This window comes from Xanthobacter sp. NM-25 (assembly GCF_022138605.1).
Lineage (GTDB): Bacteria > Pseudomonadota > Alphaproteobacteria > Rhizobiales > Xanthobacteraceae > Xanthobacter.
This window is the reverse complement of the sequence record NZ_JACBFS010000004.1, coordinates 171,536-282,038: the sequence shown is the minus strand read 5'-3', so window position 1 is coordinate 282,038 and position 110,503 is coordinate 171,536. Positions and strand designations below refer to the sequence as shown.

Annotated in this window: 109 protein-coding genes, 2 tRNA genes and 1 pseudogene (2 of these 112 cut by a window edge); 77 read left to right on the top strand and 35 right to left on the bottom strand. The window is 67.5% G+C overall.

Annotated elements, in window-relative coordinates:
• The 3 genes from MEU52_RS13015 to acnA all read right to left on the bottom strand — a co-directional run.
• Window positions 1–19: the 5' end (the start) of a DUF2794 domain-containing protein gene (locus MEU52_RS13015; RefSeq protein WP_238122709.1), read on the bottom strand. It extends 320 nt beyond the left edge of the window; only the first 19 of its 339 coding nucleotides appear in the window; the start codon lies at window positions 17–19; the stop codon falls past the left edge of the window.
• Window positions 20–495: 476 nt separating this feature from the next.
• Window positions 496–1,230, bottom strand: a complete 735-nt coding sequence (locus tag MEU52_RS13010; protein ID WP_238122708.1) for a DUF1223 domain-containing protein — start codon at window positions 1,228–1,230, stop codon at window positions 496–498.
• Between the two features lie 156 nt (window positions 1,231–1,386).
• Window positions 1,387–4,083 carry an aconitate hydratase AcnA gene (acnA, locus tag MEU52_RS13005; protein WP_238122707.1) on the bottom strand — a complete coding sequence of 899 codons (2,697 nt, stop codon included), beginning with the start codon at window positions 4,081–4,083 and terminating at the stop codon, window positions 1,387–1,389.
• 162 nt (window positions 4,084–4,245) lie between these two features.
• Between acnA and ccmA the strand changes: the two genes are divergently transcribed.
• Together ccmA and ccmB are read left to right on the top strand one after the other, a co-directional pair.
• On the top strand, window positions 4,246–4,908 hold the full coding sequence (ccmA, locus tag MEU52_RS13000) for a heme ABC exporter ATP-binding protein CcmA (RefSeq protein ID WP_238122706.1): 663 nt from the start codon (window positions 4,246–4,248) through the stop codon (window positions 4,906–4,908).
• Window positions 4,908–5,576, top strand: a complete 669-nt coding sequence (gene ccmB, locus MEU52_RS12995) for a heme exporter protein CcmB (protein ID WP_238122845.1) — start codon at window positions 4,908–4,910, stop codon at window positions 5,574–5,576. The genes ccmA and ccmB overlap by 1 nt, the downstream gene beginning before the upstream one ends.
• A 1-nt stretch (window position 5,577) precedes the next feature.
• Here ccmB and MEU52_RS12990 read toward each other — a convergent pair whose 3' ends face one another.
• Window positions 5,578–5,943, bottom strand: coding sequence for a winged helix-turn-helix domain-containing protein (locus tag MEU52_RS12990; protein WP_238122705.1), 366 nt, complete (start codon window positions 5,941–5,943; stop codon window positions 5,578–5,580).
• A gap of 179 nt (window positions 5,944–6,122) precedes the next feature.
• On the opposite strand from MEU52_RS12990, the gene MEU52_RS12985 reads away from it, so the two are divergent.
• From MEU52_RS12985 to moeB, 5 genes are all read left to right on the top strand, one after another.
• Window positions 6,123–7,052, top strand: coding sequence for a LysR family transcriptional regulator (locus tag MEU52_RS12985; protein ID WP_238122704.1), 930 nt, complete (start codon window positions 6,123–6,125; stop codon window positions 7,050–7,052).
• Between the two features lie 319 nt (window positions 7,053–7,371).
• Window positions 7,372–8,103 carry a heme ABC transporter permease gene (locus MEU52_RS12980; RefSeq protein WP_238122703.1) on the top strand — a complete coding sequence of 244 codons (732 nt, stop codon included), beginning with the start codon at window positions 7,372–7,374 and terminating at the stop codon, window positions 8,101–8,103.
• Window positions 8,104–8,110: 7 nt separating this feature from the next.
• A complete protein-coding gene (ccmD, locus tag MEU52_RS12975; RefSeq protein ID WP_238122702.1) occupies window positions 8,111–8,290 on the top strand; it encodes a heme exporter protein CcmD in 180 nt (59 codons plus the stop codon).
• A complete protein-coding gene (locus MEU52_RS12970; protein ID WP_238122701.1) occupies window positions 8,287–8,907 on the top strand; it encodes a DsbE family thiol:disulfide interchange protein in 621 nt (206 codons plus the stop codon). The genes ccmD and MEU52_RS12970 overlap by 4 nt, the downstream gene beginning before the upstream one ends.
• Window positions 8,908–8,955: 48 nt before the next feature.
• The gene (gene moeB, locus MEU52_RS12965) at window positions 8,956–9,762 is read left to right on the top strand and encodes a molybdopterin-synthase adenylyltransferase MoeB (RefSeq protein ID WP_238122700.1); all 807 of its coding nucleotides are present in this window, start codon (window positions 8,956–8,958) and stop codon (window positions 9,760–9,762) included.
• Window positions 9,763–9,855: 93 nt separating this feature from the next.
• On the opposite strand, the gene MEU52_RS12960 is transcribed toward moeB, so the two are convergent.
• Window positions 9,856–10,857 carry a 2-hydroxyacid dehydrogenase gene (locus tag MEU52_RS12960; RefSeq protein ID WP_238122699.1) on the bottom strand — a complete coding sequence of 334 codons (1,002 nt, stop codon included), beginning with the start codon at window positions 10,855–10,857 and terminating at the stop codon, window positions 9,856–9,858.
• Window positions 10,858–11,049: 192 nt separating this feature from the next.
• Here MEU52_RS12960 and MEU52_RS12955 point away from each other — a divergent pair, with 192 nt between their 5' ends.
• The 5 genes from MEU52_RS12955 to kdsA all read left to right on the top strand — a co-directional run bounded on the left by MEU52_RS12955 (window position 11,050) and on the right by kdsA (window position 16,048).
• Window positions 11,050–11,556 carry an SH3 domain-containing protein gene (locus MEU52_RS12955; RefSeq protein WP_443267093.1) on the top strand — a complete coding sequence of 169 codons (507 nt, stop codon included), beginning with the start codon at window positions 11,050–11,052 and terminating at the stop codon, window positions 11,554–11,556.
• Window positions 11,557–11,674: 118 nt separating this feature from the next.
• Entirely contained in the window at window positions 11,675–12,088 is a 414-nt protein-coding gene (gene secG / locus MEU52_RS12950) for a preprotein translocase subunit SecG (RefSeq protein WP_238122697.1), read from the top strand.
• Between the two features lie 152 nt (window positions 12,089–12,240).
• Window positions 12,241–13,869 (top strand): CTP synthase, encoded by a 1,629-nt coding sequence (locus MEU52_RS12945; RefSeq protein WP_238122696.1) that lies wholly within the window; start codon window positions 12,241–12,243, stop codon window positions 13,867–13,869.
• 316 nt (window positions 13,870–14,185) lie between these two features.
• Window positions 14,186–15,058 (top strand): VOC family protein, encoded by an 873-nt coding sequence (locus MEU52_RS12940; protein ID WP_238122695.1) that lies wholly within the window; start codon window positions 14,186–14,188, stop codon window positions 15,056–15,058.
• Window positions 15,059–15,145: 87 nt separating this feature from the next.
• Window positions 15,146–16,048 (top strand): 3-deoxy-8-phosphooctulonate synthase, encoded by a 903-nt coding sequence (gene kdsA / locus MEU52_RS12935; RefSeq protein WP_238122694.1) that lies wholly within the window; start codon window positions 15,146–15,148, stop codon window positions 16,046–16,048.
• Window positions 16,049–16,093: 45 nt separating this feature from the next.
• Here kdsA and MEU52_RS12930 read toward each other — a convergent pair whose 3' ends face one another.
• Together MEU52_RS12930 and queF are read right to left on the bottom strand one after the other, a co-directional pair.
• Window positions 16,094–17,104, bottom strand: coding sequence for a hypothetical protein (locus MEU52_RS12930; RefSeq protein WP_238122693.1), 1,011 nt, complete (start codon window positions 17,102–17,104; stop codon window positions 16,094–16,096).
• A 29-nt stretch (window positions 17,105–17,133) separates the two neighbouring features.
• Window positions 17,134–17,586: a preQ(1) synthase gene (gene queF / locus MEU52_RS12925; RefSeq protein WP_238122692.1), complete on the bottom strand. Its 453-nt coding sequence runs from the start codon at window positions 17,584–17,586 to the stop codon at window positions 17,134–17,136.
• Between the two features lie 277 nt (window positions 17,587–17,863).
• On the opposite strand from queF, the gene eno reads away from it, so the two are divergent.
• The gene (gene eno, locus MEU52_RS12920) at window positions 17,864–19,147 is read left to right on the top strand and encodes a phosphopyruvate hydratase (protein WP_238122691.1); all 1,284 of its coding nucleotides are present in this window, start codon (window positions 17,864–17,866) and stop codon (window positions 19,145–19,147) included.
• A 110-nt stretch (window positions 19,148–19,257) separates the two neighbouring features.
• On the opposite strand, the gene MEU52_RS12915 is transcribed toward eno, so the two are convergent.
• The 5 genes from MEU52_RS12915 to hemB form a co-directional block, all read right to left on the bottom strand.
• The gene (locus MEU52_RS12915; RefSeq protein WP_238122690.1) at window positions 19,258–19,932 is read right to left on the bottom strand and encodes a MarC family protein; all 675 of its coding nucleotides are present in this window, start codon (window positions 19,930–19,932) and stop codon (window positions 19,258–19,260) included.
• An 18-nt stretch (window positions 19,933–19,950) separates the two neighbouring features.
• The gene (locus MEU52_RS12910) at window positions 19,951–20,700 is read right to left on the bottom strand and encodes an arginyltransferase (RefSeq protein WP_238122689.1); all 750 of its coding nucleotides are present in this window, start codon (window positions 20,698–20,700) and stop codon (window positions 19,951–19,953) included.
• Window positions 20,701–20,779: 79 nt separating this feature from the next.
• Window positions 20,780–21,343, bottom strand: a complete 564-nt coding sequence (locus tag MEU52_RS12905; protein WP_273546304.1) for an RDD family protein — start codon at window positions 21,341–21,343, stop codon at window positions 20,780–20,782.
• Window positions 21,344–21,464: 121 nt separating this feature from the next.
• Window positions 21,465–22,751: a threonine ammonia-lyase gene (locus MEU52_RS12900; protein ID WP_238122688.1), complete on the bottom strand. Its 1,287-nt coding sequence runs from the start codon at window positions 22,749–22,751 to the stop codon at window positions 21,465–21,467.
• Window positions 22,752–22,877: 126 nt separating this feature from the next.
• The gene (hemB, locus tag MEU52_RS12895; protein WP_238122687.1) at window positions 22,878–23,918 is read right to left on the bottom strand and encodes a porphobilinogen synthase; all 1,041 of its coding nucleotides are present in this window, start codon (window positions 23,916–23,918) and stop codon (window positions 22,878–22,880) included.
• Window positions 23,919–24,124: 206 nt separating this feature from the next.
• On the opposite strand from hemB, the gene MEU52_RS12890 reads away from it, so the two are divergent.
• Genes MEU52_RS12890 through MEU52_RS12880 form a run of 3 tightly spaced genes read left to right on the top strand, consistent with a single transcriptional unit; the run spans window position 24,125 to window position 26,314 of the window.
• Entirely contained in the window at window positions 24,125–25,189 is a 1,065-nt protein-coding gene (locus tag MEU52_RS12890; RefSeq protein WP_238122686.1) for an enoyl-CoA hydratase/isomerase family protein, read from the top strand.
• Window positions 25,186–25,617, top strand: a complete 432-nt coding sequence (locus tag MEU52_RS12885) for a DUF6163 family protein (protein ID WP_238122685.1) — start codon at window positions 25,186–25,188, stop codon at window positions 25,615–25,617. Before MEU52_RS12890 ends, MEU52_RS12885 begins: the two co-directional genes overlap by 4 nt.
• Window positions 25,618–25,633: 16 nt before the next feature.
• Window positions 25,634–26,314, top strand: a complete 681-nt coding sequence (locus MEU52_RS12880) for an O-methyltransferase (RefSeq protein WP_238122684.1) — start codon at window positions 25,634–25,636, stop codon at window positions 26,312–26,314.
• A 149-nt stretch (window positions 26,315–26,463) separates the two neighbouring features.
• On the opposite strand, the gene MEU52_RS12875 is transcribed toward MEU52_RS12880, so the two are convergent.
• Window positions 26,464–26,748, bottom strand: coding sequence for a helix-turn-helix domain-containing protein (locus MEU52_RS12875; protein WP_238122683.1), 285 nt, complete (start codon window positions 26,746–26,748; stop codon window positions 26,464–26,466).
• Window positions 26,749–27,000: 252 nt separating this feature from the next.
• Here MEU52_RS12875 and MEU52_RS12870 point away from each other — a divergent pair, with 252 nt between their 5' ends.
• Complete coding sequence (locus MEU52_RS12870) at window positions 27,001–29,409, top strand: DUF3141 domain-containing protein (RefSeq protein WP_443266915.1); 2,409 nt, start codon at window positions 27,001–27,003, stop codon at window positions 29,407–29,409.
• A gap of 78 nt (window positions 29,410–29,487) precedes the next feature.
• On the opposite strand, the gene MEU52_RS12865 is transcribed toward MEU52_RS12870, so the two are convergent.
• On the bottom strand, window positions 29,488–30,183 hold the full coding sequence (locus MEU52_RS12865; protein WP_238122682.1) for an SDR family NAD(P)-dependent oxidoreductase: 696 nt from the start codon (window positions 30,181–30,183) through the stop codon (window positions 29,488–29,490).
• 75 nt (window positions 30,184–30,258) lie between these two features.
• A complete protein-coding gene (locus MEU52_RS12860; protein ID WP_238122681.1) occupies window positions 30,259–30,591 on the bottom strand; it encodes a Rieske 2Fe-2S domain-containing protein in 333 nt (110 codons plus the stop codon).
• 195 nt (window positions 30,592–30,786) lie between these two features.
• Here MEU52_RS12860 and MEU52_RS12855 point away from each other — a divergent pair, with 195 nt between their 5' ends.
• The 3 genes from MEU52_RS12855 (at window position 30,787) to MEU52_RS12845 (ending at window position 32,930) form a co-directional block, all read left to right on the top strand.
• A complete protein-coding gene (locus MEU52_RS12855; protein ID WP_238122680.1) occupies window positions 30,787–31,602 on the top strand; it encodes an indole-3-glycerol phosphate synthase TrpC in 816 nt (271 codons plus the stop codon).
• Between the two features lie 93 nt (window positions 31,603–31,695).
• Entirely contained in the window at window positions 31,696–32,328 is a 633-nt protein-coding gene (locus MEU52_RS12850) for an alpha/beta hydrolase (protein WP_238122679.1), read from the top strand.
• On the top strand, window positions 32,325–32,930 hold the full coding sequence (locus MEU52_RS12845; RefSeq protein WP_238122678.1) for a hypothetical protein: 606 nt from the start codon (window positions 32,325–32,327) through the stop codon (window positions 32,928–32,930). Before MEU52_RS12850 ends, MEU52_RS12845 begins: the two co-directional genes overlap by 4 nt.
• A gap of 100 nt (window positions 32,931–33,030) precedes the next feature.
• Here the strand turns inward: MEU52_RS12845 and MEU52_RS12840 are convergent, their stop codons facing one another.
• Window positions 33,031–33,222 (bottom strand): hypothetical protein, encoded by a 192-nt coding sequence (locus tag MEU52_RS12840; protein WP_238122677.1) that lies wholly within the window; start codon window positions 33,220–33,222, stop codon window positions 33,031–33,033.
• 145 nt (window positions 33,223–33,367) lie between these two features.
• Window positions 33,368–33,443: transfer RNA gene (locus MEU52_RS12835), tRNA-Lys, on the bottom strand.
• A gap of 335 nt (window positions 33,444–33,778) precedes the next feature.
• Between MEU52_RS12835 and MEU52_RS12830 the strand changes: the two genes are divergently transcribed.
• Window positions 33,779–34,738, top strand: coding sequence for an AEC family transporter (locus MEU52_RS12830; RefSeq protein WP_238122676.1), 960 nt, complete (start codon window positions 33,779–33,781; stop codon window positions 34,736–34,738).
• Window positions 34,739–34,742: 4 nt separating this feature from the next.
• Here MEU52_RS12830 and MEU52_RS12825 read toward each other — a convergent pair whose 3' ends face one another.
• Window positions 34,743–35,924: a UbiH/UbiF family hydroxylase gene (locus MEU52_RS12825; protein WP_238122675.1), complete on the bottom strand. Its 1,182-nt coding sequence runs from the start codon at window positions 35,922–35,924 to the stop codon at window positions 34,743–34,745.
• Between the two features lie 203 nt (window positions 35,925–36,127).
• Here MEU52_RS12825 and MEU52_RS12820 point away from each other — a divergent pair, with 203 nt between their 5' ends.
• From MEU52_RS12820 to recO, 10 genes are all read left to right on the top strand, one after another.
• Window positions 36,128–36,877 (top strand): TerC family protein, encoded by a 750-nt coding sequence (locus MEU52_RS12820; protein WP_238122674.1) that lies wholly within the window; start codon window positions 36,128–36,130, stop codon window positions 36,875–36,877.
• Window positions 36,878–36,969: 92 nt separating this feature from the next.
• On the top strand, window positions 36,970–37,944 hold the full coding sequence (locus MEU52_RS12815) for a quinone oxidoreductase family protein (protein WP_238122673.1): 975 nt from the start codon (window positions 36,970–36,972) through the stop codon (window positions 37,942–37,944).
• Between the two features lie 226 nt (window positions 37,945–38,170).
• Entirely contained in the window at window positions 38,171–40,387 is a 2,217-nt protein-coding gene (locus tag MEU52_RS12810) for a RelA/SpoT family protein (protein ID WP_238122672.1), read from the top strand.
• 31 nt (window positions 40,388–40,418) lie between these two features.
• Window positions 40,419–41,192 carry a pyridoxine 5'-phosphate synthase gene (locus MEU52_RS12805; protein WP_238122671.1) on the top strand — a complete coding sequence of 258 codons (774 nt, stop codon included), beginning with the start codon at window positions 40,419–40,421 and terminating at the stop codon, window positions 41,190–41,192.
• Entirely contained in the window at window positions 41,192–41,593 is a 402-nt protein-coding gene (acpS, locus tag MEU52_RS12800) for a holo-ACP synthase (RefSeq protein ID WP_238122842.1), read from the top strand. The genes MEU52_RS12805 and acpS overlap by 1 nt, the downstream gene beginning before the upstream one ends.
• Before the next feature lie 31 nt (window positions 41,594–41,624).
• The gene (locus MEU52_RS12795; RefSeq protein ID WP_238122670.1) at window positions 41,625–42,029 is read left to right on the top strand and encodes a DUF1622 domain-containing protein; all 405 of its coding nucleotides are present in this window, start codon (window positions 41,625–41,627) and stop codon (window positions 42,027–42,029) included.
• Between the two features lie 166 nt (window positions 42,030–42,195).
• On the top strand, window positions 42,196–42,948 hold the full coding sequence (gene lepB, locus MEU52_RS12790; RefSeq protein WP_238122669.1) for a signal peptidase I: 753 nt from the start codon (window positions 42,196–42,198) through the stop codon (window positions 42,946–42,948).
• Complete coding sequence (gene rnc, locus MEU52_RS12785; protein ID WP_238122668.1) at window positions 42,918–43,655, top strand: ribonuclease III; 738 nt, start codon at window positions 42,918–42,920, stop codon at window positions 43,653–43,655. Before lepB ends, rnc begins: the two co-directional genes overlap by 31 nt.
• 2 nt (window positions 43,656–43,657) lie before the next feature.
• On the top strand, window positions 43,658–44,764 hold the full coding sequence (era, locus tag MEU52_RS12780; RefSeq protein ID WP_238122667.1) for a GTPase Era: 1,107 nt from the start codon (window positions 43,658–43,660) through the stop codon (window positions 44,762–44,764).
• 23 nt (window positions 44,765–44,787) lie between these two features.
• Window positions 44,788–45,525 (top strand): DNA repair protein RecO, encoded by a 738-nt coding sequence (recO, locus tag MEU52_RS12775; RefSeq protein ID WP_238122666.1) that lies wholly within the window; start codon window positions 44,788–44,790, stop codon window positions 45,523–45,525.
• Here the strand turns inward: recO and MEU52_RS12770 are convergent.
• Window positions 45,516–45,770: a hypothetical protein gene (locus MEU52_RS12770; protein ID WP_238122665.1), complete on the bottom strand. Its 255-nt coding sequence runs from the start codon at window positions 45,768–45,770 to the stop codon at window positions 45,516–45,518. The two genes, recO and MEU52_RS12770, sit on opposite strands and share 10 nt — an antisense overlap.
• A gap of 272 nt (window positions 45,771–46,042) precedes the next feature.
• On the opposite strand from MEU52_RS12770, the gene parC reads away from it, so the two are divergent.
• Window positions 46,043–48,280, top strand: a complete 2,238-nt coding sequence (parC, locus tag MEU52_RS12765) for a DNA topoisomerase IV subunit A (RefSeq protein ID WP_238122664.1) — start codon at window positions 46,043–46,045, stop codon at window positions 48,278–48,280.
• 4 nt (window positions 48,281–48,284) lie between these two features.
• The gene (locus MEU52_RS12760) at window positions 48,285–50,096 is read left to right on the top strand and encodes a chloride channel protein (RefSeq protein WP_238122663.1); all 1,812 of its coding nucleotides are present in this window, start codon (window positions 48,285–48,287) and stop codon (window positions 50,094–50,096) included.
• Between the two features lie 110 nt (window positions 50,097–50,206).
• On the opposite strand, the gene MEU52_RS12755 is transcribed toward MEU52_RS12760, so the two are convergent.
• Window positions 50,207–50,785: a flavodoxin family protein gene (locus MEU52_RS12755; protein WP_238122662.1), complete on the bottom strand. Its 579-nt coding sequence runs from the start codon at window positions 50,783–50,785 to the stop codon at window positions 50,207–50,209.
• A 106-nt stretch (window positions 50,786–50,891) separates the two neighbouring features.
• Between MEU52_RS12755 and MEU52_RS12750 the strand changes: the two genes are divergently transcribed.
• The 13 genes from MEU52_RS12750 to MEU52_RS12690 all read left to right on the top strand — a co-directional run bounded on the left by MEU52_RS12750 (window position 50,892) and on the right by MEU52_RS12690 (window position 60,962).
• Window positions 50,892–51,257 carry an FtsB family cell division protein gene (locus MEU52_RS12750; RefSeq protein ID WP_443266901.1) on the top strand — a complete coding sequence of 122 codons (366 nt, stop codon included), beginning with the start codon at window positions 50,892–50,894 and terminating at the stop codon, window positions 51,255–51,257.
• 162 nt (window positions 51,258–51,419) lie between these two features.
• Window positions 51,420–52,433 (top strand): pyruvate dehydrogenase (acetyl-transferring) E1 component subunit alpha, encoded by a 1,014-nt coding sequence (gene pdhA, locus MEU52_RS12745; protein ID WP_238122661.1) that lies wholly within the window; start codon window positions 51,420–51,422, stop codon window positions 52,431–52,433.
• Window positions 52,434–52,442: 9 nt separating this feature from the next.
• Window positions 52,443–52,796, top strand: a complete 354-nt coding sequence (locus tag MEU52_RS12740) for a hypothetical protein (RefSeq protein WP_238122660.1) — start codon at window positions 52,443–52,445, stop codon at window positions 52,794–52,796.
• Between the two features lie 5 nt (window positions 52,797–52,801).
• Window positions 52,802–54,169, top strand: a complete 1,368-nt coding sequence (locus MEU52_RS12735; protein ID WP_238122659.1) for a pyruvate dehydrogenase complex E1 component subunit beta — start codon at window positions 52,802–52,804, stop codon at window positions 54,167–54,169.
• A 145-nt stretch (window positions 54,170–54,314) separates the two neighbouring features.
• Window positions 54,315–54,860 (top strand): hypothetical protein, encoded by a 546-nt coding sequence (locus MEU52_RS12730; RefSeq protein WP_238122658.1) that lies wholly within the window; start codon window positions 54,315–54,317, stop codon window positions 54,858–54,860.
• 2 nt (window positions 54,861–54,862) lie between these two features.
• Window positions 54,863–56,218 carry a pyruvate dehydrogenase complex dihydrolipoamide acetyltransferase gene (locus MEU52_RS12725; RefSeq protein WP_238122657.1) on the top strand — a complete coding sequence of 452 codons (1,356 nt, stop codon included), beginning with the start codon at window positions 54,863–54,865 and terminating at the stop codon, window positions 56,216–56,218.
• Between the two features lie 229 nt (window positions 56,219–56,447).
• Window positions 56,448–56,687 carry a YdcH family protein gene (locus MEU52_RS12720; protein ID WP_238122656.1) on the top strand — a complete coding sequence of 80 codons (240 nt, stop codon included), beginning with the start codon at window positions 56,448–56,450 and terminating at the stop codon, window positions 56,685–56,687.
• Between the two features lie 110 nt (window positions 56,688–56,797).
• A complete protein-coding gene (locus MEU52_RS12715) occupies window positions 56,798–57,451 on the top strand; it encodes a nucleoside 2-deoxyribosyltransferase (RefSeq protein WP_238122655.1) in 654 nt (217 codons plus the stop codon).
• Complete coding sequence (gene lpdA, locus MEU52_RS12710) at window positions 57,444–58,859, top strand: dihydrolipoyl dehydrogenase (protein ID WP_238122654.1); 1,416 nt, start codon at window positions 57,444–57,446, stop codon at window positions 58,857–58,859. Before MEU52_RS12715 ends, lpdA begins: the two co-directional genes overlap by 8 nt.
• A 91-nt stretch (window positions 58,860–58,950) precedes the next feature.
• On the top strand, window positions 58,951–59,229 hold the full coding sequence (locus MEU52_RS12705; RefSeq protein WP_238122653.1) for a GlsB/YeaQ/YmgE family stress response membrane protein: 279 nt from the start codon (window positions 58,951–58,953) through the stop codon (window positions 59,227–59,229).
• Between the two features lie 9 nt (window positions 59,230–59,238).
• Window positions 59,239–59,493, top strand: a complete 255-nt coding sequence (locus MEU52_RS12700; protein ID WP_238122652.1) for a GlsB/YeaQ/YmgE family stress response membrane protein — start codon at window positions 59,239–59,241, stop codon at window positions 59,491–59,493.
• A 53-nt stretch (window positions 59,494–59,546) separates the two neighbouring features.
• Window positions 59,547–60,500 carry a lipoyl synthase gene (gene lipA, locus MEU52_RS12695; RefSeq protein WP_238122651.1) on the top strand — a complete coding sequence of 318 codons (954 nt, stop codon included), beginning with the start codon at window positions 59,547–59,549 and terminating at the stop codon, window positions 60,498–60,500.
• A gap of 6 nt (window positions 60,501–60,506) precedes the next feature.
• Window positions 60,507–60,962, top strand: a complete 456-nt coding sequence (locus MEU52_RS12690; RefSeq protein ID WP_238122650.1) for a type II toxin-antitoxin system RatA family toxin — start codon at window positions 60,507–60,509, stop codon at window positions 60,960–60,962.
• Window positions 60,963–60,978: 16 nt separating this feature from the next.
• Here MEU52_RS12690 and MEU52_RS12685 read toward each other — a convergent pair whose 3' ends face one another.
• Complete coding sequence (locus MEU52_RS12685) at window positions 60,979–61,470, bottom strand: CinA family protein (RefSeq protein WP_238122649.1); 492 nt, start codon at window positions 61,468–61,470, stop codon at window positions 60,979–60,981.
• On the bottom strand, window positions 61,467–62,660 hold the full coding sequence (locus MEU52_RS12680; protein WP_238122648.1) for a bifunctional 2-C-methyl-D-erythritol 4-phosphate cytidylyltransferase/2-C-methyl-D-erythritol 2,4-cyclodiphosphate synthase: 1,194 nt from the start codon (window positions 62,658–62,660) through the stop codon (window positions 61,467–61,469). The genes MEU52_RS12685 and MEU52_RS12680 overlap by 4 nt, the downstream gene beginning before the upstream one ends.
• Window positions 62,661–62,845: 185 nt before the next feature.
• Here MEU52_RS12680 and dusB point away from each other — a divergent pair, with 185 nt between their 5' ends.
• The 11 genes from dusB to hflX all read left to right on the top strand — a co-directional run bounded on the left by dusB (window position 62,846) and on the right by hflX (window position 77,076).
• Complete coding sequence (gene dusB / locus MEU52_RS12675) at window positions 62,846–63,922, top strand: tRNA dihydrouridine synthase DusB (RefSeq protein ID WP_273546303.1); 1,077 nt, start codon at window positions 62,846–62,848, stop codon at window positions 63,920–63,922.
• 17 nt (window positions 63,923–63,939) lie between these two features.
• Window positions 63,940–65,064 carry a two-component system sensor histidine kinase NtrB gene (locus MEU52_RS12670; protein WP_238122840.1) on the top strand — a complete coding sequence of 375 codons (1,125 nt, stop codon included), beginning with the start codon at window positions 63,940–63,942 and terminating at the stop codon, window positions 65,062–65,064.
• 7 nt (window positions 65,065–65,071) lie between these two features.
• The gene (ntrC, locus tag MEU52_RS12665) at window positions 65,072–66,514 is read left to right on the top strand and encodes a nitrogen regulation protein NR(I) (protein ID WP_238122646.1); all 1,443 of its coding nucleotides are present in this window, start codon (window positions 65,072–65,074) and stop codon (window positions 66,512–66,514) included.
• Between the two features lie 215 nt (window positions 66,515–66,729).
• Entirely contained in the window at window positions 66,730–68,970 is a 2,241-nt protein-coding gene (locus tag MEU52_RS12660) for a sensor histidine kinase NtrY-like (protein WP_238122645.1), read from the top strand.
• A gap of 3 nt (window positions 68,971–68,973) precedes the next feature.
• Complete coding sequence (ntrX, locus tag MEU52_RS12655; protein WP_238122644.1) at window positions 68,974–70,341, top strand: nitrogen assimilation response regulator NtrX; 1,368 nt, start codon at window positions 68,974–68,976, stop codon at window positions 70,339–70,341.
• A gap of 142 nt (window positions 70,342–70,483) precedes the next feature.
• On the top strand, window positions 70,484–71,860 hold the full coding sequence (gene trkA, locus MEU52_RS12650; RefSeq protein WP_238122643.1) for a Trk system potassium transporter TrkA: 1,377 nt from the start codon (window positions 70,484–70,486) through the stop codon (window positions 71,858–71,860).
• A 12-nt stretch (window positions 71,861–71,872) separates the two neighbouring features.
• Entirely contained in the window at window positions 71,873–73,288 is a 1,416-nt protein-coding gene (locus tag MEU52_RS12645) for a potassium transporter TrkG (RefSeq protein WP_238122642.1), read from the top strand.
• A 118-nt stretch (window positions 73,289–73,406) separates the two neighbouring features.
• Window positions 73,407–74,207, top strand: a complete 801-nt coding sequence (locus tag MEU52_RS12640) for a class I SAM-dependent methyltransferase (protein WP_238122641.1) — start codon at window positions 73,407–73,409, stop codon at window positions 74,205–74,207.
• Between the two features lie 34 nt (window positions 74,208–74,241).
• Complete coding sequence (locus MEU52_RS12635) at window positions 74,242–75,102, top strand: D-amino-acid transaminase (protein WP_238122640.1); 861 nt, start codon at window positions 74,242–74,244, stop codon at window positions 75,100–75,102.
• A 190-nt stretch (window positions 75,103–75,292) separates the two neighbouring features.
• A complete protein-coding gene (gene hfq / locus MEU52_RS12630) occupies window positions 75,293–75,547 on the top strand; it encodes an RNA chaperone Hfq (RefSeq protein ID WP_238122639.1) in 255 nt (84 codons plus the stop codon).
• Between the two features lie 59 nt (window positions 75,548–75,606).
• Complete coding sequence (gene hflX / locus MEU52_RS12625; RefSeq protein ID WP_238122839.1) at window positions 75,607–77,076, top strand: GTPase HflX; 1,470 nt, start codon at window positions 75,607–75,609, stop codon at window positions 77,074–77,076.
• A gap of 17 nt (window positions 77,077–77,093) precedes the next feature.
• Here hflX and mazG read toward each other — a convergent pair whose 3' ends face one another.
• Complete coding sequence (gene mazG, locus MEU52_RS12620; protein WP_238122638.1) at window positions 77,094–77,987, bottom strand: nucleoside triphosphate pyrophosphohydrolase; 894 nt, start codon at window positions 77,985–77,987, stop codon at window positions 77,094–77,096.
• Between the two features lie 269 nt (window positions 77,988–78,256).
• On the opposite strand from mazG, the gene tsaA reads away from it, so the two are divergent.
• Complete coding sequence (gene tsaA, locus MEU52_RS12615) at window positions 78,257–78,727, top strand: tRNA (N6-threonylcarbamoyladenosine(37)-N6)-methyltransferase TrmO (RefSeq protein WP_238122637.1); 471 nt, start codon at window positions 78,257–78,259, stop codon at window positions 78,725–78,727.
• 479 nt (window positions 78,728–79,206) lie between these two features.
• Here tsaA and MEU52_RS12610 read toward each other — a convergent pair whose 3' ends face one another.
• The gene (locus MEU52_RS12610) at window positions 79,207–80,055 is read right to left on the bottom strand and encodes an MBL fold metallo-hydrolase (RefSeq protein WP_238122636.1); all 849 of its coding nucleotides are present in this window, start codon (window positions 80,053–80,055) and stop codon (window positions 79,207–79,209) included.
• 201 nt (window positions 80,056–80,256) lie between these two features.
• A tRNA-Pro gene (locus MEU52_RS12605) sits at window positions 80,257–80,334 on the bottom strand.
• Between the two features lie 302 nt (window positions 80,335–80,636).
• Between MEU52_RS12605 and MEU52_RS12600 the strand changes: the two genes are divergently transcribed.
• On the top strand, window positions 80,637–80,990 hold the full coding sequence (locus MEU52_RS12600; protein ID WP_443266882.1) for a septal ring lytic transglycosylase RlpA family protein: 354 nt from the start codon (window positions 80,637–80,639) through the stop codon (window positions 80,988–80,990).
• A 2,450-nt stretch (window positions 80,991–83,440) separates the two neighbouring features.
• On the opposite strand, the pseudogene MEU52_RS12595 reads toward MEU52_RS12600, so the two are convergent.
• From MEU52_RS12595 to MEU52_RS12570, 6 genes and pseudogenes are all read right to left on the bottom strand, one after another.
• Window positions 83,441–83,699: pseudogene (locus tag MEU52_RS12595) on the bottom strand (MerR family transcriptional regulator); the annotation flags it as partial.
• Between the two features lie 146 nt (window positions 83,700–83,845).
• Entirely contained in the window at window positions 83,846–84,163 is a 318-nt protein-coding gene (locus MEU52_RS12590) for an integration host factor subunit alpha (RefSeq protein WP_238122635.1), read from the bottom strand.
• A gap of 219 nt (window positions 84,164–84,382) precedes the next feature.
• A complete protein-coding gene (locus tag MEU52_RS12585; RefSeq protein ID WP_238122634.1) occupies window positions 84,383–85,357 on the bottom strand; it encodes a beta-ketoacyl-ACP synthase III in 975 nt (324 codons plus the stop codon).
• Window positions 85,354–86,424 (bottom strand): phosphate acyltransferase PlsX, encoded by a 1,071-nt coding sequence (gene plsX / locus MEU52_RS12580; protein WP_238122633.1) that lies wholly within the window; start codon window positions 86,422–86,424, stop codon window positions 85,354–85,356. The genes MEU52_RS12585 and plsX overlap by 4 nt, the downstream gene beginning before the upstream one ends.
• A 235-nt stretch (window positions 86,425–86,659) precedes the next feature.
• Window positions 86,660–87,175: a YceD family protein gene (locus MEU52_RS12575; protein WP_238122632.1), complete on the bottom strand. Its 516-nt coding sequence runs from the start codon at window positions 87,173–87,175 to the stop codon at window positions 86,660–86,662.
• 3 nt (window positions 87,176–87,178) lie between these two features.
• Window positions 87,179–87,718, bottom strand: coding sequence for a ubiquinol-cytochrome C chaperone family protein (locus MEU52_RS12570; RefSeq protein WP_238122631.1), 540 nt, complete (start codon window positions 87,716–87,718; stop codon window positions 87,179–87,181).
• A gap of 225 nt (window positions 87,719–87,943) precedes the next feature.
• Here MEU52_RS12570 and MEU52_RS12565 point away from each other — a divergent pair, with 225 nt between their 5' ends.
• Window positions 87,944–88,471, top strand: coding sequence for an outer membrane protein assembly factor BamE (locus MEU52_RS12565; protein ID WP_443266877.1), 528 nt, complete (start codon window positions 87,944–87,946; stop codon window positions 88,469–88,471).
• Window positions 88,472–88,528: 57 nt separating this feature from the next.
• Here MEU52_RS12565 and tpiA read toward each other — a convergent pair whose 3' ends face one another.
• Window positions 88,529–89,287, bottom strand: a complete 759-nt coding sequence (tpiA, locus tag MEU52_RS12560; protein ID WP_238122630.1) for a triose-phosphate isomerase — start codon at window positions 89,285–89,287, stop codon at window positions 88,529–88,531.
• Between the two features lie 163 nt (window positions 89,288–89,450).
• Here tpiA and MEU52_RS12555 point away from each other — a divergent pair, with 163 nt between their 5' ends.
• The 10 genes from MEU52_RS12555 to lexA all read left to right on the top strand — a co-directional run bounded on the left by MEU52_RS12555 (window position 89,451) and on the right by lexA (window position 99,094).
• Window positions 89,451–91,343, top strand: coding sequence for a peptidylprolyl isomerase (locus MEU52_RS12555; protein ID WP_238122629.1), 1,893 nt, complete (start codon window positions 89,451–89,453; stop codon window positions 91,341–91,343).
• A gap of 12 nt (window positions 91,344–91,355) precedes the next feature.
• Window positions 91,356–92,867, top strand: a complete 1,512-nt coding sequence (trpE, locus tag MEU52_RS12550) for an anthranilate synthase component I (RefSeq protein WP_238122628.1) — start codon at window positions 91,356–91,358, stop codon at window positions 92,865–92,867.
• 18 nt (window positions 92,868–92,885) lie between these two features.
• Entirely contained in the window at window positions 92,886–93,329 is a 444-nt protein-coding gene (locus tag MEU52_RS12545; protein ID WP_238125016.1) for a hypothetical protein, read from the top strand.
• 111 nt (window positions 93,330–93,440) lie between these two features.
• Window positions 93,441–94,043 carry an anthranilate synthase component II gene (locus MEU52_RS12540; protein WP_238122626.1) on the top strand — a complete coding sequence of 201 codons (603 nt, stop codon included), beginning with the start codon at window positions 93,441–93,443 and terminating at the stop codon, window positions 94,041–94,043.
• Window positions 94,044–94,052: 9 nt separating this feature from the next.
• Window positions 94,053–95,087: an anthranilate phosphoribosyltransferase gene (gene trpD / locus MEU52_RS12535; RefSeq protein ID WP_238122625.1), complete on the top strand. Its 1,035-nt coding sequence runs from the start codon at window positions 94,053–94,055 to the stop codon at window positions 95,085–95,087.
• On the top strand, window positions 95,087–95,878 hold the full coding sequence (gene trpC / locus MEU52_RS12530; protein WP_238122624.1) for an indole-3-glycerol phosphate synthase TrpC: 792 nt from the start codon (window positions 95,087–95,089) through the stop codon (window positions 95,876–95,878). The genes trpD and trpC overlap by 1 nt, the downstream gene beginning before the upstream one ends.
• A 74-nt stretch (window positions 95,879–95,952) precedes the next feature.
• Window positions 95,953–96,375, top strand: a complete 423-nt coding sequence (locus MEU52_RS12525) for a DUF2147 domain-containing protein (RefSeq protein WP_238122623.1) — start codon at window positions 95,953–95,955, stop codon at window positions 96,373–96,375.
• 107 nt (window positions 96,376–96,482) lie between these two features.
• A complete protein-coding gene (gene moaC, locus MEU52_RS12520) occupies window positions 96,483–96,962 on the top strand; it encodes a cyclic pyranopterin monophosphate synthase MoaC (protein WP_238122622.1) in 480 nt (159 codons plus the stop codon).
• A gap of 34 nt (window positions 96,963–96,996) precedes the next feature.
• Entirely contained in the window at window positions 96,997–98,211 is a 1,215-nt protein-coding gene (locus tag MEU52_RS12515; RefSeq protein ID WP_238122621.1) for a molybdopterin molybdotransferase MoeA, read from the top strand.
• A gap of 169 nt (window positions 98,212–98,380) precedes the next feature.
• Entirely contained in the window at window positions 98,381–99,094 is a 714-nt protein-coding gene (lexA, locus tag MEU52_RS12510; protein WP_238122620.1) for a transcriptional repressor LexA, read from the top strand.
• 3 nt (window positions 99,095–99,097) lie between these two features.
• Here lexA and MEU52_RS12505 read toward each other — a convergent pair whose 3' ends face one another.
• The gene (locus tag MEU52_RS12505) at window positions 99,098–101,368 is read right to left on the bottom strand and encodes a ComEC/Rec2 family competence protein (RefSeq protein WP_238122619.1); all 2,271 of its coding nucleotides are present in this window, start codon (window positions 101,366–101,368) and stop codon (window positions 99,098–99,100) included.
• A gap of 160 nt (window positions 101,369–101,528) precedes the next feature.
• Here MEU52_RS12505 and gltX point away from each other — a divergent pair, with 160 nt between their 5' ends.
• The 4 genes from gltX (at window position 101,529) to hspQ (ending at window position 104,853) form a co-directional block, all read left to right on the top strand.
• Complete coding sequence (gene gltX, locus MEU52_RS12500) at window positions 101,529–102,944, top strand: glutamate--tRNA ligase (protein ID WP_238122618.1); 1,416 nt, start codon at window positions 101,529–101,531, stop codon at window positions 102,942–102,944.
• Entirely contained in the window at window positions 102,941–103,204 is a 264-nt protein-coding gene (locus MEU52_RS12495; protein ID WP_443266863.1) for a sulfurtransferase TusA family protein, read from the top strand. Before gltX ends, MEU52_RS12495 begins: the two co-directional genes overlap by 4 nt.
• Window positions 103,205–103,351: 147 nt before the next feature.
• Window positions 103,352–104,392, top strand: coding sequence for an HpcH/HpaI aldolase/citrate lyase family protein (locus tag MEU52_RS12490; RefSeq protein WP_238122617.1), 1,041 nt, complete (start codon window positions 103,352–103,354; stop codon window positions 104,390–104,392).
• A 92-nt stretch (window positions 104,393–104,484) separates the two neighbouring features.
• On the top strand, window positions 104,485–104,853 hold the full coding sequence (gene hspQ, locus MEU52_RS12485; RefSeq protein ID WP_238122616.1) for a heat shock protein HspQ: 369 nt from the start codon (window positions 104,485–104,487) through the stop codon (window positions 104,851–104,853).
• 152 nt (window positions 104,854–105,005) lie between these two features.
• On the opposite strand, the gene MEU52_RS12480 is transcribed toward hspQ, so the two are convergent.
• A complete protein-coding gene (locus tag MEU52_RS12480; protein WP_238122615.1) occupies window positions 105,006–105,728 on the bottom strand; it encodes an invasion associated locus B family protein in 723 nt (240 codons plus the stop codon).
• A gap of 266 nt (window positions 105,729–105,994) precedes the next feature.
• On the opposite strand from MEU52_RS12480, the gene MEU52_RS12475 reads away from it, so the two are divergent.
• From MEU52_RS12475 to MEU52_RS12465, 3 genes are all read left to right on the top strand, one after another.
• Entirely contained in the window at window positions 105,995–107,782 is a 1,788-nt protein-coding gene (locus tag MEU52_RS12475) for an extracellular solute-binding protein (RefSeq protein ID WP_443267090.1), read from the top strand.
• A 71-nt stretch (window positions 107,783–107,853) separates the two neighbouring features.
• Window positions 107,854–108,705, top strand: a complete 852-nt coding sequence (locus MEU52_RS12470; protein WP_238122614.1) for an SH3 domain-containing protein — start codon at window positions 107,854–107,856, stop codon at window positions 108,703–108,705.
• 76 nt (window positions 108,706–108,781) lie between these two features.
• Window positions 108,782–109,135: a hypothetical protein gene (locus MEU52_RS12465; protein ID WP_238122613.1), complete on the top strand. Its 354-nt coding sequence runs from the start codon at window positions 108,782–108,784 to the stop codon at window positions 109,133–109,135.
• 191 nt (window positions 109,136–109,326) lie between these two features.
• Here MEU52_RS12465 and mfd read toward each other — a convergent pair whose 3' ends face one another.
• On the bottom strand, window positions 109,327–110,503 hold the final stretch of the coding sequence (mfd, locus tag MEU52_RS12460; RefSeq protein ID WP_238122612.1) for a transcription-repair coupling factor. 2,333 nt of this gene lie beyond the right edge of the window; only the last 1,177 of its 3,510 coding nucleotides appear in the window; the start codon falls outside the window, past its right edge; its stop codon occupies window positions 109,327–109,329.

Below are 110,503 nucleotides of genomic sequence, written 5' to 3'. Positions count from 1 at the left end.
TGGGCTCGACGTCTCCCATCGTCTCTCCGCTTGTCTGTCTCGCGTGCGTGGGCTTGTTCGTAAGGGGTGGGCTTGCTTGCAGGGGCCTGAACCTGAGGCTGGTGCCCACCGCTGACACCCGGCTGACATGATTGCCGCACCGGGCGTACCTTTCAATTCTTTTCCGTAGCCGGCTGCTCCATCCGCCGGCGTGGCCGAAGGATCACGGCTTCGTTAATGGAATCACAGTGTCGCCGGATTTCGGCCCATCGCGCGCCGCGGCGGCGGGAGATAGTCCTTCTCGTAGCAGGGCCGGTTCGTGAGGCGCTCCGGTCTATCCCAGCCCCCCCAGCCCCCCGGGGTGCATCCGAGCCGGCCACTGCTATACATCGACTTCAGACCCCCAAAGTTGCCGCCCCTCCGGGCGGCTTTTTTTTGGCCCGGGCGCATGGCGGCGACCGCGGGCACGGGCCGGGTGACGCGGCGCGTCGGCCGCAGGCCTGGCGGCCGAGGGGGTTATTTCAAGGGGAAGGTGGCGGCCCCGAGGATCGGGCCGGGAGCGGCGGGGCTGCCGGCTTGCAGCAGGATCACCACCGCATCTGCGTCCTCGCGCTCCAGGGATGCGAGCTTGATGTGCAGCCGGCTGCTGCTGCCATCCCAGCGCCCGATCTTCACCCAGCCGCGCACTACATTGGAATAGGTGACGCTGCGGCCGCCATTTTCGCCGCGGCCGATGGCGACCGTCTTCGAGCGGGCCACGGGGCAGGCCCAGAATTCCGCCCCCTCCGGGGGCACGGCTGCCGGGCTCGCTTCGATCTCGAGGTTTTCACCGGCGCGTTCGAGCTTCAGGGCCACCGGCAGGCCCCGCGGCGCGGCACCCCGCTCAAGCAGGGCGCGCTGCAGCGCCGGCTTGTCGCTGCCTTTGACGGCAACCACACCATCGACGATGGCCTGCGGGGTGAAGACCTTATGGTCCGCCCGGCGATCGGCATACGCCTTCTGGCGCATGGAGTGGCCGTGCAGGGCCAAGGTGTCCTTCCAGCCGATGTAGTCCCAATAGTCCACCGGCATGGTGAGGGCGATGATGTCGGGATCCTTGGCCAGCTCGCTCAGCAGTGCATCCGCCGGCGGGCACGAGGAGCAGCCCTGGCTCGTGAACAGCTCCACCACCGCTCGCGGCTGGCTCTGTGCCGCGGCCGGGGTGGCCGCAAGAGCAAAGGCGAGGAGGAACGCGGAGCGGAATGGAATCATCGCGGCAAGGTCGACACCGAAAGAGGGGCTGCTGGTGGGATAGCGGAGCGGAGGCGGGGGCACCAGTCACAAAGGGGTGTCATGCCGCACCGCAGCGGCCAAAAAGAAGCCGGCCCGGGTTTCCCCGGGCCGGCTGTGTTCAATCCCCTGGCGGGATCAGGCCGCGAGCGAGCGCAGCACGTAGGGCAGGATGCCGCCGTTGCGGAAATAATCGAGCTCATCCAGCGTATCGATGCGGCAGATGAGGTCGACGTTCTTCACGGAACCGTCGGCGAACTTGATTTCCGCGGTCAGGGTCTGGCGCGGCTTCAGATCGCCCTCGATGCCCTTCAGGGTGACGACTTCGTCGCCCTTGATGCCGAGGGTCTGCCAGCTCTCGCCGTCCTTGAACACCAGCGGCACGATGCCCATGCCGACCAGGTTCGAGCGATGGATGCGCTCGAACGACTGGGCGATCACGGCGCGCACGCCGAGCAGCTTGGTGCCCTTGGCGGCCCAGTCACGGGACGAGCCGGTGCCGTACTCCTTGCCGGCGAACACCACCAGCGGCACGCCCTCGGACTTGTACTTCATGGCGGCGTCATAGATCGGCAGCTGCTCGCCATCCGGATAGTGGATGGTCACGCCGCCTTCCACGCCGGGCACCATCTGGTTCTTGATGCGGATGTTGGCGAAGGTGCCGCGCATCATGACTTCGTGGTTGCCGCGGCGGGTGCCGTACTGGTTGAAGTCCACCGGGCGCACCTGATGGTCGATCAGGTACTTGCCCGCCGGGGACGACTGCTTGATGGAGCCGGCCGGCGAGATGTGGTCGGTGGTGATGCTATCGAGGAACAGGCCCATGATGCGGGCGTCGATGATGTCCTTCACCGGCTCGGGCTTGATCTCCATGCCGACGAAATAGGGCGGGTTCTGCACATAGGTCGAAGAATCCTGCCAGGCATAGGTCTGGCCGGTGGGCACTTCGATCTTCTGCCAGTTCTCGTCGCCCTTGAAGACGTCCGAATACTTTTCCTTGAACATCTTTTTGGTGACGTTCTCACGGATGCACTCGGCGATCTCCTTGTTGGAGGGCCAGATGTCCTTGAGGTAGACCGGCTTTCCGTCCTTGTCCTCGCCCAGGGGCTCGGTGGTCAGGTCGATCTGCAGGGAGCCGGCCAGCGCATAGGCCACCACCAGGGGCGGGGAGGCGAGGTAGTTCGCCTTCACGTCCGGGTTCACGCGGCCTTCGAAGTTGCGGTTGCCGGAGATCACGGCGCCGGCCACCAAGTCGTTCTTGTTGATGGCTTCGGAGATGGCCTCCGGCAGCGGACCGGAATTGCCGATGCAGGTGGTGCAGCCGAAGCCCACCAGGTTGAAGCCGAGCTTGTCGAGATCATCCTGCAGGCCGGAGGACTTCAGGTAGCCTTCCACCACCTGGGACCCCGGCGCCAGCGAGGTCTTCACCCACGGCTTGGTCTTCAGGCCCTTCTTCACGGCCGCCTTGGCGAGCAGTCCGGCAGCGATCAGCACCGAGGGGTTGGAGGTGTTGGTGCAGGAGGTGATGGCGGCGATCACCACGTCGCCATGACCGAGGGTGTAGTCGGTGCCGGAGACGGGCACCTGCTTGGCCACTTCACCGGCCTTCTTGAACTCGCCTTCCAGGGCGGCGGTGAAGCCGGCCTTGGTGTCGGAGAGCAGCACCCGGTCCTGCGGGCGCTTGGGGCCGGCGAGGGAGGGCAGCACGCTGGAAATGTCGAGCTCGAGCGTGTCGGTGAAGACCGGATCGGGCGTGTCCTTCTTGCGCCACATGCCCTGGGCCTTGGAGTACTTCTCCACCAGCTTGACGCGACGGTCCTTGCGGCCGGTCTCGTCGAGATAGTCGATGGTCTCCTTGTCCACCGGGAAGAAGCCGCAGGTGGCGCCGTATTCGGGAGCCATGTTGGCGATGGTGGCGCGGTCGGCGAGGGACAGGCTGTCGAGGCCGGGGCCGTAGAATTCCACGAACTTGCCCACCACGCCCTTCTTGCGGAGCATCTGGGTGACGGTCAGCACCAGGTCGGTGGCCGTAATGCCTTCCTTCATCTCGCCGGTGAGCTTGAAGCCGATCACCTCGGGGATGAGCATGGAGATGGGCTGGCCGAGCATGGCCGCTTCCGCCTCGATGCCGCCCACGCCCCAGCCCAGCACACCCAGGCCGTTGACCATGGTGGTGTGCGAGTCGGTGCCCACCAGTGTATCTGGGTATGCAACCTCCACCTTCTTACCGTCGATGGTCTCGTCACGCAGCCACACGGTCTGGGCGAGATACTCAAGGTTCACCTGGTGGCAGATGCCGGTATCCGGCGGCACCACGCGGAAGTTGTCGAAGGCGCTCTGGCCCCACTTCAGGAAGCGGTAGCGCTCCTGGTTCTGCTTATATTCCTCGTCGACATTCTTCTTGAACGCCGAATCGGAGCCGAAGAAGTTGACGATCACCGAGTGGTCGATGACGAGATCGACGGGCACCAGCGGGTTGATCTTGGCCGGGTCGCCGCCGAGCGCCACCATGGCGTCGCGCATGGCGGCGAGATCCACCACGGCCGGAACGCCGGTGAAGTCCTGCATCAGCACGCGGGCGGGGCGATAGGCGATTTCCTTCTCAGCCTTGCCCTTGTTGTTCAGCCAGTCGGCGACCGACAGGATGTCGTCCTTGGTGACGGAGCGGCCGTCTTCAAAGCGCAGCAGGTTCTCCAGCAGGACCTTCATGGTGAAGGGCAGGCGGGACACGCCCTCGAGGCCGTTCTTCTCGGCGGCTTCAAGGCTGTAATAGACGTATTCGTGGTCATCCACCTTCAGGGTGGTGCGGCACTTGAAGCTGTCGAGGGATGTCACGGCGCGTTCTCTCCGTTTCAATGACGACCAACGCCAAATCGCCGGTGGTGGAGAGGCACCCCACCACCTTGGACGGCGTGGTTTGGCGGCTTTATAGAGCCATTTCAAAGCGCGGTCATGCGATAAGAACAGGCAATCCGCAATGCATCCAAAGCAGGGGTCATGACGGTTCCTCCCATCACCGCCCTCCGGGGCGAGGGCTTGAGTTGCCGTCGCGGCTTCAAGACCCTGTTCCAAAATCTCGATCTTCAGGCGGAGGCGGGCCGCGCGCTGGTGGTCACCGGACCCAATGGGGTCGGCAAATCATCGCTGCTGCGGATTCTCGCCGGATTGCTGGAGCCGAGCGCCGGCGCCGTGCGGCTCGCGGGTTGCGCCGCGGAAGCGGGCCTGCGGGAGCAGGTCCACTATCTCGGCCATGATGACGCCCTGAAGGGGGCCCTGACGGTGCGCGCCAACCTTGAATTCTGGCGGGCAGTGCTGGGTCCCACGGGCCTGTCTGTGGACGAGGCGCTGGAGGAGGTGGGGCTGGGCGGACTTGGGCGGCTGCGCGCCTCGGTGCTGTCGGCGGGGCAGAAGCGACGGCTCGCCATTGCGCGCCTCCTGGTTTCGCGCCGGGCCGTCTGGATTCTCGATGAGCCCACCACTGCCCTCGATGTGCGGGCGCAGGCCCGCTTTGCGGCGTTCGGCCGGGCGCATCTGGCCGAAGGCGGCATTGTGATCGCCGCCACCCACGCCCCCCTCGATCTGGGCGAGAGCGCGGGTCTGGACCTTACCGCGCAGGGCAGCAATGCGGCGGGCGCAGACCTTGGGGAACTGGAGCCATGATGGGTGCATTCTTCGCCGTGGTGCGGCGCGATATGGCCCTCTCCCTGGGGGCGGGCGGCGGGGCCGGGCTCGGCGTGGTGTTCTTCCTGTCGGTGATCACCGTAGTGCCGTTCGCCGTGGGGCCGGATCTCGTCCTGCTGGCGCGGATCGGTCCGGCGATTCTCTGGGTGGGCGCGCTGCTGGCGAGTCTCATCGGGCTGGAGCGCCTGTTCGCCGCCGATGTGGAGGATGGCTCGCTGGATGCCCTGAGTCTCTCGTCCATGCCGCTGGAGCTCACCGCCGCCGCCAAGGGCCTGGCCCATTGGCTGGCCACCGGCCTGCCGCTGGTGGTGGCAGCCCCGGCCTTGGCGTTGATGCTCAATCTGGAGCCGGCGGCGATCGGCGCCGTGGTGCTCACCCTGTTGGTGGGCACGCCCGCCGTCACCTTTCTGGGCCTGGTGGGGGCGGCGTTTGCCGGGGCCTTCCGCCGGGGTGGGCTGCTGATCGCCGTTCTGGTGATTCCCCTGGCCATTCCGGTGCTGATCTTCGCCGTTTCCGCCACTTCGGCGGCAGTGAGCGGCCCGGTGCCCTTCGGCACGCCGTTCCGTGTGCTGCTCGGCCTCGCCCTGTTCGCCATCGTGCTGGGGCCGGTGGCTGCCGCGGCGGCCCTGCGGGCGGCGCGAGGCTAGCTCAGCGGGCCTCGTCGCCGGCGGCGGGCGCGGCCGACAGTTCCGCCTGCAGGGCCGACAGATGCAGCTTGGCGGCTTCGGTGGCGGCTTCCTCGATGGCCCGATAGCGGGTCACCACGGCCAGGCCGAGGGGGGTGAGGGCCGTGCCGCCGCCGTGCTTGCCGCCGGTGCGGGCGGAGACCAGCGGGCTCTGGAACAGGCCGTTCAGCTCCTCCACCAGTTCCCAGGCCCGGCGATAGGACATGTTCATGGCCCGGCCGGCGGCCGAAATGGAGCCGAACGCCGCGATCTTTTCCAACAGCTCGATCTTGCCCGGGCCGAGCCGGCTGCCGGGTTTCAGATCAATTCTCACGCTCAGCGACGCCATCACGGATTCCTGCGCACATCATCGCCCAAACGGCCGCCCGTGGCGGCGGCCGTGCACATCTGCGCGAGTGCGCGGGTGGGTGCCGGGCCGGTTCCGCACTCTAGCAAATGCGTCCCTCGCTTGTCGCTATTCCCATCCCGATATAACGTGAGCCTGTGTATCGAAAGAGGATGATGGCCATGTTCGTGCGCCAACTGCAATATCTTGTCGCGGTCGCGCGCGAGGGTCATTTCGGGCGGGCGGCGAGCATGTGCCAGGTCTCCCAGCCCACCTTGTCGGCTGGCATCCGGCGCCTGGAGGAGGAGCTGGGGCTGCCTCTGGTGATCCGCTCCCATCGCTTCCTGGGCCTGACGGCGGAAGGCGAGCGAGTGCTCGCCTGGGCGCGGCGCATGGTGGCCGATTATGATGGCCTGCGCCGGGAGCTGTCCGGCACCGTCTCAGGCTTGTCCGGACAGGTACGGGTGGGGGCGGTGGCGGCCACGGTGCCTACGGTGTCGGCGCTGCTCCACGGTTTCTGCGCCAGCCATCCGGCCGTGCGGGTGCAACTGCTCGCTTTGACCGCCGACGGTGTTCAGCGCAGCCTGGACGGGCGGGAAGTGGACGTGGCGGTGACGCTGGCGGAACTCGTGCCGTTGCAACGGGTCCGCGGCATCGCCCTGCGACGCGAGAGCTATGTGGCGGTTTCGCAGGTGGCGGCCGAGGCGCGCGACAGCATCACCTGGGCCGAGGTTGCAGCGCAGCCGCTGTGCCTGCCCACCGGCGATACAGTGACCCGGCAGGTGATCGACTCGGTCTTCTCGGCGCTCGGGCTGGCGCCGGAGCCGCGCTTGGAGGTGTCCGATCTGGTGGGGCTTTGGGCGCAGCTGCGCGCCGGTGGCTGGACCGGCATCGTGCCCGAAAGCTGCCTTGAAACCCTCGGTCTGCCCGCCGGATTGGCGGCGGTGCCGCTGGTCTCTCCCGAACGGCACAGCACCGTGGGTCTTCTCATGTCCGATCGTGAGCCGGCGGCACCGCTGGCGGCCGCGCTGCTGGCCCACGCGGAGGCGGCAATTGTGCAGCCCGCCGCTGCTTCCACACCACTCCGGGAGCCTGAGCTGGAGCGGGTGTGAACGACGGGGACCGCGGGCACCGGGCGCAGTCGCCTGCGTCCGGTGCCTCCTTCGGAACACTCCCACCACGGAGTTCCTGCGCCCCTTCGCCGTGTCGCGGCCATCTGGCGGAGGGCAAATCCTCTGTCTTGCGCGCCGTCCGGGCGCCGCTCAGCAGGGCGCCGCGTTCGCGCGATTACGTTATATTCTTTTAAATATAGCGATGGTCAAGCCTCTCCATCGCCGGACGCGGGCGGGGCCTGTGGCGGTGTGGCCTGCGACGGTGAGGCCAGGGGCTGCCCGCTTCCCTCCGTCGCCGGGGCGCTCTAGAAGGCTTCTCATGCCGGTGCTCGACCTTGCCAACCCTGTTCGCTTCATGAAGCTCTCCGACCGCGTGCTGCCGTGGCTCGCGGCGGCGGCGGTGGCGGTGCTGTGCGTGGGCTTCGTGCTCGCCTTCCGCGCCCCGGCGGACTACCAGCAGGGCGAGACGGTGCGCATCATGTACATCCATGTGCCGTTCGCCTGGCTCGGCATGTTCGGCTACACCATGATGGCGCTCTCTTCGATCGGTATTCTGGTCTGGCGCCACCCCCTGGCCGACGTGGCCCACAAGGCCGCGGCGCCCATCGGCGCGACTTTCACCGCGCTGTGTCTCATCACCGGCTCCCTGTGGGGCCGGCCCATGTGGGGCACCTATTGGGTCTGGGATGCGCGATTGACCTCCATGCTGGTGCTGCTGCTGCTCTACCTCGGGGTGATGGCTCTGCGCGCGGCGATCGAGGATCCCAACCGGGCCGGCCGGGCGGTGGCGGTTCTCACCCTGGTGGGCTTCGTCAATGTGCCCATCGTGAAGTTCTCAGTGGATTGGTGGAATACGCTCCACCAGCCGGCCTCGGTGTTCCGCATGGGCGGCTCGACCATCGACGGCAGCCTGTTGTGGCCGCTGATGACCTGCGCTGTCGGCTTCACCTTGGTGTTTCTGGCCCTGCACATGCTGGGCATGCGCACCGAGATCTTGCGGCGGCGGGTGCAGGCGCTGGAAGCGCGCGCCGCGGCCGAGGCCATGGCGTGAGCGGATTATGACCCATTTCATCTTCATCGCCGCATCCTACGGTGTGTCCCTGCTGGGCCTCGTGCTGCTGACCGGGTGGATGGTCGTCGCCTATCGGGGCCAGCGCCGGGCGCTGGCGGACCTGGAGGCGCGCGGCATCCGCCGGCGCGCCCGCATGGCCGGCACCGAGCCCGTGAGGTCCTCATGACATCCGCACCTGAGCATCCCTCCGCGCAAGACACCACGGTGGCAAGGCCACGCCGGCGCCTGTGGGTCGTGGCGCTGCCCCTGGTGCTGTTCCTGGCGCTGGCGGCCCTGTTCCTTTCGCGGCTGGAGAGCGGCGGCGATCCCTCGCGCGTGCCGTCGGCCCTGGTGGGCCGCGCGGCGCCGCACACGGTGTTGCCGGCGCTGGAAGGGCTGACGCGGGAGGGCGCTGCGGTGCCGGGCCTCGATGTGGCAGCGTTGAAGGGCAAGCCGGCCCTGGTTAACGTCTGGGCCTCCTGGTGCGCCCCCTGTCGCGCGGAACATCCGCTGCTGATGGAACTGGCGAAGGACCCGCGCATTGCCGTGGTGGGCCTGAACTATAAGGACAAGCCCGACAACGCCCGGCGATTCCTCGGCCAATATGGCCTGCCTTACAGCGCCGTCGGGGTGGATCCGGCCGGCCGCCTCGCCATCGACTGGGGGGTCTATGGGGTTCCGGAAACCTTCGTGCTCGATCGCAACGGCGTCATCGTGCACAAGTTCGTCGGGCCGCTGACCCCGGAGAGCGTGCGCGGCACCCTGCTGCCCCTGCTCGACAAGCTGAGTGCGCCGGGCAGCTGATGTCCCGCCCCCGCGAGGTGAGCCCGAGGCAGGCCTGAGGTGAAGCCCATGGCTTTTTCCGCTGAAGAGATCGAACGTTATGCCCGTCATATCGTCCTGCGCGATGTCGGCGGGCCAGGCCAGCAGAAGCTGAAGGCCGGCCGGGTGCTGGTGGTGGGGGCCGGCGGGCTCGGCGCCCCGGCGCTGCTCTATCTGGCCGCCGCCGGCGTCGGACGCCTCGACATCGTCGACGATGACACCGTGTCCCTGTCGAATCTCCAGCGTCAGGTGATTCACCGCACGGCCGATATCGGTCGGGCCAAGACCGACAGCGCGCGCGATGCGCTCCACGCGCTCAACCCACATGTGGAACTGGTCACCCACGGGCAGCGGCTTGATGCCGATAACGCCATGGCCTTGATTGGCGCCGCCGACGTGGTGGTGGACGGCTCCGACAATTTCGCCACCCGCTATCTCGTCTCCGATGCCTGCGCGCTGGCCGCGACGCCCCTGGTGACGGCGGCCCTTGGCACCTTCGATGCGACCGTGACCACGCTGCGCCCCCATGAGCGCGGACCCGACGGGGTGCCCAATCCCACCTACCGCTGCCTGTTTCCCGAGCCGCCTCCGCCAGGCACCGTGGCGCCCTGCGCCGAGGCTGGGGTTCTCGGCGCCCTCGCCGGCATGGCCGGTTCCATCGCGGCGTTGGAGGCTATCCGTGTCCTGGTAGGCTTCGGCGAGGGGCTGGTGGGGCGCCTTCTGATGATCGACGCGCTCTCCATGCGGTTTGAAACCCTGAGCTATGGCTGGGATCCGGAAAATCCGCTCACCGGCCACCATCCCACCATCACCGACCTGAGCGCCCACGCGCGCTGAGGCCTGTTCGGCCCGATTGCGCCACCGGCAAAGAAAAACCGCGCCATCCGGGGATGGCGCGGCGTCAGATGGGGTGTGCGGTGAACCCGAGGATCACAGCATGGCGGGCAGCACGCGATCCGGCGGGCGGTGGCCGTCCATGAAGGTCTTGATGTTGACGATGACCTTCTCGCCCATGTCGATGCGGCCCTCGAGGGTGGCGGAACCCAGGTGCGGCAGCAGCACCACCTTGCCCTGGCGGGCGAGGCGCACCAGCTTGGGATTGACCGCCGGCTCCTGCTCGAACACGTCGAGGCCGGCACCGGCAATCTCGCCGGCTTCCAGCAGACGGGTGAGGGCGTTCTCGTCGATCACTTCGCCGCGGGCGGTGTTCACCACGTAAGCGTCGTTCTTGAGCAGCTTGAGCCGCCGGGCGGAGAGCAGGTGGAAGGTGGCCGGCGTGTGCGGGCAGTTCACCGAGATGATGTCCATGCGGGCCAGCATCTGGTCGAGACTGTCCCAATAGGTGGCATCCAGCATCTCTTCCACACCGGTGGGGAGGCGATGGCGGTTGTGGTAGTGGATCTGCAGGCCGAACGCCTTGGCGCGGCGCGCCACCGCCTGGCCGATGCGGCCCATGCCGATGATGCCGAGGCGCTTGCCCCAGATCCGCCGGCCCAGCATCCAGGTGGGGGACCAGCCGGGCCACTCGTCCTTCTCGGAGATCATCACCTGCGCGCCCTCGGCGAGCCGCCGCGGCACGGCGAGGATGAGCGCCATGGTCATGTCGGCGGTGTCCTCGGTGAGGACGCCGGGCGTGTTGGTGACGGTGATGCCGCGATTGAGGGCGCTCGCCACGTCGATGTGATCGACGCCGTTGGAGAAGGAGGCGATCAGCCGCAGGTTCTCGCCGGCCTGGGAGAGGACGGCGGAATCGATACGATCGGTCACCGTCGGCACCAGCACATCCGCCGTCTTCACCGCTTCGACCAGCGCGGCCTGATCCATGGGCGTATCGTCCACGTTCAGGTGGGCGTCGAAGAGCTCACGCATGCGTGTCTCGACGGATTCGGGCAACTTGCGCGTGACGACGACCAGCGGTTTGCGGCGCACCATGGGCACTTCCCATTCCCCATTTCTTAACACTTCTCGTTCCGTCTATCAGACAGGCGGGGAAACACAAGGCATCCGGCGCCGCACGCCCTTGACGGGGTGGCCATGCCGGCGCACTCCCTGCTGCCCGAAACCGTGGTGCGAAAGGATCTCCTGATGCTGTCGATGGCGCGAGCCCTTCCCCTCACCGGCCTCATGCGGAGCCTGCCGGCATTGGCGGTGGCGCTGGGTGTGACGCTGGCGGCAGGAGCGACCCGCGCCGCCGAGGACGGAACCTCGGGCCTGCCGGTGCCGCGCTTTGTCTCGCTCAAGGCGGACAAGGTGAATGTGCGCAACGGACCGAGCCGCGATCAGGATGTGTCGTGGGTGTTTTCCCGTTCAGGTCTGCCGGTGGAGGTGACCGCGGAGTTCGAGACCTGGCGGCGGATTCGCGATGCGGATGGCGCCGAGGGCTGGGTCTATCACTCCATGCTGTCGCTGCGACGCACCGCGCTGGTGGCCCCGTGGCTGAAGGGCAAGACCGTGCCGCTCCGCGCCGAGGCGATTCCCGAGGCCCGGCTGGTGGCCAATCTGGAGCCGGGGGTCCTGGGCACGGTGAAGTCCTGCGACGGCAAGTTCTGCCGGCTGGTGGGCGACGGCTTCGACGGCTATGTGCTGCAATCCCAGCTGTTCGGCGTCTATCCCAACGAGAAGATCGACTGAGGGTGACCCACCCGCACACGCGTGACCGGCAGGCCTTCCCTCCCGCCGTTTGATCGTGTAGATGACCCCCGACTGACGCGCCGGGCTGAGCGGCTATGGCGCGAACAAGATGGATTCCATGCAAACGGTTCTGATCGTCATTCACCTCTTGGTGGTGCTCGCGCTTATTGGCGTGGTGCTGATCCAGCGCTCCGAAGGCGGCGGTCTCGGCATCGGCGGTGGCGGTGGCGGCGCTGGTGGCGGCTTCTTCACGGCCCGCGGCACGGCCAATGTGCTCACCCGCGTCACGGCGATTCTCGCGGTGCTGTTCTTCATCACCTCGCTGTCGCTGACCATCGTTGCGGGCTGGGGCCGCGCCCCGCGCTCGATCCTGGCGCCGCAGGGCCAGTCGCAGGGCGCCCCCGGCGTTCCTCAGAGCGGCGGCACGATTCTCGATCAGATCCGGCCCCAGGGCGCGCCTGCTCAGGGTGCGCCGGGCGAGGCCGCGCCCGCGGCTGCTCCGTCGGGGCCGCAGGTTCCGCAGTCCCAGTGATGCAGTCCAAGTAACGCATTCCGTTCAGCGGTCGTCATTCGATTGTCGCGGCGGATGAGCCGCAGCGACATGTCATCCCCCAAGGCGAAGGTGAGGCCGATGTCGGCTTCGCCCTCGCCGAATCGCGTTTGCACGAGGTAAGGTCAAGGCCCATGGCGCGCTATATCTTCATCACCGGCGGCGTCGTGTCCTCCCTGGGCAAGGGTCTCGCCTCCGCCGCTCTCGGCGCGCTGCTTCAGGCGCGCGGCTACACGGTTCGTCTGCGCAAGCTCGATCCGTATCTGAACGTCGATCCGGGCACCATGAGCCCGTATCAGCACGGCGAAGTGTTCGTCACCGACGATGGCGCCGAGACGGATCTGGATCTCGGCCATTACGAGCGGTTCACCGGGCACCCGGCCACCAAGCAGGACAACATCACCACCGGCCGCATCTACCAGGACATCCTGGCCAAGGAGCGCCGCGGCGACTATCTGGGCGCCACCATCCAGGTGATTCCGCATGTCACCAACGCCATCAAGGACTTCGTGCTGGAAGGCAACGAGGGCTTCGATTTCGTGCTGGTGGAGATCGGCGGCACGGTAGGCGACATCGAGGGCCTGCCCTTCTTCGAGGCGACCCGCCAGCTGAAGAACGAGCTGCCACGTGGCCACGCCATCTTCATCCACCTGACCCTGCTACCCTTCATCCCCTCGGCTGGCGAGGTGAAGACCAAGCCCACGCAGCATTCGGTGAAGGAGCTGCGCTCCATCGGCATCCAGCCCGACATTCTCCTGTGCCGCACGGACCGCGAGATCCCGCGCGAGGAGCGCCGCAAGCTGTCGCTGTTCTGCAATGTGCGGGAGAGCGCGGTGATCGAGGCGCGCGATGTGGACAACATCTACGCCGTGCCCTCCGCCTATCATGCGGAAGGCCTCGACAAGGAAGTGCTGGCGGCCTTCAACATTGAGCCGGCCCCGGCGCCGAATCTCAAGCGCTGGACCGATATCGAGAAGCGCGTGCGCAATCCCGAGGGCGAGGTCACCATCGCCATCGTGGGCAAGTACACGGGACTGAAGGACGCTTACAAGTCGCTGATCGAGGCCTTGGCCCACGGCGGCATCGCCAACCAGGTGAAGGTCAATCTCGACTGGATCGAGAGCGAGACCTTCGAGCGGGAAGACCCGGCCCCGTTCCTGGAACACGTGCATGGCATTCTGGTGCCGGGCGGTTTCGGCCAGCGCGGCGCCGAGGGCAAGATTCGCGCGGCCCGCTTCGCCCGCGAACGGCAGGTGCCCTATCTCGGCATCTGCTTCGGCATGCAGATGGCGGTGATCGAGGCGGCGCGGAACCTCGCCGGCATCGAGAATGCCAATTCGACCGAGTTCGGCCCCACCTCCGAGCCGGTGGTGGGCCTGCTCACCGAATGGCTGCAGGGCAATGAACTGCAGCGCCGCAACGCCGCCGGCGATCTCGGCGGCACCATGCGGCTGGGCGCCTTCCCGGCACACCTGGAAGCCGGTAGCAAGGTCGAAGGCATTTATGGCAAGCGCGACATCTTCGAGCGGCATCGTCACCGCTATGAGGTGAACACCGCCTATCGCGAGCGGCTGGAACAGCAGGGCCTCATCTTCTCCGGCATGTCTCCCGATGGACTGCTGCCGGAGATCGTGGAGCACCGGAATCACCCCTGGTTCGTGGGTGTGCAGTTCCATCCTGAGTTGAAGTCGCGGCCGTTTGATCCGCATCCATTGTTCGCGTCCTTCGTTGGGGCGGCCATGGAGCAGAGCCGACTGGTGTGAGGCCCAAAGGGCCTCTAACATTCTGAAAATGTTGCCATGAGCGAGGCGGCGGTAGCATATTCCGACCCTAGCTCATGGCTTTTTTGTGCCGCTGCCGCGGCGGAAGCGTCACATTTCCTTTTCACAAATCCGGCCTTGTGCCGTTAAGGTCGGGCGCGCCTGCCCGGGACTGCCGGCTGGCCCATGTTTGACGTGCGGGCGACAGCTCCCCGCAAGAATAGTGGAGCATATGCTCCAACCCATTGGCTTTATGCTGTTTTGTCCGCGCTTGCAGGGTTGCCCGTGGCCGGACGTCCTCCAGAAAAAAGGAGATGCCATGCGACGCGGCCTCGACCACGTGGTCCATCTGGTCCGGGACATCGACGCGGCAGGTGAGATCTATGACCTGCTCGGCTTCACCGTCGGATCGCGGAATGTCCATCCCTGGGGCACCGAGAACCGGATCGTCCAGACGCCTGGCTTTTATATCGAACTCCTGCAGATTTCAGATGCTGCGAAGATCCCGCCTGCGGCGGAGGGGCAGTTCTCCTTCGGCGGGTTCAACGCCAATTTTTTGGCCAGCGCCGGCGAGGGCCTGTCTATGCTGGCCGTGGAGGGCAGTGACGCCGCCACCGAAAAGACGGTGTTCGATGATGCTGGATACGGCGGCTTCGATGTGCTGAGCTTTTCCCGCAAGGCGCGCCGGCCGGATGGGCAGGAAGTGGACGTCGGCTTTTCCCTGGCCTTCCTTCAGGATCCGGCTTCGCCGGACTTCGCCGCCTTCGCCTGCTCCCAGCACCAGCCTGAGAACTTCTGGTCCAACGATCTTCAGCGTCATTCCAACATGGTGCACGCGGTGGCCGGCGTCGTGCTCGTCGCCGACACGCCGGCGGATCACGTGCGCGCTCTGAACACTCTGGTGGATGTGCCCGTGCTGCGTGCGCGGGACGACTGGTATGTGGCGCAGACCCCGCGCGGCGAGATCGACATCATGAGTCGGGCCCTGTTTACCGAGCGCTATGCCGTGCCGGCGCCCGGCGGCGAAGGCCTGCGGATTGCCGCGGTGCGGTTCAAGACCGATGGTGCCGCCGAGCTGCGGCGCGCCCTGGCGGCGCGCCGCATGGTGGAGGAACGGATCGCGGGCATCGTGGTTGTTCCTCCGCGGGCGGCGGTCGGCGCGGTTCTTGTGTTCGAGCGCGAGGAAGCCTAACGGAAGGGCGCCGGCACACCTCGCCGCCCGCCCGACCGGCGCGGTGGCGGGGCCGCTGCCCCGGCGCCCCGCCGCGAGGAGATGCCCATGAATGCCCCCGTTCCGACCTCTGGCGCGCCGCTGGGCGCTCCTCTTGGTGCTCCTCTTGGCGCACAGGCCACGGTGGCTGTCGGTGGCGTGGAGATCGGCAACGACCGGCCCCTGGCGTTGATCGCCGGGCCCTGCCAGATGGAGAGTCGCGACCACGCCCTGGAGGTGGCCTCCGCGCTCAGGGAGATCACCCAGCGGCTGGGCATTGGCCTGATCTTCAAGACCTCCTTCGACAAGGCCAACCGCACCTCTCTGTCGGCGGCGCGGGGGCTTGGGTTGGAGGCGGCGCTGCCGGTGTTTGCGGAGATCAAGTCCAAGCTCGGCCTGCCGGTGCTCACGGATGTGCATGAGAACGACCAGTGCGCCATCGCCGCCGAGGTGGTGGACGTGCTGCAGATTCCCGCCTTCCTGTGCCGCCAGACCGACCTGCTGCTGGCGGCTGCCGGCACTGGCCGGGTGGTGAATGTGAAGAAGGGGCAGTTCCTGGCGCCCTGGGACATGGCCAATGTGGTGAAGAAGCTGGTGGGTGCCGGCAACAGCCAGGTGCTCGTCACCGAGCGCGGCGTGTCCTTCGGCTACAACACCCTGGTGTCGGACATGCGGGGCCTGCCCATCATGGCCAAGACCACCGGGGCCCCGGTGGTGTTCGACGCCACCCATTCGGTGCAGCAGCCCGGCGGGCAGGGGACTTCGTCCGGTGGCCAGCGGGAGTTCGTGCCGGTGCTGGCGCGGGCCGCCATTGCGGTGGGCGTGGCCGCGGTGTTCATCGAGACCCATCCGGATCCCGACAAGGCCCCCTCCGACGGCCCCAACATGGTGCCCCTCAGCCAGCTGGAGGAACTTTTAGCCACCCTGCAGGCGTTCGATCGGCTGGCCAAGGCCCATCCCGTCTCCATCTGAGCCGGGGCCGGTGCGGCGCAAGGCGCCCGTCAGCGGGCCGCCGCGTCAGTTCGGTGCCATGAGCTGATGGCGGTTCCGGTCGTAGCGCCACATGGCGCCCGGCCGCACCTGAAACCCACCGATCGCCCGTTCGATGGTGTTTTCGCAGGCGTGGTCGAACTGCTGCCGCAGGGCCGCCTCGCCGGCCCGGGTGAGGTAGATTTCCGCCGCCGCATAGGCGCGGTAGGAATGCTCGGCGGCGCTGTCATCGCCTGGGGCGAAGGCCAATCCCGCGCAATCCTCTGTGCGGAAGGGCAGGCCGGCGATCAGCGGCTCGTGTGCGAATGCCAGGCCATCGAGCCGCAGAAAGAATGGCAGGTCGGCCAGGAACTGCGCCTCGTCCATGGAGTGCACGGCGGCAAACACCTGCGCCACCTTGCGCGGGCCGTCCTGCAATTGCTCCAGAATGCGCTGCTCGGTGAGGGACAGGCCGCTGTGCGGCGCCGGCAGTTCCGACAGCAGCCGGCGCAGGGCCGGAACCAGATAGGGCAGGGCCGGCTGGCGGGTGGAGACGAACGCGGCGAGTGCTGTTGGAGTCGGCGCGGTAAAGGCGGCCCACGCCTCCAGCGCTGTTTCCAGCTGAGCGCTCGACACCGGGGCGCGATGCCGCTCCTGGGCCCGCACCTCATCGGGCCCCATCACCCCGATGTAATGGTCGCACTGCACCAGATGCAGACCCATGCGCTCCGGCTCGTGGGAAAAATAGTGCAGCAGCTGGATGAGCTGAAGCTGATCATACAGGTCATGCTCGAACCACAGCTCCACCTCGCCATAGGCGGAATGGACGTCCAGCTGTGCGTCCCGGTGGGCGAAATCCGCGCGCACGGCGTCCAGCGGCAGGCCCAGCGCCTGCGAGAGGAAGCTCGCCCGGGCGTCGGAGACATCATCCAAAAGATCGCCGGCCGGCACCGGGCCGTCGTGCAGCATGTCCTGCCAGGGCAGCAGATGACCGGAGATCTGCGCGGCCCGCATGCGGTCTACCGCGCCGTCACCGTTGGTGACGATCAGCTTTGGCATCGATGCATCCTCTCCTTGCCCGGTTCCGCTCAGCCGCGGCCGCGATAGGGCGCAACCCCCGTGTCAGGTAACCACGCTGCGGCCGGCAAGGTTCCCGTCTGCCAGAAGACATCGATGGGAATTCCGCCGCGCGGATACCAATAGCCGGCGATGCGCAGGTATCGCGGGGCCAGCAGCCCGGCCAGCCGCTTGCCGATGGCGACGGTGCAATCCTCGTGGAACGCCCCATGGTTGCGGAACGAGGCGAGGTAGAGCTTCAGCGACTTGGATTCCACAAGATACTGATCGGGCACGTAATCGATCACCAGATGGGCAAAATCCGGCTGTCCGGTCACCGGGCACAGGGAGGTGAATTCGGGGCAGGTGAAGCGCGCGACATAATCGGTGTCGGCATGGGGGTTGGGCACGCGGTCGAGCTGTGCGGTCTCCGGCGAGGCGGGAAGCTCGGTCTGGGCGCCGAGCTGCAGCGGGCGTTCCGTCATTCGGTTTGTCCCTTGGGTTGGCGGCGCGGGGCATAGCCGCCTCTCGGCCGACGTTCAACCATAATGCAGGCCCGGATGCGGCGCCCCCTTCGCAGGAAGGCCCGATCGCGCTAGAAGCTGCGCGCTCACCACCGCGTCTGACCAAGGGGCAGCGCGGGCCGAAAGGCGGGTCGCAGCGACCTTGGCTGAGCAACAGCTGCGACGGGTTCTGCCGAGGAAAGCGGATCGGCCGCTTTTCCGCATCCGGCGCAGGGACGAGATGAGGGAAGGACCGTTCATGACCGCCATCGTCGATATCATTGGCCGGGAAATTCTGGACAGCCGCGGCAATCCGACGGTCGAAGTGGACGTCGTGCTCGAAGACGGCTCCATCGGGCGGGCGGCGGTGCCGTCGGGCGCCTCCACCGGCGCCCATGAGGCGGTGGAGCTGCGCGATGGGGACAAGGATCGCTATCTCGGCAAGGGCGTGCTGGCCGCGGTCGATGCCGTCAATGGCGAGATCTATGACGCCCTGGGCGGGCTGGAGGCGGAGGATCAGGCGCATCTCGATGCCACCCTGCTCGCCCTCGACGGCACGCCGAACAAGGCGCGGCTGGGCGCCAACGCCATCCTCGGTGTCTCCCTGGCGGTCGCCAAAGCCAGCGCGATTGCCAACAACCTGCCGCTCTACCGTTATGTGGGCGGCGTGAACGCGCGCACCCTGCCGGTGCCGATGATGAACATCGTCAACGGCGGCGCCCACGCCGACAACCCGATCGACTTCCAGGAATTCATGATTCTGCCCGCCGGCGCGGAGAGCTTCTCCGAGGGCCTGCGCTGGGGCGCGGAGATCTTCCACACCCTGAAGAAGGGCCTGAAGGACGCCGGCCACAACACCAACGTGGGCGACGAGGGCGGCTTTGCCCCTAACCTGGCGTCCGCCGAGGCCGCGCTCGATTTCGTGCTCAAGGCCATTGAGACCGCTGGCTTCAAGCCCGGCGAGGATGTCTATCTCGGCCTCGACTGCGCCTCCACCGAGTTCTTCAAGGATGGTGCCTACCATTATGAGGGCGAGGGCAAGGTCCGCGACGTGGAAGCCCAGGTGAAATATCTGGCCGATCTGGTGGCGGCTTACCCCATCGTCAGCATCGAGGACGGCATGGCCGAGGACGATTGGGCTGGCTGGAAGCTGCTCACCGACACCATCGGCACCAAGTGCCAGCTGGTGGGTGACGATCTGTTCGTTACCAACGTGGAGCGCCTGTCGCGGGGCATCAAGTCCGGCGTCGGCAATGCCATCCTGGTGAAGGTGAACCAGATCGGCTCGCTGACGGAGACGCTGGACGCCGTGGAGATGGCGCACAAGGCCGCTTATCGCGCCGTCATGTCCCACCGCTCCGGCGAGACCGAGGATTCCACCATCGCGGACCTGGCCGTGGCCACCAATTGCGGGCAGATCAAGACCGGCTCCCTCGCCCGCGCGGATCGCACCGCCAAGTATAACCAGCTGCTGCGCATCGAGCAGGAGCTGGGCGATACCGCCCGGTATGCCGGCAAGGCGGCCCTGAAGGCGCTGGCCTGAAACTCCGCCGGTGTGCCTGGGGTCCTGCGGCAGGGGTGCGCCGGCCGATCGCTGAAAAGATAAGGGGGCCTTGTGGCCCCCTTTTTCATGTGAGCTGGAAGGCCGAGGGCTCAGGCCGGCACGGCGCGGATGTCGTTGATCAGCTCGTGTACGCCGATCCAGACGATCTGCAGGCCGATGGCGAGCAGAATGAAGGCGAACAGCCGGATCAGTACGCTCGTTCCCGTGCGCCCCAGAACCCGTTCGATGGCGGGCGCCTCGCGGAAGCAGAAGTAGACGGTGAGCGAGATGGCGAACAACCCCGCCAGGGCGCCGAGGATCTCGCTCATCATGTTGGTGAGGTCGTGGGTCGCTACGGCGGCGGGTCCGGCCGAAAGGGCGATGGCGGTGGCAATGGCGCCCGGCCCCACGGTCAACGGAAGCGTGAGCGGATAGAAGGCCTGGTCGAGCGCCTCACTGTCATCCAGGGAATCCGTGGCGGTTTTGTCCGCGGGCTTGTCGTCCGAATGCAGCATATGCCAGCCGACGGAGGCGACCACCAGGCCGCCCGCCACCCTCAGCACGGGCAGTGTGACGCCAAAGAAGAGCAGAACCTTCGCGCCGACGACCATGGTCGCCACCAGCAGCAGGAAGCCGAATATGGCCACCTTGCGTGCCACCAGCTCGCGCGTGCGTGGGGAGCAGCGCTGAACCAGCGTGACAAAGATCGGAGCACTGCCGAGTGGATTGACGACGGGAAAGAGCGCGGCATAGACCGCGACGAATACGTGGAAGAATGAACTCATCCGGGCCCTCTTCTGCGCCTATTTGTCCACTCGCTCCCAGCCATGGGGCAGGAGGCGTTCCTGCGGAACGAACCGGCGCTTGTAGTCCATCTTGCCCGAGCCCTGAACCCAATATCCGAGATAGACATAAGGCAGCCCCAGATCCCGCGCGCGGGCCACGTGGTCCAGGATCAGGAAGGTGCCCAGGGAGCGCTGCGGCACGAACGGGTTGTAGAAGGAATAGACCATGGACAGCCCGTCGGAGAGGATGTCCGTGAGCGCCACGGCGATCAGGTCGCCGGTGCCGCGTCCGAGGCTCCGCGAATCCGCCCCGCGCTTGCGATATTCGATGAGGCGGGTTTCCACATGGGTGTCCTCGACCATCATGGCGTAGTCGAGCACGCTCATGTCGGCCATGCCGCCATCCCCGTGGCGGGCGCCCACATAAGCGTGGAACAGGCCATATTGCTCCGAGGTGGGGCTGGAGGGGCGCGGGGTCCCGATCAGATCGTCATTAGCGGCGAGCACCCGCCGGAAGCTGCGGCTCTCGCGGAAGTCGTCGACGCAGATTCGCACCGAGATGCACGCCCGGCAGCCTTCGCAGGCGGGGCGATAGGCGATGGACTGGCTGCGCCGGAATCCGCCCTGGGTGAGAATGTCATTGAGGCTCGCGGCCCGCTCGCCCACCAGGTGCGTGAACACCTTCCGCTCCTCCCGGTCGGGGAGGTAAGGGCAGGGGGCGGGCGCCGTCAGATAGAACTGCGGCGTATCGCGGGGGTGTTCGCTCACAGGCCTCGTTCCTCAGGAACGGACAGGATCGCCGCCCCCGAGCCATCCGTCAAAGGTGAACTGAGCCGTCTTGGTGATTTCATACCTTACGCCGCAGCAGCGCGGCGCGCTGAGGGCTGTTCACCACCACCGTTCCCGCCAGAAAGTCGTGCAGCAGCCGGCGCCGGTCATTGAACAGGGGGACCAGCAGCACCAGTGGTGTCAGGGCGCTCACCGACACCCAGAACAGCACCGCGTGCACGGCGCCGAGCAAGGAATAGCAAGGCGCGCCATACCAAGTGCGCATTTCGATATCCACCAGCCGCATGCCCAGCGTCGCCGAGGCGGGCGAGCCGAGGGTGAGCGCGTTATAGGCGATGGCCCAGATGACGAAGGCCGGGCCCAGCAGCGGAAACAGCATCCACCCCAAGCTGAGCGTGACCACGCCAAAGACGAAGATGAAAACCGCGAGACCGACGATGGGTCCGAGAATCATCACCACATCCACGCAGAAGGCGACGAGACGGCGCGACAGCACGCCCTCGAAATACTCCGGCTGGGTGACCGGATCATAAGCATGGGGCCGCGCCCCGCCGGCAAAACCGTAGCGGGGATCGCGGTCGGTGCCGCTGGTCTGGTCGCTGGTGTGGCTCACTGTCGCCATGCTCCCTGGTGGCGCGACGCATCGGCATCGCTCCACGTCACGTGGGGACGTTCCGCCGCGGGTGCAAGGGAGGATGAGTGCGAGGAAGGATGGGTGTAAGGGCGCGTGGAAACGGGATGTCCTACCAATCGGCCCCGCCGGCTCCCAGGCGCTGCACCGGCAGGCCCTCCGCCTCCAGGGCCTGGCGGATCTGCTCGGCATGGGCCTGGTCGCGGGTCTCTACCGTGAGGTCGAGCCGGGTGCCTTTTGCCGGAACATCGAGGAAGGTGCGGCGATGGTGCACCTCCAGGATGTTGGCGCCGAGCTTGCCGAGCAGGGTGGAGATCACCCCCAGCATGCCCGGGCGGTCGAGGATGGTGAGACGGAAGGAGACGATGCGGCTTTCCCGCTCCAGCTCGCGCAGGAGGATGCCGGCCACCATGCGCGGATCAATGTTGCCGCCGCACAGCACCAGTCCCACGGTCTTGCCGCGGAAGCGCTCGGGCTCGGTGAGCAGCGCCGCCAACCCGGCCGCGCCGGCGCCTTCCGCCAGGGTCTTCTGGTGCATCAGGAAGGCATTCACCGCCCGCTCCAGCGTGGCCTCTTCCACCAGCACGATGGATGGCACCAGCCGGCGGATGATCGTGCTGGTGAGCCGGCCCACATTTCGCACGGCGATACCCTCGGCGAGGGTGGGGCCGCCGCAGGGCCGCTCCTCGCCCGTGAGGGCCGACCACATGGCGGGATAGAGCTGCGTTTCGACGCCGATGATCTCGGTCTGCGGCGCGCGGCCGGCAAACGCCAGCGCCATGCCTGACATGAGGCCGCCGCCGCCGATGGGCACCACCACCGCGTCGAAGTCCGGCCCGTCCTCCATCATCTCCAAGGCAATGGAGCCCTGGCCGGCGATCACGTCGGGGTCGTCATAGGGGTGCACGAACACGCGCTGTTCCGCCGCGGCAATGCGCTCCGCCTCGGTCTGCGCATCCGCGACGGTTTCGCCATACAGCACCACCTTGGCGCCGAAGGCGGCGGTAGCGGCCACTTTCACCTGTGGCGTCGTCTCGGGCATGACGATGGTGGTGGCAATGCCCAGCCGGGCGCCGTGATAGGCCACCGCCTGCGCGTGGTTGCCGGCCGACATGGCGACGACCCCGCGCGCCCGCTCTTCCGGCGAGAGGCGCGTCAACTTCACCAGGGCACCGCGCTCCTTGAACGAGGCGGTGACCTGGAAATTCTCATACTTCACCCAGACGTCAGCGCCGGTCAGTGCCGACAGCCGCGGCGCCCGCAGGGTGGGCGTATGCAGCACCGCGCCGGCGAGCAGCACGCGGGCGTCCTCCACATCGGCCAGGGTGACGGGCAGCGGCCCCGTCTCGTGAGCCGACAGCGCCGGAAGGGGGCCGGTCGGGTGGGCAGGGGCGGACATGGACGTTCCTCATCAGGCGAGCCCGGCGCGTTGATCGCGCCGAAGCGAAGGGCCATGGAACCGTGTTGACGCCGTTCTGGAAAGGACCAGACGCCGCTGAGGTCTGCCGGCCACGGTTCCAGATGGTCAGCCGGCGGCGAGGCGCTCGGCGATACGCGGGGCGAAATAGGTGAGGATGCCGTCGGCGCCTGCGCGCTTGAAGGCGAGCAGGCTCTCGGGAACGATGCGGTCCCCATCCACCCAGCCGTTGCGGATGGCGCCCTCGATCATCGCGTATTCGCCGGACACCTGATAGGCGAAGGTGGGCAGGCCGAAGGCCTCCTTAAGCCGCCAGACGATGTCAAGATAGGGCAGGCCGGGCTTCACCATCAGCATGTCGGCACCTTCTTCCACATCCAGCGCCGCCTCGCGCAGGGCCTCCAGGCCATTGCCCGGGTCCATCTGGTAGGTGCGCTTGTCGCCGGACAGGGTCTTGGCGGTGCCGATGGCGTCGCGGAACGGGCCATAGAAGGCCGAGGCGTATTTGGCCGCATAGGACATGATCTGCACGTCCTGGAAGCCGGCGGCGTCGAGCCCGGCGCGGATGGCGCCCACCCGGCCGTCCATCATGTCCGACGGCGCGATCACGTCGGCGCCGGCCTCGGCCTGCACCACCGACTGGCGGACCAGGATGTCCACGGTCTCGTCGTTGAGGATGCGGCCATCTTCCAGAAGGCCGTCGTGGCCATGGCTGGTGAAGGGGTCGAGGGCGACGTCGGTGATCAGGCCGATCTCGGGCACCTCGGCCTTGATGGCCCGCAGCGCCTGGCACACCAGATTGTTCTCGTTGAGCGCTTCGCTGCCTTCCGCATCGCGCAGGGCGGGGTCGATGTAGGGAAACAGAGCCAGCGCCGGGATCTTGAGCCTGGCGGCATATTCGGCGGCGCGGACGGCCTCGTCCACGGTCAGCCGCTCCACGCCCGGCATGGAGGCGATGGGGGTGCGGGTGGCCTGCCCTTTCATGACGAAGATGGGCCAGATCAGGTCGTCGACGGTGAGGCTCGCCTCGCGCACCAGCCGCCGGGTCCAATCGCTCTTGCGGTTGCGGCGTGGACGCTGGACGAGGTCGAGGCCGGACGCGGCGCGGGGCGTGGCGACCGGATGAATGCGGGGCGAGGAGAAGGCCATGGAACGACTCGGCTTTGCGCGGAACGGGGTAACGGGCCCCTTATAGACCGCGCATCCGCGTCCCGCGAGCGCCGCACGCGCTACCGGATGCTCACAAGCAGGTGTCGCTGCAGCGCGCGGGGCTGAGCGTTGACGCTGGCCCCGGGCGCGTCTAACCCTCCCTCAAGCTCCGACGGCAGTGGGCGGAAATGGAGGCGGCTAGGCGCATGGAACCCGAGGTCATCCTGGAGAAAAAGGGCGTCGCCGGCGTCATCACCCTCAACCGTCCCAAGGCGCTCAACGCCCTGAACCTGCCCATGGTCCGCGCCCTTCTGCCGCGGCTGCGGAGCTGGGCGCAAGACCCGGCGATCCACTGCGTCATCATCAAGGCGACCGGTGAGAAGGCGTTCTGCGCCGGTGGCGATGTCCGGGCGCTCTATGACCTGGGGCGCGCCGGCAACACGGCGGAGGCTCTCGCCTTCTGGCGAGAGGAATATGTCCTCAATTCCTATATCGGCAGCTTTCCCAAGCCCTATGTGGCGCTCATCGACGGCATTTGCATGGGCGGCGGCTTCGGGCTTTCGGCCCATGGGGCCCACCGGGTGGTGGGCGATCGCTACCTGTTCGCCATGCCGGAAGTGAATATCGGCCTGTTTCCCGATGTGGGTGGCACCCATGTCCTGCCCCGCCTGCCGGGCGCCTTCGGCGTGTTCCTTGCACTGACCGGCGCCCGGATCCGCGCGCCGGAAGCCTACGCCTGCGGTCTGGCGACGGCGGTGGTGCCCTCGTCGGCCTTCGCCGAGCTGGAGGGCACCTTGTGCGCTGGCGCTGATGTGGCGGGTGCCATCAATGCCCTGCGCGTTGAGCCTGCGGCCAGCGCCTTCGCGGACCGGGCGGGGGTGATTGCCGAAACCTTCTCGCTGGGCAGCGTGGAGGCGATTCTGGCGGCGCTGGACGCCCTGGCGGCCGCCGGTGGTCCCCATGCCGCATTTGCCGCCGAGACGGCGAAGGACATGCGTACCAAGTCGCCCACCAGCCTCTCCATTGCCATGGAGCAGATGCGCCGCGGCCCGAGCCTCGATCTCGACGGCTGCCTCAAGACCGAGCTGCGGATCGTCACGCGGGTTGCGGCCGGTCACGATTTTTATGAAGGTGTGCGCGCGGTTCTGGTGGATCGCGACAATCAGCCCCGGTGGCAGCCCGCCAGCCTGGCGCAGATCGACCCGGCGCAGATCGCCGCTCATTTCGATCCGATTGCCGACGAACTCGAGGTGCTGGCCCCCGGCTCATGACCCATTACGATCCCATCGACGCCAGCGCGCGCGCGCATCTGGAGAGCCTGTCGCCCTGGCGGCGACGGCTGTTCCTGTTCCTGCGCGGCGTGGCCATGTTCCTCCTGTTCGAGGGGGTGGTCCATTGGGCCGTCATCCTCGGCATCGGCGACGGCACGCCATCCCATTTCGAGACCTTGCCGACGGCGGCGCAGGGCGCGGTGATCTGGGCGGCCATCGTCGACCCCATTGCCGGCGTCGGGCTGTGGCTAAGGGCCGGCTGGGGCGTGGTGCTGTGGCTGATCGCCACCCTGATCCAAGCCGTTCTGGGCGCCTGGGCGCCGGCGGGCATGACCCCGCTGCTGCTGTTCACGTTGCTGGAGCTCGGTCTGGTGGTCGCCTATGCGGTGCTGTCGATCCGCGCGGCGCGGGAGAGCGACGAGACCTGACGGACGGGAGACGACCATGAGCGTAGGACGTGGACAGGAGCTGTGGAGCGAGGTCGACGCCTACATCTGCGAGCGTCTCGTTCCGGAAGACAAGGTGCTGCGCGATGTGCTGGCGGCCTGCGTCGCGGCCGGCCTGCCGCCCATTGCCGTCTCCGCGGCGCAGGGGCAGATGCTTCATCTCTTCGCCCGCATGGTGGGCGCGCGGCGCATCCTCGAGATCGGCACGCTGGGGGGCTACAGCAGCATCTTCCTGGCCCGTGCCCTGCCGGACGACGGCCACCTGGTGACGCTGGAGGTCGACCCCCACCATGCGGATGTGGCCCGGGCCAATTTCGGTCGCGCCGGCCTCTCATCGCGCATCGATCTGCGCGAGGGTCCAGCCCTGGAGACCCTGCCGCGCCTGGCGGAGGAGGGGGCGGGACCGTTCGACCTGGTGTTCATCGACGCCGACAAGCCGAGCAACCCGGACTATCTGAAGTGGGCCCTGCGCCTCACGCGCGTCGGCAGCGTGATCGTGTGTGACAACGTGGTGCGTGATGGCGCCGTCACCCAGGCGGGCAGCGCCGATCCGCGGATCCACGGCGTGCGGCAATTGTTCGATCTGGTGGCGGGCGATCCGCGCCTCAGCGCCACCGCCGTGCAGACGGTGGGCGCGAAAGGCTATGACGGCTTTGCGCTGATCCGCGTCGACCGCTAGCCGGCGCGGGGGCGCCCGTGATCAGGACCAGCTGCCCAGAAAGGCCAGCACCGCCACGATGAGGATGATGGCGACGATGATGTAGTGGCGGGCGGCGAGATTGTGCAGGATCATGGGTCGTCCGTTGGGCTGGAAGAAAAGGGTCGGAATTAATCGTCGTTGGAGGCGTTGAGCTCGCCCACAGTCACGGCATGATCGGCCGGCATGACACGCACCCCCGGTGAACCGCCGTTGGTGAAGGCGATGCCGGCGGCCTCGAGCACCCGCCGCATGCGCTCGCGGGTGCCGGCCAGGGCCGGCATGATGGTCTCGTCGCTCTCGACGATCTGGACCGTTTCGGCGGTGACGCCGACATGTCCGGCGAGGTCCTTGCGGGTCCACCCCAGCAGCGCGCGCGCTGCCTTGATCTGCCGGCCGGAAATTGAATTCAGCATGGGCGCCTCATGGGATGAGCGAGAACGTCCCCCTATCGCACGCCCGCTAGGACGGGTCGAGAGCGGAGCCTTGCCTCTGTGGGGCCGTCCGAGGCCGCCAGTGGAAAACCGCGCTGTGCAATCCAGGCGCAATGCTGGCGCAATCTAAATGCAATACGTCTGCTCTACTCTTTTGCGTTGCAGCAATCCGGGGGGCTGGTAAGGTCCGTCTCGGTCGGTTTCATAACGCCGCCCCGCGGCGAGGAGGATCGTTTGAACGCTCAACTCTCGCCTACGAAATTCACCAATCCCTTCTTTGCTTCGGTGACCGACGGCAATGCGTGGACGGCGCGGCAGCGTGCCCTGGCGATGACCGCGCAGCTTTCTGAATGGTCGGCCATGAGTGAGCTGATCTCGAAGGCGGCGGGTCGGCATTTCATGAACATCTCGGCCACCCATGGCCAGCGGCTCCGCGCCACGTTCAATGAGCTGACCGCCCTCATGGGCACCATCACCAATACCGAGCGCTCCGCTTCCGAACGGGCGAAGGACGCGCAGGCTTATATGGTGGATCGCCTGCAGCGTGCCGTGCTCACGTGCGAGACCCTGCGCCAGCGCGGTGACAATTTCTTCGAGCACGAGGCCGCCGGCTGCCCGCCGGTGCTGATCTATGACTACGAAGTGGTGCTGGACGGCCGCTCCCTGCCGCGCCCGTGCAACTACGCGCTGTTGAAGATCACCCCGCCGGATGGGGTAGAGGTCTACCCCTGGAAGCGCCCCTATGTGATCATCGACCCGCGTGCGGGGCACGGCGCCGGCATCGGCGGGTTCAAGTCCGACAGCCAGGTGGGGGTGGCGCTGAAGGCCGGGCATCCGGTCTATTTCGTCTCCTTCAGCCGCAATCCCGAGCCCGGCCAGACCCTGGCCGACGTGGCGCGGGCCGAGGCCACCTTCGTGCGTTATGTGCAGGATCACCATCCGGATGCCTCCAAGCCGGTGGTGATCGGCAATTGCCAGGGCGGGTGGGCCACCCTCATCCTCGGCGCCTCCAATCCGGACATCACCGGCCCGCTGGTGCTGAACGGTGCGCCGGTGGAGACCTGGTCTGGCGACGTGGGCGCCAACCCCATGCGTTACAACGCCGGCGTGCTCGGCGGCCAGATCATGCCCATGTTCTGGTCGGACTACGGTGACGGCGTGTTCGACGGCGCCTGGCTGGTGCTCAATTTCGAGATGCTCAACCCGAGCCGCACCTGGTTCCGCAAATATTACGACCTGTTCGAGAAGGTCGACACGGAGCGCCATCGCTTCCTGGAGTTCGAGAAGTGGTGGTCGGGCTTCTTCCTGCTCAACGAGCCGGAGATCGTGTGGATCGTCCGTGAGCTGTTCGTGGGCAACAAGCTGGCCCGGAACGAGGCGCGGCTAGAGCACGGGCGCGTGCTGGACGTGAAGCAGATCCGTTCGCCCATCATCGTCTTCGCCAGCCATGGCGACAACATCACGCCGGTGAAGCAGGCCATCAACTGGATCATGGACACCTATGCGGACGAGACGGAAATCCGCATCCGGGGCCAGCGCATCGTCTACATGGTGCACGATAAGGTGGGCCATCTCGGCATCTTCGTGTCGTCCTCCATCGCCAAGCGCGAACATACCGAGGTGTCCTCCACCCTGAAGACCATCGAGGCGCTCGCGCCCGGTCTTTACGAGATGACGATCGACGAGATCCACGGCGAGGGTCAGGACGCGCACTTCACCGTCTCTTTCGCCGAGCGGAAGATGAATGAGCTGCCGGGCTTCGCCGACGGGCGGGAAGACGAGGTTCCCTTCGCCGCCGTGCAGCATCTTTCCGAGCTCCAGGGCGAGCTTTATGACGTCTTCCTGCGGCCGATGGTGCAGGCTTCGGTGACGCGGGCGAGCGCCGAGATGGGCCGCATGCTGCATCCGCTGCGGGTGCAACGGGCGCTCACCTCGTCGCGCAATCCGCTGATGCTGCCGCTGGAGGGCGCCGCCAAGGTGATCGGCGAGGGCCGCAAGCCGGTGCCCGATACCAACCCGTTCGTGCTGGCCGAGAAGCTGATGGTCGATGCCTTCGAGCAGACCATCGACATCATCCGCGACGTGCGCGACGCCTGGTATGAGGTCACCTTCTTCTCCATCTATGCCACGCCGTTCATGCGCTGGTTCGGTCGCAACTACAATTTCGAGCGGACCCGCAAGAGCAAGGAAGAGCTGGTGGGCCTGCCGGAGGTGCGCGCGGCGCTGCTGCACGTGAATTCCGGTAGCTTCGTCGAGGCCGTCATCCGCATGCTGATCCTGCTGGCCGAGGCCCGCGGCAACGTGCGGCGCGATCGCCTGGAGCGCTCCGCCCAGGTGCTCACCAAGGACGAGCCGTTCCAATCCCTGCCCATGGCGCGGCGGGCGGAGATCATCCACGAGCAGAGCCTGATCGTGGAATATGCCCGCGAGCAGGCCATCGAGAGCCTGCCCGAGCTGTTGCGCACTCCGGAGGATCGCCGCCGCGCGGCCGAGGTGGTGCAGTTCGTCCCAGGCCCGCTGGATGAGATGGACCCGCACACCCTGACCATGCTGCAGCGCATGCGCGCGGTGCTGGGCCTCGAGCCCGCCACCGTGGACGTGGTGCGCGATCCGCTGGCGGAAGTGGCCGAAGCTGCGCAGTAAACGGCGCGACTTTTTCAAGGTTCGGGTAGGGCGGCCGGGTGAACCCCGCGCCGCCCTTTCTTTTGGGCGGCCCCCGGCTCAGAACTTCTCCACCCAGGGCCGCAGGTCCACCTCGAACGACCAGGCTGAGCGGTGCTGGCGGTGGAGCGCGGCATAGGTCTCGGCAATGGCATCGGGATCGAGCCACTTGTCTTCCGGCCCTGGCTCGCCGGCGGTGGCCCAGGATGAAGAGATGCCACCGTCGATGAGGATGTGAGCCACGTGGATGTTGCGGGGCCCGAGTTCCCGCGCCAGGCTCTGCGCCAGCCCCCGCAGCGCGAACTTCTGCATGGCGAAGGGAATGGAATGGGGCATGCCCTTCACGCTGGCGGTGGCGCCGGTGAAGAAGATGGAGCCTGCGCCGCGGGCCAGCATCCGCCGCGCCGCCGCCTGGGCAGTGAGGAAGCCGCCGAAGGCACCCACCGCATAGGCATTCATCACCTCGCCCGGATCCAGCTCTTCCACCGGGCCGCGATAGCGGGCGGCGGCGTTGAAGATCACCAGGCGGGGGGTGCCCAGCGCCCGCTCCACCTCGGCGAACACCGTTTCCACATCCTGCGGGTTCTGCACGTCACCGGCGAGCGCCAGGGCGCCGGTTTCTTCCAGAACCGGCCGGAGCTTGGCGATGTCCCGGGCCATCAGGGCGATGTGCATGCCCTCCTGCCGAAACCGGCGGGCGAGGGCCGCGCTGAGGCCCCGTCCGGCGCCGATGATGAGCGCGACGTTGTCTTCCATGGTCTGTCGTCCTCGTGTGCGCGGGCGTGGAGGTATCCCCCACGGCCCAGTCGATCACTTCACCCGGAGTCTCGCTTAAGGGGCGGCGAACAGCGGGGCGACGCCCTCGGTATCGATGTAGACGACGCCGTCCTCCACCTTCACGGGATAGAAGGCAAGGGCGCTTTCCTGTGGCTCGATTGGGGCACCGCTGGTCACGTCCCAGGTCCAGTTATGGACCGGGCAGGTGAGCACGCGCCCGTCGAACTCGGCATCCGCCAGCGGAGTATTGGTGTGGGGGCACACCCCCTGCACCGCGGTGAGGTCACCCTCCTCCGGCCAGGCGAGCACGATGAGGTGTTGATCGGCAATCACCAGGCGCATGCCGCCCTCGGGCACGGTTTCCGCCTTACAGACCCGCGTAAACATCGAAAAATCTCACGAATGAACAAAGATCAGCCCATGATGATCCTTCGGCGCCAGGCTGAAAAGCCTGCTGCCCGCCCACCGTGTGCAGCAGGCTGGCCAAAGGCCGCGAAATCTGTGAGGCTCGGTGAACCGTCGCCTTTTTCGCGATCGGTGTCGTCGTTTTGCGTTTGACCGTTTCACACTGGATTTTCAGACATGACCTTGCCCGCAGGCAGCCGCCTCACCCCGTTTGTCGCCCAACGCACGGAGCAGCTGAAGAAGGCCAAGGCCCGACGCTCGCTGGGCCAGATGCAGGGCAAGATCGGCGAAATGCCCATGACCATCGGCTTTCAGGGGGCGCTGGCCGCAAAGTTCAAGGAAACCGGGGCACCGGGCGTCATCTGCGAGCTGAAGGGTGGCTCGCCGTTCGACCCCGGCTTCCGCACCATGGTGCCCTACAAGGCCCTGGCCGAGGATTTCGAGGCGGTGGGGGCGGCGGCCCTGTCGGTGGCGGTGGAGCGGCAGGCCTTCAAGGGCTCGGCCTCGGATCTGGCCACCGTGCGCGGCGCCGTCGCGCTACCGCTGATGGCGCAGGACATCATCTTCGACGTCTATCAGATCCTTGAGGCCCGGCTCGCCGGGGCCGACGCGGTGATGCTGTCGGCCGGGCTGCTGGGCGAGCAGCTGGGCGACTTCCGCGGTCGGGCCACTGCCGTCGCCCTGGATGCCCTGGTGGCGGTCCATACCCCCGCCGAACTCGAATTGGCCCTGAAGGTGGGGGCGGATTTCATCTGCGTCACCAACCGCGACATTCACAGCTTCGAGCTGGCAATGGGCACCTGCGAGACGCTGTTGCCGCTGATCCCCGCGGAACAGGCCTTCGTGGTGGCCGAAGGGGGGCTTGCCACGGCGGATGACCGCGCCCGGCTTGGCGCCCTGGGTGCCAAGGCCATGCTGGTGGGCAGTGCTCTGATGAAGGACGAGGATCCCGCCGGCGTCCTGGAGCAGATCCTGGGCATCGAGACCGAATAAGCCGCGCGATCTGGCAAGCTCGATCTGGCAAGAAAGTTGCTCGTCCGCTGCTTGGGTCGGCGTCGGTGCCGACCGCCATCTGCGGGGATGCTCATGAACATCGTCGAGGGGCCGCGGATCGCCGCCCTGTCCTGCGGTAAGCCGGTCCATCTGGTCATCCTTCTCCACGGGGAAGGGGAAGACGGCGCCGCCATCATCGACCAGGCGCTGAATTGGGCGCCGACCCTGCCGAAGGCGGATTTCATCGCCCTCGAGGCGCCTGCGATCCCTGGCGATCGTCGGTGGTTCGGGGCCGGTACCGGCATTGAGGCCACCGTCTCCGCCCTCGACAGCTTCATCGACAACGCTCTCGCCCAGCGCCGCCTGCCCGACAGCCATCTCGCCCTCGTGGGGTTTTCCCAAGGCGCGGCAATCGCCCTGGTGACGGCATTGCGCCGACCACGCCCCATGGCCGCGGTGGTGGCCTTTTCCGGGGTGGTGCCCGATGACGTGCCCCTCGCTCTGGGCACCTCCACGCCCATTCTTTTGATCCATGGCGAGGACGACGACGCCATTCCCTTTGACGCCATGATGGCCACGAAGGAACGCCTGAAGGCGGCGGGTGTGCCGGTGAAAAGCCTGCGCCGTCCCGGGCTTGGACACCGCATGGACGACGAGGGGATCATGGCCGCGGGCATCTTCCTGACGGATCACATCGTCGCCCGCCCGCGGGAGATCCAGCCATGAGCATGCGGGTGCCCGAGCCGCTGCGCCGTTTCATCTGGGATATCCAGTCCATGGTGGAGCTTGCGGACGATCCGCGCGAGATCCTCATGATCGGCGCCGACTTGATGCGGCGCCTAGTGGCCCGGGACGATTGGCTGCCGCCTGACCTGCGCGCCGCCGGGTCCACTCCGCGCCTTTACAAGCTCTATCACGACGAGATGGAGCGGTTCTGCGTGGTCGCCTCAGTGCTGGGGGAAGGGCAGGGCTGGCCGCTGTTCTCCGACCAGACCTGGGAGATCTGCGGCGTCCTCGCCGGCGCCCTGCAGCGCCGCTCCTTCGTGGTGCTGGGCGAGGGGGCGCCGCAGGCAGTGAGCGAGGGGCGGGAGCTGGCAGCGAGCGAAATCGCGACCGCCCGCGCCCGTGAGGGACAGGCGAGCGAGATCCGCAATCCCGGGCCCGGCGCAGTGCTCTCCATCCACGTCTTCGGCGCCGACATCGGCACGGTCCCGCGCCTGAGCATCGGAGCCGATGGCGCGCGGGCCCCTCTGGTTCTGGGCTACGCCAATCCGGACCATGCGCCGGCCTTTGACATCCTCACCATCCAGGCCGACATCGTCGACTGAGGTGCGGCAATGTCGTGTCCGCGCGCGGCGCCTGTCGCAGACCGGACAGGTTCCGACACGGGGCCGGAACCTGTCCGCCGCAGGCGGCCGCAGCCGAGCCCTATTTTTTCACCTTGCGCAGCATCATCTCGATGGCGGTGACGGATTCCGAAACGTTGAGCCAGTTTTCCGCCTGCTCGTCATTCTTGAATTCCCGCCCGAGATTGATCGGCTCGCCCTGTCCTTCCACATGAAGGAAGCAGGCCCATTTGCCGCTCGGTAGCTGCTCCACGGTCACCTTATGATCCGCCATACCTGCGATCCTCCGCCTTCGGTCCGCCCGATGGGGCGAACACCCTTCCGGCGCCTCTCCGCGCGCACAGCGCAGATGCAAGCCGGCGGCCAGCACGGACCTGACGCACGTTCTCGCAAGGTGTCGACGATGGGTGATGGGAGGATGGTGAGCCCGTCGGGATTCGAACCCGAGACCCCATGATTAAAAGTCACGTGCTCTACCGGCTGAGCTACGGGCTCACTCCCGGCAGTGGTTAGGCTGTGGCGGCGGCAGGGTCAAGGGCGGTGGGCGGCCAGGAGGTGGAAACCGCGGTGCGCCTGTGAAAATCCCGCGTTTCGCGGGCGGGACGCCGCGGGCGGCATGCTGGCAGGGGGCTGGAGGGCGAATTGAGGCGCTTGACGATTCCCGCGGCGCGGAAAATGGCCTAGCCTGCCGGTACCAAAAGACCAAGATCAGAGGAAACCCATGCCGCCCCGCGCCATCGAGCCCTAATCCGCGCCCGTGCCGTGACCTTGCTGCCCTTCCCTGTTTCATCTGGCGCCCCAGAGCGCTGCGCGGTGAGCGATGCCGTCTCATGAGTGACCTGTTCGGCTTGGCCTTTCCCTTCTTTGGCTTGATTTTCCTTGGCTATTTCTGCGGACGGGTGGCACGGCTGCCGGAGGCGGGGCTGGCCTGGCTGTCGTTCTTCATTATCTATGTGGCGCTGCCGGCGCTCTTCTACCGGATCGTCGCGCAGACGCCGTTCGAGGAACTGGTGAATCCCGGCTTCATCCTGGCGGTGGTGACCTCCACGGCCACCGTCGCGGTGATCGCGCTGGGCATCGGGCTGTGGGCGCGCCGCGGCAATCTGGGCGAGGCCGCCATCGCCACCACCGTGGGCGCGTATGCCAATGTGGGCTATATGGGCCCTGGCCTGAGCCTGGCGGCGCTGGGGCAGGGGGCGGCAACCCCCGCCGCGCTCATCTTCGCCTGCGACAGCCTTTTGTTCTTCACGCTGGTGCCGCTGCTGATGGCGGCGCAGGGGCGGGGCGAGCGCCTTCTCTCCACCTTGGGCTTCATCGCCAGGAGGGTGCTGACCCACCCGTTCAACATCGCCACGCTGCTGGGCGTGCTCGCCGCCGCTCTCCATGTCCGCGAACCCGAAGCGGTGGGGCGGATGCTGGATTTTCTGAAGAATGCCGCCGCCCCCTGCGCGCTCTTCACCCTGGGGGTGACCGTGGCGCTGCGACCGCTGCGCCGCATTCCCACCGAGCTTGCGCCGCTGCTGGCTTTGAAGCTGGTGGGGCATCCGGCGATCGCGCTGGTCTGCCTCTCCGTGTTCGGTGGCTTCTCACCCGCCTGGGCGCAGACCATGCTGCTGATGGCGGCGCTGCCACCGGCACTGAACTGCTTCGTCCTGGCCCGGCAGTACCACACCTATGTGGAGGAGGCCTCCACCGCCGTCATGCTGGGCACGGTGGCGTCCGTGGTGACGGTCACCACCATGCTTTATCTGCTGCGGGCGGACCTTCTGCCGCTGAACCTGCTTCCGTGAGGAATCAGGCGGCCCGCTCGCCGATGCCGAGGCGCATCACCGCCCGCCGCAGGGGGCCGACCCGATCCAGCAGATAGAGGCCGAACCCCCGCATGCTCTGGATCGGCAGGAAATCGGAGAGCAGGGACCGGTTGAGGACGTCCACCGCGCGCATGCGCCCCTCGATGTCCGAGCGCCGGGCACGGTCGTAGCGGGCCAGCAGTTCGGCTCCACCCACATCCTCGCCGAGGGCGGCGGCCCGATCCACCAGGGCCACCAGCTCAGCGACGTCGCGCAGGCCGAGGTTCAGCCCCTGCGCGCCGATGGGCGGCATGATGTGCGCGGCTTCGGCCACAAGGGCGATGCGCGGGGCCACCAGCGTCTCGGCGGTTTCCGCCGCTAGTGGGAAGGCGCCGCGCCCGGGCTCGACCGTGAAGCGTCCGAGGATGGAGCCGGCGCGGGCTTCCAGCTCCCGCGACAGGTCCGCTTCGGAAAGGCCCATCAGCCGGATCGCCTCGCGCTCGCTCACCACACAGACGATGCTGGAGCGATCGCCGGGCAGGGGCACCAGGGTGAAGGGGCCGCTCTCGGTGTGAAACTCGGTGGAAATCTCCTCATGGGGGCGCGTGTGCCGCACGGTGGCGGTAAACGCCACCTGCGGATAGGCATGGGTGCGCATGCCGATGCCGGCGGCGGCGCGCACCAGGGAGCCGCGCCCGTCCGCTCCCACCACCAGCCGGGCCCGCAGCGGTGCGCCTTCGGCCAGTTCCACCGTGGCGGCGGTGTCGTCCACCTCGACGCGGGTCACGCTGGTGCGGGCCACATGCAGGCGCGGCTGTTCCAGCGCGGCAGCCAGCAGGCCGAGGCGGAGCGCATCGTTCTCGATGTTGTAGCCGAAGGCCTCAAGGCCGATCTCGGCGGACCGGAAGGTGACCTCCGGTGCCCGCACCAGGCGGCGCGTGGCGTCGGCAATGCGCATGTCGCGCAGGGGCGCGGTGGAGGCGGCGAGGCGGCTCCACACGCCGAAATCGTCAAGGATGCGCACCGAGCCTTCCAGCAGCGCGGTGGTGCGGTGGTCCACGTTCCGCTCTGGGCCGGTGACGAGAGCTGTCGAGATCCCGCGCGCCGCAAGGCCAAGTGCCAGCGCCAGCCCGGCGGGGCCACCGCCGACCACGACCACGTCGTGCATCTCATGCGCTGCCATCATCTTCTCCTCGATCTGCGAACGGCACACTCCCGCCGCGCTGCGCGAGCCTAGACGACATTGGCACCGGATGCCGCGCGGTCTGTTGCCCCATCATAGCAGAGGTGTGCGCGCCCGCCTTGAACCGGTGCGGGGTGCGCGCGACAAGGGGGCGACTGGCGCTGGTGTCGCCTTGAAGTTGTGTGTCGTATCGTGTCGGAGGATCCATGCTGGAGCTGATCACCACGCCGGAGGCATGGGCGGCCCTCGTGACCCTCACCGCCATGGAAATCGTTCTCGGCATCGACAACGTGGTGTTCATCTCGCTGGTCATCCAGCGGCTGCCGCCGGAGCAGGGCCTGCGGGCGCGGCAGATCGGCCTGTCATTGGCGCTGGTGCTGCGGATCGGCCTGCTGTTCGCCTTGTCCTGGCTCATCCGCATGCAGACACCGGTGTTTTCCCTCGCCGGTCATGATTTCTCCTGGCGCGATGTGATTCTGATCTGCGGTGGGGCGTTCCTGGTGGCCAAGGCCACGCGGGAGATGCACACCGAGGTGGAGGGCGACGACACGTTTGGCGATGAGGACACGGCCCTCAACCTGGCGGGCCGGGCCTTCGCGGTGATCGTGGCCCAGGTGGTGGTGCTGGATCTGGTATTTTCGGTGGATTCCATCCTCACCGCCATCGGCATGGCCGAGCACGTGTCCATCATGATCACGGCGGTGATCATCGCAGTCGGCATCATGTTCTGGGCTTCCGGGCCGCTGAGCGCCTTCATCGCCACCCATCCGACCACCAAGATGCTGGCCCTCTCCTTCCTGCTGCTGGTGGGGGTGACGCTGGTGGCGGATGGATTCGGCGTGCATATCCCCAAGGGCTACATTTATGCGGCGATGGCCTTTTCGGTGGGGGTGGAGATGCTGAACGTCTCCGCCGCCGGCCGCCGCCGGCGCAAGCGGGCCGATGCATCGGACTGAACGTGGACATCTCGCGCCCCGCCCCGTGGGTGCTTGCGGGGCGCGATAGCACCCCTATGATCCCCTCCATTCGTCGAATGGGAGGCTGAGGCATGGTCCACGCGGTCAGAGTGCATCACACGGGTGGACCGGAGGTGCTCACCTATGAGGAGGTGACTGTTCCCCCTCCCGGGCCGGGCGAGGTGCAGATCCGCCATACCGCCATCGGTCTCAATTTCATCGACGTCTATTTCCGCACCGGCCTCTACAAGGCCGCGGCGCTGCCGTTCATTCCCGGAAACGAGGGGGCGGGCGTGGTCACCGCGGTGGGCCCCAATGTCACCGATTTCCATGAGGGCGATCGGGTGGCTTATGCCATGACGATCGGGTCCTATTGCGAGGTGCGCAACATTCCGGCGGCGACGCTGGTGCATCTGCCGGCCTCCATCGACGATCGCACCGCCGCCGCCATGATGCTGAAGGGCATGACCGCCCAATATCTGGTGCGCCGCACCCATCAGGTGAAGCCGGGCGACGTGATTCTGGTGCAGGCGGCAGCGGGTGGCGTCGGCCTCATCCTGTGCCAGTGGGCCAAGCATCTGGGCGCGACCGTGATCGGCACGGTGGGATCCAAGGAAAAGGCCGAGCTCGCTTTGGCGAATGGCTGTGACCACGTCATCCTCTATCGGCAGGAAGACTTCGTGCAGAAGGTGAAGGAGATCACCTCCGGCAAGATGTGCGACGTGGTCTATGACGGCGTCGGTCAGGCCACCTATCCCGCCTCTCTCGACTGCCTGCGGCCGCTCGGCCTTTGGGTGAGCTTCGGCAATGCCTCCGGCGCCATCAAGAATTTCGACCTGCTGGCGCTGTCGCAGCGCGGCTCGCTCTATGCCACCCGGCCCACCCTGGCCACCTTCGTCGCCAAGCGGGCGGATCTGCTCGCCACCGCCAACGACCTGTTCGAGGTGGTGCTGAACGGCGCGGTGAAGATCCCGATTCACCAGACCTATGCGTTGAAGGACGTGCAGAAGGCGCATAAGGATCTGGAATCGCGCAAGACCACGGGTACGACCCTGCTGCTGCCCTGAGGCCTTGTGCCTCCGCGCTCCCTCCCGGCCCTGTCCGAATGCCTGCCATGCGCAGTGCGCGCGGCAGGGCCGCTTTTGCCAGACATCCTGTCAAATCCTTGGAATAAGGGCGCATTAGCGGCTTGCGCGGAACATTTTCCGCACGATATGTACGAAAATGAAGAGGTGCGGCGGCCCGCAATCGAGCGGTATCCGCTGGCCCGTGCTGCGACGGATCGTTCCGGCAATGATGCGCCAATACGAACTCGTCGAGCGCGTTCGACGGTATAATCCCAACACCGACGAGGCGCTGCTCGACCGCGCCTATGTCTACGCCATGAAGGCGCACGGCAGCCAATTGCGTGCGTCCGGCGACCCGTATTTTTCCCATCCGCTGGAAGTGGCGGCCATCCTCACGGATCTGAAGCTGGACGACGCCACCATCGTGGCGGCGCTGCTGCATGACACCATCGAGGATACGGACGCCACCAAGGCCGAGATCGAGCGCCTGTTCGGCGCCCAGATCGCGACGCTGGTGGAGGGGCTCACCAAGATCAAGAAGCTGGACCTCGTGTCCAAGCAGGCCAAGCAGGCGGAAAACCTGCGCAAGCTGCTGCTCGCCATCGCCGACGATGTGCGGGTGCTGCTGGTGAAGCTGGCCGATCGCCTGCACAACATGCGCACCCTGAAATGGGTGCCGCCGGAAAAGCGCGATCGGGTTGCCCAGGAAACGCTCGACATCTACGCGCCGCTGGCCGCCCGCATGGGTATGCAGGAAATGCGCGAGGAATTGGAGGACCTGGCCTTCCGCCAGCTGTCCCCCGAAGCCTACGACTCCATCACCACCCGCGTTTCCGAGCTGCGCCAGCACAATGGGCCGCTGGTGCAGGAGATCGAGCGCGAGCTGACCGAGGAGCTGGAGCGCCGCGGCATCCATGCCGAGGTGAAGGGGCGGGAAAAGCGGACCTTCTCCATCTGGGGGAAGATGGAGCGCAAGGCCATCGGCTTCGAGCAGCTCTCCGACCTCTACGGCTTCCGCGTCATCGTCGACAGCGTGGAGGATTGTTACCGGGCGCTCGGCGTGGTGCACACCAAGTGGGCCATCGTGCCGGGCCGCTTCAAGGATTACATCTCCACCCCCAAGCCCAACGACTACCGCTCCGTGCACACCACCGTGGTGGGGCCGCGCCGGCAGCGCGTCGAGCTGCAGATCCGCACCCGGGATATGGACGAGATTGCCGAGTACGGCATCGCCGCCCATGCGCTTTACAAGGATCCCTCCGGTGCGCCGGGGGTGATGCTCTCCAGCGAGACGCGCGCCTATGCCTGGCTGCGCAAGACCATCGAGAACCTTTCCCAGGGCCTCTCGCCCGAGGAATTCCTCGAGCATACCAAGCTCGAACTGTTCCACGATCAGGTGTTCTGCTTCACCCCCAAGGGGCGGCTGATCGCGCTGCCGCGCAAGGCGACGCCCATCGATTTTGCCTATGCGGTGCACACCGATGTCGGCAACACAGCGGTGGGCTGCAAGATCAACGGCACCATCGCCCCCCTGGTGTCGGAGCTGAAGAACGGCGACGAGGTGGAGATCATCACCTCCAAGGCGCAGACCCCGCCGGGGGCGTGGGAAACCATCGCCGTCACCGGTAAGGCGCGGGCCGCCGTGCGCCGCGCCACTCGGGCGGCTGTGCGGGCGCAATATTCCGGGCTGGGCCGCAAGATCGCCGAGCGCGCCTTCGCCAAGGCGGGCAAAGCACTCTCCGATGAGGAGATGGCGCGCGCCGTGCCCCGCTTGGCGCGGGCCGCCGCCGACGATGTGTTCGCCGCGGTGGGGCGGGGCGAGATCAAGACCGATGATCTGATCCGCGCGGCCTATCCCGAATGGGTGCCCCCGCGCCTGGAGGATCGGGCGCTGGGCGCCGCGGCCGCCAATGCCGAGGGCTGGTTCGAGCTGCGGCGCGGCCATAATCTCAAGTTCAAGATCCCCGGCGGCGCCACGGACGAGCGGCTTGATGCCATTCCCATTCGCGGCATCAACGGCGACCTGCCGGTGCGCTTCGCGCCGGATGGCGGGGCCGTGCCGGGAGACCGCATCGTCGGCATTCTCACCCCCGGCGAGGGCATCACCATCTATCCCATCCAGTCCCAGTCCCTGCAGGGCTTCGAAGATGCCCCCGAGCGTTGGCTGGATGTGCGGTGGGATGTGGATGAGCTCTCCGAAGCCCGCTTTCCGGCGCGGCTGGCAGTGACCGCTCGCAATGAGCCAGGCTCCCTGGCCCAGGTGGCGAGCGCCATCGGCGATCGCGGTGGTAATATCGAAGGGTTGCAGATGCGCACCCGTTCCGCCGACTTCACCGAGATGATGATCGACATCGAGGTGTTCGATCTGCGCCATCTCAATGGGATCATGTCGGGCCTGAAGGACCGGGACGTGGTCTCCAACGTGGAGCGGGTCAACGACTGACGCCCGCCTCAATGCGCCGAAGGAACCAGCCATGACGCAGGCCAAGCCGGTGCGGCTCGGGGTAAATGTGGACCATGTGGCCACCGTGCGGAACGCCCGTGGTGGCGCGTTGCCGGATCCGGTGCGGGCGGCGCTGCTGGCGCAGGCCGCCGGTGCCGACGGCATCACCGCCCACCTGCGGGAGGATCGGCGGCACATCCGCGATGCCGACATGGAGCGGCTGAAGGCAGAACTCGCGGTGCCCCTCAATTTCGAGATGGCCGCCACTGACGAAATGGTCGCCATCGCCCGACGGGTGCGGCCCCATGCCTGCTGCCTGGTGCCGGAGAAGCGGGAAGAGCGCACCACCGAAGGCGGGCTGGATGCCCTCGGCCAGGAGCGGGATCTGGCGCCACGCATCGGCCTCCTGAAAGAGGCGGATATCCGCGTATCCTTGTTCATCGCGGCCGAAGGCGCGCAGATCGCGGCGGCGCGGCGCCTTGGCGCGGACATTGTCGAGCTTCACACCGGTGCCTGGTGCGATGCGCTGGCGGAGGGGCGCCGCGCGGATGCGGATGCCGAATTCGAGCGGCTGCGCGCCGGGGCGGCCGAAGCCGCTGCGGCGGGTCTTGAGGTGCATGGCGGCCACGGCCTCGATTTCGCCACCGCCGAGGCGATGGCCGCCTTTCCAGAGGTGGTGGAGCTCAATATCGGCCATTTCCTGGTGGGCGAGGCCATCTTCGTCGGCCTGCCCACGGCCATCGCCAACATGCGCGCGGCGATCGTGCGGGGCGTCGCCCGGCGGGCGCGGGGGGCGGCGGCATGATGATCCTCGGCATCGGCTCCGATTTCACTGACGCGCGTCGGATCGCCCGTTCCATCGAGCGGTTCGGGGATCGCTTCCTGGACCGGGTGTTCACGCCGGCGGAGCGGGCCAAGGCCGACGCTCGGCGTCTGCGGGCCGAGACCTATGCCAAGCGCTTCGCTGCCAAGGAGGCTTGTTCCAAGGCCCTGGGCACCGGGCTGAGCCATGGGGTGTTCTGGCGCGACATGGGGGTGGTGAACCTGCCCACCGGCCAGCCCACCCTGGAACTGACCGGCGGCGCCGCCCGGCGCCTGGCCAGCCTGGTGCCGCCGGGGTTCGTGCCGCACATTCATCTGAGCCTGACCGATGAGGGCCACCTCTCCGCGGCCTATGTCATCATCTCCGCGACGCCACGGTGCTGAGCGCCGGCACGGCTGGTCGGGGAGGGGCGGAATGGAAGCGTTTCTGAGTGCGACCTTGCACTGGACCACCCGGGGTATCGAGGTGGCTGGGACTCTCGTGATCGTGATCGGCATTCTCGGCGCCGGCTACGTCTTCCTGCGGGATCTGCTCCGGGGCCGCGCGCCACAGGACGCGTTCCGGGTCTGCCGTTCGGCGCTGGGCATGGCGATCCTGCTGGGGCTCGAACTGCTGGTCGCGGCCGACATCATCAGCACGGTGGCCATCGAGCCCACCTTGTCCAGCTTGGCGGTGCTGGCCGGCATCGTGCTCATCCGCACCTTCCTGTCCTTCTCCCTGGAAGTGGAGATCGAGGGGCGATGGCCGTGGCAGACGCCGCAGCGGCGCGGCACCGACAAGGCCGAGCAACCGCGCGCGCAGGGGGCGGGCGGCCAGTGAAACGCCCGGCTCGCGGTCGCCTGCCGTTGGGGTGCGCGTTGCCGCAGGACCGGGAAGTCTTTATAGGGGGCCGATGCCCGCGAGGGGCGGCGGGTTTCCGTCGTCGTCTCAGTTTTGGCGCAGTTTGCTGCACGCTGCGCCTCGCTCTCATTTTCTCGGACTCTCGATGACCGCGACCAGCGATTCGAAGAAGGACGGCGGCTTTCTCGAAACCGTCCAGGTGATCGTCCAGGCGCTGCTGATCGCGCTCCTGATCCGCACCTTCCTGTTCCAGCCCTTCAACATCCCCTCGGGATCCATGAAGGACACGCTGCTGATCGGGGATTACCTGTTCGTCTCCAAATACAGCTACGGCTATTCGCGCTTCTCGCTGCCGCTGTCGCCGGATCTGTTCTCCGGCCGCATCTTCGGCGCTGAGCCCACCCGGGGCGACGTGGTGGTGTTCAAGCTGCCGCGGGACAATGAGACCGATTACATCAAGCGCGTGATCGGCCTGCCCGGCGACAAGATCCAGATGATCGACGGTGTGCTGCACATCAATGGCGTGGCGGTGAAGCGCGAGCGGCTGCCAGATGTGACGCAGGACGATGGCACCGGCCGCATGGTGCCGGTGAAGCGCTGGCGCGAGACGCTGCCGAACGGCGTCTCCTATGAAACCCTCGATCTCGTAGATAACGGTTTCTACGACAATACCCCGGTTTATGACGTGCCCCTGGACCACTATTTCATGATGGGGGACAACCGGGACAATTCCGCCGACAGCCGCGTGCTGAGCCAAGTGGGCTACGTGCCGTTTGAAAACCTCATCGGCAAGGCCCAGATGATCTTCTTCTCCATTGATGAAGGCGCCTCGGCATGGCAGGTGTGGCGGTGGCCCTGGACGGTGAGATGGGATCGGTTGTTCAAAATGGTGGACTGACGGGCAGGTTCGACGACCTCGCCGCAGTCGAAGAGCGCATCGGCTATCGCTTCAACGACCGCGCGCGGCTAGATCTCGCCCTCTCCCACATCAGTGCCGTGAAGGGTGAAGCGCCGCGGGTGCGCTCCTATCAACGACTGGAATTCCTCGGCGACCACGTGCTCGGCTCGGTGGTGTCGCATATGCTCTATGAGGCGTTTCCGGGCGCGGAGGAGGGCGAGCTCTCGCGCCGCCTGGCCGAGCTGGTGCGCGAGGAAGCCTGCGCCGAAGTCGCGGCCGACATGAACCTCGGCCCGTTCATCCGGCTCGGTCCGGGGGAGGCCCATTCCGGAACCCACAAGCGCCGGGCGATCCTGGCGGATGTGACCGAGAGCGTGGTCGCGGCGGTGTTCCTGGACGGCGGCTATGAGGCGGCCAACGCCTTGGTGGAACGCTATTGGCGCCACCGGCTGGAAGCGCCGCGGCGGCCGTTGCGGGATGCCAAGACGGTGTTGCAGGAATGGGCCCAGGCCCGTGGCCTGCCGCCGCCGACCTATCGCGAGGTGGCGCGCTCCGGGCCGGATCACGCGCCGCGGTTTACCGTGGCGGTGGACCTGCCGGGCCAGAATTCCGTTGAGGCCGAAGGGGCCTCGAAACAGGCGGCGCAGAAGGCCGCCGCTGCCACTTTCCTGATGCGGGAAGGGGTTTGGAAGGAAAACGAGAACTGAACATGACCGACAGGCGACGGGGTAAGGGACAGAGCGACGGGCAGGGCGGCTCCGGGAACATGCCGGAGACCGATGCCGCGCGCCCGCCGGCGCCGCATGAGCTGGAGGCCGCGCCCGAGTTCGAGGACGACCTCGACGCGGACTTCGAGGACGACGACGAGGCGGACGAGGACGGGCTGACGGCCGACGAAACGCCCGAGCTGCCCTCGGGACCGACCCGCTGCGGCTTCGTCGCCCTCCTCGGCGCGCCCAACGCCGGCAAGTCCACCCTCACCAACGCGCTGGTGGGCACCAAAGTGTCCATCGTCTCGCACAAGGTGCAGACCACTCGCTCCATCGTCCGCGGCATCGCGCTGGCCGGGTCGGCGCAGATCGTGCTGGTGGACACCCCCGGCATCTTCGCCCCCAAGCGGCGGCTGGAGCGGGCCATGGTCACCAGCGCCTGGACCCATGCGGCGGATGCCGATGTGGTAGCCCTGCTGGTGGATGCCAACCGGGGCCTGGATGCGGACATCGAGGCGCTGATTGCTCCCCTGTCCGAGATCCGCCGGCCGCGGGCGCTGATCCTCAACAAGATCGACCTCATCCGCCGCGATAGCCTGCTGGCGCTGGTCACCGAGCTCACCGCCAAGCTGGCGTTCGATCGTGTGTTCATGATCTCCGCTCTCACCGGCGACGGCATCGAGGACGTGCGCCGCTGGTTCGCCGAAACCGTGCCGCTCGGCCCCTGGCTCTATCCGGAAGACCAGATTTCGGACGCGCCCATGCGCATGCTGGCGGCGGAGATCACCCGCGAGAAGATGTTCCTGCGGCTGCATGACGAGCTGCCTTACCGCTCCACCGTCGAGACGGAGAGCTGGAAGGAGCTGAAGGACGGCTCGGTGCGCATCGAGCAGACCATCTTCGTGGAGCGGGAAAGCCAGAGGAAGATCGTGCTCGGCCGCGGGGGCCAGGCCATCAAGACCATTTCCTCGGAATCGCGGGCCGAGCTCGCCGAGATCCTGGAGGCGCGGGTGCACCTGTTCCTGTTCGTGAAGGTGCGCGAGAACTGGGCTGACGATCCCGAGCGCTACCGCGAGATGGGGCTGGAGTTCCCGCGCGGCGAATAGCGGCTCGGCGGGGGAGCGCGGCCGTGGAATGGAGCGACGAAGGCATCGTGCTCGGGGTGCGCCGCCACGGCGAGAGCAATGCCATTGTGGAGCTGCTCACCGCCCGGCGCGGCCGCCATCTCGGCATGGTGCGCGGCGGCGCCTCCCGGCGCCAGGCGCCCATGCTGCAGCCCGGCAATACGGTGAGTGCCACCTGGCGCGCCCGGCTCGACGAGCACATGGGCAATTACACCCTGGAGCCGCTGGTCATCCGGGCGGAAGTGTTCATGCGCGCGCCGCATGCGGCCTATGGCGTCAGCCATATGGCGCAGCTGCTGCGGCTGCTGCCGGAGCGCGATCCGCAGGACGGGCTCTACGCCACCCTGGGCGCGATCCTCGATGCCTTCGAGGTGCCGGCGGCGGCGGCGGTGCTGCTGGCCCGGTTCGAGCTGGCGCTGCTCGGCGAGCTGGGCTTCGGCCTGGAACTGGAGCGCTGCGCGGCCACCGGCCAGAGCGATGACCTGATCTATGTCTCGCCCAAGAGCGGCCGCGCGGTATCGCGCGGGGCCGGCCAGCCCTATGCCGACCGGCTTCTGCCCTTGCCTCCCTTCCTGGTGGGAGACCCCACCGCACCGGCACCGGGGGATGTGGAGGCGGCGCTGCGGCTCACCGGCTTCTTTCTGCTGCGCCGGGCGCTGGAGCCGCGGGGCCTCGGTTTCTCCGAGGCCCGCGCCCATTTCATCGCCGCTTGGCTGCGGCAGACGGCGCCCGATCACCAATAGGGTCGGGGCCGCGGACGCACCCAGGCGCTGCCACAGCGGGTGACCCAATGCCAACGGCCACCCCACCAGCGCCGCTCGCGCCAGCAGCGGCGCACCCAATAGACATTTTCCGGCGCCACCTGCTGCACCGTGCCGCCGAGGGCTGCCGCCGCGCCCCCCAGTGGGGCCGCCATCGCCGGTGCCGGCAGGCCCGCCCAAAGCCCAAGAGCCAAGACGCCGCCCGCCACCCAAAGGATCGTTCGCATCGTCATCTCCTCCGCTGCGGGCCGCACCGCCCGCTGTGCGAAGGAATAAGAGTCGACCCTGCGGAATTTGTTCCCGGACCCGCCAACGGCATGGGAATAAAGGGTAAAAGCAGCCCGATGGTACCGCTGCGGAGGCACGGGGATGCCGCCCCGCCTCGCACCACCTCCGAGCCCGGAAGACCCATGGCGCGGGCCCCTGGAAATCGTCGCGCGGAGGGACAAAAACCGAACAAGCGCCTTGTCGGAGGCGGCGCCGCGCGGTACTCGAAGCCATGGCCACCCGCACACTTCCGCCCGGTGACGGCAATATCGAGAACGTCGCCCTGAAGGCAGCGCTGGAAGAGCGCTACCTTGCCTATGCCCTTTCCACCATCATGCATCGCGCCCTGCCCGATGCGCGCGATGGGCTGAAGCCCGTGCACCGGCGCATTCTGCACGCCATGCGCCAGTTGCGGCTGGATCCGGGGCAGGGGTTCAAGAAGTCCGCCCGCGTGGTGGGCGACGTGATCGGCAAGTTCCACCCGCACGGTGACCAGTCCGTCTATGACGCGCTGGTGCGCCTCGCCCAGGATTTCGCCCAGCGCTATCCGCTGGTGGATGGCCAGGGCAATTTCGGCAATGTGGACGGCGATAACGCCGCCGCCATGCGATATACCGAGGCCCGCCTGACCGAGACCGCCCGCCTGCTGCTGGACGGCATCGACGAGGATGCGGTGGATTTCCGCCCCACCTATGACGGCTCGGAGGAGGAGCCGGCGGTGTTGCCGGCGGCTTTCCCGAACCTGTTGGCCAACGGCTCCCAGGGCATCGCCGTGGGCATGGCCACTTCCATTCCGCCGCACAATGCCGCCGAGCTTCTGGATGCGGCGCTGTATCTGGTGGAGCACCCCAACGCCTTGGCGGTGGACCTTCTGAAATTCGTGCCGGGCCCGGATTTTCCCACCGGCGGCGTGCTGGTGGATGATCCGGTGGGGGTGGCGGAAGCCTATGCCACCGGCCGTGGCGCCTTCCGCGTACGGGCGCGCTGGCACAAGGAGGAGACCGGGCGCGGCACCTATGTGGTGGTGGTGACGGAGATTCCCTATGGGGTCGCCAAGTCCCGGCTGATCGAGAAGATCGCCGAACTGCTCACCGACAAGAAGCTGCCGCTGCTCAACGACATCCGCGACGAGAGCGCCGAGGACATCCGCGTGGTGCTGGAGCCGCGCGCCCGCACGGTGGATGCGGAAGTTTTGATGGAGAGCCTGTTCAAGCTCACCGAGCTTGAGGCCCGCGTTTCCCTCAACATGAACGTGCTGGTGCGCGGCCAGATCCCCAAGGTGCTGTCGCTGGCCGAGGCGCTGCGGGAATGGCTGGACCACCGCCGCGAGGTGCTGCTGCGCCGTTCCAACTATCGGCTGGAGCAGATCGCCCACCGGCTGGAGGTGCTGGGCGGCTACCTCATCGCTTACCTGAACCTCGATGAGGTCATCCGCATCATCCGCGAGGAGGACGAGCCCAAGCAGGAGCTGATGCGCACCTTCGAGCTCTCCGACGTGCAGGCGGAAGCCATCCTCAACATGCGCCTGCGCTCCCTGCGTCGGCTGGAGGAAATGGAGATCCGCAAGGAGCATGACGCTCTGACCAAGGAGCAGGAGGGGCTCAACAAGCTGGTGGGCTCTGAAGGCGCCCAGTGGAAGGCCATCAGCAAGGAGATCCGCGAGACCCGCAAGATCTATGGGCCGGACACCGCCATCGGCAAGCGCCGGACCACGTTTGCTGCGGTTGTGGAGCTGGGCGAGGAGGCGTTCGCGGAAGCGCTGGTGGAGCGCGAGCCCATCACCGTGGTGGTTTCGCAAAAGGGCTGGATCCGCGCCCTGAAGGGCCATGTGGCGGATGTCTCGAACCTGCAGTTCAAGACCGACGATGCCGTGGGCCATGCCTTCTTCGCGGAGACCACCTCCAAGCTCATGGTGTTCGCCTCCAACGGCCGCTTTTACACCCTGGAGGCGTCCAAGCTGCCCGGCGGGCGCGGCCATGGCGAGCCCATCCGGCTGATGATCGACCTCGACCAGGAGGCGGAGATCGTCTCCGTCTTCACCCACCAGCCGGCCCGCAAGCTGCTGGTGGCCTCCAAGCAGGGGCGGGGCTTCGTGGTGGCGGAGGACGATTGCCTCGCCACCACCCGCAAGGGCAAGCAGGTGCTGGTGACCGATCCGCCGGACGCGGCGCTGGCGGTGCGCTTCGTGGACGGGGACTGGGTGGCGGTGATCGGCGAGAATCGCAAGCTGCTGCTGTTCCCGGTGGCCCAGGTGCCGGAAATGACGCGGGGCCGCGGCGTGCGGCTGCAGCGCTATCGCGAAGGGGGGCTGTCCGATCTCAAGGTGTTCCCCATCGCCGATGGGCTCACCTGGCAAGATTCCTCCGGCCGCACCTGGACCGTGACCGAGCTGCTCGACTGGCAGAGCGAGCGCGCCACCGCCGGGCGCCTGCCGCCCAAGGGCTTCCCGCGCACCAACACCTTCTCCTGAGCCCATGGACGCGCGCCCCGACCGCAACAGGACGGGACCGCATGCCGGCCGGCTGGCCCGCTTCTGGAGCCGGCTGCACACCCTGATCCGGGCTGAAGCGCGGGCTCAGGTGCGCGCCCACGAGGTGGGGGTGGTGCTCATCGCCATGGTCATGGGCGTTGGCGCCGGCATCGCCATCACCCTCATGAGCGTGGTCACCCAGGCCATGCACGAGCTGTTCTTCGGCCTTGCCTCCGGCCAGCGGCTCAGTGGCTCCGGGGCACTGCATTCCCCCTGGCTGGTGCTGGTGCCCGCCGTCGGCGGCCTGGTGATGGGGCTCGGCACCCTGGCGCTGAAGCGCTGGCGGCCGCACCCCATCGTCGATCCCATCGAGGCGAATGCCCTGCATGGCGGGCGCATGTCGCTCACCGACAGCGCCATCCTGGCGCTGCAGACCATGGTTTCCAACGGTTTCGGCGCATCGTTGGGCCTGGAGGCCGGCTATAGCCAGATCGGTGGCGGCCTCGCTTCCCGGCTCGGGGCGATGTTCGCCCTGCGGCGCACCGACATGCGCATTCTGGTGGGGGCGGGGGCGGCGGCCGGCATCGGCGCCGCTTTCGATGCGCCGCTGATGGGGGCCTTCTATGGCTTCGAGCTGATCATCGGCGTCTATTCCATTCCCGCCGCCGTGCCGGTGCTGGCGGCCACCATGTGCGCGGTGCTCACCGCCCGCGGCTTCGGCCTGCACCTGGACCCGCTGCCCATCCCCGCCGCGCCGCTGGCGGATCCCGCCTTGATTCTGCCGGTGGCCGGACTGGGGCTGACGGCGGCCATGGTCGCCATCCTCATCATGCGGCTCGTCACCGGGGTGGAATGGTTGGTGGGCCACAGCCGCCTGCCCGCGCCGCTGCGGCCGGCGCTGGCGGGGCTCGGGGTGGGGTGCCTCGCCCTCTATAGTCCCGAGGTGCTCTCCGACGGGCACGGCGCCCTGCACCTCCAGGTGGCGAGCCCGGTGACCGTTTCGGTGCTGCTGGTGTTCCTGTTCAAGGTCACCGCCTCGGCGCTCTCGGTGGGTTCCGGCTTTCGCGGCGGCCTGTTCTTCGCCTCGCTCTTCCTCGGCGCGCTGCTGGGCAAGCTCTATGCGGCGGCGCTGGCTTTCATGTTTCCCGGCTATGGGCTCGATCCCACCCTCGCGGCCGTGGTGGGCATGGGGGCTCTGGCGGTGGGCGTCATCGGCGGCCCGCTCACCATGAGCTTTCTGGTGCTGGAGATGACCGGCGACCTCACCCTCACCGCCTTCGTGGTGACCGCCGCCGCCGTCACCTCGCTGACGGTGCGGGAGACCTTCGGCTATTCCTTCTCCACCTGGCGGCTGCACCTGCGCGGCGAGAGCATCCGCAGCGCCCAGGATGTGGGCTGGCTGCGCGACCTCACCGTGGCGCGCATGATGCGCAGCGATATCGCGACCTTCTCGGCGCTGGGAACCCTCGCGGACTTTCGCACAGCCTATCCGCTCGGCGGGGTGCGGGTGGTGATGCTGGTGGACGGGGCAGGGGCCTATGCCGGGCTGGTGCGGGTGTCGCTGGTCCATGCCAGCCGCTCGGCGCCCGACAGCCCGGTGGCGGCCCTTGCCGCCCATATGGACGCCATGCTCACCCCGGCCATGAATGTGAAGGAGGCCGCCCTCGCTTTCGATGCCGCCCATGCGGACGAACTGCCGGTGGTGAGTGATCGCGAGAGTCGGCGCCTCGTGGGGCTGTTGAGCGAAGCCTATGTGCTGCGCCGCTATGCGGAGCACCTGGACATGGCCCGCCGGAGCCTCGGCGCTGACGACTGACGTCTCTTTCCAGACATGAAAAAGGCCCCCGGGCGCACTGCCTGCGGGCCTTGGATGGCAAAAGACTCACCGGCGACGGCACCGGTGAGTCTTGAGGGGTGTTCAGACGCTCAGGCGCCTTTGGTCCAGCGCACGGCGGCTTCAGCCACGCGCTTGCCGAGATGCGACGCCGTCTTGCGGTCGGCGGTCGGGGGCACCACGTCCGGGCCCTGGTCCACATTCGACTGGGCGAAGGCGCCGGAGAAGCCGCCGAGGCGGTTCAGGTCATTGACGGTCGCGCCGGAGGCATTGTTGCCCGGGTGCAGGCCGAGACCCACCCAGATCATGCCGTGCTGCTGGGCGAGTGTGAACAGGGCGTTCATGCCCTGGGCCTTGTCGCCGTTCTGGGCGCCGGAATTGACGAAGCCGGCGGCCAGCTTGTCCTTCCACTTCAGCTCCATCCAGCGCTTGGAGCTCTTCTCGGCAAAGCCCTGGAAGGCGGCCGAGACATTGCCCATGTAGATGGGCGAGCCGAAGATGATGGCGGCGGCGCCATCCAGCAGCTCCCACTTGGACTCCACCTCCTCCACCGGGACCAGCACGCCCTCCACGGCGTCCACGTCCTGGATGCCGACGAGGACGGCCTCGGCCTGGGCCTTGGTGTGGCCGTAGCCGGAATGAAACACGATGGCGACAACAGGCTTGGACATGATGAGTCTCCCCGAAACGATGTTCGGCCCCCTTTTGCCGTGCATTTCTGACCGGATCTAGGCGATTTTCTGCAATCGCTTTGTGCACCCATGCAAGGGTGGGGCGATGACGCGGCAGCTTAAGGGGCTGGAAACCAGGAGCGGCGAAACTGCGCCCATGCAAAGCCGCTCCCGCCTTCGCTCCTTTCTCGCCACCCTCGCCCTGCATGTCGGTGCGGCCGGGGTGATCGGCTATTTCGCCTACCACGCCTACACCGGCGACCACGGCCTGGTGGCGCAGCGCAGCTATGAGCAGCAGGTGGCGCAGCTGGAGACCGAGCTGGCGGGGCTCAAGGCCCAGCGGGCGGCCATGGAGCACAAGGTCTCCCTGCTCAACCCCACCCGCCTCGATCCCGACATGCTGGACGAGGAAGGGCGGCGCCAGCTCAACTTCATCCACCCCAAGGATCTGGTGCTGCTTCGCAGCAAATGAACTTCGTATCAGTTCATATAGCTTGTGAACGATATTTTAGTTCATCATAGCAAAATCAAGCATTTGCAACGTGTTGCGGTGCAGCAATTCCAATTGATGCTTTGAGCCTGCGGCAAGGTGCGCTAGAGAGTCCGCGAACTTCAGCGCATCCAGAGGTCGCCGATGGCTCCCAGGAAACCCGCCGCCCGCGCCGCCACTGCCGCGGCCGCGCCTGCAACTTTCACGAAAGAAGAGGATTTTCTCGCCTATCGTGAGATGCTGCTGATCCGCCGCTTCGAGGAGAAGGCCGGCCAGATGTACGGCATGGGCCTCATCGGCGGATTCTGTCACCTCTACATCGGCCAGGAGGCCGTGGTGGTGGGCATGCAGATGGCCATGCAGCCGGGCGACCAGGTCATCACCGGCTACCGCGATCACGGCCATATGTTGGCCACCGGCATGGAAGCGGGCGGCGTGATGGCCGAGCTCACCGGCCGTCGCGGCGGCTATTCCAAGGGCAAGGGCGGCTCGATGCACATGTTCAGCATCGAGAAGCAGTTCTTCGGCGGCCACGGCATCGTCGGCGCCCAGGTGTCGCTGGGCACCGGCCTCGCCTTCGCCGATCGCTACAAGGGCAATGGGGCGGTCTCGGTCACTTATTTCGGTGACGGCGCGGCCAACCAGGGCCAGGTCTACGAGAGCTTCAACATGGCGGAGCTGTGGAAGCTGCCCGTCGTGTATGTGATCGAGAACAACAAATACGCCATGGGCACCTCGGTGACCCGCTCCTCGGCGCAGACCGATTTCTCCAAGCGCGGCACCTCCTTCAACATCCCCGGCGAGCAGGTGGATGGCATGGACGTGCGCGCGGTGCGCACCGCCGGCGAGCGGGCGCTGGCCTTCGCTCGCGAGGGCAACGGGCCCTATATCCTGGAAATGCAGACCTACCGCTATCGCGGCCACTCCATGTCGGACCCGGCGAAATACCGGTCCAAGGAGGAGGTGCAGAAGATGCGGACCGAGCACGATCCCATCGAGCAGGTGCGGGCCCGCCTCCTGAACGCCCATGCGGCGAGCGAGGAGGAGCTCAAGAAGATCGACGGCGAGATCCGCGAGATCGTCAACGCCGCCGCGGATTTTGCCAGCCACGATCCCGAGCCGGATCCGGCCGAGCTCTACACCGACGTGCTGCGCTGAGGTCGCGCCATGGCGTCCGCCTTCCTCATTATCGCCCTGGCGGCCCTCGCTGGCGCCGTGGTGAGCTGGGGCGTGGCGGTCGTCAGCGCGCGCCATGCGCTCGCCGCGCGCAAGCGGGCGCACCACGCCAACGGCATCGGCCTTCGTGTGTTGCTGCTGGTGTGGCCGTTCGCGGTGCGGCGCCGTCGCGACGACGACAGCGTCGATGCGGTACGCAGCAGCAAGGCGGTCATCGCCTTCTTCGTTTGCCTGACCGTCGCGGTCGCCGCGACCTCCGCCTACACCAACCTCACCCATAAGCCCGCCACTGCCGGTCCCCAGGGCTCCGTCCCGGCCGGTGGCGCGGCGCCGATCAAGAGCTGACAGCCATGGCCATCGACGTCCTCATGCCGGCCCTCTCGCCCACCATGGAGAAGGGCAACCTCACCAAATGGGTGAAGCAGGAAGGTGACACGGTCAAATCCGGCGACGTGCTCGCCGAGATCGAGACCGACAAGGCCACCATGGAGGTGGAGGCCGTGGATGAAGGCATCCTCGGCAAGATCCTGGTCCCGGAAGGCACCCAGGATGTGGCGGTGAACACCCCCATCGCGATCATCGTCGCCGAGGGTGAGGATGTGAACGCGGCCCCCGCCGCCGCGCCGGTTGCTCCCGTGGCCGCTCCTGCGGTCGCTGCGGCGCCGGTCGCGGCCGCCGCCCCGGCGGCTCCGGTCGCCGTCGCCCATGCCGATCCGGAGGTGCCGGCCGGCACCGAATATGTGACCATGACGGTGCGCGAGGCCCTGCGGGACGCCATGGCGGAAGAGATGCGGCGCGATGGCGACGTGTTCGTGATGGGTGAGGAGGTGGCCGAATATCAGGGCGCCTACAAGATCACCCAGGGCCTGCTCCAGGAATTCGGCGACCGGCGCGTCATCGACACCCCTATCACCGAGCACGGCTTTGCCGGTGTAGGCGTGGGCGCGGCCTTCGCGGGGCTGAAGCCCATCGTCGAGTTCATGACCTTCAACTTCGCCATGCAGGCCATCGACCAGATCATCAATTCGGCGGCCAAGACCCATTACATGTCGGGCGGGCAGGTGAGCTCGTCCATCGTGTTCCGCGGCCCCAACGGCGCCGCCGCCCGGGTCGCCGCCCAGCACAGCCAGGATTATTCGGCCTGGTATTCCAACGTGCCCGGCCTGAAGGTGGTGGCGCCCTATTCGGCGGCCGATGCCAAGGGCCTCCTGAAGGCCGCCATCCGCGATCCCAACCCGGTGATCTTCCTGGAGAACGAGATCCTCTACGGCCACTCCTTCGAGGTGCCGAAGCTGGATGATTTTGTGCTGCCCATCGGCAAGGCCCGCATCGCCCGCCCGGGCAAGGACGTGACGCTGGTGTCCTTCTCCATCGGCATGACTTACGCGCTGAAGGCGGCGGACGAGCTGGCCAAGCAGGGCATCGAGGCGGAGGTGATCGACCTGCGCACCATCCGCCCCATGGATGTGCCCACCATCGTCGCCTCGGTACAGAAGACCGGGCGCTGCGTGACGGTGGAGGAGGGGTGGCCGCAGTCCGGCGTCGGCGCCGAGATCGTCGCCCAGCTCATGGACAAGGCGTTCGACTATCTCGACGCCCCGGTGCTGCGGGTGACCGGCAAGGACGTGCCCATGCCCTACGCCGCCAATCTCGAAAAGCTGGCCCTGCCGTCGGTGGCCGACGTCATCGAGGCCGTCCACGCCGTGACCTATCGGTGATGCTATGGCAGTTGACGTAGAATTTTTCATGAATGGCCTGCCACATGATCGCCATGAGGCTCTCGCCGTGATCTTAAGAAAGTCTGATCGGTTGGATCGGTCCAACCAGGACGACTGTCGGATAGCAGTACTGATACTACGAAAAATGACCGCGAATATACCAGATCTCTTTGTCGAAGAGGACGACAAACACAGCTGGTCTGAAACACTCAGTGTATATAGGAATGAAATTCGGCGTTTTTTATATGAAAACGATACAAAGAAACTTGAAGAGACAGTTGATGAGCAGATTGAATTATGGCTCAGCGAGGCTGAATCTAAAAGTTTTGGATATGCAAAATTAAACGCTTCGGAAAAAGAATTAGTTATCACGCATATTGAAAAAATTAGACTGCTAATTGATGAGAGCTCCCTATCTCAAAGTAAAAAAATAAAATTATTTAATAGATTAAGCTCTTTGTACAATGAGATACTTAGAGATAATACAAAAACAGACGACTTTTTTGCCTTTATGGGAGATTTGGCGTTTACGGTCGGCGAGATGGCGCAGAAAGCAAAGCCGGCAATCGACGAGTTTAAAGCGATTATGCGTATCGTAATGGGTGGTCGTGCGCGTAAGGAGGGGGTGTTGCTGCCCACTGAAGACGATTTACCACAGCTACCAGCGCCAGAACACAGCGAGGGTGAATAGAAATGCCCGTCGATATTCTGATGCCGGCCCTGTCTCCCACCATGGAGAAGGGCAACCTCGCCAAGTGGGTCAAGCACGAGGGCGACACCGTCAAGTCCGGCGATGTCATCGCCGAGATCGAGACCGACAAGGCCACCATGGAAGTGGAGGCCGTGGACGAGGGCGTGCTGGCCAAGATCCTGGTGCCGGAAGGCACCCAGGATGTGCCGGTGAACCAGCTCATCGCCGTGCTCGCCGGCGAGGGTGAGGATCCGAAGGCGGTCGCCGCCTCGGCCGGGCAGGGCGGCGCGCCCGCACCGGCTCCGGCACCCGCTCCTGCCCCCACCGCGGCGCCGGCTGCCGCAGCACCCGCGCCAAGCGCTCCTGCGCCTGTGGCGGCCGCACCGGCGCCGGCTGTTGCGCCGGCCCCGGCGGGCCGGGTGTTCGCCTCGCCGCTGGCGCGACGGCTCGCCAAGGAAAAGGGCGTGGATCTCGCCGCCGTGGCCGGCTCCGGCCCCCATGGCCGCATCGTCGCCCGCGACATCGCCGGGGCCCAGCCGGGCGCCAAGGCGCCGGTGGCTGCGGCGGCGCCCGCCGCTGCCGCTGCGCCCGCCGCCAAGCCGGCGTTGGCCACGGCCCCGGGCGTGGAGCAGATCAAGGCCATGTTCGAGCCCGGCTCCTATGAGGAGATCCAGCTCGACGGCATGCGCAAGACCATCGCCCGCCGCCTGGTGGAGAGCGAGCAGGTCACCCCCACCTTCTTCCTGACGGTGGATTGCGACCTCGACGACCTCATGGCCCTGCGCGAGCAGGTCAACGCCAATGCCGCCAAGGACAAGGACGGCAAGGCCGCCTACCGCGTCTCGGTCAACGACTTCATCATCAAGGCGCTGGCTCTGGCGCTGCAGAAGGTGCCGGCCTGCAACGCCGTGTGGGCGGAAGACCGGGTGCTGCGCATGAAGCATTCGGACGTGGGCGTGGCGGTGGCCATCGATGGCGGCCTCTATGCCCCGGTGGTGAAGAAGGCCGAGCAGAAGACGTTGTCGGCCATCTCCAACGAGATGCGCGACCTCGCCACCCGCGCCCGCACCAAGAAGCTGAAGCCGGAGGAATATTCCGGTGGCTCTTCCTCGGTGTCGAACCTGGGCATGATGGGGATTCGCAATTTCACAGCCATCATCAACGCCCCGCAATCCTCCATCTTCGCCATCGGCGCGTCCGAGCAGCGGGTGGTGGCGCGCGACGGCGAGATGAAGATCGTCACCCAGATGACCGTGACCATGACCTGCGACCACCGGGTGATGGACGGCGCCCTGGGCGCCGAGTTGCTGGCCGCCTTCAAGGGCTTCATCGAGAAGCCCATGAGCATGCTGGTGTGAGCAGGCTGGTTTGAGCTTGCGGACGTGAGGCCGGGCAGGGCGGGTGGTCCACAGCCGTCCGGCACCTCCGGGTTGCCCCGGCCTGTCCCCACGTCTCCGGCTGGTGTAAGGCAGGCGCGGCGCGCATCACGCGCGTGCCCTGCGCCCCTCCGGGCGCTGGAGAGGCTTGGTGCCGGCGCCCGTTGCGGATCTCGCAAGGCGGCGGCGCCCAACACAGGTGAAACGACAGATGAGCACCCATACGCCCCACGAGCTCGCCGCCGACCTCCCGGAATATGCCGAGAAGATGCAGGCGCTGAAGGAGAGCGATGCCCACTTCGCCAAGCTCTACGAGGCTTATCACGAGGTGAACCGCCAGGTGCACCGCGCCGAGACCGACGTGGAGCCCCTCGGCGACGACGAGATGGAAGAGCTGCGCAAGCAGCGCATGACCCTCAAGGATGAGCTTTACGCCATCCTGAAGAAGTGACCCCGGGGCGGGGCGCACCCGTCCCCTGATCCTCCGGAACGCGGCCATGGCTTGCGTTCCGGAGCCGAGGGGCCGGCGCCTGGGCGCCGGCGCCATGGAGTGCGGACGCGATGAAGCTCTACCTCGCCGGCCCGGAAGTGTTCCTCGACGATGCGCGCGAGATCGGCCGGCGCAAGATGGCGCTGTGCGCGCGCTTCGGCTTCACAGGCCTCTACCCCATTGATGGCGAGCCGCTGCTGGTGGATGCCAGCGGCACCTTGAGCCGCACCATTTTCCTCAACAACATCGGCTTGATGCGCGCCGCCGACGCCGTGGTGGCGAATCTGACCCCGTTCCGCGGAGTCAGCGCCGATCCCGGTACCGCGTTCGAGCTGGGCTTTGCCTTCGCCCTGGGCAAGCCGGTGGCCGCCTATTCCAACAGTCCTGGCGAACTGAAACACCGCGCCCATGCCACCATCGGCAGCGCCGAGGTCGCCGATGCGCCGGCCACGCTGCTGCGCGACGGCCTCCATGTGGAGGACTTCGGCCATTTCGACAATCTCATGCTGGCGGAGGCGCTGAGTGCCTCCCGCCTGCCGGTGATCCAGGCCGAAACGGCCGCCGGCGACCCCTTCCGCGACCTCGATCTGTTCGAGCAGGTGCTGGAAACCCTGGCGGCGGCCCGCGCGGCGGGCCGTCTTGGCGCCGGGTCGTCGTCATCCCATCCGGAAGTCGCCCCAGACATGCGCGGCGAAAAGGCATCCGAGGAGGCATCCCATGGCTGATACCTACGACATCATCGTCATCGGCGGCGGGCCGGGCGGCTATGTGGCCGCCATCCGCGCCGCTCAGCTCGGCTTCAAGACCGCCGTGGTGGAAAAGAGCCACCTGGGCGGCATCTGCCTCAACTGGGGCTGCATCCCCACCAAGGCGCTGCTGCGCTCGGCCGAGATCTACCATTATATGGAGCACGCCAAGGATTACGGTCTTTCGGCGGAGAAGATCGGCTTCGATCTCGATGCCGTGGTGAAGCGCTCCCGCGGTGTTTCCGCCCAGCTCTCCACCGGCGTCGGATTCCTGCTCTCGAAGAACAAGGTGGACGTGATCTGGGGCAAGGCCCTCATCACCGCCCCCGGCAAGATCAAGGTGGAGGCCGCCGAAAACCCGCCGAAGGGCGCCAAGGGCGGCGGCGCGTATGGGGCCAAGCACATCATCGTCGCCACCGGTGCCCGCCCGCGCGCGCTGCCGGGCCTGGAGCCCGACAAGAAGCTCATCTGGACCTATTTCGAAGCCCTGAAGCCGGACCGTATGCCGAAAAGCCTGCTGGTGATGGGCTCGGGCGCCATCGGCATCGAGTTCGCTTCCTTCTATCGCACGCTCGGCGCCGAGGTGACGGTGGTGGAAGTGCTGCCGCAGATCCTCCCCGTGGAGGACGAGGAAATCGCCGCCCACGCCCGCAAGCGCTTTGAAAAGCAGGGCATGAAGATCCTCTCCGGCGCCAAGGTCACCGGCGTCACCAAGAAGGCCGACAGCCTGGTGGTCCATGTGGAGGACGCCAAGGGCGCCAAGCAGGACATCGAGGTGGAGCGCATGATCTCCGCCGTCGGCGTGGTGGGCAATGTGGAGGGCCTCGGCCTCGAGGCGCTCGGCGTGAAGATGGAGCGCGGCATCATCGCCACCGATGGCTATGGCCGCACCAATGTGGCGGGCCTCTATGCCATCGGCGACATCGCCGGCGCGCCCATGCTGGCCCACAAGGCCGAGCACGAAGGGGTGATCTGCGTCGAGACCATCAAGGGCCTCCACACCCATCCCATGGACAAGCTGAAGATCCCCGGCTGCACCTATTGCACGCCGCAGATCGCCTCCGTCGGCCTCACCGAGAAGAAGGCCAAGGAGGCCGGCCGCGAGATCAAGGTGGGCCGCTTCCCCTATATCGGCAACGGCAAGGCCATCGCGCTGGGCGAGCCGGATGGGCTGATCAAGACCATCTTCGACGCCAAGACCGGCGAACTCCTGGGCGCCCACATGGTGGGGGCGGAGGTGACCGAGCTCATCCAGGGCTTCGTGGTGGCCATGAATCTGGAGACCACCGAGGAGGAGCTGATCCACACGGTGTTCCCGCACCCGACCCTCTCGGAAATGATGCACGAGAGCGTCATGAGCGCCTACGGCCGCGCCATCCATATCTGACGCGCCAGCGGGCCTTGCCGACGCTGCGTCGGCGGGCCATCTGGGGTATGAAGGGACGCCGGCGGGTCCGGCGTGAGGCGGAGGGGCAAGGATGAACGCGGAAACCTATGCGTTTCTGAACCAGCCGGGTGTCGGTTTCTTTTCCATGATCGTCATCGGCATCATCGCCGGCTGGGTGGCCGAGCGGGTGACCGACAGCAGTCACGGACTGCTCACCAACCTCATCGTCGGCATCGCCGGCGCGTTCGTGGGCGGCGAGTTCGCCACGCTGCTGAACATCCCGGTGTTCGGCTTCTTCCGCACGCTGATTGCCGCCATCGTCGGCGCCATCGTGCTGCTGTGGGTGTGGCGGGCGATCCGCTCGCGATAGGAGGGACGCATGGGTCTCATCATCTCCATCGTGGTCGGCATCCTGGCCGGATACATCGCCGAGAAGGTGATGAAATCGAACGGCGGCCTGTGGACCAACCTCTTCGTGGGGCTCGTGGGAGGTCTGCTCGGAGGCTGGGTGGCGAGCGGGCTGGGCCTGAACTATATCGGGGATGGTTTTCTGGATCGGCTGGTGGTCTCCACCTGTGGCGCGATCCTGCTGCTCGCCATCTGGCGCGCCATCCGCGGCACCAAGCCGGCCTGACGCCGGCACAGACAGTAGGCGCCCTCGCGCGCCGCAGGACGTTGGACACCGTCATGGTCAATGTGATCAACACGCTGAACCGCCCCCGTCACCCGGAGAAGGCCCACCGCCCGCTCACCGAGGTGCTGCGCAAGCCCGAGTGGATCCGCGTGAAGGCCCCGGGCTCCGTCGGCTGGTCAGAAACCGCCGGCATCGTGCGGGCCAACGGCCTGCATACGGTGTGCGAGGAGGCCGGCTGCCCCAATATCGGCGAGTGCTGGGAGAAGAAGCACGCCACCATGATGATCATGGGGGACACCTGCACCCGCGCCTGCGCCTTCTGCAACGTGCGCACCGGCCTGCCGGGCCCGCTCGATGCCGACGAGCCGCAGAAGGTGGCCGATGCGGTGGGCAAGCTGGGCCTCTCCCACGTGGTGATCACCTCGGTGGACCGGGACGACCTCGCCGATGGCGGGGCCGAGCACTTCGCCCGCACCATCGCTGCCATCCGCGCGGCCAGCCCGGCGACCACCATCGAGATCCTCACCCCCGATTTCCTGCGCAAGGACGGGGCACTGGAAGTGGTGGTGGCGGCGCGGCCGGACGTGTTCAACCACAACCTGGAAACCGTGCCGGCTAAGTATCTCACGGTCCGCCCCGGCGCCCGCTATTTCCACTCGCTGCGCCTGCTGCAGAAGGTGAAGGAGCTGGACCCCACCCAGTTCACCAAGTCCGGCATCATGGTCGGCCTCGGCGAGGAGCGGAACGAGGTGCTGCAGCTGATGGACGACCTGCGGTCGGCGGACGTGGATTTCCTCACCATCGGGCAGTATCTCCAGCCCACCCGCCAGCACCACAAGGTGGAGCGTTTCGTGACCCCGGACGAGTTCAAGGCCTATGAGACGGTGGCCTTCGCCAAGGGCTTCCTGATGGTCTCCTCGAGCCCGCTCACCCGCTCCTCGCACCATGCCGGCGAGGATTTCGAGAAGCTGCGCACAGCGCGCGCGGCGAAGATCGGGCGGGCCTGAGCGACCGTGCCATCCTTCTCCAACGCGCGGCGGGTTCAGCACAGCGCCGCCGACATGTTCGACCTCGTCGCCGATGTGGAGCACTACCCGGAGTTCGTGCCCCTGTGCGCGGCCCTGCGGGTGAAGCGGCGTGCCCGCTCCGATGAAGGAGTGGAGATCCTGGTGGCGGACATGACCGTCGCCTACAAGATGATCCGCGAGACCTTCACCTCGCGGGTGCTGCTGGATCGCCCACGTCTCACCATCCATGTGGAGTATCTCGACGGGCCATTTAGTCGGCTCGATAATCGATGGGAGTTCGTATCGCAGGGAGATAAAGCCTGCGATGTGAAATTCTTCATCTCCTACGAGTTCCGCTCCCGTACCCTCGGCATGCTGATGGGCGCCATGTTCGATGCGGCCTTCCGGCGCTTCGCGGACGCCTTCGAGGAGCGGGCCAACACGGTCTATGGCGCCGGCTGAGGGTCGCCGCAGGTCCTTATCGCGCGGCTTCCGCCAATAGGGAGAGCGCCACCAGAACGGCCTGGTGGCGGATTTCGGCGCGGCCGGGATCACCGAATTGCATGGCGCGATGGGTGGTTGTCCCATCCCGGCGGGCGCAGCCGAAATGCACCAGCCCCACCGGCTTGAGAACGCTGCCGCCGCCCGGCCCGGCCACGCCGGTGACGGAGACCGCCACATCCACCCCGGCGGCGGCGCGTGCGCCCTCTGCCATGGCGCGGGCGGTTTCCTCGCTCACCGCGCCATGGGCCAGCAAAGTGGCCTCCGGCACCGCGATCATGGCAACTTTGGCGGCATTGGAATACGTGACGAAGCCGCGGTCCACCACGTCCGACGAGCCCGGCACCGCCGTCAGCGTGCCGGCAACCAGGCCGCCGGTGCACGATTCGGCCGTGGCCAGGGTCCAGCGGCGGGCGCGAAAGGCCACCAGCACCGCCTCGGCGGCGGCATAGGCATCAGCGTCGATCATGCCTCCTCCTGGAACGGCAGGCGCACCGTGGCGGTGGCCATGGCGGCGATGCCTTCACGACGGCCCGTGAAGCCGAGCTTCTCGGTGGTGGTGGCCTTGACGCTCACGCGCCCCACCGGCAGCCGGGCAATGCCCGCCACCGAGGTCCGGATGGCTTCACGATGGGGCCCTACCTTGGGCGCTTCGCAGATGATGGTGAGATCCACATGGGCGATGCGCCCGCCGCGCGCGTGCACGAGATCCACCGCATGGGCCAGGAAGCGATCGGAGGCGGCGCCCTTCCACTGCGGATCGGACGGCGGGAAATGCGAGCCGATGTCGCCATCGCCGAGGGCACCGAGGATGGCATCGGTGAGCGCATGCAGCGCCACGTCCGCATCGGAATGGCCGGCGAGGGCGAAGGCGTGGGGAATGGGAATGCCCCCCAGCATCACATGATCGCCGGGGGTGAAGGCGTGCACATCGAAACCGCTGCCGGTGCGGATGTCGCCGAGGGGGGCGAGTTCGGAGCGCGCCTCCATGCTGCGCTCGGCCTGCAGCAGGTCTTCGGCGAATGTGAGCTTCACGTTGGTGGTCTCTCCCTCGAAGGTGGCGACGCGGTGCCCGGCCCATTCCACCACCGCGGCATCGTCGGTGAAACTGGAGATGCCGCAGCGCGCGGCGGCATCATGGGCCCCCGCCAGCAGCCCATAGGCGAAGGCCTGCGGGGTCTGAACCGCCCGCAACGCGCGCCGATCCAGAGTGCCGGTGACCCGCCCGGCCACATCCACGGTCTTCACCGTATCCGTCACCGGCACCACCGGGATGGCTGCCCACTCCGCATTCGCGGCGGCGACCGCGCGCGCGATCAGGGCCGCGGAGGTGAAGGGGCGGGCGGCATCATGCACCAGCACACTGGTGGGTGGCGTGGCCCGCAGCGCATGCAATCCGGCACGCACTGACGCCTGTCGGCTCTCGCCGCCCACCACCGGTGCCATGATCTTGGGCAGACCCTGCGAGACTTCGGCGAACAGGCCCGAATCATCGTCATGAATCACCGGTAGCACGCCGGCGATCTGCGGGTGTGCCGCAAAGGCCCGCAGGGTGTGGCGCAGCACCGGCTCGCCGCCAACGCTTTGATATTGCTTCGGCAGGGCCCCACCCGCGCGGCTCCCCCGACCCGCGGCGACGACGATGGCCACGCAATTCATGCCCACGAACTCCTCTTGATCACACCTTTGAAGCGCGGCGGTGCGGCCGATGCAAGGTCCGCGACCGCCGCGCGTGCGAGGTTGGGTGCTACATCCTCGCGGGGCGGCAAAATGGCGTCTGCGCACCCGTGGGGGAGGGGGAACATCCATGATGCGCCGCACATCTACGCACACTGCCCTTGCGCATGGCGCGCAAATGTCTAAGATGTAGGCACACCTGGTCTGGCCCAATTTCTGTGCACGAAACTGCGACTTCTTTCACCCCTGCGTTGCAAATCGGGCCGCATGTCCTGCCCAATGCAGTGCTGCTTGCGCCCATGGCGGGCATCACCGACGCGCCGGTGCGGCGGATGGCGCTGCGCTATGGCGCTGGACTCGTGATCTCGGAGATGGTCGCCAGCCAGGCGCTGCTGGACGGGCATCCGGAAATGATGCTGCGGGCGGAGGGGCAGGGCGTGGCGCTCCACGCCGTGCAGATCGCTGGCAACGACCCCTATTGGATGGGAGAGGCCGCGCGCGTCGCCGAGGCGGCGGGGGCGGGGCTCATCGACATCAACATGGGCTGTCCGGCCAAGCGGGTCACCACAGGCGCAGCCGGCGCGGCGCTGTTGCGCGACCTGCCGGTGGCCCGGCGGATCATCGAGGCGGTGCGCGGCGCGGTTTCGGTGCCGGTGACGGTGAAGACGCGCCTGGGGTGGGATGAGGCCACGCCCACGGCGGTGGAGCTGGCGCGCATTGCCGAGGCGAGCGGCCTCGCCCTGGTGACGGTGCACGGGCGTACCCGGTGCCAGTTCTACACCGGCCAGGCCGATTGGCGGGCCATCCGGGCGGTCAAGGTGGCGGTCCGGCTGCCGGTGGTGGCCAATGGCGACCTGGTGGAAGCGGGATCGGCCCGCGCCATGTTGGATCAATCGGGGGCCGATGGGGTGATGATCGGGCGCGGTGCCCAGGGACGGCCCTGGTTTCCCGGGCAGGTGGCGGCGACGCTGGCCTGCGGGCGCGTTCCGGATCCGCCCGCCCTGGACGAGCAGCGCGATGTGCTGCTGGAGCTTTATGACGGCTGGCTGGCGCTTTACGGGCGTGAGCTGGGCCTGCGACAGGCCCGCAAGCATGTGGGCTGGGCCCTTGAGGCAGCCGGGGGGATCGGCTCCGAATTCACGCGGCGGTGGCGTTCGCGCCTGCTCACCAGCGAAGATCCAACGGCCGTGAAGGCCGGGATTGCCGCCGCTTATGACGAACTCATGTGGAGGGCTGCGGCATGACCGCCGAAGCCAGGAAAATGGACAGCGAACGCAAGCCCCAGCCCGAGGATCAGTGCCTCACGCGGGCCATTCTGGACGCCGTGCCGCACCCCCTCTTCACCATTTCCGACACCGGCCACGTGGTGGACGCCAACGTGGCGGCGGAAGCCTTTTTCGAGGTCAGCGCGCCGCTGCTGCGGCGCCGCCCGTTCCAGGAGTTCGTGCCCTTTGGCACACCCTTGCTCGGGCTGATCGAGCAGGTGCGGGTGCGCGGCGCGCCGGTGAACGAATATCGGGTGGATCTCGGCACCCCCCGCAATGGCGGCGAGCGGATCGTGGATATCCACGTAGCGCCGGTGGCCGAGCGTCCGGATCATGTGGTGGTGATGCTGCAGGAGCGCACCATCGCCGACAAGATGGACCGCCAGCTCACCCATCGCGGCGCCGCCCGCTCGGTCAGCGGCCTTGCGGCCATGCTGGCGCATGAGATCAAGAACCCGCTGTCGGGCATTCGCGGCGCCGCCCAGTTGCTGGAGCAGTCGGCGGATGACGAGGACCGGGCGCTGACCCGGCTGATCTGCGACGAGGCGGATCGCATCGTGAAGCTGGTGGACCGTATGGAGGTGTTTTCCGACGAGCGCCCGGTGGAGCGCGAGCCGGTGAACATCCATTCGGTGCTGGAGCATGTGCGCACCCTGGCCATGAGCGGATTCGCCCGCAACATCCGCTTTGTGGAGGATTACGACCCCTCGCTGCCGCCGGTGCTGGGCAATCGCGACCAGCTGATCCAGGTTTTCCTCAATCTGGTGAAGAATGCGGCGGAAGCCATCGACGGCGACCCCGATGGCGAGATTCAGCTCACCACCGCCTTCCGCCCCGGCGTGCGGCTCACCGTGCCGGGTGCCTCCTCGCGGGTCAGCCTGCCCCTTGAGTTCTGCGTGCGCGACAATGGCAAGGGGGTGCCGGACGACCTCGTCCCGCACCTGTTCGACCCGTTCGTGACCACCAAGCCTTCGGGCAGTGGCCTCGGACTTGCTTTAGTCGCCAAGATCATCGGCGATCACGGCGGCATCGTGGAATGCGAGAGCCAGCCGCGCCGCACCACCTTCCGCGTGCTTCTGCCCATGTATCGCAGCACGAGCACTGCCAAAGAGGCCAACTGAGGTGTCCATGCCAACCGGAAGCATCCTGGTCGCCGACGACGACGCCGCGATCCGCACGGTGCTCAATCAGGCCCTGTCCCGGGCCGGCTATGAAGTGCGCTCCTGCGGCAACGCGGCCACCCTCTGGCGCTGGGTCAGCCAGGGCGACGGCGACCTCGTGATCACCGACGTGGTCATGCCCGACGAGAACGCCTTCGATCTGCTGCCCCGCATCAAGAAGGCGCGGCCGGATCTGCCGGTCATCGTGATGAGCGCGCAGAACACCTTCATGACCGCCATCCGCGCCTCCGAGCGCGGCGCCTATGAATATCTGCCCAAGCCGTTCGATCTCAAGGAACTGATCTCCATCGTCGGTCGCGCTCTGGCGGAGCCGAAGAAGGGCGACAACGGGGTTCCGCTGAACGAGGAGCAGGACAATATCCCGTTGGTGGGGCGCTCCCCCGCCATGCAGGAGATCTACCGCCTTCTGGCCCGCCTGATGCAGACCGATCTCACGGTGATGATCGTCGGCGAGAGCGGCACCGGCAAGGAACTGGTGGCCCGCGCCCTGCACGATTATGGCAAGCGCCGCACCGGGCCGTTCGTCGCCATCAACATGGCGGCCATTCCCCGCGACCTTATCGAGAGCGAGCTGTTCGGCCACGAGAAGGGCTCGTTCACCGGCGCCACCACCCGCAATCCCGGCCGCTTCGAGCAGGCGGAAGGCGGCACCTTGTTCCTCGACGAAATCGGCGACATGCCCATGGAGGCGCAGACCCGCCTCCTGCGCGTGCTGCAGCAGGGCGAATACACCACCGTGGGCGGGCGCACCCCCATCAAGACCGATGTGCGCATCATCGCCGCCACCAACAAGGACCTGCGGACGCTCATTCAGCAGGGCCTCTTCCGCGAGGATTTGTTCTTTCGCCTCAATGTGGTGCCGCTACGTCTTCCACCTCTGCGTGAGCGCTCGGAAGACGTGCCGGACCTGGTGCGCCACTTCTTCCTGCAGGCCGAGCGAGAAGGTTTGCCGGCGAAACAGATCGACGCGGCGGCGCTCGATCGGCTCAAGCGCTACCGCTGGCCGGGCAACGTGCGCGAACTGGAAAATCTGGTGCGGCGGCTGGCGGCGCTGTATCCGCAAGAGGTCATCACGCCCGTCATCATTGATGCCGAGCTGTCCGAACCGGTGCCGAGCGCCCTCACCGAGGAAGGGCCGGTGGACACCACGTTGTCCGCCTCCGTCGAGCGGCATCTCAACACCTATTTTGCCGGCTTCGGAGAAGACCTGCCGCCGCCCGGCCTCTATCACCGCATCTTGAAGGACGTGGAATATCCGTTGCTGTCGGCGGCCCTGGCGGCCACCCGCGGCAACCAGATCAAGGCGGCGGAGCTCCTCGGCCTCAACCGCAACACGCTGCGCAAGAAGATCCGCGACCTGGACATCCAGGTGATCCGCACCAGCCGTTGAGCTGCGTCCGCTCGCGTCGCCGGCCGGCGGCGCGAGCCCATCCCCGGAAGGGGCGAGGGCGGGAGCCCGCTACCCAAGCCACGAGATCCGCAGGGGAAAGTGGCAGACACCTCTCCCTTCTGTCACATTTTTGCACCAGTGTCGTTCCACTGCATCAGTACGCATGCGGCGACTCACGCCGCGGCCGCAGGCTGAGCTGAGGGACGACCGAGATCATGATCGATACGCCGGCCGAAACGGTCGCGCCTGTTCCCGTGCCCCGCCGGCGGCTGGCGGCGCGACTGTTCGCGCCGGTGGTGGTGGTGCTCTCCCTGGCGGTGGCGCTGGGGGCGTTCCTCATCCTGATGGGCCTCACCAGCATCGTGCCCACCAAGCAGGTCACCGACTGGGTGCTGGGCGGCTGCGGGGTGGCGGGCCTCATTCTTCTGGTGGTCATCGGCCATGAGGTGGCCGGCATCATTCGGGCGCGGCGGCGCGGGCGCGCGGCGGCGCGGTTGCATGTGCGGATCATCGCGCTGTTCACCGTGGTCTCGGTGGTGCCGACCATCGTCGTCGCCATCGTCGCCAGCCTCACCCTCGACCGCAGCCTCGATCGCTATTTCTCCACCCGCACCCAGCAGATCGTCGGCATGGTGGGGTCGGTGGCGCAGACCTATTGGCGCGAGCATGCCCTCTCCATACGCGGCGACGCGCTGGCCATGGCCAACGACCTGTCCCGCCTGAAGCCGCTCTATGAGAAGGACAAGGCGCAGTTCTCGCAGGTGCTGACCGCGCAGGCGGCGCTGCGCAACGTTCCGGGCGCGCAGATCATCCGTCGCGACCGCTCGGTGGTGGAGCGCAACAACCTGCATACCGACCGCGAATTCCTGGTGCCGGAGAACATCGCCATCAACGATGCCAGCGCCGACGAGCCGGTCATCTACAGCCCCATCAACGGGGATTTCGTCGGCGCCGTGGTGCCGCTGCGGGATTTCGACGGCCTGTTCCTTTATGTGGCCCGGCCGGTGGATCCGCGCATCATGGGCTATCTCACCCTGACCACTGAGACGCTGCGCGACTACCAGGCGCTGGAGGCGCGGCGCTTCAACGTGCAGCTCGCCTTCGCGCTGATGTATGCGCTCATCACCCTCATCGTGCTGCTGAGCGCGGTGTGGCTGGGCATCAACTTCTCCAAATGGCTGGTGGCGCCCATTCGCCGGCTGATGTGGGCGGCGGGGCGGGTCGCCAATGGCAATCTGGACGTGCAGGTGCCGGTGAACCGCGCCGAAGGCGACCTCGCCACCCTGGGCGAGACCTTCAACACCATGACCTCGGAGCTCAAGGCGCAGCGCAACGACCTGGTGCACGCCAGCGAGCAGATCGACAGCCGGCGCCGCTTCACGGAGGCGGTTCTGGCGGGCGTGGGGGCCGGCGTCATTGGCCTCGATGCGGCTGAGCGGGTCACCATCCTCAACCGGTCGGCCGAGCGGTTGCTGGGGCTCAGCGAGCCGGACACCCTCGGCCGCAAGCTGGCCGACGTGGTGCCGGAAACGGCGGCGCTGATGGCCGAGGCCGAGCATGCCGGCCAGCGCATCATCCAGGGCAATATCACCCTGCAGCGGGACGGCCGGGAACGCATTTTCGCCATGCGCGTCACCACCGAGCAGTCCACCGAAGACGATCACGGCTGGGTGGTGACCCTGGACGACATCACCGCCCTCATCACCGCTCAGCGCACCTCCGCCTGGGCCGACGTGGCGCGGCGCATCGCCCACGAGATCAAGAATCCGCTCACGCCCATCCAGCTTTCGGCGGAGCGGCTGAAGCGCAAATACGGCCGGCACATCACCCAGGATCGCGACGTGTTCGACCAGTGCACGGACACCATCATCCGCCAGGTGGGCGACATCGGCCGCATGGTGGATGAGTTCTCCTCCTTCGCGCGCATGCCCAAACCCGTGGTGGACGCCCAGGACCTTGCCGAGACCATCCGTCAGGCGGTGTTCCTGATGCGCGTCGGCCATCCCACCGTGACCTTCGAGACCGACCTGCCGAACGCCCTGCCGGCGCGCTTCGACCGGCGGCTGATCTCCCAGGCGCTCACCAACATCCTGAAAAACGCAGCTGAGGCCATTGATGGCCTGCCGGAGGCCGATCGCGGCGCGCCGCGCATCAAGGTCAAGGCCGCGGCGGAAGGCGAGGATCTCATCATCGACGTCATCGATAACGGCATGGGGCTGCCTCAGGATAAGCGCAGCCGCCTTCTTGAGCCTTATGTGACCACCCGGGAGAAGGGCACCGGCCTTGGCCTTGCCATCGTGGGCAAGATCATGGAGGAGCACGGCGGGGGCATTGAGTTGAACGATTCTCCGGAGGGGCGCGGCGCCTGGATTCGCCTGCGCCTGCGCGCCGATGGCCAGCCGGCCGGCGGTGGCGCCTCTCCCACGCCGTCCACCCCCGTTTTCGGGAGAGCCTGAACCATGGCCATGGATATCCTGATCGTCGATGACGAGGCCGACATCGGCGAGCTGGTGGCGGGCATCCTGGAGGACGAGGGCTATGGCGCTCGCACCGCCCGTGATGCCGACAGCGCCCTGGCGGCCATCGCCAGCCGCCGGCCCAATCTCATTTTCCTCGACATCTGGCTGCAGGGCAGCCGGCTGGACGGGCTGGAATTGCTGAACGAGATCAAGACCCAGCACCCGGATGTGCCGGTGGTGATGATCTCCGGCCACGGCAATATCGAGACCGCGGTGGCGGCCATCAAGCGCGGTGCCTACGACTTCATCGAGAAGCCGTTCAACGCCGACCGGCTGGTGATGGTGGCCGAGCGGGCCCTGGAAACCCTGCGCCTGAAGCGGGAGCTGAAGGAGCTGAAGCAGCTGGCGCCCCACACGCGGGTGCTGGTGGGCCGGTCCGGCGCGGTGCAGCAGCTCAAGGCGACCATCGAGCGCGTGGGCCCCACCAACAGCCGCATTCTCATCGTCGGCCCTTCCGGTTCGGGCAAGGAACTTGCGGCGCGGATGATTCACGCCCAGTCGGGCCGGGCGGCTGGCCCGTTCGTGGTGCTGAATTCCGCCGCCATCACGCCGGAGCGTCTGGAGTTCGAGCTGTTCGGCGTGTCCGAGGGGGAGGGGCGGGAGGCCAAGCGCGGCGCCCTGGAAGAGGCTCACGGCGGCACCTTGTTCCTGGACGAGATCGCCGACATGCCGCGCGAGACGCAGAACCGCGTGCTGCGGGTGCTGGTGGAACAGACCTTCACCCGCATCGGCTCCAGCGAGCGCGTCAGTGTCGATGTGCGCATCATCTCGTCCACCGGCCGCAACCTGGAGGAGGAGATCGCCAAGGGGCGGTTCCGCGAGGATCTCTACCATCGCCTGTCGGTGGTGCCGATCCGCGTGCCGCCGCTGGCGGAGCGCCGCGAGGACATTCCAGACCTGGTGGATTTCTTCCTCGACACCATCTCCCAGAGCACCGGCATGCCCCGCCGCCCCATTGGCGACGATGCCATGGCGGTGCTGCAGTCCCACGACTGGCCCGGCAACGTGCGGCAGCTGCGCAACAATGTGGAGCGCCTGCTGATCCTCGCCGGAGGCGATCCCGAAGCCACCATCACCGCCGGCATGCTGCCGCCGGACGTGGGTGCCCTGGTGCCCAGCCTGCCGAACGGGCACGGTGGCGAGCACCTCATGGGCCTGCCCCTGCGGGAGGCGCGGGAGGTGTTCGAGCGGGAGTATCTGGCGGCGCAGATCAACCGTTTCGGCGGCAACATCTCGCGCACCGCCGAGTTCGTGGGCATGGAGCGCTCGGCGCTCCACCGCAAGCTCAAGGCCCTGGGGGTCGGCTGATCCCGCGTCGCGGCGCTGGACTCGTCATCCGGTTCCGAAACGCATAGCCTGCGGCGGAATCGGATGCTGCGCACGGGTGGGCCTGCCCACGCGCAGCCGCGGGCGGGGCCCGCGGCCGAGGCTGGTGGGCAAGGGGGACTCTATGAGGGTCGTGATCTGCGGTGCGGGGCAGGTGGGGTTGGGAATCGCCGAGCGCCTCGCCGGGGAGCAGAACGATGTCTCCATCATCGATTCGGATGCGCGCCGGATCCAGATGGTGACCGAGCAGATCGACGTGCGGGGCGTGGTGGGTTGGGGGTCCCATCCCGACGTGCTGGCGCGGGCCGGCATCGACCAGGCCGACATGCTCATCGCCGTCACCCTGCACGACGAGGTGAACATGGTGGCCTGCCAGGTGGCCCACGCCTTGTTCAACGTGCCCACCAAGGTCGCCCGCATCCGCGCCCAGACCTATCTCGCGCCCGAATGGCGCGACCTGCTCTCGCGCGATCACCTGCCGATCGACGTGGTGATCTCCCCCGAGATCGAGGTGGGCGAGATGGTGCTGCGGCGCCTCTCCCTGCCCGGCGCCATCGACACCGTCTCCTTCGCCGATGGCGCCATCGTGGTGGTGGGCGTGCTGTGCGGCGAGGAATGCCCCATCGTCGACACGCCCCTGAGCCAGCTCACCCAGCTGTTTCCCGATGTTCAGGCCACCATTGTCGCCATCAGCCGGGCCGGCAAGACGCTGGTGCCCAGCTCCACCGAGCAATTGCAGACCGGCGACATCGCCTATTTCGTGGCCAAGGCGGACCAGGTGCAGCGGGCGCTCGGCATCTTCGGCCATGACGAGGCCCCCGGCCAGCGCATCGTCATCGCCGGTGGCGGCAACATCGGCTTCTACGTGGCGAGCGAGCTGGAACGGCGCAATCCGCTGGCGCGCATCAAGGTCATCGAGCACAACCGGACCCGGGCGCAGAGCATCGCCGAGCTGCTGTCGCGGGCGGTCGTGCTCAACGGTGATTCCCTCGATCGCACCATTCTCGACGAGGCCGGGGTGGGCGAGGCCGACACCATGATCGCCCTCACCAACGACGATCGCATCAACATCCTCTCCTGCCTGCTCTCCAAGCAGATCGGCGCCCGCCGCATCCTGGCGCTGCTGAACGAGCAGGGCTACGCCGCCTTCGCCAGGGGGCTCGGCATCGACGCCCACGTCAATCCGCGCCAGATCACCGTGTCGAAGGTGCTCCAGCACGTGCGGCGTGGCCGCATCCGCGGCGTCCACGCCCTGCTCGACGGCACCGGCGAGGTGATTGAGGCCGAAGCGCTGGAAACCTCGCCCCTGGTGGGCAAAACCCTGCGCGATCTCGATCTTCTGGACGGCCTGCGCATCGGCGCCATTGTCCGCAACGGTCAGGTGCTGCAGCCCCGCGGTGATTTCGTGGTGCGCGCCCACGACCGGGTGGTGCTGTTCGCCCTGGCCGATCGCATCAAGCGGGTGGAGCAACTGTTCCGCGTCGCGCTCGAATTCTTCTGAGAGCTTCATGCGATGATCAATGCGGTGCGTCCGCTCGCCAGCGCCCTGGCCGCGACTGGCCTGATGGCCCTGGTTCCCGCTGCCGTGGCGGGCCGGGGCGGGACCGGTCACGCGCCCATCTTCCTCGCCACCGCCGCCTTCTGCATCTTTCTTGCCGGCGCCCTGCGCTTCACCACGGAGGGCAGCCACCTGCGGCTGCGGCAGGCCCAGGGCCTCGCCGGCCTCACCCTCTTGTGGCTGGTGCTGCCGCTGGCCGCCACGCCGGCCATTTCGGTGGCGGCGGGGCTGCCGCCCCTGGCCGCCTGGCTGGAAGCCGTTTCCGCTTTCACCACCACCGGCGTCACTGCCGTCCACAATGGTCCGCGCAGCCTCTATGTCTGGCTTGCCCTGCTGCAATGGAGCGGCGGGCTGCTGACCATCGTCTCGGCCGTCACCGTGCTGGCGCCGGCCGGCCTCGGCGGGCTGCCCGATCGCACCCCGAAGGGGGGAACCCTCTTGGACGTGGTGGACGTGCGCGGCGTGGTGCGCGAGATCGCCCCCCTTTATGTGCTGCTCACCCTGGCCGCCGTGCTGGTGCTGATGGTGGGGGGGCACAGCCTCTATGTCTCCTTCACCCTCGCCACCGCCGTCGCCTCCACCGGGGGCCATCTGCCGCCCGAGGCGCAGCTGGCCCTGACCCTGGAGAGCACCCCCAAGTGGCTGATGCTGCCTTTCCTGCTGTGGGCGGCCACCTCGGTGCGCTGGCATCGGGCGCTGGTGACCCGCCGCATCAATGCGGCGCCGGAGCAGAAGGAAAGCGTGGTGCTGCTGCTCTACTGGCTGGCGCTGGGCCTGGTGTTCGGCGTCATCCTGTTCAACCACGCCGACTCGCCGGTGGTGGATGCGCTGCGCGATGGGCTGTTCACCGCCGCGTCGCTGATCTCCACCAGTGGCATCGGGCCCCATGACGGCACCTATGCCAGCCTGCCCATGGGCGTGATCATCGCCGTGGTGCTGCTGGGCGGCGGCGCCCTTTCGGCCGCTGGCGGGCTGAAGATGCTGCGGCTGCGGGCCATGCTGCTGCGCGCCCGTGGCGATCTGCTGCGCCTCGTCTATCCCAACCTGGTGCAGCCGGCAGCGCTGGAAGAGGGCGGGGTGGGCTCGGCCATGCGCGGCGTATGGGTGGGAGCGGCCACCCTGTTCGCCGTCTATGGCGCCTGCATCATCGCCCTCGCACCCGGCCTGCCGAGCTTCGATGCGGCTTTGACGGCGGGGGCCGCCATCATCAGCAACACCGGGCCCATCTATGACGCCAGCGGCGCCGGCTGGCCGCCGCTGGCCACGCTGCCCGCCGGATCGGTGGTGGTGGCGGGGCTGGGCATGATCGCCGGCCGGCTGGAGATCATCGGCCTGTTCGTCATGGCCCACCTGGCGGTGTGGCGCACCTGACGGGGCAGGGGCCTTTGCTTCGCGCCCCCGCACCATGCTAAGCGTGGCGCGAGCCCGGGGGCGGCCGCGACGGCCCGCGCGCGGCCCCTGGCCGGACCCGGAAACTGGACCCAAATTGATGAGCATCGAAGCCTGCCGCAAGACCTTTCCGGCAGTCACGTTCGCCTTCCCCGAGGATCTGCGCCCTTCGGCCTGGACCGAGCATGTGCCGTTCGCCTTCTGGCTGATCGCCACCCTGCAGCCGCGCACCCTGGTGGAGCTGGGCACCTTTCAGGGCACCTCCTTCCTCGCCTTCTGCCAATCGGTGGTCGCCACCGGCTGCGACACCCGCGCCTATGCGGTGGATTCGTGGGAGGGCGATGCCCATGCCGGGCCGCTGCCGCCCCAGGTCTATGCCAACCTTAAGGCGGTGGTGGACCTGAAATATGCCGGCTTCGCCAACCTCCTGCGGATGGATTTCGATGCCGCCACGGCCCATCTGGCCGATGGCAGCGTGGACCTGCTGCATATCGACGGCTTCCACACCTATGAGGCGGTCAGCCACGATTTCGAGACCTGGCGCGGCAAGCTCAGCGCCGATGCCGTGGTGCTGTTCCACGACACCCAGGTGTTTGAACGGGGCTTCGGGGTGAACAAGTTCTGGACCGAGGTGCGCGGCCTTGGCCGCAGCTTCGAGTTCCACCACGGCCACGGACTTGGCGTGCTGGCCTTCGGCCGCAGCCAGGAGCGGCTCGCCGCCCTGCTGGACGCCGACGAAGCCGATGTCGCCTATGTGCGTGCCCTGTTTTCCCGGCTGGGGCGCGGGCTCACCGACCACCAGCGCCGCGGCGATGCCGAGCTGGAGATCGCCCGCACCCGGCGTTCCAAGGAATTCCGCCTGGCCCAGAAGATCCGCCGGCTGATGTCCGGCCGCATCTGAACGTTAGCGCCACGCTCACCGCATCGGAAGTCCCATGTCCCGCATCGCCTATGTCAACGGCCGCTACCTGCCGCACCAGGAGGCCGGCATCCATATCGAGGATCGCGGCTATCAGTTCGCCGATGGCGTCTATGAGGTCTGCGAGGTCCGCCACGGCCACCTGATCGAGGAGCGGCGCCACCTGGATCGCCTCGATCGCTCCCTGCGCGAGCTGCGCATTCCTGCGCCCATGAGCCGCACGGCGCTGGGGCTGGTGCTGAAGGAGGTGGTGCGGCGCAACGGCGTCATCAATGGCAGCGTCTATCTGCAGGTGACCCGCGGCGTGGCCCGGCGCGAGCATGTCTTTCCCGCCCCCGATACGCCGCCGAGCCTGGTGGTGACGGCCCGTCGGGCCAATCCCGCCACCCAGGAGGCGACCGCGCTCCACGGCGTCGCGGTCATCAGCGTGCCCGAGAACCGGTGGCCGCGGGTGGACATCAAATCCCTGTCCCTGCTGCCAAATGTGCTCGCCAAGCAGGCCGCGAAGGAGGCCGGTGCGCGTGAGGCTTGGTTCGTGGATACCGACGGATACGTCACTGAGGGCGCTTCCAGCAATGCCTGGATCGTCACCCGCGGTGGCGCCATCGTCACCCGTCCGGCCGAGGCCGGCATTCTGCGGGGGATCACCCGCACGGTGGTGGTGGAGGTGGCCCATGAGTTGGGTTACCAGCTGGAGGAACGCCCCTTCACCCTGGCGGAGGCCCGCGAGGCAGCCGAGGCCTTCATCACCGCCGCCTCGACGCTGGTGATGCCGGTGGTGACCCTTGATGGCTCGCCCATCGGCGCCGGACATCCCGGCCCGGTGGCCACCGCCCTGCGCCAGCGCTTCCACGACTTCGCCGAGGTGACCGCCTGAACAGCGCACGCCAGCCGCGCACACGCCAGCCGCGCACACGCTTGGACGCCCGCCAGGGGTGGACGGATACAAAATGATATTGCGCTGCCGCAAGGCTGTGCCATTGTAGGCTGATAACTCCCAGGGATCATCGTGCAACGCATAATTGCATCGACCCTGGACTCAACGCCGGAAACAAACGGATACGAAAATGGCGGCGGAACGGACCCAAAATCTGCAAGACACTTTTCTCAATCACGTCCGCAAGAATAAGACCCCCCTCACGATTTTTCTGGTGAACGGGGTGAAGCTGCAGGGCGTCGTGACTTGGTTCGACAATTTTTGTGTGCTTCTGCGTCGGGATGGGCATTCTCAGCTGGTCTACAAGCACGCCATCTCGACCATCATGCCGGGGCATCCCATCCAGTTGTTCGATCCCACCGATGAAGGGACGGAGAAGGCCTGACACACGTGGAGCGCAGCATCGCCCGCATGGGGGCGAAGAGTGGTGTGCCGTCGTCGCACATGGGGGACGGCGCACCGTCTGCGGTTGAGCGCAAGGGAGCGGGTGCCGGCGTTGATCGCCGCGCGCCCCCGACTCGTTGCGCCGTGCTGACGCCGGCCTTGAGCCGGCGTGCGCGCATCAGCCCGGCGGAACGTTCGCTCAGCGATCGGCGCGCCCCCGAAGCCCGGCTGGATGAAGCGGTGGGCCTGGCGGCGGCCATCGACCTCGACGTGGTCTATTCCGCGGTCATCCCCCTCGCCGACATCCGCCCTGCCACCTATCTGGGCACCGGCAAGGTGGAGGAGATCGCCAGCATCGTCGCCAACGAGGCGGTGGACCTGGTGTTCTTCGATGCGGCCTTGACGCCGGTGCAGCAACGCAACCTGGAAAAGGCGTGGTCCACCAAGGTGGTGGACCGCACCGCCTTGATTCTGGAGATCTTCGGCCGCCGGGCGCGCACCCGCGAAGGCGCGCTGCAGGTGGAGCTCGCCCATCTCAACTACCAGCGCTCGCGTCTGGTCCGCTCCTGGACCCACCTGGAGCGCCAGCGCGGCGGCTTCGGCTTTCTGGGTGGCCCCGGCGAAACCCAGATCGAGGCCGACCGCCGGCTGATCGGCGAGCGGATCATCCGCATCGAGAAGGACCTGGAGCAGGTCAAGCGCACCCGCGGCCTGCACCGGGCCAGCCGCAAGCGCGTGCCCTACCCGGTGGTGGCGCTGGTGGGCTACACCAATGCCGGAAAATCCACCCTCTTCAACCGCTTGACCCGCGCCGACGTGACCGCGCAGGACCTACTGTTCGCCACTCTCGATCCCACCTTGAGGGCGGTGGAGCTGCCCCATGGCACCCGCATCATCCTGTCGGACACCGTTGGCTTCATCTCCGAGCTGCCGACCCAGCTGGTGGCGGCTTTCCGGGCCACCCTGGAAGAGGTGGTGGAGGCCGACCTGATCCTGCACGTGCGCGACATCTCTCATCCGGATACCGCGGCCCAGGCGGCCGACGTGGCGGACGTTCTGGGTGAGCTGGGCATTGCGGTGGAGAGCGGCGGCCGGGTGCTGGATGTCTGGAACAAGGTCGACCGGCTGAGCCCCGAGGCGCGCGATGCCGCCTTCAACAGTGTCGCCCGGGCGGAGAGCGGCGCGGCGCCGGTGCTGCTGTCCGCCCTGACCGGAGAAGGGACGGACGCTTTGCTCGACGAGATCGAGCGCCGCATCACCAGCGGCCGTGACACCCTCTCCATCGTCCTCGCCGCCGAAGACGGGGAGGGGATGGGCTGGCTCTATCGCCATGGCGAGGTGCTGGCCCGCGAGCTGGGGGCTGACGGCCAACTGCACGTGACCTTGCGCGTCGCGCCGGAGAAGGTGGGTCTCGTGCGCCGGCGGTTCGGTGCCGACCATGTGGCGGCTCAGGCTCCAACGGGGCTGGAGATGACGCCCATCGAGACAAGCGCTACCGGAGCCGCTCCCGCAGCCAAGCCGCGCGACTAAGTCGCGCGGCAAGCGCGTCAGCCCGCCCGTCGCGTCGCGCCATCCACCACGGGCGGAGTGACCGACGGCTCGGCCGATGGTGTCGCGCGCTCCAGCGCCTTCGCCTCGCTCCACAAGCGCTCCATCTGCTCGAGATCCGCGGCGGCCGGGGTCAGATCCTGCGCCGCCAGGCGCGTCTCGATATGGCGGAACCGCCGCACGAACTTGTCATTGGTGCCGCGCAGCGCCGCTTCCGGATCCACCCCCGCGTGGCGCGCGAGGTTGGTGACGGCGAACAGAAGATCGCCAATCTCATCCTGAACCGCCGTGGCGTCCGCGTCTTCCAACGCTTCGGCCACCTCCGCCGCTTCCTCCTGGATCTTGGCCAGCACCTGGCGGGCATCATCCCAGTCGAACCCGACCTTGGCGGCTTTTTCCTGCAATTTCAAAGCCCGGGTGAGGGCGGGGAAGGGCAGGGGCACGCCGGCGAGCGCACTCTTGCCATCCTCTTCCGCCGGAAGTCCCGCCGCGGCGCGGCGCGCCGCCCGCTCCTGCTTTTCCTGGGCCTTGATCTCGCCCCACAGGGCCTTCACCCGCTCCGGTGACAGCTCCCGCGCGGTGCCGAACACGTGCGGATGGCGGCGGATGAGCTTTTCGGTGATGGCCTGAACCACATCGCCAAAATCGAACGCGCCCAGTTCCTCACCCATGCGGGCGTGGAAAACCACCTGCAACAGCAGATCCCCCAGTTCCTCGCGCAGATCCCCGAGGTCCGCCCGCGCCACCGCGTCGGCCACCTCATAGGCCTCTTCGATGGTATAGGGCACCACCGTGCCGAAGGTCTGCTCCAGGTCCCAGGGGCAGCCGCTATCCGGGGTGCGCAGGGCCGCCATGATCTCGATGAGCCGCGCAATGTCGCGGGATGGGGTCATGGCTGCCTCTCCGAGGGTGCGAAAGGCGAGACTGTAGCGCCCTCAGCCCAGGATCGACAACGCAGCATCCCCACCCGCATTTTCAAGCGTTATTTCAATGCCTTGCCTGACATTTCTGAGACTTCACGTTGTTCGCGAGGCGAATCGGAGGCGTCTTTCGAGCTTGCGCTGCCAAGCCATAGCGCTGGCGCGGCAATTGGTGGCCTCGCCGACTCAGTATGGGCGGTGAATGCTCGGCGCCAGAACCTATTCGCCAGCAGGACCCTTCGATGAGCGATATTTCGTCCGGCGATCACGACGCCAGCATCCGTCCGGGAGAAAAGTCCGTGGCCCTGCCGGACCACTACGACGCCCAGGTCTATTTCATCGGTCGCATCCGCACCCCCTGGACCGATCGCGGCGCCTGCCCCCGTCGCGGGGATCCGCAGCACGGGCCGGTGTGCATCCTGGACATCGATCCGCGATGGGCGGAGGCGCTCACCGGCATCGGCGAGAATGCGAACCTCCAGGTGCTTTACTGGATGGATCAGGCGCGGCGCGATCTGGTGGTGCAGACACCGCGCCACGACGGCAGCGTGGTGGGCACCTTTGCCCTGCGCTCGCCCGTGCGGCCGAACCCCATCGCCTCATCCATCGTGACCTTATTGGAGGTGGATGGCACGCGCCTCAAGGTGCGCGGCCTCGATTGCCTCGATGGAACGCCCATGGTGGACCTCAAGCCCGAGCATCCCCGCGGATAGCGTCCATGGGCCCGGAGGCGGCTGCCAGGGTAGGGCAGGCCGGCCCGTGGCACCCTAAAGGGACCCCCGGTGGCAAGGCTCCTGCGGTCGCACGGCCTTGTGGCGCGTCGCAGCCCGACATCCTCGGTGCCGATGGAACCCCGGCGCATCTGCGGTCACTGCCATCCGCCCGCGCTTGCGAGGCGTGCACGTCATGACCTGACCTGATGGTGGATGGCCAGTGAGACTTGTTGAGCCACGCGAGCCGATCTGGAGGCCATGAGACGTAGGCTCCGGCCCAGATTGGCGTGAGTCGCAGAAGAGATATTATGGAACAAATATCTCTTCGGGGCCAAAGCACAGCAGCTGGATGGGATTTGCGCCGCGCCGCTGTTGTTGCCGCTTTAGCGTCCCAGTCTTCACAAAACTACAATTTGATTTCAGTATGTTGTGGTCAGATATCGATGTGTCGCGCGAATCTGCGGCACTCAGTTTGGTGCTCAGCCTTCAGTCGCCGACGGGGTCAAATCGGCAGAGCCATGCCAGACCGGAGCCGCCACCTCGAAGCTCATCCCGTCATAGGCCGGCTCGACGCCTGCGGGACACTGACGGGCGAGAGTTCCATAATCCAGGTCGGTATGCAGATCCGTCAGGATGGCGCGGCGCGGCTTTAGCCGGGCGATGTGTCCCAGCGCCTCGTCGAAGGTGAAATGCGAGGGATGCGGCGCATAGCGCAGCACGTCGATGATCCAGACATCGAGATGGTGCAGCTGGGCCAATGAGGCTTCGGGCAGGCCGTTCACGTCGCTCGAATAGGCCATGTCGCCGAAGCGAAAGCCGAAGGAATCGATGTCGCCGTGGTGCTGCAGAAAGGGCAGCGCCACAATGGGGCCGCCCGCCCCTTCCACCACCACCTCCCTGCCCTCCACGAAGGTGTGGGCGTTCAGGATGGGCGGATAGGCGCTGCCGGGTGGCGTTTCGAAGCAATAGCCGAAGCGCTTGCGCAGGGCGCGCAGGGTATCGTCGTCGGCAAACACGTCGATGCGCTTGCGATGCTCGATGGCGAGCGGCCGCAGGTCGTCGATGCCATGGGTATGGTCAGCGTGCGCGTGGGTGAAGAGCACGCCGTCGAGGGCCCGGACATCGGCGTCGAGGAGCTGCTCGCGCAGATCGGGCGAGGTGTCCACCAGCACTGTCGTGGTGCCGCCGGGGCCGGTGCGCTGAACGAGAATGGAGCAGCGCCGACGACGGTTGCGCGGTTCCGCGGGATCGCAGGCGCCCCAGCCCTGCCCCACCCGCGGCACGCCGCCGGATGAACCGCAACCCAATATGGTGACCGTCAGGGACATGTGGACCTCGGCGCGCCGGCGTTGCTCCCATGGAGTCGCCGTCAAAAAGGGATCTGCGCCCATGTAACGCCGGAAGGGCGCCAGCTCAAACAGAAGCGGAACGGGGTCCGCAATGGTGAGTGCGCGCGTTCCAAACGAAAAAGGCGCCCTGGGGCGCCATCTTCGGTGGGGATCATCATGAAGACAGTGGGGATTTTGAAATGGTCGGAGCGAGAGGATTTGAACCTCCGACCCCTAGTCCCCCAGACTAGTGCGCTAACCGGGCTGCGCTACGCTCCGACGTGGGGGGAGGCTTAGACCATCATTTCCGGGACCACAAGCCCTATTCTCCCCTGCCCCGCATTCGTCCCCAGGCATCCACAGCTGAGGCCCGCATCGGTTATCGAAAGCCGCCGGAGCGGCCGCAACCCTCGGAACAATCGGACTCTTTACCACCACAAGCAGAAGCTGCGCTGATGTAAATGCGGCGGAAATGCGGCAAGTCACAGACAATTGCCCCTGCCGTGACCCCGAATCGAGACATTGTGAACACAATCAAGGGGCATTCGGCCTTGTCCTCAACAACAAGGAAGACCGGACGCATGAAGAAACGCGTGGTCATGTCCTGCGCGGCGTTGAGCTTGATGGCGTTCGCGCCCGGCTCGGCACGTGCAGACACCTCCACCGGCATCGCCTCATTCTATTGGCAGAGCCAGCGCACCGCGAATGGAGAGAAGTTCAACCCGGAGGCCATGACTGCGGCCCACCGGAAGCTTCCGTTCGGAACCAAGGTGCGTGTCACCAACCTGAAGAACGGCAAGACCGTCGTTGTCCGGATCAACGATCGCGGTCCCTTCGTGCGCGGACGCATCATCGATGTCTCCCGTGCCGCCGCCAGCCACCTCGGCTTCACCAGCCACGGGATCACCAAGGTGTCCGTTTCGGTGGTCGAGTAACGCCACCGCGGTGGCATGCGCGGCCGGAATGAGAGATACGTTGCGTCAAGTCACTTTTCCGGCCGTGCCGGGGGCCTCCTCGGGCTCCTTCTTCTCAACGACGTCGTTCAGCAGGCGCCGGCATTCGCCGAGCTCATAGAGCGCCGCCTGCAGGCGGTGCACATCATCCCGCGACAGAATCGGCTGCACCCCGGCCATCGGCGGCATCACGCGCGGATCCGGCGCCGGTGGCGCATAGGTCTCCGGCCGCACCATGCGGGACATCTCATAAGGATCACGCACCGGCCACGCGCCGACCCCGGCATATGACGCCCCCGGCAACGGCAGCGGCGTGCCACCGGGTGCGGGCGCCTGCCCATAGGTGGCTGCCTCGCCGGCCATGCCCCAAGGTGCGCCGCGAGGTACACCATGGGGTGCGGGGTAGGCAGCTGCAAAGGACGCACCCGCTTGCGACGCCGGTGCGGCGGCCGGGGCATACGGCTCATCCTCCAGCGGTCCCGTCAGCGGGCCCACCCGCATCGGGCCGGGCGCCGGTGCGGCCTGGCGCGCGGGACGGGACGGAGCGGGTTCTGGTGGCGAAGCGCGGTGTGGCGACGCGGCGGGGTCCCCGACGTTCTGCCGGTCCGTGCCAGCGTGGCTCTCCCGCGCCTGCGGCCCGCGTGCGCCGCCAGCCGACATGCTCGGGCTTTGCTGTCGGGCCGGAGCGGCACTCAGGCTGCCGCGCGCGGGCAAAGGCGGCATGTCGATCTCCTCGTCTCCCGCGTCATCGAGATCATCCGCGTCGTCCAGGTCGGTGATCGGCGGCACTGGAGGCGCGGCACGCAATGCGGCGGGTGCCGGGCGCTGAGCCATCGCCAGGGGGGCCGCCCTGCCGCCATGGGGCGACGCGTGCTGCGCCGCAGCGGTCGCGGCGCGTGGCGCGGCCGTGGGCGCGCGGGCCGGCGCCGGCGCGTCCCACTCCTCCGGCCACTCCTCTGCCGGCGCATCGTTCTCGGCCTCCCAGTCGGGCCGAGCGTCCGCCCACCGTTCGGAATTGTATTCGGGGGCGTTGGCGTCGGGCTCCGCGTGGTCGGAACGCGCATCGAAATCGTCGGTGTCGTCCCACGCGTCTTCGGGCGGCGGGGCCGCGGTGCGGGCCGCAGGAGCGACCGCCTCACGGCGCGGAGCGGCGGGGCGTGGCTCCGCATAGGCTGTCCGATCCGCCTCGAGGGGGGCCGCCTGTCGCCGATTGTCGTGTCGCGCAGCGTCCTGCGGCTCCATCCTTTCCCGGTCCGGCGGTTGCCGCACGGGGGCACGACGGGGGGGCGGTTCTTCAGCCTCGGCCCGGGCGAGCTCCGGCCAATAGGTGCCGGGCGGAGGCACGTCATCCCGCTGTCGCGGCGCCGGGCGCGGCTCCTGAGGCCGCGCGGGATCGCGATGGCGCAGCTTGGGCGGCAGATATTCTTCCGGCGGGCCCGGTTCGCGCGCCTTCAGGCGGCGAATCCGATCTTCCAGGGGCTCGGATACCGCAGGCTGCGGCTCGTGATCGAGGAAAGGCAGGAGCGGATCCTCCATCTCCTCGGCGACCGGCAGGCTGGTGATGCGGGCTGCGGGGCCCCGGGTGGGACGACGCTGCACGACCGGTTCCGGCCGGACGGCCGCGGGTGCCCGTGGTGGGGCGAAGGAGGGGTCCTGCCGCCGCCCCTGCTCGTCGTCTCGAGGATCGCGCCGCCGGGGCGCGCGCGCGTCATCAGCCGTGGCATGGGCCGCCACCCGCGGCGGTTCCGGCGTGTCGTCCCAGGTCGATGAAGCATCCCAGCCCGGAGGATCGCCCCAGCCCGGAGGATCGCCCCATGTCTCGTCCATGTCCATTTGCTCGGGCGGCAGGTCCTCCGGGCCAGTCTCCTCCGGGCCAGTCTCCTCGGGGGCCGCCTCCTCCGCATAGCGCGCCGCGCGGGTCTCCTGGTGCACGGCATGCTGGACGTGCCGACGCGGGTCCTCGTCATCGCGATCGTCGCGCACGCTCCGCCCGCGCTCCTGGAAGGGCGCCTCGAAATAGGGCTCATGATGCGGATATGCGCCGGCAGCGCGCGGTGGCGCACGGCGCGGCGGCTCCGCGGCCCGTTCGGGGGCTATGCGGCGCTCTTCATAGATCCGCTCTTCATAGTGCCCGTCATCATCGAAACGCCGCTCTTCGAGCCGCCGCTCGCGGGCCTCGCCGCGCAACAGCGGGGCCGCCGGCATCTCCCGCTCGACCGCCAGCTCTCGATCCACATCGGCATCGGGGAACGGCAGCGGCAGCTCGCCGCCGGCCGTCGGCGCCTCATCGGTCGCCACGTCCCGCTCCTTCGCCTTGCGGCGCGGCAGCAGGCCAAGCAGACCGCCAAAGGTGGTGCCCTCGGACTCAGCCGCCGCGGCCGAGCGGATGGCCGCTACGTCGCGTTCCACGCCAAGATCTTGAACGTGCCGAATCCCCTGGTCTTTCAGGATCTTCTGGACGCCTTTTATGGTGTAGCCTTCACTGTAGAGCAGCTGGCGGATGCCGCGCAGCAGGTCCACATCTTCCGGGCGGTAGAAGCGCCGCCCGCCGGCGCGCTTCACCGGCTTGATCTGGGCGAACCGGGTCTCCCAGAAGCGCAGCACGTGCTGCGGCAGGTTGAGCTCTTCCGCGACCTCGCTGATGGTCCGGAAGGCGCCCGGGTCCTTTTCGCTTTCGCGCGCGTCGGCCACCTGGTGTCACCCTTCTCCCGTTCTACCGGACGGCGAACGCGGGGAAGGCACATCAGAGCGCCGAATCGCGACCCGCACCGCAGGTAGGAGCCGGAATCATACTGACAACGGCTAGCAGCGGAAAGCTCAGGTCGAATGTAACGTTATCAATCCTCTTCCACGCCATCCGGCGCCTGGCCGTTGATGCGCTGCTTGAGGATGCTGGAGGGCTTGAAGACCATCACCTTGCGCGGGTCGATGGGCACTTCCTGCCCGGTCTTGGGATTGCGGCCGATGCGCTCGCCCTTCTCGCGGACCACGAACGAGCCGAACGAGGAGAGCTTCACAGTCTCCCCCCGCGCCAGGCAATCGGCGATTTCCTTCAACACCAGCTCGACCAGCGCAGCGGATTCGGTGCGCGACAGCCCGACTTGCTGATAGACGGCTTCACAAAGGTCCGCTCGCGTGACAGTCCGACCAGCCATGTGTCTCCCCGACCCCTAGAGAGGCGCGCCAATTCCATTCGAGGTTGTACTCAACCACCCTGGCGCGTCACTCCGACCGATGACATCGGTCGGATTGGACAAGATCGCGTGCCTTCCAACGTCTGCCGCCAACATCCGGAAGGACACCCGATCTGCTGAAACCTAGCCGCGGGGTGACGGTATGGTCAACGCAATTCACCAATATGCCGCACGGGCGCTTCACCAGCGCAGCAGCGCCGAACCCCAGGTGAAACCGCCGCCCATGGCTTCCAGCAGAACCATCTGTCCGCGCTGCAGCCGGCCGTCGCGCCACGCCACGTCGAGGGCCAGGGGAATGGAGGCCGCGGAGGTATTGCCGTGCAGGTCGACGGTGGTCACCACCTTTTCCGGCGCGATCCCCAGCTTCTGCGCGCTGGCGTCGATGATACGACGGTTGGCCTGATGGGGCACGAACCAGTCGATGCTCTCGGCGCTTTCGCCGGTGGCGGCGAAGGCATCGGTGATCACGTCGGTGATCATGCCCACCGCGTGCTTGAACACCTCGCGCCCTTCCATGCGCAGGTGCCCCACGGTGCCGGTGGAAGACGGGCCACCATCCACATAGAGCTTGGCGCGGTGGCGCCCGTCGGAGCGCAGATGGGTGGTGAGGACGCCGGCGCCCTTGGCGTCGTCATGCTGCACCGCCTCGAGCACCATGGCGCCGGCGCCATCGCCGAACAGCACGCAGGTGCCGCGATCCTCCCAATCGAGAATGCGCGAGAAGGTCTCCGCGCCGATCACCAGTGCCCGCTCGAACGCGCCGGTGCGCAGGTGCGCATCGGCCGTGGCCAGCGCGAACACGAAACCGGAGCACACCGCCTGCAGGTCAAAGGCGGCGCCACGGGTGATGCCGAGCTCCGCCTGAATGGTCGCGGCGGTGGCCGGAAAGGTTTGGTCGGGCGTGGAGGTCGCCACGATGATGAGATCAATGTCGGCGGCCGCGAAGCCGGCGTCGGCCAGGGCGCGTCGGGCGGCGATCAGGCCGAGATGCGAGGTGAACTCGCCTTCCGCCGCGATGTGGCGCTGGCGGATGCCGGTGCGCTGGACGATCCATTCATCGGACGTCTCCACGCGCTGCGCCAGCTCAGCATTGGTGAGCACACGCTCGGGAAGATAGGAGCCGATGCCCCGGGCGACTGACCTGATCCCGCTCACGATTGACCTTCCACCCTGGCGCACTGCGGCTGAGCTTCGGGCACCACCGGCACCCCGCAGCCGACGAGACTTTTTTCGATGCGCGCGAGCAATTCCTCGCGCACCATGTCGTAGGCGAGATCCACCGCGGAAGCGAACCCTTCCGCGTCGGTGCCGCCGTGGCTCTTGATGACGATGCCGTTGAGGCCGAGGAAAACGCCGCCGTTGGAGCGGCGCGGATCCATCTTTTCCTTCAACGCCTGAAACGCATCACGGGCGAAAAGGTAGCCGATGCGGGAGCGCAGGCTGCGCCCCATGGCGGCGCGCAGATAGGTGGCGAGCTGCTTGGCGGTGCCTTCGGCGGTCTTGAGGGCGATGTTGCCGGCAAAGCCCTCCGTCACCACCACATCCACCGTGCCGGCACCGATATCGTTGCCCTCGACGAAGCCGTGATAGTTCACCGGCACGTTGCCATCCTTCAGCAGCCGCGCCGCCTCCTTCACCTCCTCGACGCCCTTGATCTCCTCGACCCCGACGTTGAGCAGTCCGACGGACGGCTCCTCGATGCCGAACAGCACCCGCGCCATGGCCGAGCCCATGATGGCCATTTCCACCAGGCTCTTGGCGCTCGCGCCGATGGAGGCGCCCACATCCAGCACCACGCTTTCCCCGCGCAGGGTCGGCCAGATCGCGGCGATGGCCGGCCGGCTGATGCCCGGCATGGTGCGCAGGTTGAAATTGGCCATGGCCATCAGCGCGCCGGTGTTGCCGGCCGAGACCGCCGCGTCGGCGTCCCGGGTCTTCACCGCATCGATGGCCCGCCACATGGTGGATTTGTACCGTCCGCGCCGCAGCGCCTGGCTGGGCTTGTCGTCCATGCCCACCACCACATCGGTGTGGACGATGCGCGAGGCGGCCTTCAGGCGCGGGTGGCGCTCCAGTACCGCGCGAAGGCGCGCTTCATCCCCGTACAGGACGAAGGTCATTTCCGGATGGCGGACGAGCGAAATCTCCGCACCGGCGAGAACCGTCTCGGGACCATGGTCCCCGCCCATGGCGTCGAGAGCGATGCGGACGGATGCGGTCATCTAGAACACGTTTCCCACGAAATTGGCGCGGGCGCGGGCCGAAGCCCCACCCTGGCGGGCAGAGGACGAAGGGCGAAGCGACCGGCAGCCATCTCAAATCCCCCCGGCCCGGGTGCTGTCCTGGCCGACCGGGATGCCGAAGCCCCCCGGCCCTGCCAAGATACCATCCGATCCCGGGCGCGCGGACAATAGCGGCTCACCACGACATCGCAACTCCCTCGCGACGAAGATGAGTTCAAGCGTCGTTCTCGCCCTTGAGTCGGGCAAGGGCGGAGAAGGGCGAGGCCGCGGCGCTATCCTCGGCGGGCGGCTCGAAAACGGCGCCCGGCTTGCGGGGATAAGGATCAATGCCGAGCGCGAGGAACTCGACCGCCAGGGCCCCGAGGTCGATTCCCCCATCGACGATCTCGTCCGGCGGATCGAATTCCTCATCCTCTTCCGCGTGCTCGGGCAGGGGCGTGCCGGCGGGCACGAAATGCACGTCGACGGCCTCCTCAAGCGGCGCCTCGAACGGCTCGAGGGTGACGCCGCAGGTCTGCACCACGGCGGCATCCACCGTTCCCGTCACCCGAATGCCGTCGGCGCCTTCCGGCTTCACCGAGAGGCGGGCGATGAAGCGCGGCACCTCCAGCAGCCCCACGTGGCGTGCCAGAGCGGCGCGCTGTTCGGCGGTGGGCGTGAGCTCCACATCAAGGCCGTGGGACGGCACCTCGGCCACGCTCACGGTGTAGGACAATGGCAGGTCGGACATGATTCACCCTTCCCTCGGCTCGGGCGTCGGCAAGGTCAGCTCGCCCCGCTCCAGGGTTTCAAACGGCACGGCAAGGAGGGCGCGCGCGGCGCCGCGGACGTAATCCGTCAGCGCCGCCACCTCGGGCGCGGCCAGATCCCGCTCAAGGATATTGCGGGCCAGCGCCGCGGCGAGCTCCGCATCGTCGGCCTGCGCCAGCGCCTCGTCATAGGCCGCCGCGCGCCCGTAGAAGGCCGCACCGATCTTCTTCATGCGCTTGGGCACGCCGAGATCGCCGACGCCCATCTCCCGCAGGGTGCGATCCATGTCGGAGACGAAGGTATCGAACACCTGCTGTGACAAGGTGCGCTCCGCCTCCCCGCCATCTTTCAGGCGGTGGCAGACCAGAATGGTGTGTAGAAGCACCATCTCGAAGCGACCTTCGATTGTGTCGGGAACACCAAAGTCGGTGTAGAAGACCGCTCGCCGCGACTGTGCCACGATCGCGCCATACAGGCGCTCGATGGTCTCACGGGTCTTGGAGCGGCGGAAGAGGCTGAACATCGTGGGTCTGGACGGTCCGTCCGGCTGGAGTCGCGGTGGCGCAGGGCCCGGGTGGGCTGTGCGAGAAGTGCTGCGCGGGGCGTAACGCGCCGCAGCCCAGGGCGCAAGAGTGCGCCCGAGACAATGAAGTTTAACACGGGCGCATGCGTTCGTGGGGTATGTCAATCGGGGCGGGGCATCCGGAGCCGAATGCGGCGGGTGCAGCAACACATGGGGATGCGCGTAGTGACACGGCACATCGGGATTTCGCGACCGGCTCCGCAGCGCAAGGCGCAGGCCCTCAGCGTCGCGCGGGGCAAGGGCGTCGCGGCACTGACGCTGCTCTTGGCCGCCACCACCCTCTCCGCCTGCGGGTCGACGGCCATCAACGGCACCGGCTCGTCGCTGTCGGGTGTGACCCGGACCTATCATCGCGGGTATGTGCTGAGCGAAGGGGCGCTGGAGCAGGTGCCGGTGGGGTCCAGCCAGGAACAGGTGCTGCTGGTGCTCGGCACGCCGTCCACCGTCGCCACCCTGAATGGCGACGTCTTCTATTACATCTCGCAGACGCAGAAGAAGGTGGCCTTCCTCAAGCCGGAGATCACCGAGCAGAAGGTCCTGGCCGTTTATTTCGACAAGAATCGCCGCGTCACCCGTATCGCCCAGTACGGCATGAAGGACGGCAAGGTGTTCGACTTCGTCTCGCAGACCACGCCCACCAGCGGCGAGGAACTGAACCTGCTGCAGCAGATGATCGGCCTCATCACCTTCTGATCAGCAGAGCCGAGGAATGACGCGGGGGTGGACGGCATCGTCCGCCCCCGCACTGATTCACAGCGCCCCGCGGGCGATGGCGAGGAAGTCACCCGCCTTCAGGCTGGCGCCGCCCACCAGGGCTCCGTCCACATCGGGAATCGCCAGCAGGACGGCGGCATTGTCCGGCTTCACCGAGCCGCCATAGAGAATACGCACGCCCGCCGCTTCTGCCCCGAACCGCTCGGTGAGCACCGCGCGGATGGTCGCATGCACCTGTGCCACATCCTCCGGCGTGGGGGTGCGGCCGGTGCCGATCGCCCAGACCGGTTCATAGGCCACCACCAGAGTGGCGGCGGTGGCGCCGTCGGGGATCGACTGGCGGGTCTGGCGGCTCACCACGGCGGCCGCGTCACCGGCCTCGCGCTCGGCCAGGGTCTCCCCCACGCAGACCACCGGCAGCAGGCCGGCGCGCCAGGCAGCCTTCACCTTGGCGTTGACCACGGCATCGCCCTCGCCATGGTCGGCGCGTCGCTCCGAATGGCCGACGATCACCGCCACCGCGCCGGCGTCCTTCAGCATTTCCGCGGAAATGTCGCCGGTGTGCGCGCCGCTGACGGCGGCATGGCAATCCTGGCCACCGAGCATGATGGGGCTGCCGGCGACATCGGCGGCGAAGCCCGCCAGCAGGGTGGCCGGCGGGCACACCAGCACGTCGACGGCAGCCGAGAGCGGCCGGTCGATGCCGGCGACGATGGCGCGCAGCTCGCTCTTGGAAGCCCGCAGGCCATTCATCTTCCAGTTGCCGGCGATCAGGATGCGGCGCGAGGCGGGCATGGGCGTCTCCGTGGTCTGACTTTCCTCGCCGTCACCTAGCAGAGCACAGAAAAGCCCGCAAACGGCCCCAAATGGCCGGGCCAGCGCCGTTGCGGGGCCCCCTCCCCCTCCCTATGATGCGCCGCCTCTGCGCCGGCCCCGGCGCCTACTGAACGAATGGACGATGGTACTTCAGACTCTCCGCAAGGGTGCGTCCGGCTGGATCGCCAAGCTCTTCCTCATCGTGCTCACGCTCAGCTTCGTTGTCTGGGGTATTGCAGACGTCTTCCGCGGCTTCGGCGCCTCCACCATCGCGACGGTGGGCAAGACCGAGATTCCGGCTGCCGATTTTCGCAATCAGTATCTGGAGCAGATCCAGATGATCGGCCGGCGCACCGGTCGCGGCCTGACCCAGGAGCAGGCGCGCGCCTTCGGTCTCGATCGTCAGGTGCTCAACCAGATGCTGGCCGATGCCACCCTCGATGAGGAGGCGCACAGGCTCGGCCTCGCCATTGGTGATGCGCAGATGGCCCAGGCCATTGCCGACAATCCCAATTACCGCCGTCCCGGCGCCGACAGCTTCGATGCGGCCTATTTCGACCAGTTGCTGCGGGCCAATGGCCTGACCGAGCAGCGATTCGTGGCGGCGGAAAAGAAGCGGGCCCTGCGCGATCAGGTGCTGCAGTCGCTCGGCGCCGGCATCACGGCCCCCAAGGTGCTGCTGGATGCCCTGCACCGGTTCGACGGCGAGATGCGCAATGTGTCGTATGTGCTCGTCACCGCCGGCGTCGCCCGCGACCTCGCCGCGCCCACCGATGAACAGCTCAAGGCCTATTTCGAATCGCACAAGGTGTCGTTCCGTGCGCCGGAATATCGCAAGATCTCGGTGCTCGCGCTGACGCCCCAGACCCTGGCCGGGGGCATCACCATCACCAATGACGAGGCCAAGGCGGCCTATGAGCACGAGATCGCCCGCTTCGGCTCTCCCGAGCAGCGCGAGCTGCAGCAGATCGTGTTCGCCAAGCCCGATGAGGCGACCGCCGCGCTGGAGCGCATCAAGGCGGGCACGCCGTTTGTCGACATCGCCAAGGAACGCGGCCTGACCGCCGCCGATACCGACCTCGGACTGGTGGCCAAGGGCGCCATCATCGACCCCAAGATCGCCGATGCGGCCTTCGCCCTTGACGACGGCGCCACCAGCGGCCCGGTGCAGGGACGGTTCGGCACCGTGCTGGTGCACGTGGCGCGCGTCGTGCCCGGCACCACCCAGCCGTTCGACGCGGTGAAGGGAGAGCTGATGCAAGAGCTGGCGCTGGCCAAGGCCCGGCGCGAACTGCTGGACAAGCACGACGCCATCGAGGATGAGCGCGCCTCCGGCGCCACCCTGGCGGAGGCGGCGCAGAAGCTGGGCCTCAAGCTCGACGTGATCGACGCGGTGGATCGCTCCGGCCACACCCCCGCCGGCACCGCCGTCGAGGTGCCCGGCGGCGCCGACGTCATCGCCGGTGCGTTCGCCGCGGCGCCGGGCGTGGAGACCGATACGGTCCAGCTGCCGCAGAACGGCGGCTTCGTGTGGTACGAAACCAATGCGGTCACCCCCTCGCGCGACCGCACCTTCGAGGAAGCCAAGGCGCTGGTTGTGACCCGCTGGCGGGATGCGGAAATCGCCAAGGCGGTGGAGGCCAAGGCCAAGGAGTTGCTGGCCAAGGCGGAAGCAGGCACGCCGCTCGCCGAGGTGGCCGGCGCCGCCGAGCTGCCGCTGCAGACCATGGACGGCCTGCGCCGGGGCCGGGCGGATGGCAATTTCTCCACCGAAAGCGTCCAGGCGGTGTTCCAGGCCAAGGATGGCGGATTCGGCATGACCGCGGCCGCCACCGCCCCCGGCCGCATCGTGTTCCAGGTCACCAAGGTGATCGAGCCGCCGCCGGGTTCGGATCCGCGGGTCGCCGCCGACCTGACCCAGCAGATGGAGAACGACCTGCTGCTGCAGTATCTCAATGCGCTGCAGAGCCAGATCGGCGTTCACGTCAACCAGCAGGTGTTCGCCCAGTCGGTGGGCGCTGACGCCGTCAACTGAGGCGTGGATCCGGTGAGCCCCTCTTCCGATTTCGAGGCCTTCGCCGCCCGCTACCGGGCCGGCGAGGCGCAGGTGGTGTCCACCACGCTGGTGGCCGATCTTGAAACCCCGGTCTCCGCCTTCCTCAAGCTGGCGGCGGACGAGCCCAACGCCTTTCTGCTCGAATCAGTGGAAGGCGGCCAGTCGCGCGGGCGCTATTCCATGATTGGGCTGAAGCCTGATCTCATCTTTCGCGCCAGCGGCGCCATCGCCGAGATCAACCGCGCGCCGGAGCAGGACAAGACGGCGTTCGTCGCCTGCGCCGCGCCGCCGCTGCAGGCTCTGCGGGCGCTGCTGGCGGAATCCGCCATCGACCTGCCGGAAGGAGCCCCGCCCATGGCGGCGGGCGTGTTCGGCTATCTGGGCTATGACATGGTCCGGCAAATGGAGCGCCTGGGCCCGGCCAAGCCGGACCCGATCGGCGTGCCCGAGGCCCTGCTGATCCGCCCCACCCTGATGGTGGTGTTCGATGCGGTGAAGGACGAGCTGACGGCGGTCACGCCGGTCCGTCCCAAGGCGGGCGTGAGCGCCCAGGCGGCCTTCGAGGCCGCGCTAGAGCGGCTGGAAACCGTGGTGAGCAGCCTCGAGCGCGCCATCGCCCATCCGGCGCCCGAGCCGTTCCACGCGCCGGTGGAGGCGACCTCCAACACCACGCCCGACGCCTATTGCGCGATGGTGGAGAAGGCGAAGGGTTACATTCGCGCCGGCGACATCTTCCAGGTGGTGCTGTCTCAGCGGTTCGAGAGCCCGTTCAGCCTGCCGCCCTTCTCCCTCTACCGGGCGCTGCGGCGGATCAACCCGGCGCCATTCCTGGTCTATCTGAATTTCGACGGCTTCTCGGTGGTGTGCTCCAGTCCGGAGATTCTGGTGCGGCTGCGCGAGGGCAAGGTCACCATCCGCCCCATCGCCGGCACCCGCCGCCGCGGCGCCACCCTGGCCGAGGACGAGGCGCTCGCCACCGAGCTTCTGGCCGATCCCAAGGAGCGCTCCGAGCACCTGATGCTGCTCGATCTCGGCCGCAACGACGTGGGCCGGGTCTCCAAGATCGGCACCGTCTCGGTCACCGACAGCTTCTTCATTGAGCGCTACAGCCAGGTGATGCACATCGTCTCCAATGTGGAAGGCGAGCTGGATCCCAAGTGCGGCCCGCTGGAAGCGTTGGCGGCCGGCTTCCCGGCCGGCACGGTCTCGGGCGCGCCGAAGGTGCGGGCCATGGAGATCATCGACGAGCTGGAGCGCGACAAGCGCGGCATCTATGCCGGCGCCATCGGCTATTTCGGCGCCAATGGCGAGATGGACACCTGCATCGTGCTGCGCACGGCGGTGGTGAAGGATGGCCGCATGTATGTGCAGGCCGGTGCCGGCATCGTTTACGACTCGGTTCCCGAAAGCGAGAACCAGGAGTGCATCAACAAAGCGAAGGCGCTGTTCCGCGCCGGCGAGGAGGCGGTGCGCTTCGCCGCCAGCGCGCGCAAAGGGCAGTGATGGGGCGCTGACCAGGCCGTGACGGGGCCCCTGCCTGCCGACCCCACCCGTTGGGCACTCGCCCGCGTGCTCGCGCTGGTGATGGGCGTGCTCGGCGCCTTTTACGCGGGCTGGGTCGCCCTCGCCTTCACCCCGGGGGCGGAGTGGCGCGCGGCAGGATGTGGTTTTGCGGCGTTCGGCTCCTGCGCCGCGCTGTTCGCCGCGCTGCTGGCCGGGCCCGGGCGCTGGCGGACCCTTCGTGCTGTTGCGGCCGCAATGTTGAGCGTGCCTTGCGGCGCTTTCCTTGCGGCCATGCTTGTCCTAGGCTCCGGCCCTGACCCGTCCGCGTGGACCTTCCCGCGCGAAGGAGCGGAATTGTCCATGTTCGTGATGCGATTTTCGGTGGTGCATCTGGGCGTTGTGACCCTGCCTGTGGCAGCGGCGGCCGCCTGGCTCGGGTGTCGATGGTGTGGCGCGCGCTGACGATCCTTCGCCGCCTTTGCTTGACCCCACCCCGCGCGGCGCGCTTTAACGGCCGCACTTTTCCCAGGCCGTCGGGCCGGAAGTCGCCGGGGCTACTCCCAGGGAACCGCCATGACCACCGTCACGCTGATCGATAATTACGACAGCTTCACCTACAACCTCGTCCATTATCTGGGCGAGCTCGGCGCCACCGTCACCGTTCATCGCAACGATGCGCTGACCATCCCTGAGATCCTGGCCGAAAAGCCGGAAGCCATCGTGCTCTCCCCCGGCCCCTGCACGCCCACCGAGGCCGGCATCTGCCTGGACCTCATCCAGGCGGCCGGCGCCAGCGTGCCCATGTTCGGCGTGTGCCTCGGGCACCAGGCCATCGGCCAGGCGTTCGGCGGCGAGGTGGTGCGCGCGCCGCAGCCGCTCCATGGCAAGCTGTCGCAGATCGAGCATACGGGCAAAAGCGTCTTCCGGGGTCTCAACCACCCGTTCCAGGCCACCCGTTACCATTCGCTGATCGTGAAGCGGGACACCCTGCCCGCCTGCCTCGAGGTGACCGCCGAGACCGCCGACGGCCTCATCATGGGGCTCGCCCACAAGACCTTGCCCATCCACGGCGTGCAGTTCCACCCCGAGAGCATCGCCTCGGAGAACGGCCACGCTTTGCTGCGCAATTTCCTGGAGCTGGCGGACGCCTTCAATGCGCGCAAGGCCCAGAGCTGAGGACGACAGATGACTGACGAGTTCAAGCCCCTGCTGGGCAAGGTGGCCACCGGCGCGACCCTCAGCCGGGATGAATCCGCGCTCGTGTTCAACAAGATGATGTCGGGCGAGGCCACCCCCTCGCAGATGGGCGCTCTGCTGATGGGGCTGCGGGTGCGCGGCGAGACGGTGGACGAGATCGCCGGCGCGGTCTCCGTCATGCGCGCCAAGATGCTGCCCGTCACCGCCCCGGCGGGCGCGGTGGACATCGTCGGCACCGGTGGCGATGCGTCCGGCTCCTACAATATCTCCACCTGCGCCTCCTTCATCACCGCCGGCGCCGGCGTGCCGGTGGCCAAGCACGGCAACCGGGCCCTGTCCTCGAAGTCCGGCGCTGCCGATGTGCTGGCCGCCCTGGGCGTGCGGCTCGATCTGCCGCCGGCCGGCATCAGCCGCTGTATCGAGGAGGCGGGCATCGGCTTCATGTTCGCCCCGGCGCACCACCAGGCCATGAAGCATGTGGGCCCCACCCGCGTGGAGCTCGGCACCCGCACTATTTTCAACCTTTTGGGCCCGCTGGCCAATCCCGCCGGCGTCAAGCTGCAGATGCTGGGCGTGTTCGCCAAGTCGTGGATCGTTCCGCTGGCGGAAGTGCTGAAGACCCTGGGGGCGGAACGCGCCTTCGTGGTGCACGGCGCCGATGGGCTCGATGAAATCTCCATTTCCGGCGCCACCGACATCGCCGTGCTGGAGGATGGCCACATCCGCACCTTCGAGGTGGTTCCGGAGGACGTGGGGCTGACCCGCGCACCGGCCGAGGCGGTGAAGGGGGGCGACGCCAAGGTCAATGCGGCGGCCCTGCGCGCCGTGCTCGACGGTGCCCGCAATGCCTATCGCGACGTCTCCGTCTTCAATGCCGCCGCCGCCCTAGTGGTGGCCGGCCGTGCGTCCGACCTGCGCCAGGGGGTGGAGATGGCCACGGCCGCCCTTGATTCGGGGGCGGCAAAAGCCAAGCTGGATGCGCTGGTGCGCGTCTCCGAGGCAGCCGCGGGGGAGGCGGCCTGATGAGCAACATCCTCACACGCATCGAAGCCTACAAGCGCGACGAGATCGCCGCCGCCAAGAGCGCCCATCCGCTCGCCGAGGTGGAGGCCGCGGCCAAGGCGGCGCCACGGGTGCGCCCGTTCGCCGAGGCGCTCACCCAGACCATCGCCGAGGGCCAGACGGCGCTCATCGCCGAAATCAAGAAGGCCAGCCCCTCCAAGGGCCTGATCCGCGCCGATTTCGATCCGCCGGCGTTGGCGCGGGCCTATGAGCGCGGCGGCGCCACCTGCCTTTCGGTGCTCACCGATGCCCCCTCGTTCCAGGGCGCGCCGGACTTCCTCAAGGCCGCCCGTGCGGCCGTGAAGCTGCCGGTGCTGCGCAAGGACTTCATGTACGACACCTATCAGGTGGCCGAGGCGCGGGCCTGGGGGGCCGACTGCATCCTCATCATCATGGCCGGGGTGGATGACGCCCTCGCCGCCGATCTCGCGGCGGCGGCGGCGGCATATGGCATGGATGCCATCGTGGAGGTGCACGACGATAGCGAGCTCGACCGCGCCCTCGCCCTGCCCTGCCGGCTGATCGGCATCAACAATCGCGATCTGCGCACCTTCGAGACCAGCCTTGCCACCTGCGAGCGCCTGGCGCCGCGGGTGCCGGACGACCGCATCATCATCGGCGAGAGCGGCATCTTCACCCCGGCGGACGTGGCCCGGCTGGCGTGCGTGGGCATTCACTCCATCCTGGTGGGCGAAAGCCTCATGCGCCAGGATGATGTCGCTTGCGCCACGTCACGGCTGCTTGCGTCCTAGGCTTGCCGTATACGTCAGTTTCCGCCTTAATGCCTGGACCGGCCCAGAAGAGGCCGGCCGACATTGGGAGGAAGATGATGCGCGTGCATTCCCTTTCGTTCGCGGTGGTGCTCGGTCTCTTGAGCACGCCGGCGCTGGCGGCGGATCCGACCGGCCTGTGGCAGACGCCGACCCGCGGTGGACAGGTGGAAATCACCCATTGCGGCAACGCGTTGTGCGGGCGGCTGGTGTCGTCGGAGGGGTTGAAGGCCGATCCGGCGCTGAAGGATGTTCACAACCAGAATGCCGGGCTGCGCGGGCGGGCGCTGAAAGGCCTCACCATTCTCACCGGCTTCACCGGCGGGCCATCGGAGTGGACCGGCGGGTCCATCTATAATGCGGATGACGGCAAGACCTATTCGGGCAGCATCGTGCTCGATGGCGACAACCGCTTGAAACTGCGGGGCTGTGTGATCGCGCCCCTGTGCAAGACGCAGACCTGGACGCGGCTGCGCTGAGGCCGATGGGCGCGGTTCGGCCGCGCACGGGGCGGTGGACAGGATGCGCCGGGGGGGCCATCTTCCCGGCTGCATATAACGATTCCCTCCCGCGAGCCCTCACTCCCATGGCGAGCCTCACCCATCTCGACGAGCACGGCGCCGCGCGCATGGTGGATGTGTCGGAGAAATCCATCACCTCCCGCGAGGCGGTGGCAGAAGGCCACGTGGTGATGGCGGCGGCGACCCTCGAGCTCATCTTGTCCGGCAATGCCAAGAAGGGCGATGTCCTCGGCGTCTCGCGCATCGCCGGCATCATGGCGGCCAAGCGCACGTCCGATCTCATTCCCCTGTGCCATCCGCTGATGCTCTCCAAGGTGGAGGTGGCGCTGGAGGCGGATGCCGCGTTGCCCGGCCTGAGGGTGACCGCGCGGGTCAAGACCGCAGGCCAGACCGGGGTGGAGATGGAGGCGCTGACCGCCGTGTCGGTGGCCTGCCTCACCGTTTACGACATGGCCAAGGCGGTGGATCGCGGCATGCGCATTGAAGGCATCCGCCTGCTGGAGAAGTCCGGCGGCCGCAGCGGCCTGTGGCAGGCCGGCGCCTGAACGCGCGCGGGCGGCAAAAGAAGGATTGAAAATCATGGCCCTGATGAGCGTTGAAGAGGCGTTGAGCCGCGTCACCGCATCAGCGGCGGTGCTGGGAATAGAAAATGTGCCCGTGGGCCAGGCGGTGGGCCGGGTGCTCGCCGACGACCTTGTGGCGCGCCGGTCCCAGCCGCCGGCGGACATGTCGGCCATGGATGGCTATGCCGTGCGGGGCACCGACATCGCCGAGACCCCCGCCCGCCTCACCGTCATCGGCGAATCGGCCGCCGGCCGGCCCTTCGCGGGCACGGTGGGACCGGGCCAGGCGGTGCGCATCTTCACCGGCGCGGTGGTGCCGGAGGGTGCCGATACGGTGGTGATTCAGGAGAATACGGCGCGTGATGGCGATGCGGTGACCACCACGGCACCGACAGCGGCGCTGCGCAACGTGCGCAAGCGCGGCTGCGATTTTACCGAAGGGCGGGCGGGCCTCAGCGCCGGCCGGCGCCTCACCGGGCGTGACGTGATGCTGGCGGCGGCCATGAACCACGCCACCGTGCCGGTGGCGCGGCGTCCACGTGTGGCGCTGATTCAGACCGGCGATGAGCTGGTGCTGCCCGGCCATGCCACCGGTGCGCTCAGCGAGGTGGTGGTGTCGAACGCATTCGGCCTCGCGGCCCTGGCCCGGCGGGCCGGCGCAGAGGTGACCGACCTCGGGCTGGTGGGCGACGACCTGGAGGCCATCCGCGCGGTGGTGGCCGGCGCCCTGGGCGGCGCCTTTGATCTTCTGGTGTCGTCTGGCGGGGCTTCCGTCGGAGATCACGATCTGATGGCGCCGGCGCTGCGTGCGGAAGGGGTGGAACTCTTCGTGCACAAGATCGCCCTGCGCCCGGGCAAGCCACTCATGTTCGGCAGCCGCGAGGGCGTGCGGTGCCTGGGCCTGCCGGGCAACCCGGTTTCCTCCCACGTCTGCGCGCTGCTGTTCCTGGAACCCCTGGTGCGGGCCATGCAGGGTGACAGCGCGGCCGCTGCCGCAACCGCTCCTGCCCGGCTGGCGGTGGCGGTGCCGGCCAACGACATGCGCCGCGACTTCATGCGCGCGCGGATGGCGCACGATCCGGATGGCTCGGTGCGGGTGACGCCCTTCGCCTCGCAGGACAGCGCCATGCTCAGCGTTCTCTCGGCGGCGGATTGCCTCCTGGTGCGCCCCCCTTTCGCCCCCGCCGGGCAGGCGGGCGACCCCTGTGAGATCATTCCTTTCGAGGATTAGGCCGCTTTAATCGGATCTTCACCCTTGCGGAACACAAAAGGAACAGATAGAAAATTGTTCATGATTTGTTTCGCGGGTTGCGGCTCGGCTGCAGAACATGGCGTGCCCCGTCCGGGCTGGAACGGGTGCGCGCTCCTGCAGCAGACCGCACCGTAATTGGGGGCGCGAGATGCTGACGCGGAAGCAATATGACCTGCTTCGCTTCATTCATGAACGATTGAAGGAAACTGGCGTTCCGCCCTCCTTCGACGAGATGAAGGATGCGCTCGACCTGCGGTCGAAGTCTGGCATCCATCGGCTCATCACCGCCCTTGAGGAGCGGGGCTTCATCCGTCGCCTGCCCAATCGCGCGCGGGCGCTGGAGGTGGTGCGGTTGCCGGACAGTGTCGCCCCAGGCCTCACCGTGCCCCGTGGCGCCAATCGCGGCTTCTCCCCTGCGGTGATCGAAGGCAGCCTGGGCAAGGTGCGCCCGACGGTGGAAGACGAGGAGGAGGCGGGGCAGACCGTCGCCGTCCCCGTCATGGGCCGGATCGCGGCCGGCACGCCCATTTCCGCCATCCAGAGCCGCAACGCCACTTTGAACGTGCCACCGGAGATGCTGGGCACCGGCGAGCATTTCGCTTTGGAGGTGCGCGGCGACAGCATGATCGAAGCCGGCATCCTGGATGGCGACACGGTGCTGATCCGCAAGTGCGACACCGCCGACACCGGCGACATCGTGGTGGCGCTGGTGGACGACGAGGAAGCAACCCTGAAGCGGCTGCGAAAAAAGGGCGCCTCCATTGCCCTGGAGGCCGCCAACCCGGCCTATGAGACACGCATCTTCGGTCCGGATCGGGTGCGGATCCAGGGGCGGCTCATCGGTTTGATGCGGCGTTACTGACGTTCATTCTTCTGCTGCGTCGTCGGCGCTGCGATCGGCGGGCGCAGGCGTTTGTGGCGCGCGGGAGGGATCTGGAAAGGGCACCGCCGTGCGCGTCCACGGCCGGTCGTACTGCGGGGAGCGGGTCGGCACCTCGCGCAGTTGCCCGTCTTCCACATGAAAGGTCAGCGTGCCGGTGGCCGCGAGGCTCTCCGGCGTCAGCACGCGGGCCGGGCATCCGGCCGGCGGCGTGTCCCGGGTGACGACGATGCGGGCGTTCATGCAATCGGCTGCGAGGCTCTGAGGCGTTGTGGAAACGGCGATTGTGCCGCCCTGTGGCAGCGGCGCGGTGCAGCCCAGACCATCACAGCGGTAGAAGCGGGCGAGGTCGCGGTCGCGGGCTGTGCGCGGATCCCCTTCTCGCTCGAGCCATTGCTCCGCCACCAGCCGGGCGCGGCTGGCGCCGAGGATGGCGAGGCGGCCGTCCGGTCCCCGCACGGCGACGGTGGCGGCATTGGTGGCGATCAGGACATCCGGTCGCGGTCGCGGGCCGCTGGAGGCCACCGCAAGCGCCAGCAGCGGCGCGGCGATGAGGCTCAACATGCCGCGGAGCAGGCAGAGCGTGAGGAGCGCCAGGGTGAACCAGACGACCGTAGCGGTGCGGACACCATCGAAGCGGGAGTCGGCGCCGGGCAAGCTGGCAATCCAGTCGGACACCCCGACCATGATCTCGATACCCTTGCCCATCACCGGCCAGGCCAGTTGATCCCAGCCAAACGGCATCAGCAGCACGCCGACGAGACCGAAGGGCATGACCAGGAGCGAAACCGCGGGCATGGCCAGCAGGTTGGCGAGCAGGCCATAGGGCGCCACCCGCTGGAAGTGGTAGGCGCCATAGGGACCGCTGGCGAGCCCGGCCACCAGGGAGGTGACGGCGATGCCGGCAAGGAACACCAGCGGGGCCATGGCCAGGCGCCCGGTCCGGCTCTCGGGCTGGGGCATGGCGCGCAGGGGCTGGAACCGCTCATAGGCGGCAACCAGCGCCAGAGTGGCGGCGAAAGACATCTGGGTGCCCGGTTCCAGCACCGCTTCCGGCGTCAGCCCCAGCACCAGCAAGGCGGCCACCGCCACCGTGCGTAGGGTGAGGGCGCGGCGCCCCACCAGCACGCCGCCCAGCACCAGCGCCGTCATCACGAACGACCGCTGGGCCGGCACCTCGTTGCCGGACAGGATGAGATAGCCGGCGCTGCCCACCAGCGCCATCAGCGCGGCAGTGCCCTTGATAGGCCAGCGCAGCGCCAGGCCGGGCACCAGCGCGAGGGCACCACGCGCCAGCGCGAACAGGGTCCCCGCCACCAGCGCCATGTGGAGGCCGGAGATGGAGAGAATGTGGGTGAGGCCCGACACCCTCATGCTCTCTTCCACCTGGGGCGCGATGGCGGTGCGGTCTCCGGCCACCAGGGCGACGGCGATGGCCGCCGGCGTACCCTGCAGGCTGGCGTCGATGCGTCGGGCGAAGGCCGCACGGACGTCGGAAACGATCATGGCGAGCCGCACGCTGAGGGGCGGGTCGGCTCCGGGCAGCAGCTGGGGCCGCCCCAGGCCGAATCCGATAGCGCCGATGCCGCGAAACCAGGGTGCCCGTCCGAAATCGTGAGCGCCGGGCTGGGCCGCCTCCAGCGGGGGCAACAGCCGCGCCAGCTGGGACACATGGTCGCCCACCTTCGGCGCCGTGCCCTTGCGCAGCGACAGGCGCACCAGCTCCGGCGGCGTCGCCAGGCCCTTCACCGGGCCGGGATCGAGTCGCAGCAGGATGCGGTCGCTTTTCGGGCGCCGCTCCACCTGTTCCACATAGCCGGTGAGGCGCACCGCGTGGCTGGGAGGCGCCACCGGCACGTGCAGGATCGCCGCAGTGCGCACGACGCCGGCGAGAAAGCCGAGGGAAACAGCCAGGGCCGCCGTCGCCAGCGCAAACGCGAGCGGGTGGCGGCGTGCCGCCACCGCAGCTGCGGCCAGCAGCGCCACCAGAATCGCGGCGGCCACCAGCGAGGGCTCATGGGATGCGCCGAAATAGAGCAGCACCCCCACGGTGAAGGCGACGGGGAGCCAGAGCACCAGCCGGCCGGAGCCCGCTTCGCGGACAAGCGCGGCAAAGAGGCTGTGGGCGAGGCGCGCCGGCAGCTCCCCTGCCCGCCCCGACGTCCACAGGCGGCCGGCGGTGGGCGCAAGCGTGCCCACCGCGGCGCGGCTGCTGGCCGGCCGTGTGCGCGTGCTGTGGTCTGGTCCGGCCCCCATGCCCTCCGGCCCGTGGTTTGCGCGCAGGTTTCTTGTCTGCTGCGCCTATGCTACACGGGCGCCTCGCGTCCGCCATGGCTGTGTGTCTCACAGACCCCGGCCGGCCTTTGCTCGTTGGCGCCGCGTCCGCCCGGATGCGCGCCCGCTTTTCGAGTGCTCCATGTCCGAGATCGTCACCCGCTTCGCCCCATCTCCCACCGGTTTCCTGCACATCGGCGGCGCCCGCACGGCCCTGTTCAATTGGCTCTATGCCAAGGCCAAGGGCGGCAAGATGTTGCTGCGCATCGAGGATACGGACCGCCAGCGGTCCACCAAGGAGGCCATCGACGCCATCCTGGAAGGGCTGGCCTGGATCGGCATCACCTGGGATGGCGATCCCATCTATCAGTTCGCCCGCGCCGAGCGGCATCGCGAGGCGGTGGAGCAGATGCTCGCTGCCGGCAATGCCTATCGCTGCTATGCCTCCGCCGAGGAATTGGAGGAGATGCGCGAGCTCGCCCGCAAGGAAGGCCGCCCGCCGCGCTATGACGGCCGCTGGCGGGATCGTGATCCCTCGGAGGCGCCTAAGGATCGCGCGCCAGTGATCCGTCTCAAGGCCCCGCGCGAAGGCGAGACGGTGATCGAGGATATGGTGCAGGGCACGGTCACCTTCCCCAACAAGGACCTGGACGATCTGGTCCTGCTGCGCTCGGATGGCACGCCGACCTACATGCTGGCGGTGGTGGTGGACGACCACGACATGGGCGTCACTCACATCATTCGCGGCGACGACCACCTCACCAATGCCGCCCGCCAGACGCAGATCTATCGGGCGCTGGGCTGGGAGGTGCCGCGCATGGCGCACATTCCACTGATCCACGGGCCCGACGGTGCCAAGCTCTCCAAGCGCCATGGCGCACTCGGCGTCGATGCCTATCGCGACATGGGCTATCTGCCGGCGGCGCTGCGCAACTATCTGGTGCGTCTGGGCTGGAGCCACGGCGATCAGGAAGTGTTCTCCACCGAGGAGATGGTCCGGTATTTCGATCTCGACAAGGTCGGCCGCTCGGCCGCCCGGTTCGATTTCCAGAAGCTGGAGAATCTCAACGGCCAGTATATGCGCGCGGCGTCCGATGCCGAGCTGCTGGCGGCCATTGATGCCCTGGTGCCGCATCTGCCCGACGCCGCCCACCGGCTCGCCCGCATGACGCCCGAACGGCGCGCCCAGCTCGCCGCCGCCATGCCCGGCCTGAAGGAGCGGGCGAAAACGGTGGTGGAGCTGCTGGACAACGCTGAGTTCATTTTCGAAACTCGTCCGCTGCCGGTGGACGACAAGGCTCAGGCGCTGCTCACCGACGCCGCCCGTGGACATCTGGCCCAGCTGGTGCCGCTGCTGGAAGCCGCCGAATGGACTGCCGCCGCGACCGAGGCCGCGGTGCGCGCCTATGCGGAGCAGGCCGGCGTCAAGCTCGGCGCGGTGGCGCAACCGCTGCGGGCCGCGCTCACCGGCAGGACCACGTCACCGCCCATTTTCGATGTGCTGACGGTGCTGGGCCGGGCCGAGAGCCTTGCCCGCCTCAAGGATCAACTGCCGTGATCGGCGCGCGGCGACGCGAGGGCGAGGAGCCCGCCAAGCGCGTGGAGCTGGACCTGGCCGGCCTCAAATGCCCGTTGCCCGCCCTGCGCACCCGCAAGGCGCTGGAACAGTTGCCGTCGGGTGTCCGCCTGGTGGTGATCTGCACCGACCCCATGGCGGTGATCGACATTCCTCATGTCGCCCAGGAGAGCGGGGCGGTTCTGGAGGAGCGGGTTGTGGATGAAGGACGCCTGACCTTCACCCTGCGCAAGCGCGACTGAGGCGCGGCGCCAGTATTGGCGCCGCAATGGCTCGCCAATGGGCCGAACAGTGCCGTTGCACGTCGACGCGAGCTATGGTGCACTGCAACTCAATAGGGGCCCGGTCAACGGGAAGGTGGCCTTTCCGTCCGGCGCCAGGGGGGATCGATGAAGCTTCCGCGTCAGTTTTTCAAGCCGCTCGCCATTGGCGCGCCCGCGCCCTACCGCGACCTGCCCGTGCGGCTCGAACGGATGATTCACTTCGTGCCGCCGCATCTGGAGAAGATGCGCGCCAAGGTGCCAGACATCGCCAAGCAGGTGGATGTCGTGCTCGGCAATCTGGAAGACGCCATTCCCAGCGACGCGAAGGAAGCCGCCCGCAAGGGCTTCATCGAGATGGCGCAGGCCACCGATTTCGGCTCCACCGGCCTGTGGACCCGCATCAACTGCCTGAACAGCCCCTGGGTGCTCGACGACATTGTCGAGATCGTCACCGCCATCGGCAATAAGCTCGACGTGATCATGCTGCCGAAGGTGGAAGGGGCGTGGGACATCCACTATCTCGACCAGCTCCTGGCCCAGCTTGAAGCCAAGAACGGGGTTCAGAAGCCCATTCTCATCCACGCCATCCTGGAGACGGCGGAGGGCGTGAAGAATGTGGAGGAGATCGCCGCGGCGTCCCCGCGCATGCATGGCATGAGCCTCGGCCCGGCGGATCTGGCCGCCTCGCGCGCCATGAAGACCACCCGCGTCGGCGGCGGCCATCCGGAATACAAGGTGCTGGCCGATCCGGACGGCGACAAGCCGCGCGTGGGCTATCAGCAGGACCTGTGGCACTACACCATCGCCAAGATGGTGGATGCCTGCGCGGCCAACGGCATCAAGCCGTTCTATGGTCCGTTCGGCGATTTCGCCGACCTCGCCGCCTGCGAGAGCCAGTTCCGCAACGCCTTCCTGCAGGGCTGCGTGGGGGCATGGTCCCTGCATCCCACCCAGATCGAGATCGCCAAGCGGGTGTTCTCGCCCGATCCCGCCGAGGTCGCGTTCGCGCTCAAGATTGTCGAGGCCATGCCCGACGGCTCCGGCGCGGTGATGATCGACGGCAAGATGCAGGACGACGCCACCTGGAAGCAGGCCAAAGTCATCGTCGATCTGGCAAAGATCGTCGCGGCCAAAGACCCGGAAATGGGCAAAGTCTACGGCTTGTGAGACAATCGGTTCAGAAGAGGAGGCGGAACATGGGTACGCAGCATAAGGAAGCCGCCCGGTCCGCCGTTGGTTCTGTGGAGGTGAGAGGGGCCATGGCCCCTCCCCCGGAGCTTCCGGCGGAATTCGATGGGCCGCAGATGCGCACGGCGAAATTCCGCATCGGCGAGGTGGTGCGCCACAAGCACTTCCCGTTCCGGGGCGTGGTGTTCGATGTGGATCCCGTGTTCGACAACACCGAGGAATGGTGGCTGTCGATCCCGGAGGACATCCGACCCGACAAGGACCAGCCCTTCTACCATCTGTTCGCCGAGAATGCGGACAGCGAGTATGTGGCCTATGTCTCCGAGCAGAATCTCGAGCATGACGCCTCGGACGAGCCGTTGCGCCACCCCAGGGTCACCGAGGCGCTGTCGGAAGATGGCGCGGGCGGCTGGCGGGTGCCGACCAATCTGGTGAACTGAGGCGCACATCTGGTCGGACGATCGCCGCGTGTTCAAATGAAAACGGCACGTTCCTCAGGAACGTGCCGTTTTGCATTCAGCCGGCGGACGAACGGATCCGGCGGAGCAAGGGCCCGCGCTCCTGCTGGCGCGCGGGCCCGGCCGCTACGGCATCACTTGCCGGACTGGTTGGCCTTCTCGAGCTCCTGGCCCTTCTTGAGCAGGGCCGCCTTGTTCTGCTCCTCGAGGGCCTGCTGCTTGGCGCGGGCTTCCTCCAGGCGCTTCTTTTCCTCTTCCATGGCCACCTTGGCGTCGACGCCGGGGCCATCATAGGCCTTGCCGAAGTCGGCGTTGGAGATGGGCAGGGAGAGGGTGCGGCCAACGCCGTTCACCATCTGCAGATAGACCGCATTGGCCTTCTTCAGCTTGGCGATGAAGCCGGCATCCACTTCAACATCGCCGACACAGGTGGCGCCGCCGCCCTGGATGGGCTGGCAGATGATGAAGGGAATGGCGACTGGATCCTTGTCGAGGGTGATGCGCAGGCCGGGCTGCAGCCGCATGCCCAGCGGCACCGAGACGTTGAGCCGCTTCTTAGGCTCGTCCTTCATCTCGATGATGTCGACCTTAGCGATCGCCTGGCTCTCGACACCGAGAATCTGCGTGAGCACGCAGACCTGCTTCTTGTTCTGGGGATTCTCCTGGCAGATCTTGCGCCAGGGCGAGGCGGAGAACTTGACCTCAGGCTCGGCCGCCGCACCACCCTGCGCCGCGCCATTCTGAGCCGGCTTGCCGCCCGACTGGGCCTGGGAGAATGCCGGCCCGGCCAGCGCCACGCCGATCAGCGTCGCAGCGATGCCGGCGGTGAGCCGCGCAATGGAATGGGTCTTCGTCATTGTGGCCTTTCCTGTGGTGCCTGCCGGTCGTTCAGCACACGTGCACGGCTGCGGCCCCGCACCTCCGTCATGACCCCGGCTGTGTCCGAACCAAATGGGGCAAGATGGTGGCGGCGCGCGAACGGTGCCTGCTGGGCTCGACTTTGCGTGCTACCTTGCCGACGATTAAGGCCAATACACGACCGCACTCCCAGAGAACAAGGCGCATCGACGCAGAATAGAGGAATGAAGGGGTGAGATTGCAGAAAATCCTGGCGGCCCGCTCGATGGCTTTGCTGACGGTGCTGTTCTGCCTCGGGTCTGCCCGCGCCGGCGAGAATCAGAGCGCGGTGGAACCTGGCGCAGCGCTGGCGATGCGGGGCAGCCCGGACCTGCCGGCGGATTTCACCGCTCTGCCCTATGCGAACCCCGATGCGCCCAAGGGCGGGCGGCTGACCCTTTCGCTGCTCGGCACATTCGACAGTCTCAATCCGTTCATCGTCAAGGGCAGCGCGCCGGCCATTCTCCGCAATGCGGTGGTCGAGCCGCTGATGGCCCGGTCGTTCGATGAGCCCTTCACCCTCTATCCGTTGCTCGCCCGCTCCGTGGCCACCAATGCCCAACGAAGCTACGTTGAATTCAACCTTGATCCACGCGCGCGCTTCGCCGACGGCACGCCGGTCACCGCGGAGGACGTCCTGTTTTCGTTTCATCTCCTGCGGGAGAAGGGGCGGCCCAATCACCGCCTGTATTACGGCAAGGTGGCGAAGGCGGAGCAATTGGGGCCCCTGCGGGCGCGGTTCACCTTTGCCGAAGCCGATGCGGAACTGCCGCTGATCATGGGGCTCATGCCGATCCTGTCCCATAAGGCTGTCGACCCGGCGCATTTCGAGGAGGGGGGCCTGACGCCGCTCATGGGGTCCGGTCCCTACCGGATCGGCGAGGTGGATGCGGGCGCGGGCCTCACCCTGGTGCGCAATCCGGACTATTGGGGGCGCGATCTGCCGGTCAATCGCGGGCTCCACAATTTCGACGAGCTGAAATTCATCTATTTCCGCGATGCCAACAGCGAGTTCGAGGCGTTCCGCAAGGGGCTGGTGGATGCCCGCTTCGAGAGCGACCCCGGCCGCTGGGAGACCGGCTACGACTTTCCCGCCGTACGCGCCGGCGAGGTGGTCAAGGAGGTGATTCCCACGGGCACGCCGAAGCCCTATTCGGCTTTGGTGTTCAACACCCGACGACCGGTGTTCGCCGACATCCGGGTGCGCCGCGCGCTGATCGAGCTGTTCGATTTCGAATGGCTAGATCGCAGCTTCTACCACGGCCTCTACCAGCGCACCGGCAGCGTGTTCCAGGGGTCCGAGCTGTCGGCGCTGGGTCGGCCCGCCTCGGCCCGGGAGCGGGCGCTGCTGGCACCGTTTCCCGATGCCGTGGTGCCGGATGTGCTGGAAGGCACCTATCGCCCGCCGCAGTCGGACGGCTCGGGTCGCGACCGGGACCGGCTGCGCAGCGCGCTGGGGTTGCTGGCAGAGGCGGGCTGGCAATTGCGCAAGGGGGTGCTCACCAATGCGGAGGGGGCCGGGTTCTCCTTCGAGCTCATGGTGGCGACGCGCGACCAAGAGCGGCTGGCGCTCGCCTATGCCGCCCAGCTCAAACGGGCCGGCATCACCACCCGCGTGCGGTTCGTGGATGCGGTGCAGTTCGACGCCCGCCGCAACGCCTATGATTTCGACATGGTGCCCTTCGTCTGGTCCCAATCCCTGTCACCGGGCAACGAGCAGGCCTTCTATTTCGGCGCCGCCGCCGCCGATACGCCCGGCACCCGCAACTATATGGGGGCCAAGAGCCCGGCCATGGATGCCGCCATCGCCGCCTTGCTCGCCGCCCCGGATGAAGAGGATTACATCGCGGCCGCACGGGTGCTCGACCGGGTGCTGATCTCCGGCGCCTATGGGGTTCCGCTGTTCCACACCCCCGGTCAGTGGCTCGCCCGCTGGACCCGCATCGCCCACCCTGCCCGCCCCTCCCTTTATGGCACCTTGCCGGAGACCTGGTGGCGGGCGCCTGGGCAGTAGCGGGGTGCGGGGCCAATAAAGGCCGCATTCCTCGGGCTCACTGCGGGCTGCCCCGAAGACCGTGTCGTGCCATGATGGGTGCGGAAGCTTTGCAGAGTCTGCCCGCTGTTTCAGGTCGTGGGCGGCGCGTCCGAGACGATGAAGAAGCGATGATCCACTCTTCCCATTCGGCGCCGGTGGAGGCCACCTCCGCCCGACAGGCGCGCCCGGCGATCCGCCCACGGGTGGGCATGGGCACCCGCGGCACCAGCCCGATGCGCAAGCGGGCCCGGCTCGACAGAGGGGTGTTGATCCGCTCGGTATCTATCTCGGCGGGCGTTGTGGTGGCGGTGTTCGCCTTGCTCGCGCTGTTTCATTGGCTTGATCCCCAGCGGGTGGAGATGGCCGCCCGGGAACAGGCCCGGGAGGCCGCAGCCCGCGAAATGAGCGCAAGCGTGCCGGCGGCGGCGTCCGCCGTGGCTCCATCCGCGATCGCCTTACCGGTCACACCCGCTTCTGGTCCGGCCGGTGCGGCAGCCCCCCATGCGATCACGGTCGCCGCCGCACCGGCGGACAGCGATGCCGCCCCGGCCGTGGCACCGGCGCCCTCCGCCGAAGATTTCTCCCGCCCCGCGTTCGTGGAACCCGAACCAGCCAGCGCCGAATCGGTGGCCGCGCCTTCGGCGCCCGTGCCTGTCGCCCGTCCGGCGCTGGCCCGCGCGGCGCCGGAGCCGGCGCGGGATCCGGATGAAACCGCCTCCATCGCGCGTCAGGGGCGCATTGCCTCCGATGTCACATTGCGCAAAGGCCCCCGCCGGGGTGCGGACGCCATCGGCACCCTCGAGGCCGGGACAAAGGTGGATATCTTCTCCTGCACTTCCTGGTGTGAGGTGGCCGCAGACGGCAAGCGGGGGTATGTCTATCGGCGGGCGGTAGATCGGTAATCGGTGAGTCCTGATGGCCGAATCCAACACCCCGAGGCCACGGCCTCGCTGGGGCTGAACAGGAAAGGGATCTGATATGAAGACGAAACTTGCTGCGAGCGCTGCGCTCCTGGCCCTGGCCCTTGCCTCCGGTTCCGTGTCTGCACAGGGCATCGTGAAGGGCGCCGAGCACGGCGCCAATAAGGGCGCTGCGGCTGGTGACAAGGCGGCCGGTCCCGTGGGTGGCGCCGTGGGCGGCACCGTGGGTGCGGTTGGCGGCGGTGTTGCCGGTGGCGTGGTCGGCGGCGTCAAGGGCGCCGGCGAAGGCGCCAGCCAGGGTGCCAAGGCGGGCGAGAAGGCCGCGGGTCCCGTCGGCGCGGCCGTGGGTGGCACCATGGGCGCCGTGGGCGGCACCGTTGAAGGCGTGCTGGGCATCCCCCAGAAGAAGTGAGGACAGGGGCGGCTCAAGACCCAAGGTCCCGGACCTCTTCCCACGGACCTCTGGACGAGCCCGCGGGGGCTTGCGCGAACCTCATCGGCTCCCGTCGACGGCCTGCCGATGGAACAAGGCCCCTGCCCTTTCGATCCCGAGGCCCGCAAGGTCCTCGGGATTTTTTATGGAGCCCTTCAGAGCCCCTTTTTTCAGAGCCCCTTTTTCTGGGCCAAAGCGGCGAGTTTCTTCAGCACCGCCAGCGTGCCCTTCAGCCGGGCTTCCGCCTTCGGCCAGTCGTGGAGGAACACCACCTTGAAGTCCGGCCGCACCTTGGCGGCGCTGCCTTCCTGGGCGATCAGCTTCACTAGGCCAGAGGGATCGGCGAATTCGTTCCCGCGGAAGCCCAGCACCACGCCCTTGGGGCCGGCATCCACCTTCTCCACATTGGCGGCGCGGGCCAGGGCCTTGATCTTGGCCAGCTGCAGCAGGTGCCCCACCTCGTCCGGCGCGGTGCCGAAACGGTCGGTGAGCTCGGCACCGAAGGCGTCGATCTCCTGATCTTCCTGCAAATCCGCCAGCCGGCGGTAGAGGGCGAGCCGCACATGGAGGTCGGCCACATAATCCTCGGGGATCAGCACCGGCATGCCGATGGTGATGTTGGGCGACCACTTGTCGTCCACATAATCGGTGATGCCGGCCTTGATGTGGACGATCGCCTCCTGGAGCATCTCCTGGTAGAGTTCGTAGCCCACTTCCTTGATATGGCCCGACTGCTCGTCGCCCACCAGATTGCCGGCGCCGCGGATGTCGAGATCGTGGCTCGCCAGCTGGAAGCCGGCCCCCAGCGTCTCCAGCGACTGCAGCACCTTGAGCCGGCGTTCGGCCTGATGGGTGATGGCCTGGGCGGCGGGCGTGGTGAAGATGGCGTAGGCCCGCGCCTTGGCCCGGCCCACCCGGCCGCGCAGCTGATAGAGCTGGGCAAGGCCGAACATATCCGCCCGGTGCACGATCAGCGTGTTGGCATTGGGCACGTCGAGGCCGGATTCCACGATGGTGGTGGACAGCAGCACATCATATTGGCCGTCATAGAAGGCGGTCATGATGTCTTCCAGGGCGCCGGCGGCCATCTGGCCATGGGCCACCGCCACCTTCACCTCGGGCACCTGGGTCGCCAGAAACTCCTGCACCTCTCCCAGATTTTCGATGCGCGGCACCACATAGAAGCTCTGGCCGCCGCGATAGCGCTCGCGCAGCAGCGCCTCGCGCACGATCAGAGGATCGAACGGCGTCACGAAGGTGCGCACCGCCAGGCGGTCCACCGGCGGTGTCGCGATGATGGAGAGCTCGCGCACCCCGGTCATGGCCAGCTGCAGCGTGCGCGGAATG

What these genes read in the sequence shown, in the direction of transcription:
- MEU52_RS12750 (WP_443266901.1), top strand. Translation starts at nt 50,892, where the DNA reads ATGACGCGGCAGCTTAAGGGGCTGGAAACCAGGAGCGGCGAAACTGCG.
- MEU52_RS12540 (WP_238122626.1), top strand. Translation starts at nt 93,441, where the DNA reads ATGACCACCGTCACGCTGATCGATAATTACGACAGCTTCACCTACAAC.
- era (WP_238122667.1), top strand. Translation starts at nt 43,658, where the DNA reads ATGACCGACAGGCGACGGGGTAAGGGACAGAGCGACGGGCAGGGCGGC.
- MEU52_RS12955 (WP_443267093.1), top strand. Translation starts at nt 11,050, where the DNA reads ATGCGGAGCCTGCCGGCATTGGCGGTGGCGCTGGGTGTGACGCTGGCG.
- MEU52_RS12475 (WP_443267090.1), top strand. Translation starts at nt 105,995, where the DNA reads ATGGCTTTGCTGACGGTGCTGTTCTGCCTCGGGTCTGCCCGCGCCGGC.
- MEU52_RS12705 (WP_238122653.1), top strand. Translation starts at nt 58,951, where the DNA reads ATGAACGCGGAAACCTATGCGTTTCTGAACCAGCCGGGTGTCGGTTTC.
- MEU52_RS12575 (WP_238122632.1), bottom strand. Translation starts at nt 87,175, where the DNA reads ATGTCCGACCTGCCATTGTCCTACACCGTGAGCGTGGCCGAGGTGCCG.
- moaC (WP_238122622.1), top strand. Translation starts at nt 96,483, where the DNA reads ATGGCGAGCCTCACCCATCTCGACGAGCACGGCGCCGCGCGCATGGTG.
- trpD (WP_238122625.1), top strand. Translation starts at nt 94,053, where the DNA reads ATGACTGACGAGTTCAAGCCCCTGCTGGGCAAGGTGGCCACCGGCGCG.
- ntrX (WP_238122644.1), top strand. Translation starts at nt 68,974, where the DNA reads ATGGCCATGGATATCCTGATCGTCGATGACGAGGCCGACATCGGCGAG.
- MEU52_RS12810 (WP_238122672.1), top strand. Translation starts at nt 38,171, where the DNA reads ATGATGCGCCAATACGAACTCGTCGAGCGCGTTCGACGGTATAATCCC.
- ccmA (WP_238122706.1), top strand. Translation starts at nt 4,246, where the DNA reads ATGACGGTTCCTCCCATCACCGCCCTCCGGGGCGAGGGCTTGAGTTGC.
- MEU52_RS12880 (WP_238122684.1), top strand. Translation starts at nt 25,634, where the DNA reads ATGAGCGTAGGACGTGGACAGGAGCTGTGGAGCGAGGTCGACGCCTAC.
- lepB (WP_238122669.1), top strand. Translation starts at nt 42,196, where the DNA reads ATGACCGCGACCAGCGATTCGAAGAAGGACGGCGGCTTTCTCGAAACC.
- lipA (WP_238122651.1), top strand. Translation starts at nt 59,547, where the DNA reads ATGGTCAATGTGATCAACACGCTGAACCGCCCCCGTCACCCGGAGAAG.
- MEU52_RS12990 (WP_238122705.1), bottom strand. Translation starts at nt 5,943, where the DNA reads ATGGCGTCGCTGAGCGTGAGAATTGATCTGAAACCCGGCAGCCGGCTC.
- MEU52_RS12610 (WP_238122636.1), bottom strand. Translation starts at nt 80,055, where the DNA reads ATGTCCCTGACGGTCACCATATTGGGTTGCGGTTCATCCGGCGGCGTG.
- lpdA (WP_238122654.1), top strand. Translation starts at nt 57,444, where the DNA reads ATGGCTGATACCTACGACATCATCGTCATCGGCGGCGGGCCGGGCGGC.
- MEU52_RS12680 (WP_238122648.1), bottom strand. Translation starts at nt 62,660, where the DNA reads ATGAATTGCGTGGCCATCGTCGTCGCCGCGGGTCGGGGGAGCCGCGCG.
- ccmD (WP_238122702.1), top strand. Translation starts at nt 8,111, where the DNA reads ATGACCCATTTCATCTTCATCGCCGCATCCTACGGTGTGTCCCTGCTG.
- acpS (WP_238122842.1), top strand. Translation starts at nt 41,192, where the DNA reads ATGATCCTCGGCATCGGCTCCGATTTCACTGACGCGCGTCGGATCGCC.
- MEU52_RS12885 (WP_238122685.1), top strand. Translation starts at nt 25,186, where the DNA reads ATGACCCATTACGATCCCATCGACGCCAGCGCGCGCGCGCATCTGGAG.
- MEU52_RS12715 (WP_238122655.1), top strand. Translation starts at nt 56,798, where the DNA reads ATGAAGCTCTACCTCGCCGGCCCGGAAGTGTTCCTCGACGATGCGCGC.
- eno (WP_238122691.1), top strand. Translation starts at nt 17,864, where the DNA reads ATGACCGCCATCGTCGATATCATTGGCCGGGAAATTCTGGACAGCCGC.
- MEU52_RS12805 (WP_238122671.1), top strand. Translation starts at nt 40,419, where the DNA reads ATGACGCAGGCCAAGCCGGTGCGGCTCGGGGTAAATGTGGACCATGTG.
- MEU52_RS12600 (WP_443266882.1), top strand. Translation starts at nt 80,637, where the DNA reads ATGAAGAAACGCGTGGTCATGTCCTGCGCGGCGTTGAGCTTGATGGCG.
- MEU52_RS12735 (WP_238122659.1), top strand. Translation starts at nt 52,802, where the DNA reads ATGGCCATCGACGTCCTCATGCCGGCCCTCTCGCCCACCATGGAGAAG.
- hspQ (WP_238122616.1), top strand. Translation starts at nt 104,485, where the DNA reads ATGGCCCCTCCCCCGGAGCTTCCGGCGGAATTCGATGGGCCGCAGATG.
- ccmB (WP_238122845.1), top strand. Translation starts at nt 4,908, where the DNA reads ATGGGTGCATTCTTCGCCGTGGTGCGGCGCGATATGGCCCTCTCCCTG.
- MEU52_RS12645 (WP_238122642.1), top strand. Translation starts at nt 71,873, where the DNA reads ATGATCAATGCGGTGCGTCCGCTCGCCAGCGCCCTGGCCGCGACTGGC.
- MEU52_RS12900 (WP_238122688.1), bottom strand. Translation starts at nt 22,751, where the DNA reads ATGTCCGCCCCTGCCCACCCGACCGGCCCCCTTCCGGCGCTGTCGGCT.
- parC (WP_238122664.1), top strand. Translation starts at nt 46,043, where the DNA reads ATGGCCACCCGCACACTTCCGCCCGGTGACGGCAATATCGAGAACGTC.
- tsaA (WP_238122637.1), top strand. Translation starts at nt 78,257, where the DNA reads ATGAGCGATATTTCGTCCGGCGATCACGACGCCAGCATCCGTCCGGGA.
- MEU52_RS12945 (WP_238122696.1), top strand. Translation starts at nt 12,241, where the DNA reads ATGGCGCGCTATATCTTCATCACCGGCGGCGTCGTGTCCTCCCTGGGC.
- MEU52_RS12915 (WP_238122690.1), bottom strand. Translation starts at nt 19,932, where the DNA reads ATGAGTTCATTCTTCCACGTATTCGTCGCGGTCTATGCCGCGCTCTTT.
- MEU52_RS12480 (WP_238122615.1), bottom strand. Translation starts at nt 105,728, where the DNA reads ATGACGAAGACCCATTCCATTGCGCGGCTCACCGCCGGCATCGCTGCG.
- MEU52_RS12840 (WP_238122677.1), bottom strand. Translation starts at nt 33,222, where the DNA reads ATGGCGGATCATAAGGTGACCGTGGAGCAGCTACCGAGCGGCAAATGG.
- MEU52_RS12660 (WP_238122645.1), top strand. Translation starts at nt 66,730, where the DNA reads ATGATCGATACGCCGGCCGAAACGGTCGCGCCTGTTCCCGTGCCCCGC.
- MEU52_RS12555 (WP_238122629.1), top strand. Translation starts at nt 89,451, where the DNA reads ATGGTACTTCAGACTCTCCGCAAGGGTGCGTCCGGCTGGATCGCCAAG.
- MEU52_RS12640 (WP_238122641.1), top strand. Translation starts at nt 73,407, where the DNA reads ATGAGCATCGAAGCCTGCCGCAAGACCTTTCCGGCAGTCACGTTCGCC.
- MEU52_RS12740 (WP_238122660.1), top strand. Translation starts at nt 52,443, where the DNA reads ATGGCGTCCGCCTTCCTCATTATCGCCCTGGCGGCCCTCGCTGGCGCC.
- MEU52_RS12825 (WP_238122675.1), bottom strand. Translation starts at nt 35,924, where the DNA reads ATGATGGCAGCGCATGAGATGCACGACGTGGTCGTGGTCGGCGGTGGC.
- MEU52_RS12505 (WP_238122619.1), bottom strand. Translation starts at nt 101,368, where the DNA reads ATGGGGGCCGGACCAGACCACAGCACGCGCACACGGCCGGCCAGCAGC.
- MEU52_RS12590 (WP_238122635.1), bottom strand. Translation starts at nt 84,163, where the DNA reads ATGGCTGGTCGGACTGTCACGCGAGCGGACCTTTGTGAAGCCGTCTAT.
- trkA (WP_238122643.1), top strand. Translation starts at nt 70,484, where the DNA reads ATGAGGGTCGTGATCTGCGGTGCGGGGCAGGTGGGGTTGGGAATCGCC.
- MEU52_RS12515 (WP_238122621.1), top strand. Translation starts at nt 96,997, where the DNA reads ATGGCCCTGATGAGCGTTGAAGAGGCGTTGAGCCGCGTCACCGCATCA.
- MEU52_RS12720 (WP_238122656.1), top strand. Translation starts at nt 56,448, where the DNA reads ATGAGCACCCATACGCCCCACGAGCTCGCCGCCGACCTCCCGGAATAT.
- MEU52_RS12670 (WP_238122840.1), top strand. Translation starts at nt 63,940, where the DNA reads ATGGACAGCGAACGCAAGCCCCAGCCCGAGGATCAGTGCCTCACGCGG.
- MEU52_RS12860 (WP_238122681.1), bottom strand. Translation starts at nt 30,591, where the DNA reads ATGTTTACGCGGGTCTGTAAGGCGGAAACCGTGCCCGAGGGCGGCATG.
- MEU52_RS12830 (WP_238122676.1), top strand. Translation starts at nt 33,779, where the DNA reads ATGAGTGACCTGTTCGGCTTGGCCTTTCCCTTCTTTGGCTTGATTTTC.
- MEU52_RS12960 (WP_238122699.1), bottom strand. Translation starts at nt 10,857, where the DNA reads ATGGTGCGCCGCAAACCGCTGGTCGTCGTCACGCGCAAGTTGCCCGAA.
- MEU52_RS12815 (WP_238122673.1), top strand. Translation starts at nt 36,970, where the DNA reads ATGGTCCACGCGGTCAGAGTGCATCACACGGGTGGACCGGAGGTGCTC.
- pdhA (WP_238122661.1), top strand. Translation starts at nt 51,420, where the DNA reads ATGGCTCCCAGGAAACCCGCCGCCCGCGCCGCCACTGCCGCGGCCGCG.
- MEU52_RS12685 (WP_238122649.1), bottom strand. Translation starts at nt 61,470, where the DNA reads ATGATCGACGCTGATGCCTATGCCGCCGCCGAGGCGGTGCTGGTGGCC.
- MEU52_RS12980 (WP_238122703.1), top strand. Translation starts at nt 7,372, where the DNA reads ATGCCGGTGCTCGACCTTGCCAACCCTGTTCGCTTCATGAAGCTCTCC.
- MEU52_RS12940 (WP_238122695.1), top strand. Translation starts at nt 14,186, where the DNA reads ATGCGACGCGGCCTCGACCACGTGGTCCATCTGGTCCGGGACATCGAC.
- plsX (WP_238122633.1), bottom strand. Translation starts at nt 86,424, where the DNA reads ATGACCGCATCCGTCCGCATCGCTCTCGACGCCATGGGCGGGGACCAT.
- MEU52_RS12850 (WP_238122679.1), top strand. Translation starts at nt 31,696, where the DNA reads ATGAACATCGTCGAGGGGCCGCGGATCGCCGCCCTGTCCTGCGGTAAG.
- MEU52_RS12795 (WP_238122670.1), top strand. Translation starts at nt 41,625, where the DNA reads ATGGAAGCGTTTCTGAGTGCGACCTTGCACTGGACCACCCGGGGTATC.
- MEU52_RS12970 (WP_238122701.1), top strand. Translation starts at nt 8,287, where the DNA reads ATGACATCCGCACCTGAGCATCCCTCCGCGCAAGACACCACGGTGGCA.
- dusB (WP_273546303.1), top strand. Translation starts at nt 62,846, where the DNA reads ATGGCGCGCAAATGTCTAAGATGTAGGCACACCTGGTCTGGCCCAATT.
- rnc (WP_238122668.1), top strand. Translation starts at nt 42,918, where the DNA reads ATGGGATCGGTTGTTCAAAATGGTGGACTGACGGGCAGGTTCGACGAC.
- ntrC (WP_238122646.1), top strand. Translation starts at nt 65,072, where the DNA reads ATGCCAACCGGAAGCATCCTGGTCGCCGACGACGACGCCGCGATCCGC.
- MEU52_RS12845 (WP_238122678.1), top strand. Translation starts at nt 32,325, where the DNA reads ATGAGCATGCGGGTGCCCGAGCCGCTGCGCCGTTTCATCTGGGATATC.
- MEU52_RS12985 (WP_238122704.1), top strand. Translation starts at nt 6,123, where the DNA reads ATGTTCGTGCGCCAACTGCAATATCTTGTCGCGGTCGCGCGCGAGGGT.
- MEU52_RS12525 (WP_238122623.1), top strand. Translation starts at nt 95,953, where the DNA reads ATGATGCGCGTGCATTCCCTTTCGTTCGCGGTGGTGCTCGGTCTCTTG.
- MEU52_RS12730 (WP_238122658.1), top strand. Translation starts at nt 54,315, where the DNA reads ATGACCGCGAATATACCAGATCTCTTTGTCGAAGAGGACGACAAACAC.
- MEU52_RS13010 (WP_238122708.1), bottom strand. Translation starts at nt 1,230, where the DNA reads ATGATTCCATTCCGCTCCGCGTTCCTCCTCGCCTTTGCTCTTGCGGCC.
- mazG (WP_238122638.1), bottom strand. Translation starts at nt 77,987, where the DNA reads ATGACCCCATCCCGCGACATTGCGCGGCTCATCGAGATCATGGCGGCC.
- MEU52_RS12570 (WP_238122631.1), bottom strand. Translation starts at nt 87,718, where the DNA reads ATGTTCAGCCTCTTCCGCCGCTCCAAGACCCGTGAGACCATCGAGCGC.
- moeB (WP_238122700.1), top strand. Translation starts at nt 8,956, where the DNA reads ATGGCTTTTTCCGCTGAAGAGATCGAACGTTATGCCCGTCATATCGTC.
- MEU52_RS12875 (WP_238122683.1), bottom strand. Translation starts at nt 26,748, where the DNA reads ATGCTGAATTCAATTTCCGGCCGGCAGATCAAGGCAGCGCGCGCGCTG.
- gltX (WP_238122618.1), top strand. Translation starts at nt 101,529, where the DNA reads ATGTCCGAGATCGTCACCCGCTTCGCCCCATCTCCCACCGGTTTCCTG.
- MEU52_RS12760 (WP_238122663.1), top strand. Translation starts at nt 48,285, where the DNA reads ATGGACGCGCGCCCCGACCGCAACAGGACGGGACCGCATGCCGGCCGG.
- hflX (WP_238122839.1), top strand. Translation starts at nt 75,607, where the DNA reads ATGGGGGACGGCGCACCGTCTGCGGTTGAGCGCAAGGGAGCGGGTGCC.
- MEU52_RS12755 (WP_238122662.1), bottom strand. Translation starts at nt 50,785, where the DNA reads ATGTCCAAGCCTGTTGTCGCCATCGTGTTTCATTCCGGCTACGGCCAC.
- MEU52_RS12930 (WP_238122693.1), bottom strand. Translation starts at nt 17,104, where the DNA reads ATGCCAAAGCTGATCGTCACCAACGGTGACGGCGCGGTAGACCGCATG.
- MEU52_RS12820 (WP_238122674.1), top strand. Translation starts at nt 36,128, where the DNA reads ATGCTGGAGCTGATCACCACGCCGGAGGCATGGGCGGCCCTCGTGACC.
- MEU52_RS12890 (WP_238122686.1), top strand. Translation starts at nt 24,125, where the DNA reads ATGGAACCCGAGGTCATCCTGGAGAAAAAGGGCGTCGCCGGCGTCATC.
- MEU52_RS12725 (WP_238122657.1), top strand. Translation starts at nt 54,863, where the DNA reads ATGCCCGTCGATATTCTGATGCCGGCCCTGTCTCCCACCATGGAGAAG.
- queF (WP_238122692.1), bottom strand. Translation starts at nt 17,586, where the DNA reads ATGACGGAACGCCCGCTGCAGCTCGGCGCCCAGACCGAGCTTCCCGCC.
- lexA (WP_238122620.1), top strand. Translation starts at nt 98,381, where the DNA reads ATGCTGACGCGGAAGCAATATGACCTGCTTCGCTTCATTCATGAACGA.
- MEU52_RS12905 (WP_273546304.1), bottom strand. Translation starts at nt 21,343, where the DNA reads ATGGCGACAGTGAGCCACACCAGCGACCAGACCAGCGGCACCGACCGC.
- kdsA (WP_238122694.1), top strand. Translation starts at nt 15,146, where the DNA reads ATGAATGCCCCCGTTCCGACCTCTGGCGCGCCGCTGGGCGCTCCTCTT.
- tpiA (WP_238122630.1), bottom strand. Translation starts at nt 89,287, where the DNA reads ATGCCCGCCTCGCGCCGCATCCTGATCGCCGGCAACTGGAAGATGAAT.
- hemB (WP_238122687.1), bottom strand. Translation starts at nt 23,918, where the DNA reads ATGGCCTTCTCCTCGCCCCGCATTCATCCGGTCGCCACGCCCCGCGCC.
- secG (WP_238122697.1), top strand. Translation starts at nt 11,675, where the DNA reads ATGCAAACGGTTCTGATCGTCATTCACCTCTTGGTGGTGCTCGCGCTT.
- MEU52_RS12865 (WP_238122682.1), bottom strand. Translation starts at nt 30,183, where the DNA reads ATGGAAGACAACGTCGCGCTCATCATCGGCGCCGGACGGGGCCTCAGC.
- MEU52_RS12700 (WP_238122652.1), top strand. Translation starts at nt 59,239, where the DNA reads ATGGGTCTCATCATCTCCATCGTGGTCGGCATCCTGGCCGGATACATC.
- MEU52_RS12855 (WP_238122680.1), top strand. Translation starts at nt 30,787, where the DNA reads ATGACCTTGCCCGCAGGCAGCCGCCTCACCCCGTTTGTCGCCCAACGC.
- MEU52_RS12635 (WP_238122640.1), top strand. Translation starts at nt 74,242, where the DNA reads ATGTCCCGCATCGCCTATGTCAACGGCCGCTACCTGCCGCACCAGGAG.
- MEU52_RS12465 (WP_238122613.1), top strand. Translation starts at nt 108,782, where the DNA reads ATGAAGACGAAACTTGCTGCGAGCGCTGCGCTCCTGGCCCTGGCCCTT.
- MEU52_RS12490 (WP_238122617.1), top strand. Translation starts at nt 103,352, where the DNA reads ATGAAGCTTCCGCGTCAGTTTTTCAAGCCGCTCGCCATTGGCGCGCCC.
- MEU52_RS12770 (WP_238122665.1), bottom strand. Translation starts at nt 45,770, where the DNA reads ATGCGAACGATCCTTTGGGTGGCGGGCGGCGTCTTGGCTCTTGGGCTT.
- trpC (WP_238122624.1), top strand. Translation starts at nt 95,087, where the DNA reads ATGAGCAACATCCTCACACGCATCGAAGCCTACAAGCGCGACGAGATC.
- hfq (WP_238122639.1), top strand. Translation starts at nt 75,293, where the DNA reads ATGGCGGCGGAACGGACCCAAAATCTGCAAGACACTTTTCTCAATCAC.
- MEU52_RS12470 (WP_238122614.1), top strand. Translation starts at nt 107,854, where the DNA reads ATGATGGGTGCGGAAGCTTTGCAGAGTCTGCCCGCTGTTTCAGGTCGT.